This is a genomic window from Chryseobacterium sp. MP_3.2, from assembly GCF_035984805.1.
Lineage (GTDB): Bacteria > Bacteroidota > Bacteroidia > Flavobacteriales > Weeksellaceae > Kaistella.
Genome location: NZ_JAXCHW010000012.1, coordinates 1 through 94,907, shown reverse-complemented (window position 1 = coordinate 94,907; position 94,907 = coordinate 1). Strand labels below are relative to the sequence as shown.

Annotated in this window: 95 protein-coding genes and 1 tRNA gene; 37 read left to right on the top strand and 59 right to left on the bottom strand. The window is 36.3% G+C overall.

What is annotated here, in order from left to right; translation table 11 throughout:
- The first annotated feature begins 376 nt into the window (after positions 1-376).
- Both RCH13_RS12850 and RCH13_RS12845 read left to right on the top strand, forming a co-directional pair.
- Positions 377-2,392 (top strand): M3 family metallopeptidase, encoded by a 2,016-nt coding sequence (locus tag RCH13_RS12850; RefSeq protein WP_326987649.1) that lies wholly within the window; start codon positions 377-379, stop codon positions 2,390-2,392.
- A gap of 1 nt (position 2,393) precedes the next feature.
- Positions 2,394-2,771 (top strand): hypothetical protein, encoded by a 378-nt coding sequence (locus tag RCH13_RS12845; RefSeq protein ID WP_326987648.1) that lies wholly within the window; start codon positions 2,394-2,396, stop codon positions 2,769-2,771.
- A gap of 55 nt (positions 2,772-2,826) precedes the next feature.
- On the opposite strand, the gene RCH13_RS12840 is transcribed toward RCH13_RS12845, so the two are convergent.
- Together RCH13_RS12840 and panD are read right to left on the bottom strand one after the other, a co-directional pair.
- A complete protein-coding gene (locus tag RCH13_RS12840; RefSeq protein WP_442784633.1) occupies positions 2,827-3,786 on the bottom strand; it encodes a lysylphosphatidylglycerol synthase transmembrane domain-containing protein in 960 nt (319 codons plus the stop codon).
- A gap of 99 nt (positions 3,787-3,885) precedes the next feature.
- A complete protein-coding gene (gene panD / locus RCH13_RS12835) occupies positions 3,886-4,236 on the bottom strand; it encodes an aspartate 1-decarboxylase (protein WP_326987646.1) in 351 nt (116 codons plus the stop codon).
- A 400-nt stretch (positions 4,237-4,636) separates the two neighbouring features.
- Between panD and RCH13_RS12830 the strand changes: the two genes are divergently transcribed.
- Positions 4,637-4,939, top strand: a complete 303-nt coding sequence (locus RCH13_RS12830; RefSeq protein WP_326987645.1) for an HU family DNA-binding protein — start codon at positions 4,637-4,639, stop codon at positions 4,937-4,939.
- Between the two features lie 62 nt (positions 4,940-5,001).
- Here RCH13_RS12830 and pdxH read toward each other — a convergent pair whose 3' ends face one another.
- Positions 5,002-5,646, bottom strand: a complete 645-nt coding sequence (gene pdxH / locus RCH13_RS12825; RefSeq protein WP_326987644.1) for a pyridoxamine 5'-phosphate oxidase — start codon at positions 5,644-5,646, stop codon at positions 5,002-5,004.
- 52 nt (positions 5,647-5,698) lie between these two features.
- Between pdxH and RCH13_RS12820 the strand changes: the two genes are divergently transcribed.
- Positions 5,699-6,247 (top strand): YqgE/AlgH family protein, encoded by a 549-nt coding sequence (locus RCH13_RS12820; protein WP_326987643.1) that lies wholly within the window; start codon positions 5,699-5,701, stop codon positions 6,245-6,247.
- A 145-nt stretch (positions 6,248-6,392) separates the two neighbouring features.
- On the opposite strand, the gene RCH13_RS12815 is transcribed toward RCH13_RS12820, so the two are convergent.
- The 10 genes from RCH13_RS12815 to RCH13_RS12770 form a co-directional block, all read right to left on the bottom strand.
- Positions 6,393-7,199 carry an aminotransferase class IV gene (locus tag RCH13_RS12815; RefSeq protein ID WP_326987642.1) on the bottom strand — a complete coding sequence of 269 codons (807 nt, stop codon included), beginning with the start codon at positions 7,197-7,199 and terminating at the stop codon, positions 6,393-6,395.
- 72 nt (positions 7,200-7,271) lie between these two features.
- On the bottom strand, positions 7,272-7,658 hold the full coding sequence (locus RCH13_RS12810; RefSeq protein ID WP_326987641.1) for an START-like domain-containing protein: 387 nt from the start codon (positions 7,656-7,658) through the stop codon (positions 7,272-7,274).
- Between the two features lie 136 nt (positions 7,659-7,794).
- On the bottom strand, positions 7,795-8,970 hold the full coding sequence (locus RCH13_RS12805) for an aspartate aminotransferase family protein (RefSeq protein WP_326987640.1): 1,176 nt from the start codon (positions 8,968-8,970) through the stop codon (positions 7,795-7,797).
- A 6-nt stretch (positions 8,971-8,976) separates the two neighbouring features.
- A complete protein-coding gene (locus RCH13_RS12800; RefSeq protein ID WP_326987639.1) occupies positions 8,977-9,579 on the bottom strand; it encodes a hypothetical protein in 603 nt (200 codons plus the stop codon).
- Positions 9,580-9,594: 15 nt separating this feature from the next.
- A complete protein-coding gene (locus tag RCH13_RS12795) occupies positions 9,595-11,331 on the bottom strand; it encodes an OstA-like protein (protein WP_326987650.1) in 1,737 nt (578 codons plus the stop codon).
- A gap of 2 nt (positions 11,332-11,333) precedes the next feature.
- The gene (locus RCH13_RS12790) at positions 11,334-11,804 is read right to left on the bottom strand and encodes a Fur family transcriptional regulator (RefSeq protein ID WP_326987638.1); all 471 of its coding nucleotides are present in this window, start codon (positions 11,802-11,804) and stop codon (positions 11,334-11,336) included.
- Between the two features lie 96 nt (positions 11,805-11,900).
- Entirely contained in the window at positions 11,901-13,892 is a 1,992-nt protein-coding gene (locus tag RCH13_RS12785; protein WP_326987637.1) for a KUP/HAK/KT family potassium transporter, read from the bottom strand.
- 112 nt (positions 13,893-14,004) lie between these two features.
- Positions 14,005-14,988, bottom strand: a complete 984-nt coding sequence (locus RCH13_RS12780; protein WP_326987636.1) for a pyruvate dehydrogenase complex E1 component subunit beta — start codon at positions 14,986-14,988, stop codon at positions 14,005-14,007.
- 115 nt (positions 14,989-15,103) lie between these two features.
- Positions 15,104-15,523 (bottom strand): DUF2147 domain-containing protein, encoded by a 420-nt coding sequence (locus tag RCH13_RS12775; RefSeq protein ID WP_326987635.1) that lies wholly within the window; start codon positions 15,521-15,523, stop codon positions 15,104-15,106.
- Positions 15,524-15,667: 144 nt separating this feature from the next.
- Complete coding sequence (locus RCH13_RS12770) at positions 15,668-17,590, bottom strand: LTA synthase family protein (protein WP_326987634.1); 1,923 nt, start codon at positions 17,588-17,590, stop codon at positions 15,668-15,670.
- Between the two features lie 112 nt (positions 17,591-17,702).
- Here RCH13_RS12770 and RCH13_RS12765 point away from each other — a divergent pair, with 112 nt between their 5' ends.
- The 6 genes from RCH13_RS12765 (at position 17,703) to RCH13_RS12740 (ending at position 21,668) form a co-directional block, all read left to right on the top strand.
- Positions 17,703-18,416 (top strand): CDP-alcohol phosphatidyltransferase family protein, encoded by a 714-nt coding sequence (locus RCH13_RS12765; RefSeq protein WP_326987633.1) that lies wholly within the window; start codon positions 17,703-17,705, stop codon positions 18,414-18,416.
- Positions 18,417-18,470: 54 nt separating this feature from the next.
- Positions 18,471-19,235, top strand: coding sequence for a 3'-5' exonuclease (locus tag RCH13_RS12760; RefSeq protein ID WP_326987632.1), 765 nt, complete (start codon positions 18,471-18,473; stop codon positions 19,233-19,235).
- A gap of 31 nt (positions 19,236-19,266) precedes the next feature.
- Positions 19,267-19,689 (top strand): hypothetical protein, encoded by a 423-nt coding sequence (locus RCH13_RS12755; RefSeq protein WP_326987631.1) that lies wholly within the window; start codon positions 19,267-19,269, stop codon positions 19,687-19,689.
- A 20-nt stretch (positions 19,690-19,709) separates the two neighbouring features.
- Positions 19,710-20,525, top strand: a complete 816-nt coding sequence (locus RCH13_RS12750) for a hypothetical protein (protein WP_326987630.1) — start codon at positions 19,710-19,712, stop codon at positions 20,523-20,525.
- A 1-nt stretch (position 20,526) separates the two neighbouring features.
- Positions 20,527-21,135, top strand: a complete 609-nt coding sequence (locus RCH13_RS12745) for a fumarylacetoacetate hydrolase family protein (RefSeq protein WP_326987629.1) — start codon at positions 20,527-20,529, stop codon at positions 21,133-21,135.
- A 98-nt stretch (positions 21,136-21,233) separates the two neighbouring features.
- Positions 21,234-21,668, top strand: coding sequence for a universal stress protein (locus RCH13_RS12740; RefSeq protein WP_326987628.1), 435 nt, complete (start codon positions 21,234-21,236; stop codon positions 21,666-21,668).
- Between the two features lie 77 nt (positions 21,669-21,745).
- Here the strand turns inward: RCH13_RS12740 and RCH13_RS12735 are convergent, their stop codons facing one another.
- Entirely contained in the window at positions 21,746-21,979 is a 234-nt protein-coding gene (locus RCH13_RS12735; protein ID WP_326987627.1) for a hypothetical protein, read from the bottom strand.
- 42 nt (positions 21,980-22,021) lie between these two features.
- Here RCH13_RS12735 and RCH13_RS12730 point away from each other — a divergent pair, with 42 nt between their 5' ends.
- From RCH13_RS12730 to RCH13_RS12720, 3 genes are read left to right on the top strand one after another with little or no spacing between them, the layout of a single operon-like run.
- The gene (locus RCH13_RS12730; RefSeq protein WP_326987626.1) at positions 22,022-22,930 is read left to right on the top strand and encodes a DUF6427 family protein; all 909 of its coding nucleotides are present in this window, start codon (positions 22,022-22,024) and stop codon (positions 22,928-22,930) included.
- Between the two features lie 4 nt (positions 22,931-22,934).
- Positions 22,935-23,519: a DUF3109 family protein gene (locus RCH13_RS12725; RefSeq protein WP_326987625.1), complete on the top strand. Its 585-nt coding sequence runs from the start codon at positions 22,935-22,937 to the stop codon at positions 23,517-23,519.
- Between the two features lie 26 nt (positions 23,520-23,545).
- Complete coding sequence (locus RCH13_RS12720; protein ID WP_326987624.1) at positions 23,546-24,190, top strand: MgtC/SapB family protein; 645 nt, start codon at positions 23,546-23,548, stop codon at positions 24,188-24,190.
- A gap of 2 nt (positions 24,191-24,192) precedes the next feature.
- Here RCH13_RS12720 and RCH13_RS12715 read toward each other — a convergent pair whose 3' ends face one another.
- The 5 genes from RCH13_RS12715 to RCH13_RS12695 form a co-directional block, all read right to left on the bottom strand.
- Complete coding sequence (locus RCH13_RS12715; protein ID WP_326987623.1) at positions 24,193-25,578, bottom strand: fibronectin type III domain-containing protein; 1,386 nt, start codon at positions 25,576-25,578, stop codon at positions 24,193-24,195.
- 110 nt (positions 25,579-25,688) lie between these two features.
- A complete protein-coding gene (locus RCH13_RS12710) occupies positions 25,689-27,023 on the bottom strand; it encodes a trigger factor (protein WP_326987622.1) in 1,335 nt (444 codons plus the stop codon).
- Positions 27,024-27,153: 130 nt separating this feature from the next.
- Positions 27,154-27,720 carry a hypothetical protein gene (locus tag RCH13_RS12705; protein ID WP_326987621.1) on the bottom strand — a complete coding sequence of 189 codons (567 nt, stop codon included), beginning with the start codon at positions 27,718-27,720 and terminating at the stop codon, positions 27,154-27,156.
- A gap of 45 nt (positions 27,721-27,765) precedes the next feature.
- The gene (locus tag RCH13_RS12700) at positions 27,766-30,150 is read right to left on the bottom strand and encodes a TonB-dependent receptor (protein ID WP_326987620.1); all 2,385 of its coding nucleotides are present in this window, start codon (positions 30,148-30,150) and stop codon (positions 27,766-27,768) included.
- 83 nt (positions 30,151-30,233) lie between these two features.
- Positions 30,234-30,590, bottom strand: coding sequence for a hypothetical protein (locus RCH13_RS12695; RefSeq protein WP_326987619.1), 357 nt, complete (start codon positions 30,588-30,590; stop codon positions 30,234-30,236).
- Between the two features lie 92 nt (positions 30,591-30,682).
- Here RCH13_RS12695 and pfkA point away from each other — a divergent pair, with 92 nt between their 5' ends.
- The 3 genes from pfkA to RCH13_RS12680 all read left to right on the top strand — a co-directional run bounded on the left by pfkA (position 30,683) and on the right by RCH13_RS12680 (position 34,171).
- A complete protein-coding gene (gene pfkA / locus RCH13_RS12690; protein WP_326987618.1) occupies positions 30,683-31,669 on the top strand; it encodes a 6-phosphofructokinase in 987 nt (328 codons plus the stop codon).
- A 32-nt stretch (positions 31,670-31,701) separates the two neighbouring features.
- On the top strand, positions 31,702-32,706 hold the full coding sequence (gene gap, locus RCH13_RS12685) for a type I glyceraldehyde-3-phosphate dehydrogenase (RefSeq protein ID WP_326987617.1): 1,005 nt from the start codon (positions 31,702-31,704) through the stop codon (positions 32,704-32,706).
- A 193-nt stretch (positions 32,707-32,899) separates the two neighbouring features.
- Entirely contained in the window at positions 32,900-34,171 is a 1,272-nt protein-coding gene (locus RCH13_RS12680; RefSeq protein ID WP_326987616.1) for an oxygenase MpaB family protein, read from the top strand.
- 131 nt (positions 34,172-34,302) lie between these two features.
- Here the strand turns inward: RCH13_RS12680 and RCH13_RS12675 are convergent, their stop codons facing one another.
- The 8 genes from RCH13_RS12675 to aceB all read right to left on the bottom strand — a co-directional run bounded on the left by RCH13_RS12675 (position 34,303) and on the right by aceB (position 44,505).
- Positions 34,303-37,170 carry an alpha-amylase family glycosyl hydrolase gene (locus RCH13_RS12675; RefSeq protein ID WP_326987615.1) on the bottom strand — a complete coding sequence of 956 codons (2,868 nt, stop codon included), beginning with the start codon at positions 37,168-37,170 and terminating at the stop codon, positions 34,303-34,305.
- Positions 37,171-37,288: 118 nt separating this feature from the next.
- On the bottom strand, positions 37,289-38,032 hold the full coding sequence (locus RCH13_RS12670) for a DUF4230 domain-containing protein (RefSeq protein WP_326987614.1): 744 nt from the start codon (positions 38,030-38,032) through the stop codon (positions 37,289-37,291).
- A gap of 67 nt (positions 38,033-38,099) precedes the next feature.
- A complete protein-coding gene (locus RCH13_RS12665) occupies positions 38,100-38,639 on the bottom strand; it encodes a hypothetical protein (RefSeq protein ID WP_326987613.1) in 540 nt (179 codons plus the stop codon).
- A 12-nt stretch (positions 38,640-38,651) separates the two neighbouring features.
- The gene (locus tag RCH13_RS12660) at positions 38,652-39,725 is read right to left on the bottom strand and encodes a LuxE/PaaK family acyltransferase (protein ID WP_326987612.1); all 1,074 of its coding nucleotides are present in this window, start codon (positions 39,723-39,725) and stop codon (positions 38,652-38,654) included.
- Positions 39,726-39,745: 20 nt separating this feature from the next.
- Positions 39,746-40,510 carry a UDP-2,3-diacylglucosamine diphosphatase gene (locus RCH13_RS12655; RefSeq protein WP_326987611.1) on the bottom strand — a complete coding sequence of 255 codons (765 nt, stop codon included), beginning with the start codon at positions 40,508-40,510 and terminating at the stop codon, positions 39,746-39,748.
- Between the two features lie 53 nt (positions 40,511-40,563).
- Positions 40,564-41,010 (bottom strand): 6-pyruvoyl trahydropterin synthase family protein, encoded by a 447-nt coding sequence (locus RCH13_RS12650; protein WP_326987610.1) that lies wholly within the window; start codon positions 41,008-41,010, stop codon positions 40,564-40,566.
- Between the two features lie 360 nt (positions 41,011-41,370).
- Positions 41,371-42,657 (bottom strand): isocitrate lyase, encoded by a 1,287-nt coding sequence (aceA, locus tag RCH13_RS12645; protein ID WP_326987609.1) that lies wholly within the window; start codon positions 42,655-42,657, stop codon positions 41,371-41,373.
- A gap of 270 nt (positions 42,658-42,927) precedes the next feature.
- Positions 42,928-44,505: a malate synthase A gene (aceB, locus tag RCH13_RS12640; RefSeq protein ID WP_326987608.1), complete on the bottom strand. Its 1,578-nt coding sequence runs from the start codon at positions 44,503-44,505 to the stop codon at positions 42,928-42,930.
- Positions 44,506-44,682: 177 nt separating this feature from the next.
- Between aceB and RCH13_RS12635 the strand changes: the two genes are divergently transcribed.
- Together RCH13_RS12635 and RCH13_RS12630 are read left to right on the top strand one after the other, a co-directional pair.
- A complete protein-coding gene (locus RCH13_RS12635; protein ID WP_326987607.1) occupies positions 44,683-46,152 on the top strand; it encodes a helix-turn-helix domain-containing protein in 1,470 nt (489 codons plus the stop codon).
- Between the two features lie 82 nt (positions 46,153-46,234).
- On the top strand, positions 46,235-46,888 hold the full coding sequence (locus RCH13_RS12630) for a ComF family protein (RefSeq protein WP_326987606.1): 654 nt from the start codon (positions 46,235-46,237) through the stop codon (positions 46,886-46,888).
- A gap of 2 nt (positions 46,889-46,890) precedes the next feature.
- Here the strand turns inward: RCH13_RS12630 and upp are convergent, their stop codons facing one another.
- The 3 genes from upp to der all read right to left on the bottom strand — a co-directional run bounded on the left by upp (position 46,891) and on the right by der (position 49,305).
- The gene (upp, locus tag RCH13_RS12625) at positions 46,891-47,541 is read right to left on the bottom strand and encodes a uracil phosphoribosyltransferase (protein ID WP_326987605.1); all 651 of its coding nucleotides are present in this window, start codon (positions 47,539-47,541) and stop codon (positions 46,891-46,893) included.
- 42 nt (positions 47,542-47,583) lie between these two features.
- Complete coding sequence (locus RCH13_RS12620) at positions 47,584-47,934, bottom strand: four helix bundle protein (protein WP_326987604.1); 351 nt, start codon at positions 47,932-47,934, stop codon at positions 47,584-47,586.
- A gap of 63 nt (positions 47,935-47,997) precedes the next feature.
- Complete coding sequence (gene der, locus RCH13_RS12615) at positions 47,998-49,305, bottom strand: ribosome biogenesis GTPase Der (RefSeq protein WP_326987603.1); 1,308 nt, start codon at positions 49,303-49,305, stop codon at positions 47,998-48,000.
- A 182-nt stretch (positions 49,306-49,487) separates the two neighbouring features.
- Here der and RCH13_RS12610 point away from each other — a divergent pair, with 182 nt between their 5' ends.
- Positions 49,488-50,042 (top strand): LemA family protein, encoded by a 555-nt coding sequence (locus RCH13_RS12610; protein WP_326987602.1) that lies wholly within the window; start codon positions 49,488-49,490, stop codon positions 50,040-50,042.
- A gap of 3 nt (positions 50,043-50,045) precedes the next feature.
- On the top strand, positions 50,046-51,974 hold the full coding sequence (locus RCH13_RS12605; protein WP_326987601.1) for a DUF2207 domain-containing protein: 1,929 nt from the start codon (positions 50,046-50,048) through the stop codon (positions 51,972-51,974).
- 175 nt (positions 51,975-52,149) lie between these two features.
- On the opposite strand, the gene RCH13_RS12600 is transcribed toward RCH13_RS12605, so the two are convergent.
- Entirely contained in the window at positions 52,150-52,605 is a 456-nt protein-coding gene (locus RCH13_RS12600) for a hypothetical protein (RefSeq protein WP_326987600.1), read from the bottom strand.
- A gap of 342 nt (positions 52,606-52,947) precedes the next feature.
- Between RCH13_RS12600 and RCH13_RS12595 the strand changes: the two genes are divergently transcribed.
- Together RCH13_RS12595 and RCH13_RS12590 are read left to right on the top strand one after the other, a co-directional pair.
- Positions 52,948-53,985 (top strand): tyrosine-type recombinase/integrase, encoded by a 1,038-nt coding sequence (locus RCH13_RS12595; protein WP_326987599.1) that lies wholly within the window; start codon positions 52,948-52,950, stop codon positions 53,983-53,985.
- Entirely contained in the window at positions 53,969-55,075 is a 1,107-nt protein-coding gene (locus RCH13_RS12590) for an IS91 family transposase (RefSeq protein WP_326987598.1), read from the top strand. Before RCH13_RS12595 ends, RCH13_RS12590 begins: the two co-directional genes overlap by 17 nt.
- Positions 55,076-55,347: 272 nt before the next feature.
- On the opposite strand, the gene RCH13_RS12585 is transcribed toward RCH13_RS12590, so the two are convergent.
- The gene (locus tag RCH13_RS12585; protein ID WP_326987597.1) at positions 55,348-55,872 is read right to left on the bottom strand and encodes a hypothetical protein; all 525 of its coding nucleotides are present in this window, start codon (positions 55,870-55,872) and stop codon (positions 55,348-55,350) included.
- 108 nt (positions 55,873-55,980) lie between these two features.
- Here RCH13_RS12585 and RCH13_RS12580 point away from each other — a divergent pair, with 108 nt between their 5' ends.
- Positions 55,981-57,189, top strand: coding sequence for an IS1182 family transposase (locus RCH13_RS12580; protein ID WP_326987596.1), 1,209 nt, complete (start codon positions 55,981-55,983; stop codon positions 57,187-57,189).
- An 89-nt stretch (positions 57,190-57,278) separates the two neighbouring features.
- Positions 57,279-57,572, top strand: a complete 294-nt coding sequence (locus RCH13_RS12575) for a transposase (RefSeq protein ID WP_326987595.1) — start codon at positions 57,279-57,281, stop codon at positions 57,570-57,572.
- A 224-nt stretch (positions 57,573-57,796) separates the two neighbouring features.
- Here RCH13_RS12575 and RCH13_RS12570 read toward each other — a convergent pair whose 3' ends face one another.
- Genes RCH13_RS12570 through RCH13_RS12560 form a run of 3 tightly spaced genes read right to left on the bottom strand, consistent with a single transcriptional unit; the run spans position 57,797 to position 59,151 of the window.
- Positions 57,797-58,393: a hypothetical protein gene (locus tag RCH13_RS12570; protein WP_326987594.1), complete on the bottom strand. Its 597-nt coding sequence runs from the start codon at positions 58,391-58,393 to the stop codon at positions 57,797-57,799.
- 19 nt (positions 58,394-58,412) lie between these two features.
- Positions 58,413-58,592 (bottom strand): hypothetical protein, encoded by a 180-nt coding sequence (locus RCH13_RS12565; RefSeq protein WP_326987593.1) that lies wholly within the window; start codon positions 58,590-58,592, stop codon positions 58,413-58,415.
- The gene (locus RCH13_RS12560; protein ID WP_326987592.1) at positions 58,585-59,151 is read right to left on the bottom strand and encodes a hypothetical protein; all 567 of its coding nucleotides are present in this window, start codon (positions 59,149-59,151) and stop codon (positions 58,585-58,587) included. The genes RCH13_RS12565 and RCH13_RS12560 overlap by 8 nt, the downstream gene beginning before the upstream one ends.
- 149 nt (positions 59,152-59,300) lie before the next feature.
- On the opposite strand from RCH13_RS12560, the gene RCH13_RS12555 reads away from it, so the two are divergent.
- Together RCH13_RS12555 and RCH13_RS12550 are read left to right on the top strand one after the other, a co-directional pair.
- On the top strand, positions 59,301-60,494 hold the full coding sequence (locus tag RCH13_RS12555; RefSeq protein ID WP_326987591.1) for a transposase: 1,194 nt from the start codon (positions 59,301-59,303) through the stop codon (positions 60,492-60,494).
- A complete protein-coding gene (locus RCH13_RS12550; protein ID WP_326987590.1) occupies positions 60,397-60,840 on the top strand; it encodes a transposase in 444 nt (147 codons plus the stop codon). The genes RCH13_RS12555 and RCH13_RS12550 overlap by 98 nt, the downstream gene beginning before the upstream one ends.
- A 175-nt stretch (positions 60,841-61,015) precedes the next feature.
- Here RCH13_RS12550 and RCH13_RS12545 read toward each other — a convergent pair whose 3' ends face one another.
- The 11 genes from RCH13_RS12545 to RCH13_RS12495 all read right to left on the bottom strand — a co-directional run bounded on the left by RCH13_RS12545 (position 61,016) and on the right by RCH13_RS12495 (position 72,513).
- Positions 61,016-62,119, bottom strand: a complete 1,104-nt coding sequence (locus tag RCH13_RS12545; protein WP_326987589.1) for a DUF6544 family protein — start codon at positions 62,117-62,119, stop codon at positions 61,016-61,018.
- A 389-nt stretch (positions 62,120-62,508) separates the two neighbouring features.
- Complete coding sequence (locus RCH13_RS12540) at positions 62,509-64,818, bottom strand: FdhF/YdeP family oxidoreductase (protein WP_326987588.1); 2,310 nt, start codon at positions 64,816-64,818, stop codon at positions 62,509-62,511.
- 30 nt (positions 64,819-64,848) lie between these two features.
- Positions 64,849-65,220 carry a DUF7009 family protein gene (locus tag RCH13_RS12535; RefSeq protein ID WP_326987587.1) on the bottom strand — a complete coding sequence of 124 codons (372 nt, stop codon included), beginning with the start codon at positions 65,218-65,220 and terminating at the stop codon, positions 64,849-64,851.
- Positions 65,210-66,058, bottom strand: coding sequence for a formate dehydrogenase accessory sulfurtransferase FdhD (gene fdhD, locus RCH13_RS12530; RefSeq protein WP_326987586.1), 849 nt, complete (start codon positions 66,056-66,058; stop codon positions 65,210-65,212). Before fdhD ends, RCH13_RS12535 begins: the two co-directional genes overlap by 11 nt.
- Positions 66,051-67,121, bottom strand: a complete 1,071-nt coding sequence (locus RCH13_RS12525) for an NTP transferase domain-containing protein (RefSeq protein WP_326987585.1) — start codon at positions 67,119-67,121, stop codon at positions 66,051-66,053. Before RCH13_RS12525 ends, fdhD begins: the two co-directional genes overlap by 8 nt.
- Positions 67,099-68,106 carry a hypothetical protein gene (locus tag RCH13_RS12520; RefSeq protein ID WP_326987584.1) on the bottom strand — a complete coding sequence of 336 codons (1,008 nt, stop codon included), beginning with the start codon at positions 68,104-68,106 and terminating at the stop codon, positions 67,099-67,101. Before RCH13_RS12520 ends, RCH13_RS12525 begins: the two co-directional genes overlap by 23 nt.
- Before the next feature lie 179 nt (positions 68,107-68,285).
- Positions 68,286-69,101, bottom strand: coding sequence for an alpha/beta hydrolase (locus tag RCH13_RS12515; protein WP_326987583.1), 816 nt, complete (start codon positions 69,099-69,101; stop codon positions 68,286-68,288).
- 323 nt (positions 69,102-69,424) lie between these two features.
- Positions 69,425-70,732, bottom strand: coding sequence for a UDP-N-acetylglucosamine 1-carboxyvinyltransferase (gene murA / locus RCH13_RS12510; RefSeq protein ID WP_326987582.1), 1,308 nt, complete (start codon positions 70,730-70,732; stop codon positions 69,425-69,427).
- A 3-nt stretch (positions 70,733-70,735) separates the two neighbouring features.
- Complete coding sequence (locus RCH13_RS12505; RefSeq protein ID WP_326987581.1) at positions 70,736-71,392, bottom strand: DUF4290 domain-containing protein; 657 nt, start codon at positions 71,390-71,392, stop codon at positions 70,736-70,738.
- 183 nt (positions 71,393-71,575) lie between these two features.
- Positions 71,576-71,980 carry a thiol-disulfide oxidoreductase DCC family protein gene (locus tag RCH13_RS12500; RefSeq protein WP_326987580.1) on the bottom strand — a complete coding sequence of 135 codons (405 nt, stop codon included), beginning with the start codon at positions 71,978-71,980 and terminating at the stop codon, positions 71,576-71,578.
- A 56-nt stretch (positions 71,981-72,036) separates the two neighbouring features.
- Entirely contained in the window at positions 72,037-72,513 is a 477-nt protein-coding gene (locus RCH13_RS12495) for a heme-binding domain-containing protein (protein WP_326987579.1), read from the bottom strand.
- Between the two features lie 235 nt (positions 72,514-72,748).
- Here RCH13_RS12495 and RCH13_RS12490 point away from each other — a divergent pair, with 235 nt between their 5' ends.
- The 3 genes from RCH13_RS12490 to RCH13_RS12480 are packed head-to-tail and all read left to right on the top strand — an operon-like array spanning position 72,749 to position 73,956.
- The gene (locus tag RCH13_RS12490; RefSeq protein ID WP_326987578.1) at positions 72,749-73,387 is read left to right on the top strand and encodes a peroxiredoxin; all 639 of its coding nucleotides are present in this window, start codon (positions 72,749-72,751) and stop codon (positions 73,385-73,387) included.
- A gap of 11 nt (positions 73,388-73,398) precedes the next feature.
- Positions 73,399-73,707 (top strand): thioredoxin family protein, encoded by a 309-nt coding sequence (locus RCH13_RS12485; RefSeq protein ID WP_326987577.1) that lies wholly within the window; start codon positions 73,399-73,401, stop codon positions 73,705-73,707.
- Positions 73,708-73,956: a DUF6952 family protein gene (locus tag RCH13_RS12480; RefSeq protein ID WP_326987576.1), complete on the top strand. Its 249-nt coding sequence runs from the start codon at positions 73,708-73,710 to the stop codon at positions 73,954-73,956.
- Between the two features lie 53 nt (positions 73,957-74,009).
- On the opposite strand, the gene RCH13_RS12475 is transcribed toward RCH13_RS12480, so the two are convergent.
- The 5 genes from RCH13_RS12475 to uvrA all read right to left on the bottom strand — a co-directional run bounded on the left by RCH13_RS12475 (position 74,010) and on the right by uvrA (position 80,435).
- The gene (locus RCH13_RS12475; protein ID WP_326987575.1) at positions 74,010-74,534 is read right to left on the bottom strand and encodes a hypothetical protein; all 525 of its coding nucleotides are present in this window, start codon (positions 74,532-74,534) and stop codon (positions 74,010-74,012) included.
- Positions 74,535-74,720: 186 nt separating this feature from the next.
- Entirely contained in the window at positions 74,721-76,280 is a 1,560-nt protein-coding gene (locus tag RCH13_RS12470) for an NAD(P)/FAD-dependent oxidoreductase (protein ID WP_326987574.1), read from the bottom strand.
- A gap of 93 nt (positions 76,281-76,373) precedes the next feature.
- A complete protein-coding gene (locus tag RCH13_RS12465) occupies positions 76,374-76,871 on the bottom strand; it encodes a GNAT family N-acetyltransferase (RefSeq protein WP_326987573.1) in 498 nt (165 codons plus the stop codon).
- 184 nt (positions 76,872-77,055) lie between these two features.
- Positions 77,056-77,481, bottom strand: a complete 426-nt coding sequence (locus RCH13_RS12460; RefSeq protein WP_326987572.1) for an endonuclease domain-containing protein — start codon at positions 77,479-77,481, stop codon at positions 77,056-77,058.
- 122 nt (positions 77,482-77,603) lie between these two features.
- Positions 77,604-80,435: an excinuclease ABC subunit UvrA gene (uvrA, locus tag RCH13_RS12455; RefSeq protein WP_326987571.1), complete on the bottom strand. Its 2,832-nt coding sequence runs from the start codon at positions 80,433-80,435 to the stop codon at positions 77,604-77,606.
- Between the two features lie 186 nt (positions 80,436-80,621).
- On the opposite strand from uvrA, the gene RCH13_RS12450 reads away from it, so the two are divergent.
- Complete coding sequence (locus tag RCH13_RS12450) at positions 80,622-82,298, top strand: formate--tetrahydrofolate ligase (protein WP_326987570.1); 1,677 nt, start codon at positions 80,622-80,624, stop codon at positions 82,296-82,298.
- A 182-nt stretch (positions 82,299-82,480) separates the two neighbouring features.
- Here RCH13_RS12450 and RCH13_RS12445 read toward each other — a convergent pair.
- The 7 genes from RCH13_RS12445 to RCH13_RS12415 form a co-directional block, all read right to left on the bottom strand.
- Positions 82,481-82,554 (bottom strand) — tRNA-Ala (locus tag RCH13_RS12445).
- An 88-nt stretch (positions 82,555-82,642) separates the two neighbouring features.
- A complete protein-coding gene (locus tag RCH13_RS12440) occupies positions 82,643-83,434 on the bottom strand; it encodes a class I SAM-dependent methyltransferase (RefSeq protein WP_326987569.1) in 792 nt (263 codons plus the stop codon).
- The gene (locus tag RCH13_RS12435; protein ID WP_326987568.1) at positions 83,434-83,850 is read right to left on the bottom strand and encodes an EamA family transporter; all 417 of its coding nucleotides are present in this window, start codon (positions 83,848-83,850) and stop codon (positions 83,434-83,436) included. The genes RCH13_RS12440 and RCH13_RS12435 overlap by 1 nt, the downstream gene beginning before the upstream one ends.
- Before the next feature lie 15 nt (positions 83,851-83,865).
- Positions 83,866-85,230: a histidine--tRNA ligase gene (gene hisS / locus RCH13_RS12430; RefSeq protein ID WP_326987567.1), complete on the bottom strand. Its 1,365-nt coding sequence runs from the start codon at positions 85,228-85,230 to the stop codon at positions 83,866-83,868.
- A 92-nt stretch (positions 85,231-85,322) separates the two neighbouring features.
- Entirely contained in the window at positions 85,323-85,805 is a 483-nt protein-coding gene (locus RCH13_RS12425) for a GNAT family N-acetyltransferase (RefSeq protein ID WP_326987566.1), read from the bottom strand.
- A 121-nt stretch (positions 85,806-85,926) separates the two neighbouring features.
- Complete coding sequence (locus RCH13_RS12420) at positions 85,927-86,373, bottom strand: HRDC domain-containing protein (protein WP_326987565.1); 447 nt, start codon at positions 86,371-86,373, stop codon at positions 85,927-85,929.
- Positions 86,374-86,454: 81 nt separating this feature from the next.
- Positions 86,455-86,784 (bottom strand): single-stranded DNA-binding protein, encoded by a 330-nt coding sequence (locus RCH13_RS12415; RefSeq protein ID WP_326987564.1) that lies wholly within the window; start codon positions 86,782-86,784, stop codon positions 86,455-86,457.
- 394 nt (positions 86,785-87,178) lie between these two features.
- On the opposite strand from RCH13_RS12415, the gene RCH13_RS12410 reads away from it, so the two are divergent.
- From RCH13_RS12410 to RCH13_RS12385, 6 genes are all read left to right on the top strand, one after another.
- Complete coding sequence (locus RCH13_RS12410) at positions 87,179-88,138, top strand: ADP-ribosylglycohydrolase family protein (RefSeq protein WP_326987563.1); 960 nt, start codon at positions 87,179-87,181, stop codon at positions 88,136-88,138.
- 171 nt (positions 88,139-88,309) lie between these two features.
- Entirely contained in the window at positions 88,310-88,498 is a 189-nt protein-coding gene (locus tag RCH13_RS12405; RefSeq protein WP_326987562.1) for a hypothetical protein, read from the top strand.
- Between the two features lie 61 nt (positions 88,499-88,559).
- Positions 88,560-88,808: a hypothetical protein gene (locus RCH13_RS12400; protein WP_326987561.1), complete on the top strand. Its 249-nt coding sequence runs from the start codon at positions 88,560-88,562 to the stop codon at positions 88,806-88,808.
- Entirely contained in the window at positions 88,808-89,533 is a 726-nt protein-coding gene (locus RCH13_RS12395; protein ID WP_326987560.1) for a DUF3667 domain-containing protein, read from the top strand. The genes RCH13_RS12400 and RCH13_RS12395 overlap by 1 nt, the downstream gene beginning before the upstream one ends.
- A gap of 106 nt (positions 89,534-89,639) precedes the next feature.
- Complete coding sequence (locus tag RCH13_RS12390; RefSeq protein WP_326987559.1) at positions 89,640-90,536, top strand: hypothetical protein; 897 nt, start codon at positions 89,640-89,642, stop codon at positions 90,534-90,536.
- A 323-nt stretch (positions 90,537-90,859) separates the two neighbouring features.
- The gene (locus tag RCH13_RS12385) at positions 90,860-92,686 is read left to right on the top strand and encodes an FAD/NAD(P)-binding protein (protein WP_326987558.1); all 1,827 of its coding nucleotides are present in this window, start codon (positions 90,860-90,862) and stop codon (positions 92,684-92,686) included.
- 205 nt (positions 92,687-92,891) lie between these two features.
- On the opposite strand, the gene RCH13_RS12380 is transcribed toward RCH13_RS12385, so the two are convergent.
- Positions 92,892-93,965 carry a tyrosine-type recombinase/integrase gene (locus tag RCH13_RS12380; RefSeq protein ID WP_326987557.1) on the bottom strand — a complete coding sequence of 358 codons (1,074 nt, stop codon included), beginning with the start codon at positions 93,963-93,965 and terminating at the stop codon, positions 92,892-92,894.
- Between the two features lie 169 nt (positions 93,966-94,134).
- On the opposite strand from RCH13_RS12380, the gene RCH13_RS12375 reads away from it, so the two are divergent.
- On the top strand, positions 94,135-94,665 hold the full coding sequence (locus tag RCH13_RS12375; protein WP_326987556.1) for a tetratricopeptide repeat protein: 531 nt from the start codon (positions 94,135-94,137) through the stop codon (positions 94,663-94,665).
- Positions 94,666-94,907: the final 242 nt, after the last annotated feature.

Sequence of the window (94,907 nt, the reverse complement as noted above, 5' to 3'; positions counted from 1 at the left end):
CGAATAATCCTTTTGAGTGCGCTTTACATAACGCGTAACTTCCTGTTCTTTCATAATGATACTTTTTGTGTATCGCTATTTCAGGACTAGACAATTCCAGGAATTAAAATCCTTCATGATGTTTACATTTTGCCAGACTTTTTCATTGGGAACATTAATCACTATCGATTATTCGTAATGATAATATTTGCCCAAAATCAACATCGTTGCGATTATGAGAACTAAAATCACACCTGTAATTTTCAAAAATGTTTTCACGGTTTTTTTTGATTTCTATTATAGTTCATGGTTCTAGTGCATTTGTAATCCCTTTATTTAAAGTATAAAATTAAGTAAATTTGCACCACACTTTGGTTTTATTCAAAAAATATAAAAAATGAACAATATCTTAATACAAAATTTTTCTACCCTTCATCAATCAGCTCCTTTTACCGAAATAAAAGAAGAATATTATCTCCCCGCAATTCAAGAACTGATCAAAACTTCTGAAAAGGAAATAGATCATATCGTAAATGATAGCGAGGATGCAAATTTCGAAAATGTGATTGAGGCCTTAGCATTCTCCGGCGAAAAACTGGAAGTTGTTTCAGGAATCTTTTTCAATCTTAATTCTGCAGAAACGAACGAAGAACTACAAAAAATCGCACAAGAAGTTTCTCCTTTATTGACCGAATTCTCCGCAAAAATTTCTCAAAATACCTTGCTTTTTGAAAAAATTAAAAAAGTTTTTGAGGAACAAGATAAATACAATCTTACAGAAGAACAGCAAATGCTTTTAACAGAAACTTACAAAGGTTTTGTGAGAAGTGGCGCTTTACTTAATGATGCGGATAAAGAGAAACTAAAGAACATCAGTGTAGAGCTGTCTAAAAAATCTTTAAAATTTGGAGAAAATATTTTGGCGGAAACCAACAGTTATTTTAAACATATTACCAATGAGAAAGATTTGACCGGAATTCCGGCAGCAGTTTTAGCGCAATACCAAGAAGAAGCAAAAGAAAGAAATCTGGACGGTTACGTGATTACTTTACAATATCCCAGTTATCTTCCTTTAATGACTTATGCCAAAAACAGAGACTTAAGAAAAGAATTGGCCACAGTTAGCGGAAAAAAATCTTTTAACAATAATGAATTCGATAACCAAGATTTAATCAAAGAAATTCTTTCTTTAAAGCAAGAAAAGGCTCAGCTTTTAGGGTATGCCAATTATGCAGATTACGTTTTGGAGGAAAGAATGGCAAAATCTCCACAAAAAGTTTCAGAGTTTTTACAGGAACTACTTATTAAAGCTAAACCTTTTGCCGAAAATGAAGTTGAAGAACTTAAAAATCTTGCGAAAGCTGATGGAATTGAGAATATGGAAAGTTTTGACCATGCCTATTATGCGGAGAAACTTCGGAAACAAAAATTTGATATTGATGATGAAGAGTTGAAACCTTATTTTCGATTAGAAAAAGTTCAAGACGCCGTTTTCAATCTTGCTAAAAAACTTTTTAACGTTGATTTTGTAGAAACTACCGAAATTCAGAAATACCACGAAGACGTAAAAACATACGAAATTTTCGAGAATGGAATGTTTAAAGCGCTTCTTTACGCGGATTACTTCCCGAGAAAAGGAAAACGCGCCGGAGCTTGGATGACGAGTTTTAAAAGCCAGTCCATTCAAAATGGAGAAAATAACCGTCCGCATATTTCCGTAGTGTGTAATTTCTCAAAACCCAGTTCTGACACTCCAAGTTTGTTAACTTTTCAAGAAGTGACCACGCTTTTCCATGAATTTGGACACGCTTTACATGGCATTTTAGCCAACACTACTTATCCTAATCTTTCTGGAACGTCAGTGAAATGGGATTTTGTTGAACTTCCTTCACAGTTTTTAGAAAACTATTGCTATGAGCCAGAATTTCTAGAAACTTTTGCAAAGCATTATGAAACAGGAGAGATTTTACCCCGAGAAAAGATGCAGAAAATTTCTGAGTCGAAGAATTTTATGGAAGGTTACCAAACATTGCGTCAACTTGGATTAGGAATGTTGGATTTGGCTTACCACTCGAAATTAGAAAAAATTGCTGATGTAAAAACTTTTGAAGTGATGGAAACACAAGCAACCAATCTGTATCCTAGTAATCCCGAAACGGCAATGAGTACAAGTTTCTCTCATATTTTTCAAGGTGGCTATTCTGCAGGATATTATTCTTACAAATGGGCAGAAGTTTTGGATGCAGACGCTTTTCAATACTTTAAAGAGCATGGAATTTTCAATCCAGAAATTGCAGCGAAATATAAAAAATTATTATCGTCAGGTGGAACAAAAGATCCGATGGAACTCTACAAAGATTTCCGCGGAAGTGAACCAAAAGTTGAAAGTTTATTAAAAAGAGCATTTGGATAAAATGGAAATACAAAATAATAACATTCCCGCAATTAGACTTTTGCGCGATGATCAGGGCGAAAGTTATTTCGAAAAAGGTAATATACTCACTGCTAAAAAAATTAAATCCGAAGATTTCTGGTTCGCCAATGAAATTGATGAGTGGCAAATCGGACCGCATACCGCGCCAAGAAAGCAATTTGTAGTCACCTTAAGTGGCAAGTTAAAATTTACAACCAGCGATGATAAAAGCTTTATCATCGAGCCTGGAATTGTTCTGCTCGCGGAAGATATTGAAGGTGAAGGTCATATTTGGGAAATGATTGAGGGCCATAAAACCTGGCACCGTATTTACATTCCGCTTGTAGAAGAATCTGAGATGTATTTTTGTAAAGAATAATTGCTGTTAATGGAGTCTGAAGTATTAAATGCGTGCGGAGAGAGTACGCATTTTTTTATTTCGATTTTACTGCATTCCGGGCTTTTGCCAGCATGGGAATGGAAATAATTCCCATTACAATCATTAAAACCAATTGCATGGTATGAGAGATAAAGGCGTAGGACAAACCGACTTCGCCACCTTCTTCCGGGTTTTTTCCCATGGAAAGAAATAAGGCCATCATTCCCAGTTTTAAGGCGAAATGAAAGGCACCAATTCCGCCAGAAGCTGGAACCATCATGCCTAAAGTTCCCACCACAATAATGAAAAATCCATCTGCAAAAGTAAGATCTGCCGTTTCTGGCAAAGCAAAACAAATGAGATAAGCCGCTAAATAATAGGACATCCAAATCCCGAAGGTTAAAAGGATAAACTTCCCTTTTTCCTTCATTTTAAAAATAGAAGTCAGGCCGTGTAGAATTCCTTTTCCAAAATCGATGACTTTTTGGTACAATGTGAATTCCTGCAATTTTTTCCGAAGTGCAAAAAATATGACTGCGAGTAAAACTGTAATTCCAATGATCCAATACAAGATAAAACTTTGACCTTCTTGCGGGCCCTTGGATTTTTCGTCTGTTACGTAGCGGTAAAAAGCGAGGATTGCATCATATTTAAAGAGGAGCGTTAATCCCAAAAACATCATCATGCAGAATAAATCCACTACCCTTTCTAAAATTATGGTACCGAATGATTTCTCTACCGGGACTTTTTCTACGCCATAAAGTGCCGTTGATCTGGCTAATTCACCACTTCTAGGAATCGTAAGATTCATTAAGTAACCAAAGGAAATAGCCCACAAAGAATTAGAATTTGAAATTTTATAACCCATAGGTTCCAGCAAAAGATTCCAGCGCACGGCCCGAAACCAATATGCAAGTAAACCAAAAATAGCCGCTACAAAAACCCAAAAATAATTGGCTTTTGCAAAGTAGCCAGCGATTTTATTAAATTCCATTCCCTTCAAAGCAAACCACATGAAAAGTGCGGCAATTCCAAGAGAAATAGCAATGGTCAAAAATGTTTTTAAGGGATTTGATTTTTTAATTACTTCCAAGAGAGAGGAGTTAGCGAAGAGTTAGGTAAGAAGATTTGTTTTTTCGTCAGGGAAAATAATTTTCGGCTGAAAATCTTTAGCTTCTTCTGGAGTCATTTGCGCATAAGAGATGATAATGATAACGTCTCCTTTCTGCACGCGCCGTGCAGCGGGACCATTGAGGCAAATTTCACCTGATTTTCTTTTACCCTTAATGGCATACGTATCAAAACGCTCCCCATTGTTAACATTTACAATGTAAACGCGTTCCCCCACCATAATACCCGATGCATCTAAAAGATCCGCGTCAATGGTGATGCTGCCTATATAATTCAGGTCTGATTCTGTTACACAAACTCTGTGAATTTTCGATTTAAATACTTCAATTAACATGGCGCAAATTTAATTATTTTAAATAAAAGGAAAGCTAAAAATTGAGTATTTAAAAAAATTTCAGAATCGAACGCTATAGTATTGAATATCAGATATTTTGGCACTTTTGCAGCAATAAGTATTTAACATTTCACATTCGTTTATATAAAGAAAAAAAATTCCACATTTCGCAATTACAAGTTTATATTTTGGAAAGAGAATAATGTTAGACTTTAAAAGGGATTCCTTAGTTTTGAAATATTATAAACCTCGATAATACGTCATTGACCAATTTCAAAAATTTTTATAATATAATCGGGTTCCATAGTTTTTTTATTAATTATTTGCAAATAATTTGCACAATATGAAAATTGTTTTATATTTGCTTTAACATTAATACTAACCTTAATACGTAATAATTATGAACAAGTCTGAATTGATCGACGCAATCGCGAAAGACGCGAGTATCACTAAAGTTGCTGCAAAAGCTGCTCTAGAATCTTTTATTTCTAATATCATGAATACTTTGAAAGAAAAAGATGGAAAAGTTTCTCTAGTAGGTTTCGGTACTTTCTCTGTAGCAGATAGAGCTGCAAGACAAGGAATTAACCCTGCAACTAAAAAACCGATCCAAATTGCTGCTAAAAAAGTTGCTAAATTTAAAGCAGGAGCTGATTTATCTGCTGCGGTAATGGAAGGTATGACTGCAAAAAAGAAGAAATAATCTTTCCTTAGTATAAAGAATAAACCTCATCAATCTGATGAGGTTTTTTTTTTTGTCTTATTCTAAGGAGCTAAGCGAGAGATTTTCCAATCGAAATCTTCCTGCAACTCATAAATAATTCGATCATGCAGCCGATTAGGTCTACCTTGCCAAAACTCGATCTCATAAGGCTTGGCTAGATAACCGCCCCAGTTTTCTGGTCGTGGAATTTCTTTCCCTTCCCATTTTATTTCCAAATTCTTTAAATTATTTTCTAAAAATTCCCGGTTTGGGATCACTTGGCTTTGCGGAGAAACCACAGCTCCAAGCTGACTTCCGGTTGGTCTGGAGTGAAAATAGCCATCGCTTAAATTGGGTGCAATTTGCTCTAAATCTGCTTTAATAATAATTTGACGTTCTAAATCTGGCCAAAAGAAATGGAGACAGGCTTTGTGCGTGTCTTCAATTGCTTTCCCTTTTTTGCTTTCATAATTGGTGTAAAATATAAAACCTTCCCAAGTGTAAGATTTTAGCAAAACCATTCTTGTTCTTGGGCATCCATCTTGCTCTATCGTAGAAATTGCCATCGCGTTGGCTTCGGAAACGTGAGAATTCTCTTCCGCCTCCCCAAACCACAACCGAAACTGCTCTATGGGATTTTCTTTGATTTGATTTTCAAGAAGTTGAGATTTTTCATATACTTTTCTCTTATCAGATAGGTTTTCCATACTTTATTTTTATTAATTTTGGAAGAGGTTCCATAAAAAACCCTAATTCCAGATGACTCATTCTTACAAAGGTAAAATTTTAATTTCCACTCCTGATATTGCGGGAGATATATTTTCTCGCTCGGTGGTTTTAATTGTGGACCATAATGAGGATGGCGCTTTCGGCTTAATTTTGAATAAAAAAAATAAAGGAGTAAGTTCTAGATTGCTGGATATTTTCGGTTTTGCGGTAGACGTTTATGCAGGTGGTCCTGTAGAAAACAACAAAATCTTTTTTATCAGTAAAGGCGAGAAAGTAACAGAAGAATATGTAGAAATTAATGATGAATTTTATCTCACCGAAGATATTGAAAAGGTAGTATCTGGTATTGTAGAAGGAAAAATTTCTGTACCAGATGTAAAAGTTTTTTCGGGATATTCTGGGTGGGGTCCACAACAGTTAGAAGGAGAAATTCTGAGAAAAATGTGGACTACGGTGGAAGTTTATGCCTTAGATTATACTTCGGCGAATGATCAAAATCTATGGAAAAACATCATGCAAAACTTAGGAGGAGAATTTTTGCTCTGGGCAAATTCCCCAGAAGACGTCTCTATGAACTAAAAGAAAGTTCCGTTATTAACTTTAACAAATATTTAATACTTTCCCCTATAATTTAAGAAGTCCGCTCTCGTTCTAAAGAGAGAAAAGGAAAGAAAAACCCGGTCAATGACTTTATATTAAAGGTTGTTTACTGGGTTTGCCAATTCTAGTTGAAACTCAGTTTCCATTTTTCAATCAGCTCTGTAAATCGGGTAGTTTCGAATGTTTTATTTCTAATTTTGGTAACGCTGAAAATTCCTTTTTCATCAGAAATCATTATAATTTCTTCCGCTTTTTGGGATTCGAAAGCAATCATTTCTGATTCTACAATTACCGCGAGATTGCTTTTATGAAGAAAAGTAACGAAGTTTTCCATTAAAGGGGAAATATAAGCGCCTTCACTTTGCTTCGGAATTTTTATGGTTTTTCCTTCTAAAAAAAGGAGATTTCCGTAAATACTTCGGGCAATTTTCTTGTTGGAATTTAAGAGAATCACATCATCCAAGTCATTATCTCGCGCGTAAATTTCTGCGTAGATATTTTCTACAGAATGCACTTTAATAGTGCTTAAAAAATGGGTATTCACATGGATTTCTTTAATCATATCCATTTGATGTTCTCCCCTAATCTCTAAGACATCTTCTGTAACTTCAATATCATAATAAAAGGAAACACCCGCCTTTTCTAGCGCAGTTTCTTCTGAATTTCGGTAGACCATCAATTGAATGGTGGCGTTGGAAATTTCTTTGGACAAAATATTCTCTCGAAAATAATTTACGAAATATTCTAAGGTGTAGCTTAACGGAATTTGAAGCCTCAATTTCCGCATAGAAGCCATCAAAAAGAAATAACATTCCTCTGCCAAAATAAGTTGACCGTTTCTTACAAAAAATGAAACTTTCACAGCATCTCCAAAAAGGAAAGCTCTATTTACAAGTGGTGAATTTTCTGAAGTGAATCTTTGTGTTCCCAAAATATATTTGAATTTACTTTAAAAAAATAATGAACGAATAATCGTTCATTAAATTTATATGTTTAAAAAAAATTAAGCTGCTCCTAATTTAATTTTAAGATTTTCTATGAGGTTTTCCCAGTACAATCTGTTCTCCTCTTCATCACCTTCTTCACAGAAATCGGTAATATTTAAGGATAAATCATCTGTAATATCATCAATAACGATGGTCATTTCGAAAAAATTCTTGGTCCCTTCATCTTCTTCCCAGCGGAAACGGACAAAACTTTCCGGCTTGTAACGAATAAGTGTTGCTTTTTCTGCAGGACTGCCGTTCCAGCTAAAGAAAAAATCGTCTCCTTTCTCTAAAACATCATCAGCGAACCATTCAGAAAGTCCTTCTGCACTTGCCATATATTCATATAATATTTCTGACTGACAGTGCATTGCAAATTCATACTGCACTTTCGTTTTCGCCATATTGCTCTTTTTTATTGAGTCGCAATATATAAATTAAATATTGATTATAGCAACTATTTCAAGCGAAAAAACAGGAATGTTTAGAGACAGAAAAATCCCTTTGGATTTACGTGATTTTAAGGCTAAAGAACTGCAATTAAACTTCTTCCAAAACTTCTAAAATAACTTGGCACCCTTCGAAAATTTCTTCTTTAGACAAAGTTAGCGGCGGCGAAATGCGCAAGTATTCATTGCGGTATAATTGCCAAAAAACAATCAATCCTTTTTCCATACATCTTTTCGCGACATGTAATGTATAGTCAGGTGATCCTAGATTGACCGCTAACATTAAACCGCGACCGTTAATGTTTACAATTTTCGGGTGAACCAATAGTTGACGGAAGAACTTTTCTTTTCCTTCCACTTCACTCATCAAATCACTTTCTACCACCTCTTTTAGCGTGGCAAAACTAGCCGCGGAAATTAAAGGATTACCGCCAAAAGTGGTGATATGACCTAATTTCGGGGAATGTGAAAGGGTTTCCATTATTTTTCGGGAACTCATAAATGCACCCACGGGAACACCGCCACCCATTCCTTTTCCTAACACTAGAATATCTGGAACCATGCCGTAATGTTCAAAAGCGAATAATTTTCCAGTCCTTCCAAAACCTGGTTGGATTTCGTCTAAGATGAGGAGCGCTCCAACTTCCTCACATCTTTTTTTAAGGTTAAAGAAGTAATCGGAATCGGGAAGCAAAAAACCCGCAGCACCTTGGATTGTTTCTGCTAAAACACACGCCGTTTTCTCCGTAATCTTGCTAAAATCATCTTGATTATTAAACCCAATAAAATTAACCATTGGTAAAAGTGGACGAAATTCTCTTTTATGATATTCATTGCCGGAAACAGAAAGTGCTCCGTGCGTATTGCCATGGTAAGAATCTTTCATGGAGATGATTTCTTCCCTGCCCGTATATCTTTTTGCGAGCTTCAAAGCGCCATCAATCGCTTCTGCACCTGAATTTACAAGGTAGGTTACTTCTAAAGGTTCTGGTGTAGAATCTGCTAGAAGTTTGCATAGTTTAACGGGCATTTCTTGAGCATACTCGCCGTAAACCATCACGTGCAAATATTTTTCTGCCTGTGTTTTGATGGCTTCGACAATTTTCGGATGAGAATGTCCTAAAGTATTGGCAGAAACCCCCGCCACGAAATCCAGATATTTTTTTCCGTCTGTACCATAAATATAAGATCCTGAAGCTTTTTCTACTTCAAATCCGGCCGCGAATTGGGTGGTTTGAGCTTGGTATTTAAAAAAATCTTTGTGCATGTTGATCTAAAATACTGGATTAGTACGTTCGTTATTTTTGATATTTATTTTAGCTTCATTTTCGGAATTGAATTGTTCTGTTTTGAGTAATTCAGCTGCTATAATTTCTTTCCAATATTCTAATTTCGCTTTCTCTGTGCCTGAATTAGTCTGACTATCCATCATCGCTTGAACTTTGTAATATTCATTCAAACGAATCTTTAAAATTTCGCTCGCAAAATCAAATCCTTTCCAGAGTTTTGATTTATTTAGAAAAAGATCTTCTCTCATCTTTCGCGCGTATATTTCAGCCATATCAAAGCTGGTCTGCTGATACTCTAAGTAATCTGCAAGGATGGTGGAATTTTCGTCAATGATTGATGCAGACTTAATAAACTTATTGGTAATATTTTTATTAAAGTTTTTGTTAAAAACCCCAAATCCATTCAGCTCCCAAGAAAGAATAAAAGTACTTTTTAACGGAGTAAAAGAATCTACTTTTTTAATCTGAAAATCTTCCGCAGTTAATTTTCTAGAGTGCGACCACAAGAGTTCATCCCCTTTCAACATTTGACTTTGAATAAAAGATAAAGCAAAAATGAAGAAAAATAGAGCAAGTAATTTTTTCATTGATTCTTAAATTTTCTATTTTCGAACGCGCTTCGGTTTCTTGGCTTCTTCCGCAGCTTTAGCATCATCTACCACTTTTTGTGCAGCATTGAACAACGCATCATCTGATACATATTGAATTTCCTCGTAATTGGGTGAATCCACAAAAATATCTTGCCATTTGCGGAGTCGGTCTTTTGTATTCCAATTAAAATCTGAGAAAAAACGCTTCTCCCGAGAAATTTGACTCATAGGAAATATATCAGTTTGGGCACCGATGTTACAGGAAATAATCTGAACGCGTCGTGCTTCAAACTCTGCTTCAATGGTTCCACAGGTAGAAAGTGCAATTCCAATTCTTTCTACTTCTTTGGTTTTTTCATTTTCATCATCTGCGTAGGTTATTGCCTGTGCATTTCCGATAACTTTAGCCAAATTGATATCGTTGTCTTTATAATAAATGATCATGAGTTTTCCTTTGATCTGATTGAATTCATCTTTCAGATTTAAAGAATCTGCTTTGCTAATGGCAAAAGCGTTTCCGATGACTTTTAAAGAATCAATATTTTCATTTTCTGTATTAAAATAGGCTTCAATTTTATCTCCAGTTACTTGTTTTTCTCCACTCCACGCAATTGGTTTTCCGAATAAATTCATAATTCCGTCCGTTTCATTGAAGGTGAGAGAATCTGTGCGCAGTTGAATATTAGATTTGTACATTCTGGACTTTCGATAGGTGCGAAGAAAACTCTTTTTCTTCAAAGGATTCAATTCATCTACTTTTTGATAGGCCAAGATTCGGTCTGCAGAAAAATACATAGAATCTTTCTCCAGAATCTTCACTGCGTAAGGTTTTTCCGTCATCATGGCAGAATCTTTTTTCTCATAGATTTCTCCATATCCGCCTTTCATGTAGCGATTTTCTTGCGGATCTCTTAAAGTGACATTCCCTCTAGCTTTTCCGAAACCAGTTAGCTGATTAAAGTACATATCATCACCCGTCAAAGTTTTTCCGTTATAATTAATACGGGAATTCTTTTTAAGGTAAACTTCCTTGGTATTCATGTTATAAGAACCTCTTTCAGTATAGACCAAATTAGCCGGATTTTGCTTATTGATGATGGTGGTAGGACCAAAAAAATCTGCCGTATTGGTGTTCTGATTTTGCTTAATATTTGTTCCTTCTACGGTGTAATCAGGATTATTGATTTTTACATTTCCGACAAAATCGATGATTTTAGAATCCAAATTGTAAGTGGCAGATTTGGTGTACATTACATTGGTAGCATCAGAAATAGTTCCACCCGTGTTGAAATAGGCTTTATTAGAAAGGCGATCGTAGTATAAAGTTTCTGTTTTAATAGTCTGTTTGGGATCGGTAAGAATTACATTTTTTCTGGCTATCCCTTTTTGGGTATTTCCATCATATTCCATTTCTCCCGCGGTAATTACAGAGCCATCAACATTTTGAAGTTTTACATTACCTATTGCTTTTACAAAGTTTTGCTCTTCGTAAAAAATAACCTCATCCGCAGTGAGCACAGAACCTTGTTGTTCAAACTGAACATTGCCTGAAAAAAAGGGATTGCCATTGTATTTATCGAGAGATTTTTGGAAAAAATCAGAATGGATAAGACGTACTTTTTCTCCCGCAGGTGAATTTTGTTGCTTGTTAAAAAAAGGATCTTTTACTAAAGGATCAGTGGGTTTGGTATTAATCTGTCCGAAAATGGTAGCGGAAAGAAATAGAAAAAAAACCAGAACTATTTTCATCATTATTTTTTGGTACCGTAAAAATACAGAGAATGCGAATCGATTTTCACGCCAAACGCACTTTCAATAGAATCTTTGATGCCCTGAATTCTAGGATCGCAAAATTCTATAATTTCTTGAATTTCTTTGTCTGATCCATCTTTATAAATCACCAAGTGGTCATGTTGCTTGTCAAAATAGGATTTTTCATAGGAGGAAGAAGTCAACGTTTTTTCTCCAAACTGGTGTTTACGAATTAATCCCGCATCCAAAAATATCTCTATAGTGTTATAAATGGTCGCTTTGGAAACGTGGTATTTTTTCTGCATCATCAGAATGTACAAATCATCTACGTTGAAATGATGTTCCATGCTGTAAATTTCCTCTAATATCGTGTATCGCTCCGGCGTATTTCTGAAGCCTTTGTCCATTAAATACTGTCTGAGAGCTTCTTTTATAGTGGCGATATTTAAGTCTTTCTGCTTTGTGTTCATCAAAATAATTATGTGCAAATTTATTGATTTTATTCCAATTAACAGGGTTGGAAGAAATTCAAATAAAAATCCTGAACTAAGTTCAGGATTAAGATTTTAGGAACGGTAATGTCTGAAATCAACTTGCTTGATCTTTTTGGTAACCACTTGCGGATCCAATAATGGTGCAGATTCTACCACTACATTATGAGGAGAAACGCCCCAGGCTTTAAAATCATCACTCCCAATATATTTTACAAAATTGTAAATATTGAGCGTTAATTTTTCCTTCACCGTTAATAAAGTATCATTTATATAGGTGTTGTCAATGATTACATACTTTAAATCTGGGGGAATATTATAGCTGCGAAGAGAAGGATGACTGCTTCTGTAAGGAATGCTTCCTTCTTCCATCATGTCTGCCAAAACCTGATCAAAATAATCATTAATTCTGCGATCTATTTTAAAACCGAGCAAGAAATTGATTCGATAAATAGTTCCGGGCATGATTTCGTCTACCGTATATTTAAAAGTAAAGGGATCTTCTTGATTTATAATATTCAAGATGAAATAGTGATCTGCTCTCTTTGGCTGTTTCCGTAAAATGGAATAGATAATTTTCGATTCAATCTCGTCGTCCCTTTTTGCACGACTTAAAAATGCTAGATTGGTTGCATATTTAGGAATGGTTTCATCCAATTTTAAGTCTTTGATGATAGGAACATATTTATCCAACTTCACAAATTTGATAAACTTAGATTTTATTCTTCGCCCGTTATACCAAGCGTACATGCAGACTGCAATAAATCCACCAAGAACAACGGTAAGCCAACCACCATCAAAGAATTTGATAACATTAGCGTAGAAAAATCCTAATTCAATGGTGAGATACAAAACGATAAATCCAATGGCAAATATTTTATTCACCCTGCTTCTACTCAGCCAAATAAAGAGGAGAATAGTGGTCATTAACATGGTGATGGTTATTGTTAAACCGTAGGCAGCTTCCATAGCTTCTGACTCTTGGAAATAAAGAACTACTATAAAACATAAGACCATTAATCCCCAGTTAATCCGGGGAATATACATCTGACCTTTTATACCAGATGGATAATCAATTTGCTGATTGGGCCAAAAAGTAACGGACATCGCTTCAGAAAACATCGTGAAAGAGCCTGTAATAACAGATTGACTTGCAATAATCGCGGCAAAAGTTGCAAGAACAACTCCTGGTAAAACCGCCCATTCTGGCATAATACCAAACATTGGATTAATACCTTCTGCCACGCTATTTGGATTATCTAATAACCACGCTCCTTGTCCTAAATAATTTAAGATTAGCATGGTCTTCACAAAGATCCAGCTCATCCGAATATTTTTCTTACCACAATGTCCTAAATCAGAATACAATGCTTCTGCTCCCGTAGTACAGAGAAAAACAGCACCCATAATGATAATGGCGCTTGGCGAATGAATAATTAAATTGTAAGCGTAATATGGATTAAAAGCCTTAAGAATTTCTACATGATCGAAAATATGGATTCCACCAAAAATTCCCAAAACTAAAAACCAGAGTACCATCACAGGTCCAAATAATTTCCCTATGGACGCTGTCCCAAACTGCTGTACGAAAAATACGATGGCTAAGATAACCAAGGTAATTCCTACAACTGGAGTATTGGGGGAAAATATTTTGAGTCCTTCTACGGCAGACATCACCGTTAACGAAGGGGTAATGATACTGTCTGCAACCAATGTGGCTGCACCGATGATGGCAATAAGATAGAGGTACCTTTTTTTGAGGCGCTTGACCAAAGAATAAAGAGATAAAATTCCCCCTTCACCTTTGTTATCTGCACGTAACGCGATGATCACGTATTTGAGTGTGGTTTGCAAGGTTAGGGTCCAAATGATACAAGAAAGTGCGCCTTCAATGTATTCATCAAAAGGCAGACTTGCAGATGCTTCTCTGGCATTCATAATCGCTTTCATTACATAAAGCGGCGATGTACCAATATCTCCGAAAACAATACCTAAGGAAACCAAAACTCCCATAGCGGTGAGCTTTTTCGTGTCAAAATGATGACCTCCTTCTACCGTGTCTGACATTATTCTAAATATTTAATGCGCAAATGTAGATTAAAAAGTATTTCTCTCCCTATAATTCCTGCTGAAATTTCTATGCTTATACTAAAAGAACTCCCGATTGGGAGTTCTTTATTTATGCTTTAAGATACATGGCATTCTTAATTTCTTCTTTTACTTTTTCCAATTTCGGGAACCATTCTGCAAATAATGCGGAGGAATATGGCGCCGGAGCATCTGGTGTGGTAATTCTTTTAATCGGAGCATCTAAATAATCGAAGGCTTTCTGCTGCACCATATAAGTTATTTCTGAAGATACTGATCCAAAGGGCCAAGCTTCTTCTAAAATCACCAATCTATTTGTTTTCTTTACGGATGAAATTACAGTATCAAAATCTAAAGGACGAACTGTACGAAGATCAATTACTTCTACAGAAATTCCTTCCTTCGCTAAATCTTCTGCAGCCTGCATCGCTAATTTCATAATTTTTCCGAAAGAAACTAAAGTAACATCTGTTCCTTCTCTTTTAATATCTGCTTTACCAATTGGCAAATAATATTCTTCTTCTGGAATTTCCATTTTGTCACCATACATTTGTTCCGATTCCATAAAAATAACAGGATCGTTATCTTGAATGGCAGATTTTAATAAACCTTTTGCATCATAAGGATTAGAGGGAACAATCACCTTTAAACCAGGAATATTTGCAAACCAACTTTCTAAAGCTTGGGAATGTGTAGCTCCTAATTGTCCGGCTGAAGCAGTAGGACCCCGGAAAACGATAGGGCAATTCCACTGACCACCCGTCATCTGACGAATTTTTGCAGCATTGTTGATTATTTGATCAATACCAACCAAACAGAAATTGAAAGTCATGTACTCTACGATTGGTCTATTCCCATTCATAGCTGATCCAATGGCGATACCAGTAAAACCTAATTCAGCGATTGGCGTATCGATTACTCTTTTTGCGCCAAACTCGTCCAGCATTCCTTTGGAGGCTTTGTAAGCACCATTGTATTCTGCAACTTCTTCACCCATTAAATAAATAGATTCATCTTTGCGCATTTCTTCACTCATTGCCTGTGCAATTACCTCCCGAAAAGTATATTCCTTCATATCTATTGAAAAATTAAGGTACAAAAGTAAAGATTTTTTCGCACATTTTTCGTTTGAAGAAGCACAAAAAAAAGCAACTCTTTCGAATTGCTTTTCCAAAGTTGAGTTCTTTGAATTATTTTACTTTAGTCCAAGTTTGCGTTCTTCCAATTAAGGAGAAACCAATGTAACCTCTAACATTTAACTTATCACCATCTCTAGTAATGTTAGACTTGTAGGTTTTACCAGTTTTCGGATCTGTAATGGTTCCACCTGTAAATTCAGAGCCATCTTTTTTCATACCTCTTAGAACTTCCATTCCAAGGATTGGTTTATTTTTTCGGTCATCTTTACAATCCACACAATTTGCAATTGCAGGTTTAATTAAAAGTTGAATGACTTTTCCATAATATTTACCATCTGCTTTTTTGGTAATTTCTACAATGGATTTGGCTTGGCCCGTTTCGTCATCAATGGTTTTCCATTTTCCCTCGATCTGAGCGTAAGAAAGTGTTGCGAAAAATAAGGCAACGAAAGCAAAAGCTATTTTTTTCATTTTAAAATTGTTTAAATATTTTAGGTTGGATAAAAGTAATTAAAAAAAGTTAAACACCAAATTTAAAATTATTCACAACATACAGTTTAAAGTATTCAAAAGATGATTGCCATTTTAAACAATCGTTTGGTTTTTCCTAATTTCCTAATTCAATTTTCGGTTGATGATTTTGTTCATGTAATCTTGGTACCACGCTTTGCTCTTCATTTTTCCCAATTCTATTTCGGGATTAGAAACTTTTCCCCTCAAATTATTTTCAAGGCCTAAATCTTTTAAATCATAAATTCCGAGGAAATCTTTGCCATCAAATAAATAAATATAATTCCCAATCATGAATTGTTCCGCCCCACTGGAATTTACAATGAGGTAATCCTCCTCCCTTTCACTTACTAAACTTCGTCCCCAACTTCTGATCTTTTTATTATAACCCATTAGATCTACTAACGTGGGATAAATATCCATTTGTTGTGCAGGTTCGGTAATTTCACCCTTCAATTTATATTTTGGATTGGGAGAATAAAACAAAATAGGAATTGCAAAGCGGTTCATGGCCTTTTCATATTCAGGATAACCTACTTGATTGGTATGATCTGCCACAAAAACGAAGATGGTGTTTTGATACCATGCCTCTTTCTTCGCAGTTTCAAAGAATTTTTTTAACGCATAATCCGTATAACCGACAGGTTCATGAATTTCTAGAGGCCCTTTTTTAAATTGACCCGCATACTTTTCTGGGACTTTAAATGGATGATGAGAAGAAACAGAAAACATAGTTGCCAGGAAAGGCCTTTTCTTTTGACTCAAAGTTTTAGCAAAATATTGAAAGAAAGGCTCGTCCCAAATTCCCCAAATTCCATCGAAATCATCATTATTATTATACTCCGATTTTCCGTAATAATGATCAAATCCCAAAATATTTCCAAATCCTAAGAATCCCATTGATCCATTAGGTGCGCCATGAAAAAAGGAGGTATCATAATCCATTTCATTAGAAACTGAAACAATGGATTGAACTTTTTGATTGGAAAAGGGAGAACTTGTGAAAGCATCTTTCAAGCTTGGAATTCCAGCTAAAACGGAACTCATTCCGTGGATAGATTGTCTTCCATTGGCGTAAGCTTGTGTGGCAATTAAACTTTCTGCGGCTAAACTGTCTATAAATGGAGTGTAAGACACAAAGTTTTTAATATCCGTATTTTTGTTGAAAGCGCCGGAATATTCTTTTCCAAAACTCTCCAGAATAAAGATGACAATATTGGGTTTTGGTTCTACAGAATCTCGGGGATAAATTTTATAAGGTTTGATGTTTTCGGCAATAAACTGCTCGTTCACAAACTGAACTTCTTTAAAATTATTGGTATTTAAAGTTCGGAAAAAAGAGAAAACACTGTTTAAAACCACATTTCCCTGCAGTGGATTTTTTACATATCTGTTTGCGTCTACTAAATTAATTGGACGCGTAGAATGTTTAAAATCTCCACGAATACCACCAACTACAAGCAACGCAGTAAGGCATAATGTGACGACCGTAGACACAAAATAGATGATTTTATTAGTAGGCCTCACCTCTTCTACTTTCACTTTTTTATAAAGGAAAATCCAGAAAATCATCAAAACAATAAACCAAAAAATTACAAAAGGATTTTCTAAAACCGAGACGATAAATACTTTACCTAAATTATTTTCATTTTGTGCCACATTTAAAGCGGCAGTTGTTAATCTTGCTTGCGAAAATTTGTAATACACGAAATCCCCAAAATTCATTCCGTACGCGATTCCATTGGTTATAAAATAAAAGTAGAATAGAAATTTCTGATATACTTTGTTCGTGTTGATGAGCAAAGGCAATAAACTCAAAAGAATAAAAACGGAATTAACGTAAAGAATAGCCGTAGTATCAAAGGCAGTTCCATGAAAAGCAACATTTAAATAATCACTTATAGAATCTATTTTGATGAGATTTCTATTAAAAATCCAAAATAGAAAACGTGCAATCTGATAAAATACGAAGGCTAAAAAAATTCGGTAGAAAAGAGCGATAATCTCTTGTAATCTGATATTTTTCATAAACGAAAGTGAAACTTTGCACAAATTTACATTAAACCAGTTATAAACGGGAAAAGGTATTTTGAGGAAAAAGCCCTACTTTCATTTTAATAAAAACCTTACTTTTGCTTCTATGAATTTTATTAAAAATAACCTCGCAAACGCTTTTACTCTTGCGAATTTATTCTTCGGAAGCATTGGAGTTATCAACCTGATCACGGGAAATTATAAAATTACCGCGCTTTGTATAATTCTTTCTTTAGTCTTAGATTTTTTTGATGGATTTATTGCAAGAGCCTTGAAGTCCAATTCTAATTTAGGCGCTCAACTGGATTCTCTTGCAGATATGGTGACTTTTGGTTTATTGCCAGGAATTACCATGTACAAGGCTTTGGAGCCATTTGGAACTCAACTTTTAGGAATAGATTTACCTTTTGAAGTTAAATATTTCGGGCTATTAATTGCGCTATTTTCTTGTTTAAGATTGGCCATTTTTAATCTAGATGAGGAACAAATGTACTATTTTAAAGGTTTAAACACCCCTTCTAACACCATTCTTATTTTTGGGTTGTACTTTGCCTTTCGGGAAACCGGTTCTTTTGCATTTCTATTTGAAAACGCGGCGCTACTTGTTTTAGTGACCATCATTTCCTCATGGCTTTTAATTTCGCCCATCAAAATGATTGCCTTAAAATTTAAATCCATGAAGTTGGCAGATAATTATCCAAAAATCGCCTTATTAATTGGCGCTCTCCTCATCTTAGCCATCTTCAAAACAGTCGGCATCCCTTTAGCAATTATTTACTACATGTTCATATCTCTATTTTTTCAAAAGCAACTTTCTTAGATCTTCGTGGTTAAATTATCAAACTAACTTATTATCAATTTTTCAGATTACAATATGAATTTAAAACTCCATAAACCGCTTTGTACTTTCGATTTAGAAACTACCGGAATCAATATTTCCAAAGACAGAATCGTAGAAATCTGTATTCTTAAAGTTAATCCAGATGCTTCACGGGAAAGCAAAACGTGGTTGGTAAATCCAGAAATGCTCATTCCAAAAGAATCTTCCGCCATCCATGGAATTACGGATGAAAAAGTGAAAGATGCACCTACTTTTCGGGAAATTGCCCCGAAAATACAAGAAATGATTTCTGGATGTGATTTGGCGGGTTTCAATTCTAACCGATTCGATGTTCCCCTATTAGCGGAGGAATTTTTGCGTGTAGGATTAGATTTCGATTTGAATAAATTTAAACTCGTAGATGCACAAACCATTTTCCACAAAATGGAACAGCGGAATCTTTCCGCAGCTTATAAATTTTACTGCGGCAAAACCTTGGAAAATGCTCATTCGGCAGAAGCTGATGTTTTGGCAACATTTGAAGTTTTAGATGCCCAAGTTGGGCGTTATGAAGACCTACCCAAAGATGTTGCTGGCTTGAGTGATTTTTCTTTCCACAGTAAATTTGCAGATTTAGCGGGAATGATTCATTTTGATGAAAATAACAAGGAGATATTTGCTTTCGGAAAATACAAAGGTCAAAAGGTGAAAGAAGTTTTTCAGAAAGATTTGGGCTATTACGCGTGGATTCAAAATGCAGATTTTCCTTTGTACACGAAGAAAGTTCTTACCGGAATCCAGCTTCGAAGTAAATTCTAAAATATATTCAAACTCGTAATAAAATGTAAGTATGGCATCTCTGATAAAATTTAAATACTACGGAAATAGTCTGGAAGCCAACCGAGATAAACAGATTTTGGCCGATAACGGCGTGCAAAGTTATATTGCGAATGAACAAACGATTCAATCAGACTGGCTTTTATCACAAGCTTTAGGCGGCATTCAACTTCAAGTTTTTGAAGATGAGAAAGAAAAAGCAGAACAGATCTTGAAAAACTTTTTAGAAAACGAACATACTCAACTGGAAGTAGAGCACACCATTTCTGAACCCGAGTTTAATTTCACTTGTCCGAAATGTGGTTCCAATCATCTATACAGAGATGAAAACCCAGGTGGATTGTTTGGAGTAACCCTTTTATTTCTGGGATTTCCCATCAAAGCGAAAAGTCATCTTTATCATTGTTATTACTGTAGTAATGAATTTCGAAAATAGTTTTTATTAAAAGTCATTAGATGAAAATACTTCCAATTTTGCTATTATGCGTTTCTAATCTAGTATTCAGCCAATTTCGATATTTGGCATCTAATGACTGGATAAGACTTAATCTGCAAGACAAAGTTAAATCTGTGAAGAGCACTGAGCAATTCTTTTCTAAAAGTGACAGTGCAAGACAATATAAAAGAATTGAATTTAACGCTTTCAATAACAAGGGAAAAATAATTACAGATAAACGATACCGATCTAATTTTGGAGAAGACGAAATTTTAATTCACAGAAAGGAGATCAGTTATAACGAAAAGGGGGTTCCTATTTTAATGGAAGAATTTTTTTCGACTAACTCATTTACGCTTTACGAATATCCAAGTGATTCCGTAATGCTTATTACTGAAAAAAATATTGACAAAATAACCAGCACTTCAAAATATATTCAGAAAGGGAATATGGAGTATCCTGATCAAGGTTATTATCTGAAAGAAGGGACCGAAATCATAAATGGAGTTTATGAGTATGATAAAAAAAACAGAATTGTTAATTCGTCTGAAAAAATAATTGCATCTGATGGAAATATTGATAAAGTTCAAATTCAATCAACTTACGATAATAAATGTTTCGCTTTTTCAAAACAAAATTTTGGAAATTTAGTAACAGAAAATAGATTCAATAAGAAATGTGATCCCGTTAAAACGACCCAGAATTTAGGAGGCGATCCAAAGTACGAGTATGATTTTACCTATATTTATGATGAAAAAGGAAACTGGAAGCAAAGGACAACATTTCTCAATCAAAAAAAATATTCTCTCGCAACCAGAACTTTAATTTATTACTAAAATGAAAATTATTTGCATCGGCCGTAATTACGCAGAACACGCCAAAGAGCTCGGCAACGAAATCCCGGAGAATCCAGTTATTTTCATGAAACCTGATACGGCGGTTTTAAAAAAAGGAAGTGACTTTTATATTCCGGAATTTTCAAATGATATCCATTACGAATTAGAAGTTGTTTTAAAAATTTCTAAAGGCGGGAAATATATTTCTGAAGGAAATGCGCCAAAATATTACGAGGAAATAGGTTTGGGAATTGATTTCACGGCGAGAGATTTACAGAGCAAACTGAAAGAAAAAGGTTTGCCGTGGGAATTAGCAAAAGGTTTTGATGGAAGCGCGGTAGTTTCAGAATTCTTTAATAAAAATGAATTCGATTTAAAAAACTTGAATTTTACTTTGGAAAAGAACAAAGAAGAAGTTCAAATTGGAAATACCTCCATGATGCTGTTTTCTCCCGAAAAAATTATCGAATTTGTGTCACAATATTTCACTTTACGCGTTGGTGATTTAATTTTCACAGGCACTCCAAAAGGTGTTGGCAAAGTTGCGGAGAATGATGTTCTGGAAGGTTTTTTAGAAAAGAATAAACTTTTCTCAGTAAGAATTCAATAAATAATTAGGGGATTAAACTTCGGTAGTTCTAATTATTTAAAGTGCGATTTTTTTTAGGTTGAAAAAATTCGTAACTTTAAGAAACAAAATTTATAGCTATGGTCCAAATAATTTTACCTGTAGATTTCGGCGAGTCTACTGAAAAACTAGTCAATGATGCCGTAAAATTCGCACAACAGATTCAGGGTAAAATCTGCCTGATTCATGTAGCGCCTTCTGATATTGGATTTGCAATTGGAGACATGGGTTTTCAATATTTCCCAGAGGTTGAAGAGAATGAAATTAAAGAAGAACTGATGCAATTGAATAAGCTGGAGCAAAGAATTATTGCGCAAGGAGTAGATTGTGAACACCTATTAAAACAAGGAGTTGCGGGCGATATTATTCTGGATTATGCCGCAGAAAAGAAAGCAGACTATTTGGTGATGGGTTCCCACGGAAGAAGTGGAATTTATGATGTATTTGTGGGGAGTTTAACCAAAGAATTAACGCGTCGCTCTACTATTCCTGTTTTGGTTTTGCCGATGCACTAAGCTTAGAAATTATAATAAAATAAATCCCGCAATCATAAAGAATGCGGGATTTTATAATAAATATAAGTATCAATTATTTAGTCTTGTTTTTTGTAGATCTTGGGATCATAATAAGGAAAATGCCCTTCTGTAGGTGAAAAGTATTCTTTGTCTTTGTTCCCACCTAAAGTTGTGAACAACACATAACACCAATAGGTGAAAAGCGCTGCAGCTACGAAGAATAAAATCCAATTAATAAAGTTTCCTGCGAAGGAAAAAATTTGGAAAGACCATCTGAAGAGGTCACTTAAGAATAAGAAGAAAGACGTCATTTTTTTCCTTTTTTAAATTAACTTTGCACAAATTTATAAAAAATGTTTCGATTACTTTCTAAAGAAAGCAATATTTTTTCTATCCCGGTCTATATTGGCGTACTTCTTTTAATTGTAATTGCCTTTAACTTTTTAGATTTCAATACCTTAGATCTTATTTCTGCCCTAATAACTTTTGCGGGGGTAGCGCTGGGTTATTTCTGTTTTAATGCAATCGCCTTAAATTATCAGTCGCACCTGCCTTTATTTTTATACACTGCTTTTATTTTCGCACTATATCCTGGAGATTTGGATATTGGAATCGCCATTTCTCTATTCACCAATGCCATCATTTTGCTCTTGCTCACGAATGTTGACATGGCTATCAGAAAAAATTCTTATTTATTGGTAGGTTCGCTTTTGGCCTTAAATTTCGTATTTCTGCCGACAACTTGGCCCATGTCTATTTTTGTGGTGATGCATATTATTGGAACATCGGATAGGATAGGATTGCATTTTTTCCGGTTATTTTTTGGGATGCTTTTAATTGCTATCTCCTATTTCAGTATCGCTTATTACTTTCATTTAAATTCATGGGATCCCGTTTATTTTCCTTTTGCAAAATTAGAAATGTCCCCCAATTTAGAAAATTATATGTGGCTCACGCCGGTTGCTTTGCTCATCATCTATGCAGTGTTTGATCACTTTCGGCATTTCAATTTAAAAAGTCCGGTCAGTAAATTTAAATATTCCTTTTTATTGGTTTTTACGCTTGCGCAATTAATTTCCATTCTCTTATACATGGGGACTAATTATGAATATCTCCTTCTCATCGCTTTGCCTGCTTCGATTATGATCAGCCGAACGCTGCGCTTTTTGCCAAAATATTGGATTAAGGAACTGGGACTTTGGATACTTCTTTTTTGTCTGTTTATTTTTAAACTGACCAATTATTTTAACATTAATATATAATGAAATGATTCAAATCAATGATAAATTAATTTCCGAGGATATTTTTTCTGAGGAATTTGTGTGTAACCTTTCCAAATGTAAAGGTGCGTGCTGCGTTGCTGGAGATGTAGGTGCGCCTTTGGACAAAAATGAAACAGAGATATTGGACCGGATTTTTGAGAAAGTTAAGCCTTATCTTAGACCAGAAGGCGTGAAAGCTTTAGAAGAGCAAGGAACGTGGGCAATTGATCCGCTTGATGGAGATTTTGTTACGCCCATGGTTAATGGCGAAGAATGCGCCTATGTGATTTTTGATGAGAAAGGAATTACGAAATGTGGTATCGAAAAAGCCTACGAAGACGGAGCGGTAGATTGGCAAAAACCAATTTCTTGTCATCTTTATCCGATCCGGGCAACAGAATATTCCACTTTCACCGCAATGAATTACCACGAATGGGATGTTTGCAACGATGCTTGTATTCTTGGCAAAGAATTAAAGGTGCCCATCTATAAATTTCTAAGAACTCCATTGATCCGAAAATACGGCGAAGAATTTTACACCACCCTTTGCGATGCTGCAGACGAGTGGGAAAAGGAATACAATTCCTAGAAAATTTCTATCTTTAAATAAAAAAAATGTCAGAGCATTTTGAATTATTAGATATTTACAAAGCCATCATTGCACTGATTGCAGGAATGATTCTGGGATTTGAACGAGAAATGAAAGATAAATCCGCAGGGTTAAAAACCATTACCGTGATTTGTTTGGGTTCCGCATTATTTTCTATTATTTCTTACAAACTTGCCGGTCCCGGTGATCCAACCAGAATTGCCTCATACATTGTAAGTGGAATTGGATTTTTAGGAGCTGGTGTTATTTTTAAAAGTGGTTTTAATGTTTACGGTCTAACCACAGCGGGAATTATTTGGATTGCCGCTGCGATTGGAATGGCGATTGGTTTTGGCGAAGTGTATATTGCGTTTACATTTCTTATTTCGGCACTTCTTATCATTTACAGCGCGAATTATATAACAAAACATTATCTGCCGCAAAATCACAATAAAAATCTTAAATTAATTTTGCCCACAGAATTATTCCATAAAAAAGCAGGTATTATAGAAAACATTAGAAAGATCTCCAAAGGCCTCAATGAAACTGGCTTCGAAAAGAAAGAGGAAATGCTCCATATTACTCTTGATCTACAAATTAACACCAATTGTCTCGCTGAACTTGAAACCTATTTGGTCACCAATAAAGATATCAATTCATTCAGTTACTGATTCTACAGGAAGCAAAAAAATCTGTTCCAGAGCATTGGAATGAATTTTTGTTTTTTACGTGACGTTTTATTTAAAAACTCAGGGTTCTTATTTTTGAGTACAAATAAATTGGTAAATGCTACATTATTAAAATTTAAGAGTTCTATTCCGTTTTTATATACTTTCTGACTGCTGTCATACTCCGAAGATTTTCCTATTAATGCGTAGACATCATTATCAATGACTTTCAGACCCGTCATATATCTGCCAAAAGGCATTTCGGTTTTAATGCCATTTTTCCAGTAGGCAACTTTCCCGCTTGAGGTATTTCCACCCACGTAAATATCGTCACCTATTACATCAATACAATAAATTCCTTCGCAATCTATTAATTCATTGATCACATTATTTTTCCAATAAAAACCAACTCTTACATTGCCTATTTTAGAACCAGATGCACCGATATAAACATCTCCATTTTCAACATCCATACACCGCACGGTCGCAGCGCTAATGTTTGATGAATAAGAAAGTTGAGTCATTATTCCGTTTTTCCAGTAGACGGGTTTATAAAAATTATTCCATATGGAGCTCGCTATATAAACGTCATTATTTTCCACTTTTATTGTTGAAGGTGCAGGATCGGTATAACTCGTGTTGCCAGAATTGGGTAAAGTTGTTTTCACTCCATTTTTCCAGTAACATTTGTAATAGCGGTACGGTGCAGATTCTGAAACTGATCCAACCGCATAGATATCATTACCATTTACCGCAATATCTTCCGCGCTACTTTTTTGCACTGAATTACTCGGTTCTAAAAAATTAAGATTCCCATTTTTCCAGTAGGCGGCAACTCTTCTGTAGGTATCAATAGTTCCTTTTGAAACATATCCAGAATTATAAACATCATCGCCTGCTACAAAGATTGCATGGCCAAAAACGGCGAAATCGTTCGAAGTTTGTAACACATTCGAAATTCCATTCTTCCAATATTGTGAATATCCGGAAACATAAACATCAACTTCCCCAGAGAGTGTGGTGACATTAATTGATGATGAGGCATCTGAAATATTTCCGGCAGCATCTTTTGCTTTTACATGAATTTGGTGTAGCGTTGATGCGTTTAAGTCTTTAATCTTAAGAGTTGTTTCTTTACTTGTAATGGTGATGTTATTCACATTTACGATATATTCTAGAACTCCCACATTATCAGTGGAGCTGGACCAAGACAAAGTAAAAGAATTTTTTGTGATCGCACTCGCCGAAAGATTTTGTGGTACTGCTGGGTTTTGAGCATCAATTTGAATTGGCGGAGAAGTTATTCCATTTTCGCGTTCTCCTCTACAGGAAAGTACAATAATGAGAAATGCAAAAAGAGCAAAAAAGCGTTGCGAGTAAATTTTTATCATACAATTGGTAAGTTGAGTTAGGGCGGTAAATATATACGATTTATTTTGACTTAATCAACAAAAAATGCGTCCCAGTAAATTGGAACGCATTTATATTTAAAAGGAAAAAATTACTTTTTAATCACCTCCAAAAACTCATCATGAGAAATCGAAGTCTCTTTTTTAGTCGCTTTTTCCAAGATAACATCTTTCAATTTCGCCATTCCCACTTCCGAAGAAATCTGACGAACTTGTTCCTGATCTTTAAGCATTTCTACTGCATATTTTTGAACTTCTTCATCCGCTAAATGGTGAATTCCGTAAATCGCCAGTTGATTTCTTACCAATTGCTCAGCTTGCGCTAAAACATCTTCATAATCCAATTTAATCTCGTTATCATTCATCAATTTACCTTCTAAAATTTGGTATTTCAATTGATTTTTTTCCGCTTCTAAAATAACCTTCGCTTGTTCTTCTGTATTTACTTGATCATTGCTAAATACCAACCATTTTACCAAGAAAGTTTCTGGCAATTTTACCTCTTCTTTCTCATTAATTTGTTCCAAAACTTTGTTTACGAAATGAACATCTGCATTTTGCTGAAAATATTCATCTAATTCCGTTTTAACCTTAGCTTTAAGTTCGTCCTCAGACTTCACTGTACCTTCACCATACACTTTATCAAATAACTCTTGATCAAGTTCTGCTAAATTTAGACCGTAGAAATCTTTTACTTTTACTTCGATTTCTTTGTGGTGAAGTTGATCCGTTTCTTCTTTTCCGAAACCTAATTCCTTCGCTAAATCTTCATTTTTCTGTAATTCTTCTCTAGAAACTTTTACAGAGCCCTCTTTTTTCAAATCTTTTACTAATTTGAAAGCCTCTTTTTTCTCTGCATTTACAACCACATTTTTTGGTGGGTGATTGTGTGCTCCTTCTGCATCTTCTTCTACAACTTGAATAATCTCTAAAGCGACGTAAGAATCATCTGCCATTTCATCTTGTGGAACTTGTTCCGCAAAACGTTTCTGCATATTCTCAATACTTTGATTAATTTCTTTTTCAGAAGCTTCTACTTTATAATGTGGAGCTTCATATTTAGAAAGATCAATGGTGAATTCTGGTTCATAACCAACCTCAAATCCTACAGAAAGTTGTTCTGCATTATGATCCATTTCATCTACTGGTTGTGGAACCGGCTGTCCCACCAAACGCAGATTATTATCTTTTACGTAATTATTCAACGCCTCAGAAACCTGCTTGTTGATTTCTTCAAAAGCAATTCCAGCTTCATACTGTTTTTTCACCAGGCTCAATGGCACTTTTCCTTTTCTAAATCCTGGAACTTGTGCGTTTTTGGCATAGTTCATCAGTTGTTTATCAACATTTCCTTTGTAATCTGATTTATCTAAAGTAACGGTAAGTAACGCGCTTACTTCATCGTGGTTTGTCGCTGTAACGTTCATTGTTATTGATTGAAATTTTAGGTTGCAAAAGTAAGTATTTACATCGGAATTAAAAATTAATTATCTCATAAAGAATCATAAAAAAAACCTGCCTTTTGGTAAAAGCAGGTAATTTAAGCACCTTATATATTTAGTTACTTAACTGAAAAGTAGCTTCGGCATCAGTTTCGCCGCCTGTTACACTTCCCCAAGCCGTTCCGTTTTGACTTTCACTTGCTGTTGCAGGTTCGTGAATTAAGGTTACTTTTAAAAGCGGAGAAGGACTATTTACCACTTTTATTACTTCCCATTTGGTGATAAGCCCAACCTTTCCATTTGTTCCAGTAGATTCCGCGGTATCTAATCTAGTGAGATTAACCTGCGATCTTGGGAAATCAAAAATTAAAAAATGTTCGTCTTTGGCATCTTTTATTTCTTGAGTTACATCTTCACTTCCGTTTAAAAACGTAGTTCTAACTTCGTACGAAACCCCATTTACTAATTTGACAACAGGTGCGCTTCCTGCACCTACACTATAATTGTATGATGTAATTTCCTGAGTACTTAAATTCTTTACATTTAGCACAATATTGGTTAATTCTTCTTGTGGAATATCATCTTCTGCCGCATCATCTCTTTGGCAAGATAGGATCGTTAAACATAAAATCAATGCTGTTAATAAAGTAAAGATCGTTTTGTTGTGAAATAAATTTTTCATGTTGTTTAAATTTAAAATTGATTGATAAAAATTGAATTATTCAGATTAAAACTTATATCTGAAATTTAAAATGAAATTGCGACCGGTTTCTGTCGCGAAATACCTCATTCTATTGAGATAATCGCGATAAGCAACGTCGAAGGCATTATTAATGGTTAATCCTGCAGAAAAATTCTTTGCCACATCAATTCCTGCTTGCAAATTCCAGAGGGAATAGCCTTTTGGCGGCGTGCTGAAATCCACCGTTTTTACCACTTCTTCCCCATTTTCAAAAAAGGTAACTGCACTGTTGTGAATGGGAAATCTGGTCTGTTTTAAAAACGTTTGATTTTCTACATTAACGTAGAAATTTCGCGATTTTGAATTATTAAACTGAAACGCATTGGAAAAATTGGGCGGCATCATTAAAATTAGAGGTTCCTTATTGGATTCATCTTCTCCGTAAACATAGCTTCCTTTTGCTGTATAAGAAAAATGATTGGTTAGTTGAAAGTCAATATCGATGTCTGCACCAAATAGGGTGGCATCGATCTGCTTGTAACTCCACACAGGAAAAACGCCGCGAATGGTATTCTGAATTCCTGTAGGAATTTGGTTAATAAAATTTTTGTTGATTGAATAATATGGATTTACAGATATTTGTAACCCTTTCAGAATATTGACCTTCGTATCTGCGATCAAATTAAATTGATGACTTGTTTCGTTTTGAAGACCTAAATCTCCAATTTCGATAACTGAGGCAGAATGATGAAGCCCATCTGAAAAAAGCTCAGCAATATTGGGAGTTCTGGAAGCTTTTGCATAATTGAATTTTAGATTAAAGTTTCCAGACGGATGAAATTCTACTCCTGCATTGAAAGATAAGTTTTGAAAATCAAGCTGCGGCCGGGTTAGAATTCGATTTGCATTTGTTCTTCTATAGAACTCGGGATATTGTGCAGAATATAATTTTTCCCAATCACTTTTATCATACCATTTCGTGACATCGTAAAAACGATAATCGTACCGAAGACCTGCTTCTACATTCACTTTAGACAGTAATTTATATTTAAATACAGAATAAATTCCTGCAGAATATTGATCGTAATTCGGAATTAGCCGCCGTGCTTTCGTGGCTGGATCGGAGTAATTATTCTGGAAAGCCGCGTCAACACCACTTTCCAGCGAGAATTTTTCACGTTCCAATACATCATTAATATTAAACTGATGAGTCATTAATGCCAAATCGAGTGAAGGAATTTGTTTTAGTTCGCCTCTTCGAATGTCATACTCCTGTCGGTGATTATATTGAAAACTGTATGTTGCAGAAACTTTTCCGAAATTATCAAATCTTTTAAAAGCAGAAATTTTCGCGATATGATGTTCAATGGCTTGCTTCGGATTATCAATGTCATAAGAAAAAGAACCCGTGTAAAAAGGAATCTGAGAATTGATCGCATTATAAAAATCTTTTGAATTACCAACATGCGATCCGCGATAAATCCCGATATTTTGATTCGTTAAATAGTAATCGAAAGAGATTCCTTTGGCAAAAGTATTGTTTTGAACCGTAAAATTAAAAGACGAAAAGTCCATTCCCGTATTCACCAAATTATAATCTGGCGTCTTTTGATCCCCAAGTTTCTTTACACTTCCACCAGACTTTATTCCCCACCCGTCTTTCCACGTTTTTATTAGAGAGAGATCAAGTCCTATTCCCCGTCCATTAGAAATCCCAGAAAGATTCGCAGAACCGCGCAATGTATCTTTTGCTTTAAAAACTTCCGGCTCCAAAACCACAACTCCACCAGTTGCATCACCTCCATACTTTAAGGTCGAAGCTCCTTTTATAACATCAATATGGGCAAAATTATTAATGTCAACATTCGGAGCATGTTCCACACCCCATTCCTGTTCGGCCATTTTTACTCCATTGTTAATAATGGTAATTCTACTTCCGTAAAGCCCATGAATAATAGGTTTTGAAATATTATTTCCAGTTTTTAGGGTAGAAACTCCAGATATTTTAGTCAATAAATTACCTAAATTTTCGGTTGAATTTCGTTCAATTTCTACCTGATTTAAAGTTTTCACCACCATTGAACCAGAATTTTTATGAGTTCCGTGAAGCGTTATCGTTTCAATATCTTGAACATGATGTTCCAAACGGATATCAATTTCCAAATTTTTAGTAACCATTAAATCCTCTTTAAAAGGGGCACAATCTGGATGAGAAACGGACAAAACATAACTTCCTTTTGGAATATTGTTTATTACAAAACTTCCCTTTTCAGTAGTCATTACGGTGAAGTTTCCTATTTCAATTTTAGCGTTCTGCAGAGAAGTTTTGTCATGAGAATCAGTAACCGTTCCCGACAATTTGTAGGTATTTTGTGCGTTAGTCCACGTAATTCCCAAAAGGAAACACAGAACATTTACTATAAATTTCATTAAATTTTAGTTTTAGTAATAATTATTGATGAAAATGGACCTTGATTAAAATCAATTCCGTTCATCCTCAAAAAAAACAGTTGTTAACTAAAACTTACGGGCGGACCTCGACGGTTAAAATAGAAATAGGTTTGAGAATACCCTGCTACTTGAATTTCAAAAATGCCTTTTTGAATTAAGGCAAGGTTGTTTAGAGGAAAATCAGCATTCTCTAAAACTGTTGCGTTTCCATCATGCAAGAGATGACAGGAAAGGCAATCAGAGTAAGCTTCGGCATGAACACCTTGCGAGAATGTTTTATCTGATTTTTTAAAATTAAAATCTTTAAATAAGACGCCACTTTCGTGCTGGTGAAAGTTTTGGGAGAATAAAGCCACGAAAAGATAGGCAACTGCTAAAACAGTTGAAAGAAATTTTTGATTATTTCTTTTTCGTAACATCTTGCAATAATACTGATAATTTACCAAATGTATCCTGCCAAAACTTTAATTTCTAAACTTGTTTTCGTATTTTTGTGCTGAAATTTTTTTGTATGAAAGAAAGTGCGGTAAAAAAGATTGCGGTTTTCACCTCGGGTGGCGATTCACCTGGTATGAACGCAGCTTTGCGAGCGGTGGTGCGAACGGCCAGTTATTATAAAATCGAGTGTTTTGGCGTTCGGGAAGGCTATAACGGTTTAATCCACGGGGAATTCACAAAAATGGGCCCTCGTTCCGTGAAAAATATTATTACAGAAGGCGGAACGATCTTAAAATCTGCCAGATCAAAGGAATTTATGACCAAAGAAGGTCGCCAGAAAGCCTACGACAATTGCGTAAAACATGAAATAGACGGTATTGTTTGTATTGGTGGAGACGGAACATTCAAAGGCGCAAAAGTTTTCACAGAAGAATTTGGCGTGAAGATTATTGGAGTTCCCGCGACAGTGGACAATGATATCTTCGGTACAGATAACACCATTGGTTATGATACGGCACTGAACACTGCCATGGAAGCCATTGATAAGATTAGGGATACCGCAACTTCTCATAATAGAGTATTTTTTGTAGAAGTAATGGGTAGAGATGCGGGATTCATCGCTCTAAATAGTGGTTTAGCCACGGGCGCCATCGATATTTTAATTCCCGAAAGAAAAGACAGCATCGAGGATTTATTCGCCACTTTTGAACGTGCAGAAAAAGCTGGAAAAGCTTCAAGCATCGTCGTAGTAGCAGAAGGTGAAAAATTAGGCAGCATTTATGACATCGCGAAAGCCACCCAAAACGGATTTCCAGATTATGATATTCGCGTAACTGTATTAGGACACATCCAACGTGGTGGTTCTCCAAGTTGTGCAGACCGAGTATTGGCAAGCAGACTTGGTTATGGAGCAGTAATCGGTTTAATGGAAGGGAAAAATAACGTAATGGCCGGAATGCAGTCTAACAAACTCATTTATACTTCCATTGAAGAAGCCATTAAAAAACACAATGAACTGGATCAGGAATTATTGAAAATTTCAGAAATCCTGGCCATCTAACAAATAATAAATTTAATTTTAAAATAGAAATTATGTCAACAATCAAAGTAGGAATTAACGGATTCGGTAGAATTGGACGTCTTGTGTTCCGCGCTATGGCGGAAAGAGAAAACATTCAAGTAGTAGGTATCAATGACCTCATCAATGCTGAATACATGGCGTATATGCTAAAATATGATTCCGTACACGGACGTTTTAACGGAGAAGTTTCTGTAGAAGGAAATGACCTTATTGTTAACGGAAAAAAAATCCGAGTGACTGCAGAAAAGGATCCAAATAATTTAAAATGGAATGAAGTAGGTGCAGAATATATTGTAGAATCTACAGGTTTATTCCTTTCTAAAGATACTGCTCAAGCGCACATCAACGCGGGTGCGAAAAAGGTAATTCTTTCTGCGCCGTCAAAAGATGATACGCCGATGTTTGTAATGGGTGTAAATCACAAAGAATTAACAGACGATATCAAAATTTTCTCTAATGCATCTTGTACCACAAATTGTTTAGCGCCGATCGCGAAAGTAATGCATGACAATTTCGGAATTATAGAAGGTTTGATGACGACTGTGCACGCAACTACTGCAACTCAAAAAACAGTAGATGGACCATCAATGAAAGATTGGAGAGGTGGACGTTCAGCTTTGAATAACATTATTCCATCTTCTACAGGTGCTGCAAAAGCAGTAGGAAAAGTAATTCCATCTTTAAACGGAAAATTAACGGGAATGTCTTTCAGAGTGCCTACTGCAGATGTTTCTGTAGTTGATTTAACAGTAAGATTAGAAAAAGCAACATCTTACGAAGAAATTTGTCAAGCGATGAAAGCAGCTTCAGAAGGTGAACTTAAAGGAATTTTAGGATACACAGAAGACGCCGTAGTTTCTCAAGATTTCGTGGGAGAAAAAAGAACTTCTGTATTCGATAAAGATGCGGGAATAATGTTGTCTCCAAACTTCGTGAAAATCGTTTCCTGGTATGATAATGAAATGGGATATTCAAATAAATTAGCTGACTTATTGGTACATTCTGCTTCTTTGTAGAATACAAATAGTAGCATTTATCACTACAAACCTCTCGAAATTTGGGAGGTTTTTTTGGTAAAATAATTTGGGCAAGTCCCTCACCTACCGAGTCCATTTCTCGGGTCGGGCTCTTCATTTCAATTCCTCGGATCGGCGCTCCCTTCGCTCGCGCCCCTCCTGCGGGATTTCCCTTGCGATCCCTCTTGCAATATTGCGCTATTACAGGAAATACGGCTTAGAAATTGATGAAGAAATCCCAGTTAATAACCCTTTGCCAATAAACATGCAACCAAAATTCAACAACGCACCGCACTTTAAAAATTATTGGGAATCTGGCAGCGGAAAAGAACTGCTGACGTGGGCAAAAGTAAAACCCAAAGAAGTAAACTTTTACAAATACCACCACCTCTATCATCAAGTGGATGAATTGGGGGATCAAGTGGTAAAAGACACCTATCTAAAACTTCCATACAGCGAAGCTAGTTCACTTATCAATCAATTTTCCACGACCAAACTAACCCCTGAAAGCAATGCTCCCGAATCTTTGCGAAACCTATTCTTACAAATGCAGGAAGTTCCCGACTGGTTTGATGCAGAAATTGCGAATCGTGGCGCGCGTTTTTCCATGCGAACGGGGAATAATGCTTTAATTGTTTTGCGGGATTTCACTTTAATGGGCGGTTATGATTTTGCCTATCTGAATAAACCTTTGATTTTTACGGGCGCTTTGAAAAAAGGAGCCGTTAAACGATTAAAAGACACACTAGAATTTTGGATAAACGTCACGCGGGAAAACGCATTAGATCATAATTCTACAGCATATCAACTCGCTGTTCGCACCAGATTAATGCATTCTTATGCACGTTTAAAAATTAAAGAAAAAGCCAAAGATTGGGATTATCAAAAATGGGGCGAACCCATCAATTCTTGGGATATGATTGCGACCAATCTTGGATTTTCACTTATTTTTTTACAAGGAATAAAACGATTGGGAATTAAAATTTCTGAGCAGGAAGAAGAAGGTGTTTTTCACCTTTGGAAATACATTGGTTATCTCTTAGGAATTCCAGCGGAATATCTTGCCAATAATCGGCAAGAAGCCGTAGAACAATTCTATTGGTGGACCACCATTCAGGATGAAGGTGATGCGGACTCCGTGCAATTAGCAGCTTCATTATTAGAAGAAAATTTAGAAAACACCATTTACAAATATAATTTTCAGCGAAAAATGTTGCATAATCTCCATCAAAGTACCAATTGGTTTTTGCTGGATCAAGAAATTATAAAACGTTTACAGATTGCAAAGCCTTCAAAAGCCTTTTCTTATTTTCCAAAGGCCATTGTAAAAGCAAATCATGTCTTTCAAAAAATCTATTTAACGAGTCCAGACCGCTATGAAAAGCTGGTGAATATCGGGAGCATGCAGCAAATGAAAGTTTTAAAAGATTACATCAAACACAGCCCGAAAGATTTTCATTACTAAATCATATTTACCAAAAAAAACCTCCACAGAAATTATTATTAGAGTCGGCACAGAAGTCAACCTTAGTTTTATCACAAAAAAAAAAGCGGTTCCCCTAATTGGAGAACCGCTTTTTATGGTTTGTTAAGGATTTATTTCACTATCATTTTCGCAGCAGCTACTCCACTGTCCGATTTTAATTGGATAAAATAAACACCAGATTTCAATCCATTGATGTTTACTGCTTCATCACCGTTTGCTTTAGAAGCTCGCACTTCTTTTACTAATTTTCCGGTCATATCATAGATTGCGATTTGACCATTTTTAGCATTCGCATATCGAAGGTTTGCAGTTCCATTCGCTACAGGATTTTCGGTTAATACCAAAGAAACGGTGTTTTTATTTCCACTAATTTCATCAGTAGCTAAAGCAGAAGCATTTCCGAAGATTCTAAATCCACCGGGTTCAATGGTAATTGGAGCCGTAGTGCTTCCAACAGGGAATGATGTGTTGTCCATTAAATTAACCCAGTTTCCTGTGTAAGGAAAACTTGGAACAATGTTCTGAGAAGTCAAGGTGAAATTCGCAAGAATAACCACATTTTTCAAGGCACTTGAAGTGGTGTTATTGTACACAAAAATTCTCGGCATTAGATTTCCAGATTCTACCACAAAGGTTTTGGTATTGAAAACATCATTGGATAAACGTAGTTCTAATATCTTTGCCCATGTTTCTTTAACTGAATTTCTGGCAGCATTGGTATCATAACTTAACCCGAATGCAGATTGTTTGGGATCCAATTTACAATCTCCCGCAAGTGAATCATCTGGTGTATTTACCACTCCATTTTCACACGTGAAAATACTTTTATCAAATCCTAATTCTGCGAACTGCCAAATCATTTTCGGACCTGGAACCGTTAAAAATACGGCACCATAGGCTTTTTGTCTTTCTAAGGCAGTATTTAAATCTTTTACATTATAACCCGTCGTAGATGCTCCAGAAACTAAATTCTTGTACATAATTCTTTCCTCATCATGACTCTCTCCATAACTTGCAGCACGTCTTTCCGAGAAACCATGTGCCGAGAAATTAACGCGGTTAAAATTACTTCCTGTTGCGTAACCCATGGTGTTTTGATTATATGGACCAGTTTGTTTGTCCCACATCATTACACCTTTTCCTTCACTTACTTTGTAGTTTGCCCATTGTGCTTCTTCGGAATCAGTTCCTAAATGCTCAAAAATAACATAAGAAGTAGGATCATAACTCCATTGATTATCGGCGTAACCTCTTAAAGTTGTTACTCGATCTTGCTGATATGCATTGGTACAGCCATCATCTCCTGCTGTACAATTTTGCGTGAACCCTTTGGTTAAATCCCAACGGAATCCATCTACTTTATATTCCTTAATCCATTGTTCTAAGACACGGTTTACATAATATTTAGTTTCGGCTTTAGAATGATTGAAATCATTGAAAACACTATAAGAGTGACGTGCAATTTGGTTAAAGAAAGGATTATTTGCCGCTGGATCACCGAAACCATCTCCATCTGGATCTACCATCCACATTCTTTCTAATGGATTTCTCCCTGTCGCGTGGTTTAAAGCGATATCTAAAATGACCGCGATTCCATTCTGGTGACAAACATCTACAAATTCTTTAAATTTCTCTGGCGTTCCGTACGCTTTGTCTAAAGCATAGTGGAAAGCGGTGTTGTAACCCCAAGAATTGTTACCATCAAATTCCATAACGGGCATTAACTCGATGGCGTTAATATTCAATGATTTTAAATAAGAAATCTTATCGATAACAGATTGCCAAGTTTTTTCTGCCGTGAAATCTCTCACCAACAATTCATAGATAATTAAATTTTCCTTCGCAGGTTTCGTGAAATTAGTAACAACCCACGGATAAGCTGCTTTTGCAGTCTGAATCACTGAAACTTCAAAGTTCTGACCTGCCGGATAGACTGGAAGATTTGGATAAACCAAGGCGTTCTGATTAATATATTGATCATCATAAGGGGAAAGAACCAATGGAGAATAAGGATCTGCAACCTTAATTCCGTCTGCCGTTCTATATTGGAACGTATAAACTTGCCCCGGTGTTAAACCCGTGATTTCTAACCAATATAAATTAGGATTCGTGGTGTCTTTTTTCATTAAATAATTTGCACTCACAGTCCAGTTATTAAAACTTCCGATCACATGAACAAAAGGTTTCAAAGGTGCAAATAAAGCAAGTCCCACTTTGGTAGGATCTGCTGGATCATAAGAAATTCCTTGTTTCATATAAGCTGGAATTGCAGCTTGCTCAACAGGAATTGCTACAGAAACGGTAAAACTTTTCGTTACGGTGCTGGTTCCTGCAGGATCTGTAGCCAAAACTTCTATGTTTGCGTCTTGTGTTACGGTATAAGCATAGTTTAAAGCAGTAGAAGCAGTTGTACTGTTATAGACAACTACGCCATTTTGTTTCACTTGGTAATTAGCTGCTAAAGAAGACGTTCCTGTAATATTGATTACGGTTCCAGAATTAACCACATTAATACTTCCTGCAAGAGGATTAGTCAGATTGAACTGAAACTTACCTACATTCAATAAAATATCTTGTGACTGTGCGGATCCATTTACAGTTTTCACCAACATTCCGATTTTCGTCAAAGGATTGGTTCTACCGTAATACGTTTTCACTGTATTCATGGTGTACGTATATGTTCCAATACCTGCCGAACTGGAAACATAGGTCAATTTATTCACAGGACTAGATGCCGTCCAAGCACCATTAGATGGACTATCTTGTTGAATATTTGCACTGTCTATGGACCAAGCCCATAAATAAAGACTGTGAGAAGTTGCAACGCCGAACGCTGCCTCATTTACATTAAAAGTAATGGTAATTGCTTCTGTTTCATCAAAGGTTGGCGGACTCACAGAATAGGTTATAGTCTGTTGTGCTACAGCGAAGTACGGCATTAGCACAGCCAATAAAAAGGTATAAAAATATTTCATCATATATAAAATTTAGGTGGTAAAAATAACAAAAGATATTAAAGAATCACCATACACCTCAAAAATTTTTCAAGGCTTAGGTCGTGATATTTCACATCTTTAAACAAAATGTGAGGGGTGATTATGGTCTTGAAAAAGCAGATGGCGCATCCATCGGACTGTAATTGATCAGATTTTTACTGTCGCTAATTTTAGAAGGATTATCTAACTCGAAATTTTTACCATTTAAAAGTTCGGTTAAAAGCATTTGCATCTGTTCTGCTGCAACTTCGGGAAGATGAGATTTTTTAGCCGCTTCTATCACCTGTTGCTTTCCGTTTTTCTGGATTTTGGCCAAATCATCTTTGCTGAAAAGATTAAAGAATTGCTCCTCAATATTATAATACTTGTAATCTGTTTCCGTAGAAAGAATTTCTGGTGCTGGAAAACTGAGGAGTTTTACTTTTCGGTTTAGCTCATCAACTTCCCATTTAAATTTTTCGAAATCGTAACCAATTAAAACTTTGGCTTGAATAATGACTAAGGCTTTTTTAGTAGAAGGAATAAATTTAAGGAGCTTCGTAGTTTCTTCGTAGTTGTAAATTTCATTGAAATGACCTTCCGCGGCGACTACTTTAAAAACTTTGCGCATACTTTCTGCAATCGTATGAGAACTTTCTGTAATTACTGCAGGTTCCGAAGCCAATTTCTTTGAGGCTAAAAACGCAATAACTCCACCTAAGATCAATCCCAGAAGCAACATTAAAATCGTCATCATCGAGTTGATGGATTCGCTCTGCGTCATTTGATAAAGAAAAAATCCTAAGAAAACGACCATTAAAATCCCGACAGACCAAAGAATGATTTTTATTTTATTCAAGTTCATGAGTTGATATTTCCGTAAAGATAACAATTTTGAAAAATTGCTAGTCGGTGATCAATTAGAGAAAAGGTTATTTTTTAGTAATAAATTTCGGGGGCAAAATGAGTTCCTCCAGTTTCCCTTTTGCTTCTAATTTTTTATAAAATAGATTTCTTGCCATCATTTTCAGCATCAAATTTTTATCGAAAAATTTCCAAAATGAATCAGTGTGAACAATTGAAGGTTTTCTGATGACCGTGAAGGTCGTTTCCCAGGAATCAGGATTATGATAAAATTCAATAATCCCACAATGTTCCGGAATCGTGTCCGCTTCGACCATTCCTTGTGGCAACAAAAAACTGAAACGGTTACAAGGATAATCGCCACATGAAATTTTATCATGTTTTAAGAATTTCTCTTTGGTTTTTTGATTTTGATATTGCTTTTTGAAATCGTTTTTAAAATCCGCTTTGGAGAATTTAATTTCAATTTCGTGACTGAGTCCATCTTCATTAATAATCAAAATATCAGCTTCCCAATCCGAATGAAAATGATTCGTCAAGACCAGATCCTTCTCAAAATCACAATATTGAGCGATATAATTATAGGTAAGTTCTTCTACTTTTAGCATTAGATTTTTAAATTAAGAAACCAGTAAACTGCACCCGCGAATATCGGAATGATCAATCCTCCCTAAAACCTGAAATTGATTGGACAAAACTTTTTTGTCATTCCGAACGGAGTGAGAAATCTTTTCCACCTCTTTGTCATTCCGAACGCAGTGAGGAATCTCAGAATCCATAAGGATTCTGCCCAAATCCTGCGTCGCAATAAAACTGCAAGAATGACGATTCGCTAAGTCGATGATGTTGATCGCACCATTTCTTCCATCTTCCACATAAGAAAAAGGATCTTCTGTATTTCTGATGAGAATCCGCATCCAGTTCGGACTTTCGTAAATGTTTTGACCTAAAGAATACGCCTGAGAAAGCAATTCGGTCATAGAATATTCGGAGTAAATCTTTTCTGTTCCGAAACCTTTGTGGAAAATTTTCAAGAGTTCATCTTTGGTCATTTCCTCTTTTCTGCCTTTCATTCCGCCCGTTTCGATGATGATTAGTTGATTTGATGATTCGATGAGGTGATGATTTGTTTTCGCAAAATCTAGAAAATCTAAAAGTGCAAAGGAAACTCCGAATAAAATAACTTTTTTATTTTCCGCTGAAAGTTCTTGTAATAAATCTAAAAGTTCTTCGTGATTATAAAGGAAATATCCGTTCTCTGGTTTCCCAGACTTTTTCATGAGAAAATCTACCATATATATTAAGGAGGAATTTTGCTTTTCCAAATAACTGGGCAACAAACCGAGGAAAATATATTCTTCCGGTTTGCCGATAAATTGCTCAAAACTTTTCTGAATACTTTCCTGATAAAGCTTTTCATCGCAGATCCAGTGCTTAGAAAGATTCATCTGCGTGGTTCCGGAACTTTGAAAAAAAAGTGCAGTTGATTTATTTTGGTCTAAAATCGTATGATTTTTGAACATTTCAATCGGCAGAAAAGGAATTTTTTCCACTTCCTGAATTTGGGTTGCATCAATGTTCAGATAATCCACAAACTTTCTGTAAACTTCCACGTTTCCATATTGGAATCTAAAGGTTTCCAGACAGTTCTGTTGAAATTCTTCTTCGGTTTTAAGATTAAAAATATCGTTCATTTAAAGTAGAGATGTAAATTTTAATGAACAAAAGTTTTCAATTCAAATTCAGTGCTAAATTCCCCGTACGTAAAATAAGATATCCAGTCACCAAGGTTGATGTAAGAGGCTTTCCCATTTTCTAAATCCAAAACCATTGGCAAATGTCGATGACCGTAAATGAAATAATCTATTTGTTCAGTCTTTAATTTTTCTTTGGAATAGATGATGAGAAATTCTTTGTCTTCGCCTAAAAAAGCTTTGTCTTCTTCTCCAGAAATCATCTTATTTTTAGTAGAAAAATAAATAGCCATTTTCATTGCGATATCAGGATGTAACCATTTGAAAGCCCACTGTGCAAAAGGATTCGTGAAGAGTTTTTTCATTCTTTTATAGCCTTTGTCTCCGGGACCTAAACCATCGCCGTGAGCAAGAAGAAAGTTCTTTCCATTGATCTCAAAATACTGTTTATCAAAAAAAACTTTGCATCCGATTTCATCCTCAAAATAATTTTTCATCCAGAGATCATGATTTCCCACGAACATAAAAAGTTCAATCCCAGAATCTTTGAGTTCTGCCAATTTGCCCAGAACACGAACATATCCTTTCGGAATCACATGATTCCATTCATGCCAGAAATCAAACAGATCGCCCATTAAAAATAAAACCTGCGCATCAGCTTTTATTTCGTCCAGCCAACGGATAAATTTTTCCTCCCGAACTTTACTTTCTTTCGGCGTGGGTGCACCAAAATGCTGATCGGAAGCGAAGTAAATTTTTTTATTTGGTTCTAAGTAAATCTTCATATTATTTGCAAATTACAAGAATTAGCACATTTTCAAATCATCGAATTATCACATTAATCCTGGTCTTCTGCAAACCATTCTCCATAAGAATTTTCAGTTTCGTGAAGTTTTAGATAGGCTAAAGTTACCGTTTCTGGAAGTTGACTTTTTATTTTATGTGCAATGTCGTACAGCATATTTTCGCAAGTGGGTTGGTAATCACAGTAAATCACTTTATGCCCTTTTTCTTCCAAATCTTCGCCGAGTTGTTTGTGGGGAGAAAGTCCGTTCAACATCACCGCATGATCCCAAACATCGATGATTTCTGATTTTACGATTTTTTTAATGTCGCCAAAATCGATTACCATTCCATTTTTCGGATGGTCTAAATCATTGATTGGATTTCCTTTTACGGTGACAAATAATTTGTAGGAATGTCCGTGCATATTTTTGCATTTGCCATCGTAATTGTAGAGAACGTGAGCGGTTTCGAAAGTAAAAATCTTGGTGATGCGTATCATGCGGCAAAGATAAAGAAAGTTTCAACTTTTTTAATGGATAATGAAAATGCATTTTAACGCAAAGACGCAAAGATAATCACTTCATACTTTATAAAATTACGAGCGCAAAGGCCTTCGCTTAGCAAAGGGCGATAAAGATTTCTTTATTTTTCAAGTTAGGTAAGTTTGCAAATTCTTGCGTGAGCGATTGCAGTGGAAATCCTTTTTTTGGCAGAGAAAAGCAAAGGCTGAAAAAAGATTAGAACGGAAAGCGCGGTCTTTTGCGAAGGGAAATGCGGCGGCGAAAGACACGCCCAAAAAAAATCCTCCCCAAAAATGGAAAGGACTTCTTAACAATTAAAAAAATACGGAATTTATTGATCAATGAAACTGTTCTGCTTCTGTAGAACCCGCCAAAGCAATCGTGGAAGATAATCCCGCAGTTACTAGGGTTTGAACCTCATCGAAATAAGATGTTCCGACGAAATTTTGGTGTTTCACTGCACGGAAGCCTTCTTTCTGTAAAGCAAATTCTCTTTCCTGAAGTTCGCTGTAACCAGCCATTCCGCGTTTTTTGTAAGCTAAAGCCAGCTCGAACATGGAAGTATTTAAAGCGTGGAAACCGGCTAAAGTGATGAACTGGAATTTGTATCCCATCGCGGCCAATTCTTCGCGGAAGGTTTCCATTTCCGGAACGGATAATTTTGCTGCCCAGTTGAAAGAAGGGGAACAGTTGTAAGCCAGCATTTTTCCAGGGAATTTTGCGTGGATTCCTTCTGCGAATTTTCTTGCGTAATCCAAATCCGGATTGGAAGTTTCCATCCAGATTAGATCGGCGTAAGGTGCATAAGCCAAACCTCTGTCGATTCCCTGCTCTACTCCATTTTTAACCTGGTAAAATCCTTCGGAAGTTCTTTTTCCCGTCACAAATTTATGATCTCTTTCGTCGATATCTGAAGTTAATAAATCTGCGGCATCTGCATCTGTTCTTGCCACCAAAACGGTTGGAACGCCACAAACATCCGCTGCTAAACGTGCCGCAACTAATTTATTGATGGCTTCTTGCGTTGGAACTAAAACTTTCCCACCTAAATGTCCACATTTTTTTGCGGAAGATAATTGATCTTCGAAATGAACTCCGGCTGCACCGGCTTCTATCATTTGTTTCATGAGTTCAAAAGCATTTAAATTTCCACCGAAACCTGCTTCTGCATCTGCAACGATGGGAACTAAATAATTTCTGCGATTTACTTCATCGACTTCATTTACGGTTTGAATTTGATCAGCGCGCAACAAAGCATTGTTGATTCTTTTCACCACGGAAGGAACGGAATTCGCCGGATACAGACTTTGGTCAGGATACATTTCGCCGCTCAAATTGGCATCGGCTGCAACTTGCCATCCGGAAAGATAGATCGCTTCTAAACCCGCGTCAACTTCCTGTACAGCTTGGTTTCCGGTGAGAGCTCCCAAACCTGCCACAAAATCCTGGGTATTTAATTTATGCCATAATTTCTCGGACATTAATTTGGCGATGGTGTAATCGAGTTTATAAGTACCCCGAAGTTTCAACACTTTTTCAGCGGAATAGGGTCTTTTGATGCCATTCCATCTTGGGCTTTCTAACCATTCTTTTTCCAGTTGCTGGATCTGTTCCTGCTTTTTCATATCGATTTTGTTTTTGGTTTGTTGTTTTTTATGTGGAATACTGTTAACGCAAGGGACGCAAAGATTTTTTAACTATTATTCTTCTAAAATTAAAATCACAGAGAAGTTCCAATATGCAAAGGGAAAATTTCACAATGTTTTTTTGCACTTTTGATTTACTTCCCCATAAACCCGTTTGTGACTTTTGCGGTTACATTTTTTCTAAATGAAAAACACTTTAAAAAATTCACCATTCACCATTCACGCTTCTCGGCTCTTTTACCTTTGCTCTTATATAAAGTGGTACGCTTCTAAAGTCAGGAATTCTTCAAAATTATCATTGAGGATTAGATCATCGAAAAGTTCTGTGGCCAACTGAAATTTTCCATTTTTAAAACGTTCTTCGCCGACATAATTTCTGATTTTTTCCAGTTCTTCTTCTTGCCAATGCAAAACCATTTCGGGCATCAAAGTTCTTCCGTCTTCTAATTTTGCTTCATTTTTCAGCCATTGCCAAATTTGCGTTCTGGAGATTTCTGCGGTTGCAGCGTCTTCCATTAAATTGTATAAAGCTGCGGCGCCAATTCCCATTAACCAGGATTCCAGGTAAAGAATTCCAACGTTGATATTTTTTCTCACGCCATTTTCGGTGATGGTTCCTGTTGGAATTTCGAGCAGATTTTCCTCTGAAATTTGATATTCTTTGAATTTTTTATCAATTTGATTTGGAGTCGGCATGAATTCATCGAAGATTTTTTTTGCTACAGAAACCAGTCCTGGATGTGCAACCCAAGTTCCATCGTGACCGTTTTTCACTTCCCGTTCTTTGTCGGCACGAACTTTAGCATAAGCAATTTCATTTTCTGCTTCGTTATTTTTAATGGGAATTTGCGCCGCCATTCCACCCATTGCATGGACATTTCTTTTATGACAAACCTGAATGACTCTTTTCGAATACGCACTCATAAAAGGAGAAGTCATCGTTACCTGATCTCGGTCTGGAACTAAAAATTCGGGAAGATTTCTGAATTTTTTAATGTAGGAGAAAATATAATCCCAACGTCCGCAATTCAATCCGGCGCTGTGTTCTTTTAATTCATATAAAATTTCATCGAGTTGAAAAGCGGCCGTAATCGTTTCAATAAGAACGGTGGCTTTAATGGTTCCCTGAGGAATTCCAAGATGATTTTGAGAAAATACAAAAACATCATTCCACCATTTTGCTTCATGATAATGCTCTAATTTTGGCAAATAAAAATAAGGTCCACTTCCATTTTTAATTAATTTTTTGGCATTTCTAAAAAAGTAAATACCAAAGTCAATTAGAGAGGCAGCCGCTTTTTCACCGTTAATTTCAATGTCTTTTTCTGCCAAATGCAAACCTCTCGGACGAACTAAAAGGGTTGCTAGATTTTCGCCCAATTCATATTTTTTCCCTTCTTCATTTTCAAAACTGATGGTTTTGTTGACGGCGTCGGAAAGATTTATTTGCCCGTTCATACAATTTGCCCAAGTTGGCGAATTGCTGTCTTCAAAATCTGCCATAAAAGTAGAAGCGCCAGAATTTAACGCATTGATGACCATTTTGCGTTCCACTGGACCCGTAATTTCTACACGACGATCCAATAAATCTTTAGGCAAAGGATTACAAACCCAGTTGCCATTTCTGACTTCTTCAGTTTCGGCCAAAAATTTTGGAAATTGACGGTGATCAAATTCCACTTGTTTCATCTTGCGGGAATGGAGAAGTGTAATTCTATCATTATTAAATTTCACATGAAGTTCCGTGAGGAAACCCATTAATTCTGGAGTGAAAACATCGCTAAATTGTTCTTTTGGAATAATCTGAAATTGAGTTGCCGTTTCCATTTGTATGCTTTTTAATAATTTGATATTGCAAACATAGATAAAAATATTCACTAATAGCGAACGTTCGCTATATATCAGGAAAAATAATTATGCGAATAATCGCTCATTTTTTATTTATCTTTGTATCCATGGGAAGTTCCAATCTATTTAGAAATATTATAAATTAAAGAATCAGCAATGGCAAACGACAGCGATTTTATAAAAACGGTTTTCGGCTTGAAAATGAAGCAGTTTCGCCAGAAAAAAAGCTATTCTCTGCAGGATCTTGCGAATGAAACGGGTGTTTCTAAATCCTATTTAAATGAGATTGAAAACGGGAAGAAATACCCAAAACATGATAAAATAGCCCAACTTGCAGAAGCCTTAAACTGCACTTATGACGATTTGGTTTCCACAAAACTGGATAAAAGTTTAGCTCCCATCACAGAGATTTTGCAATCTGATTTTTTCAAAGAAATTCCCCTGGATCTTTTTGGGATCAATAAAAACAATTTGATCAGTATTATAAGCGATGCTCCCAAGAAAGTCACGGCCTTCATCACAACTATTATCAAAATTTCCAAGAATTATAATCTGAGCAAAGAGCGTTTTTATTTTGCGGTGATGCGGAGTTTCCAGGAATTGCATGACAATTATTTTCCAGAAATAGAAGCGAAAGCGCAAAATTATATTCTGGAGAACAACCTTTCCACCAAACCTCATTCTAAGGAATTTGAACTCATTTTAAAAGAGCAATTCAATTACGAAATACAGTCCCTTAACTTGGAACTATATGGAGCTTCGGGAAAATTACGCTCCCTTTATATTCCAGAAAAAAAGTTGCTTTTACTCAATGAACTTCTTGATGAAGACCAAAAAACCTTCATTTTTGCAAAAGAAATGGGTTTTAATATTTTGAATTTAAATCCACGACCAAATACGTATTCCTGGTTAGATTTTACCAATTTTGAAGAACTTTTAAATAATTATTACGCTTCGTATTTCGCAGGTTGTCTTCTCATTAGGGAAGAAATTCTGGCTTTGAAAGTGAATCAGTTTTTCCAAAATCCTTTTTGGGATCCGTCACTTTTTGAAAACCTCATCCAAGAATTTACCAATTCTCCAGAAACTTTTTATTACCGTTTAACGAATATTTTACCACAGGAATCAGGCATTAAAGATCTTTTCTACCTCTGTTTTACCAAAAAGAAAAATACAGATAAAATACAGATTATTAAGGAATTACACCTGAATCAACAACAAGCGCCGCACGCAAATTCTACCAGCGAACATTATTGCAGAAGATGGATCGCCATAAAAAACCTCATTAGTTTAAAAGAAAATGAAACCGTAACAGATGCACAAATTTCTCATTACAAAGACACAGGTTTATCTTATTTGGTGATTTCTACTTCCCAAAAAAATCCTTTTTCCGATGGAACCAACAGAAGTTACTGTCTCGGGATTTTGCTCAACACAGCAACACTTAAGAAAATAAAATTTGCAAAAAGCGACGATATTAAAACCATCAATGTAGGAGTAACGTGCGAAACTTGCAGCATTTTGAATTGTGAAGTCCGACAAGCACCGCCGATTCGCTTGGAAAAAGAAATGTTCAACAGTGACATGAAAAAAAGCATTGAGAAAATAAGAAAAGATCTGATTTGAAAATTTTGAGCTTACAAAATTTTGTGAGAATCGGTAATTGAAATATTTTTATCTTTATTCTTCATGATATATTGGTCAAAAGATGATTTTAGATTTGCTCTTTCCCAATCGCTGTCTGCACTGCAACCGAATTATTGGCGGCCAGGAATTAGTTTGCGTTTTATGCTACGACCAAATTGACTTTACGCATCATTTTTTCGGGGAAGAAAATGTGCTAAAAGAGAGATGCAAAGTATTATTTCCGATTGAAAATGCGTTTGCTTTAATGCAATTTGCAGAAGAAAATTTAAGTCGCAAAATTGTACATCAGCTGAAATATTCGAATCGGGAAAAAGTGGGGAAAATATTGGCAAATTGGGTTTTAGACAGAATCGATTTTGGAGATTCTCCGCCCGATTTATTCGTAACAGTACCACTTCATCCCAAAAAATTAAAAGAGCGAGGTTATAATCAACTTCATCTTTTTGCGAATATTTTAAGCGAAAATCTCAAAATTCCCTGCGATCACGAACTTATTAAGAGAAATTTTTACAAAAAAGCGCAAGCTAAGAAAAACAAAGAAGAGCGTTCCTCCACAGAACATCTATTTACCGTCACCAAAAATATTTCTGGCCAACATATTTTGTTGATAGACGATGTCTTCACCACAGGAAATACGATGAGTTCTGTGGCATGGGAAATCTTAAAAAACCCAGATAATAAAGTTTCGGTTTTAATTATTGCGGTGGACGATTGATTCTATCGCTGTAACTTTTCTCCGTAGCTTAAATCTCCCGCATCGCCTAATCCTGGTGTGATGTAGCCTTTGGAAGTTAGGTTTTCGTCAATCACACCGACCCAGATTTTCGCTTCTGGATAGGCTTTTTGAATCGTATCCACTCCCTGTTGAGAAGCGATTGCCGCAACGATGTGAAGTTGCGTTGGCTTTCCGTGATTCAGTAGATCTTTGATGGCTTCAATTAGACTTGCTCCCGTTGCTAACATGGGATCTGCGACTATTAAAGGTCTTCCATCAATACTGGGACAGGTTAAATAATCCTGTTTGATGGAAAAATAATCGTTTGCATCGTGTTTGCGATAAGCGGCAACAAAACCACAATCTGCTTTGTCCAAATAATTTAAAATCCCCTGAAACAGTGGAACTCCAGCTCTTAAAATTGTGGTAATTACAGGTTGAACCGCAATTTCTTTCACTTTAATTTGATCCAAAGGCGTGGTGATTTCCACTTCTTTGGTTTCCAAATCTTTGCTAATTTCAAAGGCAGCGATTTCTCCAATACGCTCCATATTTCTGCGAAAGCGAAGGCGATCCTGTTGAACCTCAACATTTCGAAGTTCATTGATCCAAGTATTGATGAGGGAGAATTGATCAGATAAAACGGTAATCATAATATTGATGTGAGGATTTGATGATGTGATGATGTGGCGATTTTAAATCACCCCTTTTTTTGAAGTTGATATTATTTTTGACAATATTTTCTGTATACTACGCAGTTTAACTTTTAAATCTTCGTTGAAAGGATAGCTCGGTGATTTCTCACAAAGCAAAAGCCAATATTGTGATTCTTTTGCTTCTTTATCTGCAATCTTCAATTTATGTATAAAATCTGCTCTGCTTTCTGCACTTTGGGATTCAAAAACATTAGCTCCAATAGAAGTTGCACATTTCAATAATTGATTGGCAATGACGAATTTTCTTTTGCTCTCAAGAATCTCACTAAATTCTATAATATCAAGCGCAAACTGAATGCTTAATTCTAAAATTTCATTTCGCTTTTCCATCTGTATTTTGTTTAACAATAATTAAATCATCACATTAACAAATTACCACATCATCAAACCAACTTATTTTTGACGGAAATAAATTTCAATAGGAACTCCAGTAAATCCGAAATGCTTGCGGAGCTGATTTTCTGTAAATCTTTTATAAGGTTCTTTCACGTACTGTGGCAAATTACAAAAGAATACAAATTGTGGACTTGGCGTCGGCAACTGCACGCAGTATTTAATTTTCACAAATTTTCCTTTGTTTGCTGGCGGCGGCGTTCCTTCAAAAACCGGTAACATAATCTCATTCAGCTTCGAAGTTTTGATTTTTTTCTTTCTTTCTTCAAAGACAATCATAGCCATTTCAACGGCTTTTAGAATTCTTTGTTTCGTAAGTGCAGAAATAAATAAGATGGGAATATCTGTGAACTGTCCTATTTTATCTTTTATAATATTTTCGAAATCACGCGTGGAATTTGTTTCTTTTTCCACCAAATCCCATTTGTTGACAACGATTACAATCCCTTTTCTGTTTTTCTGCGCCAATCCGAAAATGTTCATATCCTGTGATTCCCACCCTAAAGTAGCATCTACCATGATAATCACAACATCTGAATATTCAATTGAGCGTACAGAACGCATAACAGAGTAAAATTCTAAATCTTCTTTTACTTTCGCTTTTCTGCGCATCCCCGCGGTGTCCACCAGAACAAATTCATGTCCGAATTTATTGTATAAAGTCTGAATAGAATCACGCGTTGTTCCCGCAACATCCGTTACAATATTTTGTTCCTTGTCTAAAAGGGCGTTGGTTAAGGTAGATTTGCCCACATTTGGTCTCCCAGCAATGGTAATTTTGGGTAAACCTTCGAAAGGATCTTTGTATTCGGTTGTAGGGAAATCCTTGACGATATCATCCAACAACTCCCCGGTTCCGGAACCTGTGGCAGAAGACATGGTGTAATATTTTGAAATTCCCAACTGATAGAATTCTGTTGCAGCAAGCTCTTCTTTCGCAGAATCGGCTTTGTTCACTACAATGTAGACCATTTTATTAGACCGGCGTAACATTTCATGAATCTCGATATCTGTATCTGTTAAACCTTCAGCAACATTCAGCATGAAGATAATTGAAGTGGCTTCATCAACGGCTAATTCAACCTGCTTGATAATTTCTCCTTGAAATGCATCTTCATTATCTACTTCATAACCACCTGTATCAATTACGGTAAATTCTACTCCGTTCCAGTCTGATTTCCCGTAATGACGGTCTCTGGTTACTCCAGCTGTAGAATCTACAATGGCTTCTCTTCTTTCTAGAAAACGATTAAAAAGGGTGGATTTCCCTACATTAGGGCGACCGACTATGGCGACGATATTCGACATAAAATTTTGTTTAATAATGACATTATTAATGGGTTACTCGAACTTTTCGAGCCCAAAAATTTTTTGCAAAGATAGCTTTTTTCAGCCCATTTACTATTTGCCACAATAATTGTAACTTCTGCCTAGATTTTCTGACCCATTGGTAGAAGATTTTAAATTACAAAACCTAAAAAACTATTATTATGATTACTATTTTAATTATTGTTGTGCTCATCGTCATTTTTTTACTCTATGGCGTTTCGATTTATAACAGATTGGTGAAATTACGCACCATGGTTGAAGAAGCATGGAGCAGTATTGATGTCATGCTAAAAAAGCGTCATGACTTAATTCCTAATTTGGTAGAGACAGTAAAAGGATACGCATCTCATGAAAGAGAGACATTTGAAAGCGTAACCAGAGCTAGAAATGCAGCCGTAAACGCAGATGGAATTCAAGCGAAAGAAGCCGCAGAAAAAAATTTAAATCAAGCCATGATGAATCTAAATGCCGTGGCGGAGCAATATCCAGATTTAAAAGCAAATACTAATTTCCTTCAACTTCAAGGTGAATTAACCAATTTGGAAGGTGATATTGAGAAATCAAGAAGATATTACAATGGAACCGTTCGCGAGAATAATATTCTGGTAGAAACCTTCCCAAGTAACATTATCGCAAACATCTTTAAATTTACCAAATCCGTATTTTTTGAATTAGAAAACGTAGCTGAACGCGCTGTTCCTTCTATCAAATTCTAAAAAATGAAAAGGTTTATTTTTCTATTTTTCCTGCTGATTTTCGGCCTTGGAAACGCGCAAGACGTTGGCAATGATACTGCTGCGGTTTCTGATTATGAGCATATCTTATCTTTCCATTCAGACATAGAAATTTCTAAAGAGGCAGAAGTTACCGTGACGGAGAAAATCAAAGTATATGCAAGTGGAGAAATAATAAAACGCGGAATTTTTCGGTCTCTCCCACTTTCTCGAAACATAAATGATAAGAAGGTCAGAATTAAATATGACATTGTTTCTGCAATGAAGAATGGGGAAAAAGAAAATTACCATACAAAAAACACTTCTTCTGATTTGGGAATTTACTTTGGAAATAAAAACATCATTCTTTCTCCTGGAATTTACGAGTACGAATTAAAGTACAAAACAAAAGATCAAATAGGATTTTTCACGGACTACGATGAATTTTATTGGAATGTGAATGGAAATCTGTGGGACCTTAGCGTGGATCAAATTTCAGCAACAGTCACTTTGCCTGAAGTTGCAGAAATCAAACAAACTTATTGCTACACGGGAGCTTATGGAACATCTAATCCTAACTGTAAGGAAAATAAAATCAGTTCTAATAAAGTAGAATGGTCCGCGGAAAAATTGCAGGAAAATGAAGGTTTAACCATTGCGCTAGGTTTTGCTAAAGGAATATTTACACCGCCACCTCCACCTGGATTTTTAGAAAAATATGGAATTGCTATTCTACTTATTTTAGCGACAATATTCTTAGGTTTTTACTATTTTTCCACATGGCAGAAATACGGCATCGACCCACAGAAACCTATTGTGTATCCACAGTTTAATGCGCCCCAAAATCTTTCTCCAGCTTCCATAGGCTATCTGGAAAAAGGATACTATTCGGGAACCATGATTACGAGTGCGATTGTGAATTTAGCGGTGAAAGGTTTCTTAAAAATTATTGAGAACGACAAACGTATTCTGGGAATCTTTGGGGGCAAAGAATATCAATTAGAAAAAATTAAAGAGCCCGATCAAACTTTGGCGAAAGAGGAAATTAATCTGATGAACCAGTTTTTCCCAGGCGAAACCAAAACGGTGGATTTTGATGGACAATACAACTCCAGAATTGCCGCGGCAGTAACAGACTTCACCGCGAGTTTGCAATACCAACACGATACATTTTTGAAAAAAGGGAACAATGGTAAAATGCTCATTGCTCCAGTTCTCATTGTATTTGCTTTGTATGCAGGAGCTTTATTTTTAAGTCATCACCTGAATTTCAATGGAGACTATTTGGGAATTGGCATTGTACTTTTTGTGGTTATTTTGGTGATTTCAATTGTTTTTTCCCTTGCTTTCTCAAAATATCCTTGGATCAGATATGTTTATGGATTGTTTGCTATCGGGATGATTGTCGCGTTCTTTGCAGCATTCACCTTTGATAAACAAAGGGGTGAAAACATTAATTTTTACGCATCTTATGGTTTCTTAATTCTAGGTTCTATTGGAATTGTTTTTTATCAGTTCCTGATTGAACAACCGACGCCAGAAAAATTGGAAACGCTTTCCTTAATAGATGGTTTTAAAATGTACTTGGGAACGGCGGAAGAAAAGACCTTGCAGTTTCATAATCCACCTGCGATGACACCCGATGTTTTCGAAAAAATGTTGCCTTTTGCCATGGTTTTGGGTGTCGATAAAATCTGGGGAGAAAAATTTCAGAACATGATTAAAAATTCGTCGATGGGCGGGAATCAATCTTACCAATCCAATTGGTTTGTGGGTGCTTCTTTGATGCACATGAATTTTGCAAACTCCTTGAACTCCTCACTTTCGCAATCCATTGCAAGTTCTGCTACACAACCTTCAAGTTCCGGCAGCGGATCTGGTGGCGGCGGATTTTCTGGTGGCGGCGGTGGCGGTGGTGGCGGTGGCGGCTGGTAAAAAATAAAAAAAAATGTTCAGAATTTTCTGGACATTTTTTTTTGGAATTTTTCTGAAAATCTTTTTTTTTGATTTGCCGGAATGAACAACTACTAAGAATCTTTTTGATATAAACGTCTGATCTAGTAATTGATGTTTACGTCATATCACTACAGTAATTTTCTTGAAGATTTTTTTAATCAAATAATTTCCTTTCTTTCAGTACCGTATTCTTTTTGTCAGTAAAAAGTCTTTCTATGCTTTTTCCATTGTACCCTTTGAAACCAAATTTTGTCTTCTTTAGGGAATCAAATTGATATTTAACATGGTAGTAACCTTCATTTGCACTTTTTGAGACATAGAGTAAAACATATTTTTCATTTTTAAAAGCAGGATTGCCATAATGGTCATACGCTTTAAAGACAATGGTGTCCGTCTCGAAAGAATTATACACATTTTGCAGAATTTTATACGTACTGTTAAAACCATAATCCATTACATATTCCTTAATGATAATGGAGTCTGTGGAATTAGGATCTTTAATTTTCTTCGTGTTGTTTTTATTAGGGTCAAATCGTTCAACAGAAATTTTCTCGCCCACAAAAGCGTAGAGATTTACATTTATATTTTCCTCATAGAATTTTGATTGCACAATTTTCTTTTTTGAAGTACACCCCAATAAAAAGAAAATTGCTAGAAATTGAATGAGGAGGCGTTTTTTCATTTATAAATAGGTAATTAGGAGAAAAGGTTTAAGTGTTTTGTTGGCGGGGACTTTTATAACAAGTCTTTGTAAATATAACAAATTGAACAATTAGCAAAAATCTTCATGATAGGAACTTCCGACCCGCTAATAGAAATATCTTGTTGAACTAAACCTCCGGTAGCTTTTCCTGAGGCTGTTTTATTAACTTTGTTTTTATTCAACCAAAAATAAAATCTCTAAAATGGCTACAAAAAAAAATCTCCGGAGGATTTAAGGACGAACAAAATTTTGAATCGCGCTTCAAGCGAAGTTAATGGTTTTTCAGAATTGATACAACGTTTCGAAAGAAATATTTCAATCCAGGGAAAAAGTCCCAGAACCTTTGATAATTATTCTAGGCATGTGGCGGCAATGGCGCTGCACTTTAAAACTTTACCCACCGAACTGGATCCCGAACAGGTCAAAGATTATCTCTTCGAACTTCAACAGCGATCAAAAACACCTTCCCAAACTTATTTTAAACATACGGTTTATGGACTGCGGTTTCTTCTGAAAGCCGAAGGTTTACCTTATAGTTTTCTACATCTTCCTGCCATTCCAAAAGTCAAAAAGCTGCCCACTATTTTAAGTCGGCAGGAAATTTGGCGGATGCTTCAGACTGCCCAATTGCTGAAACATAAACTGCTCATCGGTCTGATTTACGGGTGCGGACTTCGATGTATGGAAGTTCGGAATATTGAACTTCATCATCTTGATTTTGACCGACAAATGCTGCACGTTGTTCAGGGTAAAGGTCAAAAAGACCGTTACGTCCCTTTATCCGAGCATTTAATCCGGGGACTGAAAACCTTTATTTCAGTGGAAAATCCGACTCAATATTTATTTAATGGAAATCAAAATAGAAATATTGAAGAGATTGATACTTCGACTACGCTCAGTACAAGTGCTTCGACAACGTTCAGTACAGGTGCTTCGACAAAGCTCAGTACAAGTGCTTCAACTTCGTATCCCAAAGATACTTCGACAACGCACATTAAAGATTTTGATTCTCGATACAGCCAAAGAGGCGTTCAATGGGTGAGCAAAACGGTGAGCAAAAAAGCAGGAATTACCAAAATTGTTCATACGCACACTTTGCGACACAGCTTTGCTACGCATTTATTGGAGGATGGCGTTTCCATTATTATGGTGCAGAAACTTCTGGGTCATGAGCGGATCGAAAGTACCATGGAATATCTTCATGTCTGCCAGTTGTCTGACCAAAAACCCCACAGTCCTTTAGATACCGTTTTTACTTTGTGTAGCAAAAATGGAAACCCGAAGTAAAGGCGGAAGTGTAGCTGAAGTCCTTCGCAAAATCAATTTATCGACTCAGAATTTTACGGTTCACCAAGAGAAAACTCTTCGGGCTTTATCGCAGTGCAGAACTTCTGCGTTGGGCGGACATATTGATGCATGTGATGGTTGTGGAAATATTTCCATCAGTTACAATTCCTGTAGAAATCGGCATTGCCCACAATGTCAAGGTCATAAAAGAGAAGAATGGATCCAGAAACGCGAGCAGGAATTATTGCCCTGCAGTTATTACCACGTGGTTTTTACTTTACCCGAGGAGCTGAATGGTTTGGCGATCTCTCAACCGGCATTGTTGTACAAAACCTTATTTGGAGCAGCTTGGGCGACTTTAAATCAGTTTGGTAAAACAGAACAGATGCAGTTGGGAATGATTGCGATTTTGCATACTTGGGGACAGAATCTGAGTCTTCATCCACATTTACATTGCATTGTTCCAGGCGGTGGAATTGATCAAAATGGTAAATGGAAAAAGAAAGTGAGAACCGATAAATATCTCTTCTGTGTAAAAGCGATGAGCAAAGTTTTTCGCGCAAAGTTTGTGGCTTCATTAAGAGTTTCCGGAATTAAAGATCAGGATTTAATAGATCAACTCTTTACCAAAAACTGGGTGGTTTATGCGAAAAGACCTTTTGGTGGACCGAAATCTGTTATTGAATATTTGGGAAGATATACCCACAAAGTCGCCATCAGTAATCATCGGATCAAAGAGGTTACTGAAAAAGAAGTTCGTTTTGGGTACAAAGATTATCGCAAAGAAGGTCAGAAAAAGGAAATGACTTTATCGAATATAGAATTTGTGCGCAGATTTAGTCTTCATATTTTGCCTCGACGATTTGTGAGAATACGACATTACGGGATTTTGAGCAGCTCCTGGAAACGTGGAAAACTTCAGGATTTACAATCAGATTTAAAAATCCAGATTACAGAAGTAAAACCGAAAACGCTACTTAAAAAATGTCGGTGTTGCAAGGAAGGAAACTTAATCACCATCGCACTTTTCGGACAACGTGGCCCACCTCAGGATTTTCTTGCCGTTTTCAATGCCTCGTCTGCAAAATAAACATTGTGGGTAAGGGAAATTATATTCTGCAGCGAAGAAAAACCGCAGAAAACCACTTCTAAAGGCTTTCAAACGCCACAAAAAAAGCAGTCCTTCTAAAAAACTGCTCTAATATCCTAAATTCTAAAATCGATAACTCCATAAGGTGACCAACTTTGGAGGAAAAGCTACCGGAGGTGCAGTTTATCCTGAGCGCCGCCGAAGGGTTCAACGGGCTTTCATTTCTTGTCTTTCAGACAAAACGAAAGCTTAGTTATTACCTACAGTTTTTTTTACCTATTTCTAATATTTCGCCATTCCTCCCAAATTTCATTATATGCACCTCTTTCAAAATCATCATCAGGAATAATTTTAGGTTTACTCTCCTTATAAAATTTTTCAACTTTGTCAGCGAATTCGAAAACTTGTTTTTGATAATTGTCCATACTAATTGTCGCTTCTGTCCCTTTTTCAGAAATATGTTTGACAATATTCTCATCTATGTGTTGAATTTTCCAATCAATTCCACTGGGACAACCGCTAATTACCGGTCGATCGTTTTTATCAAAGTAAGTGAAAAAACCACAACAAGGTATAAATTGACTTCCATAATCATCTTTTGAATAATTTTCAGTAAGACTTCGTAAAAGATAGAGTGCAGTTGCACTTACAGTAAATTCAAGATTAGTTTCATCACAAACTATTTCATCTCCAATTTTTAGGAAGACGTTTCCATGTGCGCACAGATCATTTTCTTCTGTAGTATTTGGAAGCCAATGCAAATTTGAAACTTTGATTTGAAATTGATTGTCGATCATCTCTTTAAAATTGTAGGTAGCGTCAGTCTGTGAAAAAACCTCCGTTTATTACTTTCAAAAATAGCGAATTTATTTCAATAATAAGGGAGTAAATTCGTATCTTTAATAATGCAACACATCACCGGAATCGCCCGCAATCAAATGGTTTTTACGAGTTTAGAAGATTCGATTTCTGAAGATAATTCAGTTCGATTTGTAGATGCTTTTGTGGAGAATATCGATTTAAAGGCATTAGGTTTTGTACTGCAAACGCTCAAAACGGAAGGACGACCGAGTTTTAATACGCAAACGTTTCTCAAAATCTATTTGTATGGTTATCTCAATGGACTTCGAAGTTCCCGGAAACTTGAAAAAGAGTGCGTGCGAAATATTGAATTACAATGGCTTTTATTTGGACTTGTACCCAATTACCACAGCATTTCTGATTTTAGAAAAAACAATCCTGCGGGCTTAAAAATGCTGTTCAAAGTTTTCGTTTCTTTTTTGAAAGATGCCGATCTAATTGCTGGAGAAACCATCGCCATTGACGGTACTAAAAGCAGAGCACACAACAGCAAAAAAGCTAATTTTAATCAGAAGAAAATTGATAAGCACCTGGCTTACATTGAAGAGAAAACGCAGCAATATCTGGATGAACTGGCAAAAAATGATGAAAAAGAAAACAGCATAACCATCACTAAAATTCAGGAAAAAATAGAGCGGTTAAAGAAGAATAAACTTCGCTACGAACTTTTGGAAGAAAAACTAAAAGCGAGTGGCGAACCTCAGATCAGTACTACCGATGAAGATTCCAGAGCTTTACTGGTTCAAGGACAAGTGGTAGAAGTGAGTTATAATATTCAGGCAGCTGTTGATGCACAATATAATCTGGTTGTTTCCACACACACCATTAACCGCAATGACCGTAATGCTTTGAGTGCAATTGCAATTGAAGCGAAGAAGAATTTGGGCGTTGAAACATTCACTGCTTTAGTCGATAAAGGGTATCACAATGGTCGGGAACTCACCCAATGTAAAGAGGAAAATATTATTACGATTGTTGCACATCCCGAACAAGGAAAGAGCAATGAAAATGGCACACAGCCAGATTATTTTGTTTCCAAATTCATTTACAATAAAGAAGATGACACCTATATTTGTCCAGAAAATCAGGTTTTAAAAACGACAGGACGGTGGCACAAGAAAACGCGAGATCGAGACAGCTACGAATTTAAAAAATACCGAACTCCCGCTTGCAAAGAATGCGCGGTAAAATCACTTTGCACGAGCAGAACAGGCGGTCGGGAATTAAGCGAAGCGAATCACGAATACAATTAAAAAAAATATAAATAAATGAGTAAATTGACAGAAGCCAGTATGCCGATGCTGTTGCAGAAAATAATGAACGTTACCAGGCGAACGCACAATTGTACCGCAAGAGGCAGGAGATCAATGAACATATTTTTGGAACTATTAAGCGACAATGGGGTTACAACCATACGAATTTAACGGGATTGGAGAAAGTAAATGGCGAACATAGTTTGATAATGTTGGTTTACAACATCAAACGTGCGATGAACATTCTGGGAGTTCAGGAATTAATTGCCAAATTGAAAAACTGGAAGTCGCCTTACAAAGCGAAGATGTGTTTTGTTTTTAAAGTGACGTATTTTAAGCATTATATCGCCACTTTAGAAACTAGATTATCAATTGCAGCCTAAAAAACAGCTGATCTTAAAACGTGTTTATTGAGGGTTGGAAGACTGATTTTCTTAGAAAAATACTGAGAAGTTGAGTTTTTTCACAGCCTGACGTTTCGCGGCTTCAAGAAGTGGCGAACTTCGTAACCGCATATTTTCCACTAAGAAAATATTTCTTGCGAAAGAAAAACGTGAATTTACCACATTTCTCGCCATTTCTTGAAACCGCTGTTGTGCGTTCGGTTTTATTTTTTTAATTTCTCTTTCTCTTTCTCTTTGAATGTTCTTAAACATTGTACCATTATAGACATATTCTCCGTCAATTTATCTGTTCTAGATGCGGAAGCTGTTAAATAATAAAAACTATTGTCTGATTTACTTTTTGTAATCATTGTTATCAATTCAATTTCGCCATATTTTCCAGTATTTGATTTTGAATGAATAAAATATGTTACATTTTTAAATATTTTTGTCTTTCCATATTCAATTAGCTTTAAGTTTGGCTTATTTTTTTGAATTTTAAGTAAAGTTGAATATTCATTTTCAATATTCTTTTGATTTGAAAAGCCATAAGATTTTTGAATTGAAATTACATTAACAAAATTTTTTTCGTCGGCTTTTGAAACAGCGTCGATTCCTAAAATTATTTCGTCAACGCTTTCATAATTTTCTACTTTCCAATTCCATCGATAAGGTATATAAATTTCAAAATCATTATTTGGATAGTCTACTTTCTTTTTAATGAATTTCATTGGATATTTTTCATATTCATCCAATTTCAGTTGATTTTCCGAACAAGCCGTAAAAAGTATAATCAATAAAAAGGTTAAAATTATTTTCATTATTTATATATGATATTTTCTACAGATTTTCTGCGTTTCGCCAAACTGACGCACAACGGATTGCAGCTACAAGAAGTTGGCGATTTTCACCACAAAACTTGATGCGGAGAACCAATGTTTGATTAACCACAAATGTGTCTGCGGAGCACTGAACCGCCAATTTTTTGTAGGTGCTGTTAGCGGTAGTACTTCTATTCAAAATCAAGTATTTCAGTCGTGTCACTAGCTGTTGTTGTTTGTCCGTCATTATTCAATTCGTACTTATAAGTAATCTTATTGTTTTTAAAATTAAATTCGTCCTTGTCAACGTCAATAGGCTTTTCAATGTTTATGTAACCTAAGTGTTTTTCAAAAATATATAGTTTAGGTTCTACTACTTCATATGAGCAACAACGAGCCATAAAACCTTGAAATCTGTCATAAATTTTTATTGTCTCAGTTTTATATTCTGTCTGTTTTGGAACAATTGGAAATAATACAAGTGAAGATAAAATTGCTAGGAAAATACCCCCGAATAAAAAGAAAAGTCCTGTCAAAACAACTGAGATTGCATAAAACGAATAATAAATAGCTGTTTTCTTAAATGGTCTTAGTGTCTTCAAAAACATAATCAGTCCAGTCAAGTATAAAATTACTTTTAGAATGAATGTCAAGTTTTGATTTAGTCTATACCCTGTAATTAGCCCTGTCCCAAAATTTATTAGAACTAAACTAAGTAAATAGAAATGCCACTTTTCAAGTCTAAATTTTATTTTCAAGTCCGTCAATTTAAATTCTCATTTTAGTCGTGTTGTGCCGTGTCTGTAGTATTACCGCTAACGTCAGTCTGTGAAAAAACCTCCGTTTATTACATTCAAAAATAGCGAATTTATTTCAATAATACGGAAGCAAATTCGTATATTTAATAATGCAACACATCACCGGAATCGCCCGCAATCAAATGGTTTTTACGAGTTTAGAAGATTCGATTTCTGAAGATAATTCAGTTCGATTTGTAGATGCTTTTGTGGAGAATATCGATTTAAAGGCATTAGGTTTTGTACTGCAAACGCTCAAACCGGAAGGACGACCGAGTTTTAATACGAAAACATTTCTCAAAATCTATTTGTATGGTTATCTCAATGGTCTTCGAAGTTCCCGGAAACTCGAAAGAGAGTGCGTGCGAAATATTGAACTGCAATGGCTTTTATTTGGACTTGTACCCAATTACCACAGCATTTCTGATTTTAGAAAAAACAATCCTGCGGGTTTAAAAATGCTGTTCAAAGTCTTTGTTTCTTTTTTGAAAGATGCCGATCTAGTTGCAGGAGAAACCATCGCCATTGACGTTACTAAAAGCAGAGCACACAACAGCAGGAAAGCCAATTTTAATCAGAAGAAAATTGATAAACACTTAGCTTACATTGAAGAGAAAACACAGCAATACCTTGATGAATTGGCTCAGAATGACCAACTTGAAAATAGCACTACAATCACTAATATTCAAGAAAAAATAGAGCGGTTAAAGAAGAATAAACTTCGCTACGAAGTCTTAGTAGAAAAATTAAAAGCGAGTGGCGAACCTCAAATCAGTACGACCGATGAAGATTCCAGAGCGCTTTTGGTTCAGGGACAAGTGGTAGAAGTGAGTTATAATATTCAGGCAGCTGTTGATGATAAACACAATTTGGTCGTGGCTACACACACCATTAATCGTAATGATCGTAACGCTTTGAGCGCTATTGCAATTGAAGCGAAGGAAAATTTAGGCGTTGAAACGTTTACTGCTTTAGTCGATAAAGGCTATCACAACGGACGGGAAATCGACCAATGTAAATCGGCAAACATCACCACAATTGTTGCGCATCCCGAACAAGGAAAGAGCAATGAAAATGGCACACAGCCAGATTATTTTGTTTCCAAATTCATTTACAATAAAGAAGAAGATAGTTACACTTGCCCAGAAGGTCAAATATTGAAAACGACAGGACGGTGGCACAAGAAAACGCGCGATAGAGACAGTTATGAGTTCAAAAAAATACCGAACTCCCGCTTGCAAAGAATGTTCTGTAAAATCACTTTGCACGAGCAGAACAGGCGGCAGAGAAATAGACCGAAGTGAATATGCCGATGCCGTTGCAGAAAACAACCAGCGCTACCAAGCCAATGCGCAATTATATCGAAAACGACAAGAGATTAACGAGCATATTTTTGGAACTATTAAGCGACAATGGGGTTACAACCATACGAATTTAACGGGATTGGAGAAAGTAAATGGCGAACATAGCTTGATAATGTTGGTTTACAACATCAAACGTGCGATGAATATTCTGGGCGTTGCGGAATTAATTGCCAAATTGAAGAACTGGAAATCACCTTACAAAGCGAAGGTGCGTTTTGTTTTTAAAGTGACGTATTTTAAGCATTATATCGCCACTTTAGAAACTAGATTATCAATTGCAGCCTAAAAAACAGCTGGTCTTAAAACGTGTTTATTGAGGGTTGGAAGACTGATTTTCTTAGAAAAATATTGAGAAGTTGAGTTTTTTCACAGCCTGACGTTTTGTGGCTCCCCGAAGGGTGGGATTTTTACCACAAAATTTGATTTGAAAAACTAAACTTCCATTGGTTGTGTCTTCATTTTTAATCTTCGATATTTTTCAGGTTATACCTCACACTTTTGTATTCCAATTCACCATAAGTAAAATCGCCTTCGGGTTTCTGATAAATCAGTTTTGCTTTGCTTGGCAAATAGTATCCGTTTACCATTCGGTAATCTTCAACAGGTGTTGCCCAAGGATAACTATTGTATTGTTTTCCGTCAGTTTCATAGCGGTCATTGCTTATGAAGTTTGTCAATTCACCTTCGTCGTTGAAATAGAGAACAGCACTTATGCTGATATTTCCATTTTTAAAAATGCCTTTTACAGAAGTGTCATTGATAGTTTCCCAAGTGATTCTTCTGTCAATTAAGGTCGCAGGAGCAATAAAACACATATCGTTAAAAAGTGTAACGGTTTCAGCCTGATTCATTTTATCGCCTTTGGCATCAACCACTTTCAGCCAATTCAACATTTTGACTTGAAAAGTTGCCGTTTCATTTTGATATAAATGCAGTCCTGTTGCCGGTAAGCCCATTTTACTAGCTTCCATAAAAAAGTAACGTGATGGCTTTTGGTAAAAGTTATACTGAACCGATTGCAATATCATATATTTATCTTGGGGTTTACCACGCATTCTTCCCACAAACTCTGCCCTGAAATTTTTCACTTTTGGTTGTCCTACCGATTTGGTATAACGAAGATATTTTTGAACAACAACAGGCAAATTAGAAATGTCGTTTTCAGTCAATATTTCGGTTGAAAGGGCTTTGTTGTGTGAGAAATCATATTTTACTCTATCAGCAAACTCAACTTTCAATAAATAAGAACCTAAACTAACCACAGAAACTAGTAAAATAATTAGGTTGGCAATTGTGGCGAACTTAGCATCTTTCCAAAACATAATGACAAGAATTTGAGAAATTACAACTGCTACAAGTCCAACGAAGCAAGCATATTTCGAATTAACTATATACAAAATGCCATAAGTCAAAAAGAGAGCTGTTGCTGTCAGCCAAACAAACCCAATAGATTTAGATATAGGAAGAGTCAATTCCTTCACTTCCTTAAATCCAAAACCTTTTACAAATCCAAGCAAGTGGATTAGTCCGTGAAGAACTACTACTATTAAAAATGCTATTCTCATTGTTGTCTTCTGTTTATTGTCTCGTCCGATATGCTGGCCACTAACTCTCAAAAGTACGCAAGTATTTTAAATCATAAACGAATTCTTACCAGCTGCCCATATAGTTTTGCAAGGATTATAACTGCGAATTGATTTCTTTTTCGACAGTTGAAATATTAAAAATACGCAGTGACTTTTTTGCTAATTTATCAAAGAGAAAAACTCACCAAACTTCTAGCCTCGATTGCAGCGACATCCTTTTTTGTAATTGCATGAGATTGCTCCGTTCCCCGCAATGAACGTGCTCGCAATTACACAAAAAGATACAGCGGAAAGCGGGAACGAGTTTTCAAAAGAAGCTAAAATCTGCTTGCTCCTTTTCAATAAAATTTTATTTCAGTTCGTTATTCCTAATTCGATTTTCTTACCTCAATGACCACTGATTTACTTGTGGGTGTATTGCTTTCGTCCGCAACGGATTTAATGGGCACCAAGACATTGGTTTCGGGGAAATAAGTGGCGCAACACTGCTCTGGAACGGAATATGGAATAACCAAAAATTTGCGGGCTACACGCTCTTTTCCACCATGGAAATTGTATAAATCCACCACGTCTAATTTGTTTAAACCTCGCTTTTCCATGTCCTTTTCATTCATGAAAATAACGCGACGCTCATTTTTAATTCCACGGTAGCGATCATTCATGCCATAAATGGTGGTATTGTACTGATCATGACTTCGAACGGTCATCATGAGCAATTCGTTTTCTTTCACTTCCGGCACATCTGCAATGGAGACGCTGAAATTAGCTTTTGAAGTGTCCGTTTTAAATTTGCCTTCACGCGCAGAATTTGGTAAATAAAAACCGCCGTCTTTTCGTACACGCTCATTGTATTGATCAAATCCTGGAATCACTTTTTCAATATCTTCACGGATCAAATCATAATTTATATGAAAAGAGGTCCAGTTAATTTTTGTTTTCCCCTTTAAAACTTCCTGGGCTAAATGGCAGATTATGGCCACTTCACTCATCAATTGTTTGCTTACAGGCTGAAGATTTCCTTGGCTTTTTTGGATGACGCCCATAGAATTTTCGCAGGTCACGAATTGTGCTTCGCCATTTTGCATGTCAATGTCGCTTCGTCCGTAAGTCGGTAAAATGAGGGCTTCTTTACCGGTGACGAGATGACTGCGATTCAATTTCGTTGAAACTTGAACAGTGAGGTCACAGTTGCGCAGAGCTTCCGCGGTATATTTGGTATCTGGTGTCGCACTCAAAAAATTACCACCCATGGCAAAAAATATCTTGCACTCTTCTTTATGCATGGCTTCAATGGAATCTACCACATCATGTCCGTATTCTTTGGGCGGAACAAATCCATAGGTTTTTTCTAAATTTTCTAATAGCCAGTCCCATGGTTTTTCATAAATTCCCATGGTTCTGTCTCCCTGAACATTACTATGACCACGAACGGGACAAGTTCCCGCGCCAGGTTTGCCGATGCTGCCTTTCATCAATAAAAGGTTAACCGCTTCTTTGATGGTGATTACAGAATTTTTATGCTGCGTTAAACCCATTGCCCAGCAAATAATGATTTTATTTTTAAACTTTAGTTTATCTGCAATTTCTTTAATTTCGTGTAAGGGAATACCGCACATTCGCGATAACTCGTCCACATTCTGCGCTAAAATATGTTTTTTAAAGGCCTCGAAACCGTGCGTTTCTTCGGTAATGAATTTTTGGTCTAAAACTTTACCGGGATTTTCGTTTTCAAACTGAAACCAATAGTAAGCAAGTACCTGCATCAAAGCCAAATCACCATTAATTTTCACCTGAAGATAATCTGTGGCAATCTGAGTTTTGCCACCCAAAATACCTTTAATAGACTGTGGATCGCTGAAACGCTCTAAGCCGGCTTCTTTGAAAGGATTTACTGCAATAATCATCGCGTCATTTTCTCGGGCTTTCTTTAAGGCAGAAAGCATTCTTGGATGATTGGTGCCGGGATTTTGACCCATAATAATAATTGCTTCGGCTTCATAAAGATCTTCCAGTTTCACAGAACCTTTTCCGATTCCTACGGTTTCATCTAAAGCAACACCGCTGCTTTCATGGCACATATTGCTGCAATCCGGCATATTGTTGGTGCCAAATTCCCGCACAAACAGTTGGTACAGAAAAGCGGCTTCATTGCTTGTTCTTCCGCTTGTATAAAAGATGGCTTCATCGGGGGTTTCTAAAGCATTCAATTTTTCTGCAATTTTTCCGAAAGCACTTTTCCAAGAAATCGGTTCGTAATGCGTTGCATTTTCCGCCAAATACATGGGGCGACCAATTCTACCGCTTTTACCGAGATGATAGTCATCCCATTGCGATAATTTTTCTACCGAATGAAGGGCGAAAAAATCTTCCCAAATTACATCGGTTGTTGCTTCTTCCGCCACGGCTTTTGCGCCATTCTCACAATATTCGGCGACGGGACTTCTTTCATCATCAGGATCAGGCCATGCACAACCCGGACAATCATAACCGTGGAAAGTATTGAGCTGATTTAAAGCCGTAAATCCACGCACAGCATCCATGGATTCTAAGATATGCTGTGCAGAAACCAAAACCGCAGGAGTTCCTCCAGCATATGTTTCTCGTTCTGAAACTTTTATTTTCGAAAATTTTTCAGGATTTTCTGCGCTTGGATGATTATGGTTGTTATTTTCTGACACGATAAAAATTTCAAGGAAGTTACAAAATTATTAGCAGTGCATTTTGGTATTTTCGTACATATCTGATTGATCCTCAGAGGTGGTGTCTAAACATTGCAGATCTTTTTCTACCAGTAGGAATAATCCCTTTTCCTCGCCATTATCTTGAATTCCTTCAATGGTAATTTCATCGGTTTCCGTGAGAATTTCTGCTTCTGTCTTAGATAACAAAACGGTGATTTTATTGGCTTGAAATTCAGCGGAAAGAGCTGAAACATTTTCATCAACAACCAAGGAATATTTGAAAATTTCTTCCGTTCCTAAGTTGGTCTTTTCTTCTACGATTCCCTTGTCTTTGAGATTTTGAACATCCGTTTTTGTGAGTCGTAATCTGACGCTGTTTCCTTTTATTCTAATTTTCATTGCTTCCGTTTTTAAGGTTGATTTTATCTGCGCCACAATAAATATTGGCATTTCCGTTTTTTAAAAAACCGACTAAAGTAATTCCAAAATTTTCTGCAGTTTCTACCGCCAAAGAACTCGGTGCACCGATGGCACAAATGATGGGAACTCCTGCCATTGCACATTTCTGAATGAGTTCAAAACTTGCACGTCCGCTGAGAAGTACGATTCTATCTTTTAAAAAAAAATCATTTTCTGTGGTTTTTAGAAGTTCGGCGCCAATTAATTTATCCAAGGCGTTGTGTCTTCCCACATCTTCCCGAAGATTCAATAAATTTCCTTCCAAATCAAATAGTGCTGAAGCATGAATGCCGCCTGTAGATTCAAAGGTTTTTTGTTGAAGACGCAATTTTTCGGAAAGCGAAAAGAGGATATTTACATTTAGCGGTTCGCTTAATTCTTCGATGGGAATTCTACAAACTTGTTTGATGGCTTCAATACTTTCTTTACCACACACGCCACAACTGCTTGTGGTGTAAAAATTTCTTTTCAGTTTTTGAAGATCTGGATTAAAGTCGTTCGAAAAGTTGACGGTAATTTTATGGTCTTCTATTTGGGAAGAAACAGGATTGTTTAAATTCTGCTTTGAGAAAATAATACCTTCAGTAAATAAGAAACCAACCGCCAATTCTTCATCATTTTCTGGCGTTCGCATGGTGACGGAGACGGAATTTTTTTCTCCAGAACTTCCTGATTTCACTGCAATTTCCAAAGGTTTCTCAATCGCCAAATTGTCGGATATCTCAAATTCTTCTCCGCCAAAATCTGCTATTTTATGAATTTGAAATTCTTTAATCATGGCGTAATTTTAAATAATCTTCTTCTGTATTAATATTGTCTAAAAAATTTCCTCCGTCCACTACTATTTTCTTGGTTTTTATTTCCCCTAAAAATTTCCGCAAAGAATCATTTCTTTCTTCGAAAAATTGTTTCAGCTTTTCAATTGCTTCCTTTTCTAAAATGGAAACTAAGGGCTGCAGAAAACCATCTTTCTCAAAGCAAACAGCTTCATAATTTGGACTTCTTTCATTATTCAATTGGATGAGCTGTTCCATTTTTAAAAAAGGAAAATCTGTTCCTGCGATCATCAATCCTTGATTGGGGTATTTTTCGATGACACTTAAAATACCAGAAATTGGACCGTGATTCTGAAATTTTTTATCGTCAACAATAAATTGAGCGCGCTTTTTTTTCGCCCACAATTCTTCTTGCTTTTCATTAATTGAAATTACAACTTCTTCACAAAAGGGCTTTAATAATTCGGCAACAACTTTCCATTGGGGTTTTCCAGTGTATTTTAAAAGCGCTTTGTCAGTTTTCATTCTTTTGCTTTCGCCACCGCAAAGGGTGATTCCTAGTAAATCTGGAAATTTGCTTTCAGTAGTAAAAAACTCTTTTGCCAAAATTTTCATATTTTGAAAATGGTATTGTTCCATAAATTCTGCTACCATAAAATCACGGACTACGAAAATAATTTTGGGCTTGAGCGAAGTTTGATTGGCAATTATTTTTAAAATCAACTTATAAAAACCCTGCTTTTTTCTTATTTCTAAAGGTCCAATTTCGTCAATGATCAACCATTCTTTCTGAGCGTTTATTTGATTCAAAAGTTCACTTTCAGCCCAAGTAAAAACAATGGGATCGAAGGAATATTTGCCAATTTTTAAAGAAGAATTTTTAACTTCCAACAATTGTTGTTCCCCAATTTCTATATTCTCGAAATATCTTTTCCCCTCTATTTTGGGAGAAAGAAATCCAGTCCTATTTTCGTTTTCAGCCATCCAATTTTTCAGCAAAGTAGTTTTACCCGCGCCAATTTTACCGGAAAATATAAAAATTTTAGTTTTCAATTCCTTCTTCATGATATAAAGATAAAGACATCCAGATAACTACAAACTGAATCAGCTTTCTCAAAATTGATGTTTCATATTCTGTCAATTTAAATGCAATCTTCGCATGATTTCTGTATTGCGGCAAAAATTCTAAAACTTCTTTCAAAGGTTTATTCAATCTCGATTCTTGTTTGGCTTTCCATTGATTCAAAAAATATTTGAAAAGGGGCGCAACTACAAAATAGAGAATACCGAGCGCGGCAAACGTGCGTAAAATACTGTAGATTGCTTTATTAAAAGAACCGGAAAACATAAATACGGAAGTGATGAACAACAAAATAATTCCAAAAGTGAGTATTTTGGTTTTATTTTTCTGCCTTTTAGACAGCGTAAATTCTTCGGGTTTCGGCAAGTTTTTAATATCGATTTTATGGTATTCTTCGTGTAATATTTTAGGCAGTTTTAATGCAGCTAAACCCGCAATAATACCGACGATGAAATAAATAAAAACATATCCGCTGACCAAAACAAAGGGGATTTCTTCCAAGGATTTTATTTGAAATTGCTTAGCAATACCCGCAAAAAACTCCTGAAAAGCTACCCAAATATTCGCCCCAAAAACCAAGACCATCATCAATAATTTTTGCAAAGCAGATTCTAAGAGCGCCACGACGCCGAACATGATAGCAGAAATTTTATGGACTCCAAATATTTGATAAATCAAGGCGCCAATAAATCCTTGGAACAAAACTGCAACATATGCTGTGATTGGAGAATGCGGACTTGCAATGGCTTTGATTAAAATTACCAAAAGCGTCGCCTGAAGGATGGTTTTAAATTTTTTATCAGAATTTAAGGCGATAAACGTTACAATTATTACGGCAAAACTGCCCAATAATAAGCCACTAAAAGGGATTTTTAAGGCATGTAAAAAACTACCCAATCCGCTTTCGCTTACGCCCCAAAGTGCGGTGAGTTTGGCAATATTGATGCGGGAATCTTGAAAGGATTTCATCTAAAGAATAGTTGATTTGGAGTTGGTATTGAACTTAATTTGAAGCTGTGTTTTGGAATGGCCGCAATGATTCCCCTATTTATCGTTGAGTGTCATAATTTAACTTTGCAACAATTAATTTCACAAGGATTTTCAGATGAAAACAAAATTACTTAAAGCAGTCGAATTGCGTTCTGCTTCTATTTTGACTTATTTAAAGTCCAAATAATGGCTTTTTCTTTCGTGCCTCTAAAAATTGTACTATGCTTTTCTTTAGGTTCTGGAGAATATTTCCATTTTAGATTTGGTAGATCTTCAACTTTTAAAATATCAGAAAGTTTGCCAACAGTTTCAGACATGTCTGCTGAACCTGCAAACCAAAGTCGCTTCTCACTTGCTGAAAGTTTTTCGAAGTGCTCCTTCGCAGTTTTTACCAAATACTGATCATTCCACCAGAGAGAAGGGTCAAACGCAATATAATTATCAAACATTTCTGGGGTTAGTAAAAAAACCTCCACCACAAAAAGACCGGATAAAGATTCGCCAATGATACTTTTTTCATTAGTTGTTCTATATCTTTTGTTTATTTCTGGGAATAACTCTTCTTTTATAAAGGCGCTAAACTTTTCAGAACCACCCACAAGAGGTGCAATTTCCTTGTCCTTTTCAATTTCCGTTGGTCCTGTTAAATCTTTTCTGCGCTGTGTATTTGCAATTCCAACCAAAATAGTAGGCGGAATTTTTTTGGTCTTCACGAGTTCTGCAAGTGTATTGGCAATGTGTGGAAAATCTTCATCTTTAATTCCGCCGTCTGCCATATACATTACGGGTAGAGCATCTGTGTTGGTTTTGTAATCTGGTGGTGTCCAGACATTGATAATTCTTGTTTCGCCAACTTTTTTAGAGTTGATGGTAAATTGATCGTGTATTGGAATGGGATCAGTGTAAGTAGGTACCAATGTACAACTTGTAAGTGTTCCGAGAATAATAAATAAATTGTAAAAAATGAATTTCATATTTTCTGGTTTTTTAGATTAGATTACCTGTTTAAATGGCTTCGTTAGTCTGACAAATCCAACAAAATATTAATGGAGAGGTGTGAAAAACTTCGGATTTTAGTTAAAATCAAATATATAAAAAACTGACCAAACTATTAGCCGCGATGGAAACGGCATCCTTTTGCGGAATCTTTCGACAGGCTCAAGACACGCCAAGATGAAGCGAAAGATAAAGTGGACAGCGGGTCTGATTTTTAAAAGAAGCGAAACTCTTCTGGCTCCTAAAATAAAAGCCACTTCAAAAAATGAAATGGCTTAATGGTTTCTTTAGATTTTTAAAATTAAATCCTGGTAATATCTGCTCCTAAAGCTTTTAGGCGTCCATCAATGTTTTCGTAACCGCGATCAATCTGTTCAATATTATGTATGGTAGATTTACCTTCTGCGGAGAGCGCCGCAATCAACAAAGCATTTCCTGCTCTGATATCCGGAGAAATCATAGTGGTTCCACGCAACGGATATTCATGGTTTAACCCAACAACCGTAGCTCTGTGCGGATCACATAAAATAATTTGCGCGCCCATATCAATCAATTTATCCACGAAGAATAAACGGGATTCGAACATTTTCTGATGAACCAGCACTGTTCCTTTCGCCTGCGTTGCCACCACCAAAATAATGGAGAGCAAATCTGGCGTAAATCCAGGCCACGGCGCATCTGAAATGGTAAGGATAGAACCGTCTATAAATTTCTGAATTTTATAATTTTCTTGAGCAGGGATGTAAATATCATCGCCACGCTGTTCTAATTGAATTCCTAATTTCTTAAAGGTATTTGGAATTACTCCTAATTCTTTCCAGTTGACGTTTTTTATGGTGATTTCAGATTTCGTCATGGCAGCAAGGCCAATCCAGGAACCGATTTCTACCATATCTGGAAGCATCGTATGTTCTGTACCATTTAAATGCGCCACTCCTTCAATGGTTAAAAGATTAGAACCGATACCCGTAATTTGCGCGCCCATTCTGTTGAGCATTTTGCAAAGCTGTTGCAAGTACGGTTCGCACGCCGCGTTATAAATTCTCGTTTTTCCTTTGGCTAAAACGGCAGCCATTACAATATTTGCAGTTCCGGTCACAGAAGCTTCTTCTAATAAAATAAATTTACCGCGAAGTTCCTTTGCTATTAAAGAATAAAAAAACTCATTTTCGTCATAATGAAAAGTTGCTCCTAATTCCACCAACCCTTGAAAATGCGTATCTAAACGGCGTCTTCCAATTTTATCACCGCCCGGAGTTGGCATATAGGCTTCCCCAAATCTGGCCAACATAGGACCGAGTAACATAATGGAACCTCTTAATTTGGCGCCGTCTTTTTTAAATTCTGGTGATTTGATGTAGTCAAAATTAATGGAATCGGCTTTAAAGGTATAATCGCCATGGGCGTTTTTTGTAATCTTCACGCCGAAATCACCTAAAATTTCGATGAGACGATTCACATCATGAATGTCTGGAATATTTTTTACCCGAACTTCTTCATCTGTTAACAAAACGGCACAGAGAATCTGTAAAGCTTCATTCTTTGCACCTTGCGGCGTTATTTCACCGTGTAATTTTTTTCCTCCGCTGATTTCAAATACTCCATTCATCTTTTACTTTCGGTTTTTATTGTTTTGAAAAGTTCTTCTTTTATTTTGATTATTAGGATTATTGAAGTTTTGTGGATTCTTCCCGTTGCCTTTATTATTGCGATTGGTCGCGTAATAAATTTTACTTTTCTCCAAGGAATCTAGAACGGTAAGATCCAGACGATTTTCTGATAAATCTTTCAGGTGCCGAAATATAACCTCATCTTGAACATGTTCTTTGTTGTACACGTTGTAAGATTTTTTCATATTATTGGCAATCACCTGAATAAGGGCATCTTTTTCGTCACCCGCTTCTAATTCAATCGCTCGGTCAATTAACTGCAAGATACTTTTTCCGTAGAATTTAAAATCACCCTGTAATTTTGGATATTCCATTCTTTTAGGTTTCTGCTGCATTTCTTCTTCCGTCGGGATTGGATACGGTGAATCAATATCCAAATTATAGTTGGCCAAAATAAATAAATGGTCCCAAAGCTTGTGTTTGTAATTCTCTTCATCCCGAAGTTGGGGGTTTCTTTGCCCCATAAAATCTACGATTGCAACCGCCATTTCGTTCCGTTCTTCTTTTTCAGCAAGCTCTTTGCAGCGCTCTACCAACTGCTGTATAATTCTGCCGTATTCCGGCATATGTAAATGAGTTCTTTCTGTGTTATACTCCATGTTTGCAAATATAAGAATTTGTATGAGGTTTAAATTAAGTGTAGTTTTATTTTTTTGGCGTGCCCCTTTCCGATTCTAATTAATCAGTGCTTTCGCACCAATTAATTTTGCAGCCGCTCAGGTCGGTCTTCGGCTCCCACCTACGCCCTCACGCAAGATAGCGCTCTCCTAAAATCTGGATTACTACTCGATAAATTTTTTCCGTTGTTCCGGACTTGGTAAAAAGCATTTTCCTGCCGCCAGTTTCGTTCTGTTGGCCGCCACAATTCCATAGACAAAATCTGAAATAAAAGTAGGAATAAAATTAAGATGACCAAGTAAACCAAACTTGCCTCCCAGCGTTCTGGCAATAGCAAGCGCTGCTTGGGATTTAATCATATAAAACGAGCCTGGTTTCCAAAGATAGAGGGTACTGAATACTTTATTTTCCAACCCTCTTTCATTAAGAAATTGTTGGCCAAAATCGGATTGCAAAGAGGAAAAGAGGAATTGATCTTTTTTATCATTTTCCAGAATCCACTGAACCCAGTGATTGCAGAAGCCGCAATCGCCATCGTAAAAAACGTAATATTTTGAGGAATCGGTCATTGCTAATTAATTTGGTTATTAGGTGTTTCTTTAATAAAATTTCCACCAAAGAAATCTTATTTTCCTTCTGGCGGTAAATTGTTCATTAAACGCGTATCACTTTCTAACATTTTAAAATATTTGATGAGTTGCTCCTTTTGTTCCGGACTGAAATCAGCTTCGGGGTGACCCAAAACATAAGAATCCAATGGCATCTCGCCATTCTCCAAAACTTCGGACGCTTCATATAATTTATGCGCCTGTCTTTTTGGTAAATAGGTCGCGAATGTGGAAAAGTTCAATTTTTTACGCGCTTCCTCAATATGATCTTTTAGAAACCATGCTACGGGCTGAACATTGGCGTACCATGGATACTTTGATTCATTACTGTGGCAATCATAGCACCCAGTGCGGATTAAAGCAGCGGTACTTTCTGGCGTATTTTTAATGGTGAGAAAATCCATTGTCGGGGTTGGGGCTGGATTATTTTGATCAATCCTGAAAAATTGTATCAATATAAAAGCGACAAGTAGAATGATGAAAATTTTTTTCATGGTTATAATTTGGTTGGGTCAATTTACGAAATATCTTCATTAATGATGTACCGTTTTGTAATCGACAAAAAAGCCGCCTCATCATTGAAAGTTTTCTCCTCAATAAAACTTGAAACACTCCTGACTCCGATTAAACCTCTTAATTTCATTTGATAGACAATATAAATCAGTATTGGTTTTTTAGCAAACTAAAACTTATTACTTTTGCACCATCTAATAATAAAACAAACAAATTATGTCTTTAGTAGGAAAAAAATTCCCAAATATTACCGTAGATGCAATGAGCGACATGGGTGATGATTTAAAAATCAACGTTTTACAAGAAGCGGTTACCAACCAATCCAAGATTATATTATTTTGGTATCCAAAGGATTTTACTTTCGTTTGCCCTACAGAATTACACGCTTTTCAAGAGGCGATGGGAGAATTTGAGAAAAGAAACACAAAAATTATAGGAGCATCTTGTGACACGAATGAGGTTCACTTTGCTTGGTTAAATACGCCGAAAGATCAAGGCGGAATAGAAGGTATTACCTATCCAATTCTTGCAGATACGCATAGACAATTATCTAATATTTTAGGAATCGTTGATCAGGATTTTGATTTTGATGAAGAAGGAAATGAAATCTATACAGGTTCCAATGTTACTTACAGAGCAACGTACTTAATTGATGAAGAAGGAAAAATATTCCATGAATCAGTAAATGATATGCCTTTAGGAAGAAATGTAAAAGAATTCTTAAGAATGATCGATGCGTATACGCACGTCCAAAAACATGGCGAAGTTTGTCCTGCAAACTGGGAAGAAGGAAAAGAGGCAATGAAAGCAGATCGAGTTTCTACTGCAGAATACCTTGCAACAAGCCAGAAATAAAGAAAGTAAAAATGTACACAGAATTAACGGAAGATACGCTGCAACAATTGGTTGCAGATAATGAAAAAGTTGTCGTTCAATATGGCGCTACTTGGTGTGGAAACTGCAGAATTATGAAACCAAAATTTAAAAAATTGGCAGCGGAAAATGAAGAGATTCCCTTCTATTATGTAGATGCAGAAAAATTGCCAGAAAGCAGAAAATTAGCGAAAGTTGATAACTTGCCCACGTTTGCCATTTTTAAAAATGGGGAATTGGTGAATCAGGTGCAGACTAATCAAGCTGAAAGTTTTATTAACTTATTTAAAGAATTATATTAAATGAAACTTCCTATAATCAGACAATTCTACCAAACGCAAACTCCAGAAAATTTAGAAAAAACTCTAGAAGTTTTAGAAGCATTTTCAGAATTCCGTGGGACTACGGAAGAAGATTTGAATGTTGCCGGAGAGTTAATTACCAATATTTGCGGCGCTCTAGAAGTACACGCGAATGTGAAAAATGGAATGGTGGAAAGAGATGCTCTCAATTCTTTTGCACAAAAAGTTTTGGGCTCAATTGATAAGTAGTAGTTAGTAAAGTTGAAAGAAAAAAGGCGGGAAATATTTCCCGCCTTTTTTATTTAGTCTTTACGTTTGCCGTTGTTGCTTTTTTGTTTCAACTTTTTGTTGCCTTTGTCATCTTGGTCCCGAAATCCGCGGTTGTCATCATTTTCACCTCTTTTACGGTTATCTTCATCATTTTCATATCTCCTATCATTTCCATATCGGTTATTTCTTTTCTTAACCTGACCTGGAGCATAATCTTTCGCATTTCCCCCATAGATCTTTTTAGCTTGTCCGGGTGGGAGTCTTCGTTGATTATTATTAGGATAATAAACCTCTTGATTTCCGTTTCTTCCTAAAATTCCTGGCTGACCGTAAACATCACCTCTTCGAATGATTCTACCGTCTTCATAAACATTTCCATTCGTATCTCTGTAGACATCACCTTGACGGTATACTGTTCCATCCCCGGTTCTATACACACGGCCATCATTTGGATAATTTCTAGTGTTTTGTGTTCCATAAGGATCACTCATTGCACCACATGACGTTAAGGTAACAGCCAACCCAGTCACGAACATGATTTTAAGTATATTTTTCATTTTTTTAAATTTTAAAGTTATAAGCTAGTAGTCAATGTTGGTGCCAAACTATAAAATGTAAACATGACTTGCCCACTTCACTTTCAAATTCCTCCAGCTCTGTTGTTCCTTTTAACGAAAGAATGTCAGCCGATCAACTTTACAAAAAAATTTAAAAAAGACTTTAACAAGGAAATTAGATTTAGTTTATTTTAAACTTTCCGCTACTTTCAATGCACATTTTTCGCCGTCTATGGCTGCAGAAATAATTCCACCGGCATAACCTGCGCCTTCGCCACATGGATACAGTCCTTTAATTTGACGATGTTCCAGAGAATTTGAATCTCGCGGAATGCGAACTGGAGACGAAGTTCTGCTTTCTGGCGCATGTAAAATTGCATCATTTGTAAGATATCCTTTCATTGATCTTTCAAACTGCATAAATCCTTCTCTCAAAATCTGGCTTAGAAACTCTGGGAAAACCTGACCCATTTCTACCGAAGTGGTTCCAGGAACATAAGAGGTCTTGGGAATATTTTGAGAAATTTTATTTTGCGTAAAATCCAGCATTCTCTGCGCCGGAACTTTTTGCGTTTCTCCCGCTAAAGTCCAGGCTTTTTGCTCAATGGATTTTTGAAATTCCATTCCCGCCAAAGGTCCAAATTTTTGAAAAGGTTTAAAATCTTCTAATTTCAATTCAATTACAATTCCTGAATTTGCGGTGGCTTGATCTCTTTTAGAAGGAGACCAACCATTCGTTACCACTTCTCCCGGACTTGTTGCACACGGCGCGATCACTCCGCCGGGACACATACAAAATGAATAAATTCCGCGACCATTAACTTGTTTAACCACAGAATACGGTGCAGGTGGCAAAAATTCTCCGCGGTAATCACAGGAATACTGAATCTTATCAATTAATTGTTGTGGATGCTCCGCTCTAACCCCTAAAGCAAAAGGTTTTGCTTCAATGAGGATGTTTTTTTGGTGGAGCAATTCGAAAATATCCCGGGCAGAATGTCCAGTGGCGAGAATCACTTTATTGGCAGAAATTGTAGTCCCATTTTGCAATACAACTCCCGCTATTCCACTGTTTTTAACCACAAAATCAGTAACGCGCGTTTCAAATAAAACTTGCCCCCCACACTCGATGATTTTATTACGAATGTCTTGAATAATTTGAGGTAATTTATTGGTTCCAATGTGCGGATGTGCTTCGACCATAATATCTGGCGTGGCTCCGAAACCTACAAAAAGTTCGAGAATTCGATCAATATCACCCCGTTTTTTGGATCGCGTATATAACTTACCATCAGAATAAGTTCCAGCGCCACCTTCCCCGAAACAATAATTGGAATCTTCATTCACAATGCCTTCTAAATTAATGGCTTTTAAATCTCTTCTGCGTCCGCGAACATCTTTACCTCTTTCAATGACGATGGGTTTTAATCCCAATTCTATCAATTGCAAGGCTGCAAATAATCCTGCGGGACCCGCTCCCACGACAATTACTTCTTGCCGATGTTCAACATTGGGATAATTTGGAAGGTCATGTTTATTGGGATGAAAAGCTTCGTCCATTAAATAGACATGGCCTTTTAAATTGACTTTGATGGATTTTTGCCGCGCATCAAAAGATCTTTTCAGAACCACGACTTTCTGAATGTCTTCCAGATTTATTTTACAAAATTTCGCGACTTGCTTAGCGAGCAATTCTTCATTGGCAGCAACTTCTGGCGAAACTTGAAAGAGAAATTCTTTTGGCATTGAGAGGAAATATGAGATGAACTTTTTAAAAGTTTAAAATTGAATTAAATATAAAATTACGGGAAATTAAATTTTAGAAAAAGATGTTAAGAATTAAATTCCCGCGACTTTACTGCGTCTTTCTAATAAAATAATATCTCGCCAAATGCCTTTCATCTGACCAATTTTTTCGCGATTGCCGACGGTTCTAAAACCTAATTTTTGGTGAACCCAAATACTGGCTTCATTTTCGGGAAAAATCCCGGCCTGCAATGTCCAGAAATCATGTTCCTCACTTCCCAAAATTAATTTTTGTAAAAGCATAGAACCGAACCCTTTGCCTTGGGACGAATTTTTCATATAGATACTCACTTCCGCGACGCCTTTAAAACAATCACGATTGCTAATGGGTTGCAAAGCTGCCCAACCTAAAACCTCCTCCTTCTCATCTTCTAAAATATAGCGGCAGATTTTAAAATATTTCTCATCCCATCCTTCCCAAGTTGGCGCAGAATCATCGAAGGTGGAATTTCCACCTTCAATTCCTTCTTGAAAAATTTCAATAACCTGTTCTCCGTCATCTGGAGTCATTTCTCGGATTTGATAGTTCATTTTGTTTAATTTTAAGTGAAATAATTAATAACCATGAGGCTAAGAACTTTCTAGTTAGTTAAGTTATCTATTGCTTTTCAAATTCCCCTCTTTTTAAAGAGGGGTGTCCGCTTGCGGAGGGGGTGTTTTTGAAATTATTAAATAAATTGTACTTGATTTAAAGACCTTTTAAAAATTAAAAATATTATGAAGAGGGAATACTGAAATTTAAAAGGATAAATTCTTTCAACTTTTCAATTGATTGAGCCAAATAATTTTTGATGTTGTAATCTTCAATTCTATATACTTTCAAGCCCAATTCTTCTAAATATTTTTGTCTAGTATCATCATATTCTGCTTTCTCATCGTGGCTAGAGCCATCAATTTCTATCACTAAATCCAATGATTTCACGTAGAAATCTACGATGTAATTTCCAATCACTCTTTGCCGATCAAAATCGATTCCGTAGAAATTTCCGTTTTTTACCTGCATCCAAAAAAGAACTTCTGAAAGAACGCCTGCTTTTCGCAAATCCCGCGCTCTTTGTTTCAAGTCTTTGTTTGCGGGCAATGCTTTCGGTTTGGTTCTGTAAATTGTTATGCCATCAATATTGGTTAATTCATAGTTCATGGTACTTTTTTTAATTCTACCTATTCAAAAAATTAACGATACAAAAATAAAACAATTTGAAAACACCCCGTCAAAATTTTTTTTAAATTTTTTTGACACTCCTCTTTTTAAGGAGGGGAATTTTACTCCAATTCTCTTTTCAGAAACTTCGCGGTTAAACTTTTCTTAGATTTCGCTACCACTTCTGGTGTTCCTTTTACAATAATTTCTCCACCGCCATTTCCACCTTCGGGACCAATATCAATAATATGATCCGCCAGTTTGATGACATCTAAATTGTGTTCAATGATAATGAAAGAATTTCCTAAATCCACCAATTTCGTTATCGCTTCCATCAATACTTTTACATCTTCAAAATGCAAACCTGTGGTGGGTTCGTCTAGAATGTAAAGCGTATTTCCGGTTTGTCTCTTGGCAAGTTCTGTAGCTAATTTTATTCTTTGTGCTTCACCACCACTCAAGGTAGTGGATTGCTGACCCATTGTAATATATCCTAAACCGACATCCTGCATGGTTTTCACACGGGAATAAATTTTCGGAATGGGCTGAAAAAATTCTGTGGCTTCATCAATGGTCATTTCCAAAACATCGGAAATTGATTTTCCTTTGTAGCGAACTTCTAATGTTTCGCGATTGAATCTTTTTCCGTTACAAGTTTCGCAATGCACATAAACATCGGGTAAAAAATTCATTTCAATGACCTTCAAACCTCCACCTTGACAAGTTTCACACCTTCCACCTTTTACATTAAAAGAAAATCTTCCTGCTTTATATCCTCTAATTTTGGACTCCGGAAGTTCGGCAAATAAATTCCGAATATCCGTAAACATTCCTGTGTAGGTCGCAGGATTAGAACGCGGCGTTCTACCAATCGGCGTTTGATCAACATCTACAATTTTGTCAATATTATCAATTCCCTCAATTTTTTTGTAGGGTAATGGATCTTTTACGCTCCGGTAAAAATGCCTATTTAGGATCGGATACAAAGTTCCATTGATCAAAGAAGATTTTCCACTTCCAGAAATTCCGGTGACAACGACTAATTTTCCCAAAGGAATTTCGAGGTTCACATTTTTTAAATTATTTCCAGTCGCGCCTTTTAAAATAATGGATTTTCCGTTTCCTTCTCTTCTCGTTTCAGGAATTTCAATTTTGCGTTTTCCGGTGATATAATCTGCCGTAATCGTATCGGCATTTAATAAATCTTTCGGTTTTCCCTGCCACAGAATTTCGCCCCCAAATTTTCCAGCTCTGGGACCAATATCCAAAACCTCATCCGCTTGCATGATCATGTCTTTGTCATGCTCCACCACGATGACAGAATTTCCAATATCGCGCAGATTTTTTAGAGAAGCAATCAATCTTTCATTGTCTCTTTGGTGCAAGCCAATGGAAGGTTCATCTAAAATATAGAGTACGTTCACTAACTGCGAACCGATTTGTGTTGCCAAACGAATTCGTTGAGATTCACCACCAGAAAGCGTTCTGGAACTACGGCTTAAACTCAAATATTCCAAACCAACATCCAATAAAAATTGAAGTCTGGTTTTAATTTCTTTTAAAATTTCGTGAGCAATGATTTTATTTTTCGGGCTGAAAGTATCTTCTACTTCATTTAACCATATTTTCAATTCAGAAAGTGGCAATCCGTTGATTTCCGCGATATTTTTTCCGTCAATTTTAAAACTTAAACTAGATTGCTGCAATCGTGCTCCTTTACAAACTGGACACATTTCTTCAGTCGTGAAATGCCTTTCCAGTAAAATGGCGTCGTAACTTTCTTTATCCTCGATCATTTCATTAATCATCGGCACTAAACCATCGAAATTGACCTTGATTTTTTTCGTTATTCCGGCGTACTTTAAATCTTTGTTGAATTCTTTGTGGCAGCCGTGGTAAATATATTCCAAAGCTTCTTCGGGAATATCTTTCATGGAAGTTCCCAATCCAAGACCAAAAATTTCGAGAATATTTTTGATTTGTGCCAGAATCCATTTGTTGGATTTAATATCTTCCAAAGGCAATAATGCGCCCTGGTTGATAGAAAGTTTTTTATTTTCTACAAAATAATCAGTATTCACTTTTTTGATGGTGCCTAAACCTTTGCAATTCTGACAGCTTCCTTTGGGGGAATTGAAGGAAAAAGTATTCGGTTCGGGCAAAGCTAAAGACTGGCCACTTTCCGCATCCATTAAATTTTTAGAGAAATATTCAATGTCTGTACTTCCTAATTTTTGAATACCAACGGTGCCTTCACCCATTTGCATGGCGGTTCGAAGGGATTTCTCCATGCGATTTTCTGAAGCATTCTCCCCGATAATCCAGCGGTCAATCACTACATCAATATCATGAGTTTTATAACGATCTAATTTTAAATCATATTCAATGTCCTGCAACTCCCCATCAATTCTGGCTTGTCCATACCCTTTCTTCGCCATTTGAATAAAAAGTTCATGATAATGTCCTTTTCTGGAGCGAATCACGGGAGCCATCAACATGACTTTTTCACCTTTAAAATTTTCTTTGATGGTCTCCAGAATTTGATCTTCGGTGTAGCTCACCAATTTTTTTCCAGAGTTGAGGGAATAGGCATCCGAAACACGCGCGAACAAAAGACGCAAGAAATCATAGAGTTCTGTTACGGTTCCAACGGTGGAACGAGGATTTTTATTCGTCGTTTTTTGTTCGATGGCGATTACAGGAGAAAGTCCGTCGATTTTATCAACATCTGGTCTTTCTAAACCGCCCAAAAACTGTCTTGCATAGGCAGAAAATGTTTCAATGTAGCGCCTTTGCCCTTCTGCAAAAATGGTATCAAAAGCCAAAGAAGATTTGCCACTACCGGATAGTCCAGTAATCACAACCAACTCATTTCGCGGAATTTTTACGTCAATATTTTTGAGATTGTGTTCACGAGCACCGTAAACTTCTATATATTCTTTAGAATCCTTCATTTAATAATACACCGAAATTTTGAATTTTCGGAATTTTACAAAAATACGGATTTTTTACCGCATTTTGAATTGAGTTTTACTTTTTTATGACTAGAGAAAATAGTGGAAATGATTAATAACATTTATGGAAGTGGTATTTCAAAATAGAAAATTCCTACATTTGATTGCATTAGAAATAAGATTATTATGAGTTTCCCTACTGACCTAGAAATTGCAGAATCTGCAACGCTTCTTCACATCAAAAAGATTGCCGAAAAAATTGGAATTGCAGAAGATGATTTGGAATATTATGGAAAATACAAAGCAAAAATTCCGCTCCATTATATTGACGAAGAAAAGGTAAAATCTGCGAAACTCGTGTTAGTCACCGCCATTAATCCAACTCCGGCAGGCGAAGGAAAGACTACGGTTTCTGTGGGATTAAATGACGGACTGAATAAAATTGGAAAAAAATCCATCGCTGTTTTGCGGGAACCTTCTCTAGGTCCCGTATTCGGAATGAAAGGTGGTGCTGCAGGTGGTGGTTATGCGCAACTGATTCCCATGATAGACATTAACCTGCATTTTACAGGTGATTTTTCCGCTATCGAAAAAGCGAACAATTTGCTCTCAGCTTTGATTGATAATAACTTACAGAATAAAAAATTCTCGCTCAACTTAGATCCCAGAACCATCACGTGGAAAAGAGTGATGGATATGAATGACCGGTCCCTCCGGAATATTGTTATTGGATTGGGTGGTCCCACCAACGGAATTACACGGGAAGATGGTTTCAATATCACGCCTGCAAGTGAAGTGATGGCGATTATCTGTTTGAGTACTGATTTTGAAGATTTAAAGAAACGGTTGGGAAATATATTTGTGGGATATACTTTTGAGCGAAAACCCATTTTTGCTCGGGATCTAAAAGCGGAGAATGCGATGGCGATTTTACTCAGAGATGCCATCAAACCCAATTTGGTGCAAACTTTAGAAGGCAATCCTGCTATTCTTCATGGTGGACCCTTCGCCAATATTGCACAAGGAACCAATTCAATTATCGCGACAAAAGCTGGACTTTCTTTAGCAGATTATGTGGTAACGGAGGCTGGTTTCGGGGCGGATTTAGGGGCAGAAAAATTTCTTCATATCAAATGTTATTATGGAAAAATAAAACCAGATGCGTATGTAATTGTGGCAACGGTTCGGGCTTTGCGCTATCATGGGGGCGCGACGAAAGCAGAATATCAAGTTCCCAATTTGCCCTTCTTGGAAAAAGGATTCGAAAATCTAGCAAAACACATTGAGAATGCTTTTAAATTAGGGATGCATCCGATTGTTGCGATCAACCGATTTGCGAATGATGCGGAAGAAGAAATAAATTTCATTAAAGCTCAGTGCGAGAAATTAAATGTAAAAGCAATTTTAGCCGAAGAGTTTACGAAAGGAGGCGCTGGAATGACGGAATTGGCAGAAGAAGTCGTCCGTTCGGCGGAATCCATGACCAATAATTTCAAACCGCTTTACCAAGTTGATGATTCCGTAGAAAATAAGATAGAAACTATTGCAAGAGAAATTTACGGAGCAGAAAGTGTGGTTTATTCTCAAAAAGCAAAAAACCAACTTAAAACCATTTATGAATTAGGAATTGATAAAGTTCCGATTTGCATGGCTAAAACTCAAAAATCTTTAAGCGACGATGACACCAAAATTGGACGACCTGTAGATTTTAAAATTACGGTGAGAGAGTTTGAATTTGCCTCGGGCGCCGGTTTTCTTATTCCGATTTTAGGCGATGTGATGAGGATGCCGGGATTGCCGAATGTTCCCTCTGCAGAAGGAATGCACATTGATAAAAACGGAAAAATCACGGGGTTGAGTTAACATAAAATTTTTTCATTCTAAAAACTAATTCTATTATTTGCGCAAGTTGCGCCCCGGATTGCAACGGAAATACCGGAACAAGCATTGGGAAAGAAAGGCGTGAGGAATTGCAGTGAAAAGCCGGAAATGTGCGCCCAAAAAAATAAAAAAAAGAGTTCCAAATTAATGCAACTCTTTTTTTGTGGAGGATATCGGGATCGAACCGACCACCTCTTGACTGCCAGTCAAACGCTCTAGCCAGATGAGCTAATCCCCCATTTTTTCTAGAAATTTCTAAATATTTTTAAAAATTTAGATTTGCAATGATACAAATTTTTGTGATTTAAAAGCAAAAATCTGCGCAATTAATTTTTCTGAGCAACCAGAGAATATACATAGGGAACTTTATGGCCAAACTGCGGAATCTGAAATTTTCCTTTATCTGTTTCCTGCATATTCTTGAAGCAGGAATAAGGCGAATAATTATATTCCTGAATGTTTTTAATTTCTAAATTTTCATTGATCAAACTTTGTATAACGCTGGAAAGTTCGTGGTTCCAGCCAACTTCCTGCAAAGAAATTTTTGCCGTTTGATCTGCGTAAGTTCCTTCCGTCGTTTCAATGATCGGTTCTCCCTGGAAATAATCATATTCAATTTCGGTGAAATCATCATTATACATCCAGATAAAAGGGTGAAACTCTACGAAAATTAATTTTCCACCGGGTTTCAGGAAATTTGAAATCACTTTCGCCCATTTTTTTAAATCGGGAAGCCAACCAATTGTTCCGTAAGTGGTGTAAACAATGTCGAATTTTTTGTCTAAAATAGCGGGTAAATTGTAAATGTCTGAGCTGATAAATTCTGTATCCGTTCCACATTTTTCGGCTAAATTTTTTCCGGCTTCGATGGCTTTATCGGATAAATCGACACCCATAACTTTGGCGCCTAATCTGGATAAAGAAATAGAATCTTGCCCGTAATGACATTGTAAATGCAGAATTTCTTTGTCTTTGATATTGCCTAAAAGTTCCAGTTCTATGGAGTTTAAAGAAGTTCTACCCTGAAGAAATTCATCTACAAAGTAAAAATCTGATTTTAAATGTGAAGCTAATTTTGCGTTCCACAATTTGCGATTGATGTCTAAGTAATTTTCCACTATTTTGAAATTAAAAATAAAGTTCCAGCAATAATTAAAGTCGCGCCGACCGCGGTTCTCCACGTTAAGGTTTCTCCTAAAAATAGTACGGCGAAAATAATTGTCAAAGCTAAGCTCAGTTTATCAACTCCGGCGACTTTGGAAGCTTCACCCATTTGCAAAGCTTTAAAATAAAAAATCCAGGACAGTCCCGTTGCGACACCTGAAATTCCCAAAAAAAACCAGTTTCGCTGGGATAATTCTCCGAATCCTTTGTATTCTTGGCGAAAGAAAACGATGAGCCAAATCATGACCAACACTACAACAGTTCGAATGGCTGTTGCTAAATTGGAGTTTACATTTTCTACCCCAATTTTAGCAAAAATCGCGGTGAGTGCTGCAAAAAACGCAGAAAGTAAGGCGAAAATCCACCACATGATTTTAGGTTAAGATTAAGGTTGAGGTTGAGACTTTAAAAATTCTTCGTTGGTAAGGGTTTTTTGTTCGGAGTTTTCCAAATTTTTTACGGTGATATTTCCGTCGGAAATTTCCTGTTCTCCGTAGAAAATTAAGTTCGGAATTCCTTTCTTTTCCGCGTAAGTAAATTGCTTTTTCAGTTTTGCAGCTTCTGGATATAATTCTGCGGAAATTCCTTTCGCCCGAAGTTGAGCAATAATTTTCATGGCTGCCAAAGATTCATTTTCCCCGTAATTGGCAAAAAGATATTGAACTGCATTTTTGGAATCATCGGTGAATAAACCAAGCTCTTCCATCACCAAATAAATACGATCCAAACCAAAAGAAATTCCTATTCCGGGAATATTTTTCACGCCGAAAACTTCGGTTAGGTTATCATATCTTCCGCCGCCGCCGATGGAACCCATCGCAACATTGTTGGCTTTTACTTCGAAAATTGCACCGGTATAATAATCCAAACCTCTGGCTAAAGTGATGTCATATTTTAAACTTTCTTCGGAAACACCTAGTTCTAAACAGGTTTTCAATACAAATTCCAGTTCTTCTACTCCAGCGGTTCCGATTTCATTTCCCTGAAATTTCTCTTTTAACAAAGCCAAGTTTTGAAGCGCATCATTTCCCTGCTCAAAAAGAAAATCTAATTTATTGATTGATTCCTGAGCGATATTTTTTTCTAATAATTCTTTGACAACGCCTTCTTTTCCAATTTTATCCAGCTTATCTAAAGCAACGGTGAAATCAATCAATTGCTCCGTAATTCCCGCATATTCTGCTAAACCGGAAAGTATTTTTCTGTTGTTTAAATGAATGGTTGCCGGAATTTTTAACTCTGAAAAAGACTTTAAATACAATTGAACCAGCTCTACTTCCTGCCATAAACTTTCGCTTCCCACCACATCTGCATCGCATTGGTAAAATTCCCGGAAACGCCCTTTCTGCGGACGATCAGCGCGCCAAACCGGTTGGATCTGATAGCGTTTAAAAGGAAAATTCAACGTATTGTGATTCATTGCAACGTATCTTGCGAACGGAACCGTCAAATCATAACGTAAAGCTTTTTCTGAAATTTGAGAAATGAGTTTTTGGGAATTTTTATTTTCCCAATCTTCGTCTTTTGTTTTTGAAGCGTAATCGCCGGAATTCAAGATTTTAAAAATCAAGCGATCACCTTCTTCTCCATATTTTCCGGTTAAGGTCGAAAGATTTTCAAAACTTGGCGTTTCCAAAGGCTGGAAACCAAATAATTCAAAATTGTTTTGTAATATATTGACAATGAATTTTCTTCGATAGACTTCTTCTGCGGAAAAATCTCGGGTTCCTTTTGCTAAACTGGGCTTCATAGAAATGAGTAATGAGTGATAAATAATGAGTAATATTCAATGCAATTTTCTTGCTTGAATTTGCAAAAATACGGAAATATTCATCCAATTGCCTAAAGTTGCCTGATCATCCAAAGGTTGCAACCGCTATGTCCCGAATTGCCGAGCGGTTTTTCCAGGTAAGTGAAACCCTGCTTTTCGTAGATGGAAACGGCGGTAGAAAATTCGGGTAAACTTTCTATATAAATAGATTTGTAGCCAGACATTTTCGCAAAATCAATACTTTCTTCCATTAAATTTTTGCCCAATCCTTGCCCTCGAAAATCTTTGTGGATATAAAACTTAACGAGTTCTGCACAATGTTCCGGTAAACCTTCGGTGGGAAAAATTCCGCAACAACCACCTAATTCACCTTCTATTTCTACTACAAAAAGGGCCGAATTAATTTGCCTAAAGAGTTCAGATAAATGATCTGTGGTAGGATCCTCGTAAACGGTTCCTGCCGTGGCAACTTTAAAATCATGAAAGCAACTGCGAATTATTTTTGCTAACACTTCATTATCTTTTTTCTCGATTTTTCTTAGAGTAATTTCCATTTTATAAATGTAAAAAAACTTCGCGACTTCAGTTATCAACTTCAGTAAATCCATGATTTTTTTGTATACCAAAAAACCGAAGAATATTCCTCGGTTTTATAAATACACCTTGGCGAAGAAGTTAAACCATTTCCAGAATCTCAATGATTTCTTCGCCGTAATTTTCGATTTTGTATTTTCCAAAACCTTTAATATCCAAGAGTTCTTCTTTCTTAATGGGGCGATATTTCGCGATGGAAAGCAATTCTTTGTTGGTCGCGATTAAATACACAGGCAGACTTTTTTCCCGTGCTTTTTCGGTACGCCATAATTTCAGCGAATCCAAAATTTTAATTTCGTCTGGGTTGAGCTGTTCCTGTTCTGCGGAATACTTTTCGGGTCTGCCCTCTTGAAACTGAATCTTCAATTCCTCGTAATAAATAATAACGGACCAGTAATTTTCTTCCTCTTTTACGAAGGCCGTTTCATATTTCAGGATATTATTTTCTTGTAAAAAGCAATCCAATATATTTTGATCAGCGTAGATAAATTCTTCAGATAAGCGGATTTTGAATATTTTAGTTTTCATGGTGTTTGTTTTTTTGATATTATCATAGAGAGAAACAGAGCCGAAATTTTTTCTCCCAAAATTCCGGCATTGTTAAAGTGTTTATTTACTTCCGAGCATGACCAATTGGTCAATTCGGATGTCTGTAACAAAGCGTTTCACGCCTTCTTTGTCCTCGAAATTGCGGTAAACCACTTTTCCTTCTACGGCAATTTCTTTCCCTTTCTCCACATATTTTTCCATAATGTCTGCCAATTTTCCGTTGGCAACCAAATTATGCCATTGGGTTTCTTCTACTTTTTCTCCCAATGCATTGGTGTAATGATCGGTGGTGGCTAAACTTACTTTCGCAATTTTTCCATTTTCGAATTTTACGATTTCTACTTCTTTTCCTGTTCTACCGATTAAGGTAACTTTGTTTCTTAGTGACATGGCTTTAAATTTTTATGATTAAACGTTAGACTCGAGTCACACTTATTTTTCTCGAATCTCTACTGCAAAGGTTCACCACTTCCAAAAATTTATTCGGTTTAGAATTACTTATGGTCGTTTGTAGTCGTTTGTATCATTTATTTGTTTGGAAATCAAATCTTTAAAATTTTAATTTTCTAGAAGCAAGGAGATTACATTTCCTTTGAAAATTCCAACCCGCTCTCCGCTGCAATCTTTTTTTTCGAAAAAAAGGATTTCCGCTCTGATCGGGGCTAGAAGTTCAGGAGGTTTTTCTTTTCGCAGGACCCAAAAATTCCTTCCAATCAAATTTTTAGAATCAAAAGAAGAGTTTTATATTTGGGGGGAACATTTCCAAAAATTTGATCACCTTAGAATGAGAGACTTATCCTACCAAATCAAATCCGCCTTATTTGGTGTTGCCATCGGCGATGCTTTAGGCGTTCCGGTGGAATTTAAAAGCAGAGAAACGATCCTTCAAAAACCCGTAACCGATATGATCGGTTATGGAACTTACAATTTACCGCCCGGAACTTTTTCAGATGACGGCTCCCTGACTTTTTGTTTGGCGGAAGCTTTAAGCCACGATTTTGATTTACACCGAATTGGTCAAAATTTCATAAAGTGGCGCGACGAAAATTATTGGGCTGCACGCGGGGAGCTTTTTGACATTGGCATTGCCACCAATCAAGCCATTACCCAATTAAAAGAGGGCATAAATCCTGAACTTGCGGGAAATACCAACACAGAATCGAATGGAAACGGTTCTTTAATGCGAATTTTACCCTTGGTTTTTTATATTAAAGATTTGCCAATTTCCGAGCGTTATGAAATCACGAAAAAAGTTTCTTCAATAACCCATGGACATATTCGCTCTATCATTGCATGTTTTTATTACCTCGAATTTGCCCGAGAAATCCTTTTAGGAAAAGAAAAATTCGGAATCTATAAAAAACTGCAAGTTGAAATCCCGAATTTTCTCTCTTCACTTTCAATTACTCCTTCTGAGATTTCCTTATTTGACCGACTTTTGGAAAAGGACATTTCGGTATTAGAAGAAAACAAAATTTTGAGCAGCGGCTATGTACTTCATTCTTTGGAAGCCAGTATTTGGTGTTTGTTGACTACGGAAAATTATAAAGAAGCAACCTTGAAGGCCGTAAATTTAGGAGAAGACACAGACACCACCGCAGCAATTACGGGCGGATTGGCTGGTTTGCTTTATGGTATTGAGGACATTCCAAAAAATTGGATAGAGTTATTAGCGAGAAATGAAGATATTTTGGATTTAGGAAATCGACTTGCCCAAAAAATGGAAAACAAGAATATAGATTAAGAGATAATTAATAGCTGTATCTTCCCAAAATCAATAGTTCCATGGATTAAATTTCAACGTTCTAAATTTTATCCTCAACTACTTTTCTGGCCATTTAAAAGTTTTTCTAAAGGTAAATATTCAACAATTGTTGAAATAATAATTTTGCGTATTATTATCTTTTAAAAAACTATGAAAAATAAAAACTCCTTCAATTTCTTTTTTGTAACCATTCCCATTATTTTAGGATGGACGCTTTACAAGCAATTCAACTTTGAAACCCGAACATTTGAAAATCCTTGGTTGGCTGCTCTTTATGCATTGACCATGATTTTTGCAATTTTTACATTGATAAGAAATGCGAGAAAACAATCAGTTTAAACTTCTATTTTGAATAAAAAGTAGAGCCCTTAAAAACATCATCAAACCGTAGAAAAATTTTATGAACGCAGAAAATTACACCGCGCTTTCTGACGAAGAATTGCTCATTGAAGCAAAAAAAATGAAATCATCAAATCTTACCAGTGCGGTTCTGATTGGTTGCATGATAGGAATCGCAATTTACAGCACGGTGAAAAATGGTTTCGGTTTTTTCACTTTGTTTCCCCTCTTTTTTATTTTCATTGTCTTTAAAAACGGACCGCCGAAAAAAGCTTTGGAAGCGGAAATAAAACTAAGAAATCTTAAATAATGGGCGAGAAATTTTGTACCAATTGTGCGGCTGAAGTAGCACAGAAATACTGTGGAAATTGTGGCGAAGTTGCGGAATTAAAGAGAATAAATGGGCACTACATCTTGCATGAAATTGAACACGTACTACACTTTGAACGCGGAATTTTGTATACCATCAAAGAATTGCTCATCAATCCCGGATCTTGCATTAGAAATTTTATTTCAGAAAGCAGAAGCCGGCTTGTAAAACCCATTATTTTCATCATCATCACCTCCTTAATTTACATGCTGATCAATAACTTTTTTCATATAGAAGACATTTATATCAAGCAAGAAGGTTTGCCCACAGATTCCTCTTATTTTAAAATGTTGACGTGGATGCAGGCCAATTATGGGTACATGAATATTATTTCTGCCGCATTTATCGCCCTGTGGTTGAAGATATTTTTTAGAAAATACAATTACAATTTTTTCGAATTGATCATTATGCTTTGTTTTATCTTGGGAATTACCATGTTGATTTTTGCGGTTTTTGGTCTCATCACAGGACTTACAGATATTAATTTATTTGCCGCGTCGGGAGTTTTGGGTTTTGTTTATGCTATTTATGGCATCGGAAATTTCTACAAAAAAGGAAAAGTAAGCAGTTATCTGAAAGCCTTTGGAAGTTATATTTTAGGATTCATCACCATGTTTTTAGCAGTATTTATTATCGGTTTCGCAGTTGATTCTCTATTCCTATAGCATAATGCGTTACAACTTTTTTCATTATTAAATAAAAACAGAATCATTCAATTTGGATTTAATTTTATAAAAAACGCGAGAACAATTTTAAGCACTCTAAAATACCATGAAATATAAATTTTACCTTTTCTTCCTCTTGTTCCTCACCACTTTTTATGATGCGCAATCTGCCTTGATTCCCATACCGGGAACCAAATTCTCTATGGTTCCGCCCAATGATTTTGAACTCTCCAGCGATTTTACGGGATTCCAGAGTGAAAAAACAAAATCCTCCATTATCATCGTAGATTTTCCCGCCGCGTATTCCCTCTTGAAGGAAAGTTTCACCAAAGAAGCCTTACTGACAAAAGGGATGGAACTGATTTCAAAAGAAAATGTAAAATACAATAACGTTAAGGCGCAGCTTTATAAAGTTCGCCAAAAAGCTTTTGGTAAGACATACCTCAAACAAATTTTAATTTTCGGGGATGAGACGAAAACGGTTATTGTAAATGGAATTTACCCCGAAGAATTTCTCGAAATGGAAAACGACATTAAAACTGCGCTTTTTACTTTAACATTTGATGAAAATCAAAATCCTAATTCCCAGGAAGCGGCGCAATTCTCCATTAATACGGCGGGAACCACCTACCAATTTGTAAAAAATTTAGCCGGTGCCTTGATGTACAGTGAAGATGGCCTCTTGCCGACGCAAAAAGGTCGCTTGCTCGTGTCTGGATCACTCGGTGAGTTTTCAACTTTAGACCCCAAAAAATTTACGCTGGAACGATTAAAAGCACTGCCAGATGCGGATCAGGCTGAAATTAAAAGTGTAGAAAAAATTACAATTGACCATAGGAGTGGTTACGAAATTATTGCCGCAGATCATAAGAAAGACCTCCTCTATTTCGTGGCTATTTTTAGCGAAAATCGGTACTACTTAATCGTGGGTGGGGCGAAAGAAGAGCAGGAAAAAAATCTGGAAATTTTTAAAAAAATCGCGCGAACTTTCAAAGTGAAGTAGAAAAATCATCAATTCCTTTTGGAGCTTGAAGATGAGATTGTTTTCCCAAGTTGACTTCCCGCTGTTCGTTGCAATCCTCAGAATTGTCTGGTAGACCATCTGAAGAATTTCCACTGCCATCGGGGCTAGAATGAAAACCAGTTTTATATTGAGCAGGTTATTTTTCCGCAATACTATATCCAGTATAAAAGACACGCCGTGGTGAAATTGATTCTACATTGAAAAAAGTTTGCAAAAAAATTACATTTCGGCACTGAAATTTCATTCCAAAAAATCGCTCTTCTTAATGAGCAATTTACCCTACATTTTGAACTTTTACCCCTATGAAAAATAAAAAATTCACCAAAAGTAATCTCACTAACCTTGCTATTATCGGCAGTGGACCTACGGCAATTTATCTGCTCCAATATATTTACACGCATCTTGACGTCTTAAAAAAAGAAATCCAAAAGATTACGATTTTTGAGAAAAGAGAAGTTTTGGGAATGGGAATGCCCTATCATCCGAAAACAACGGATATTTATAATCTTGCCAATATTTCTTCGGAAGAAATCCCCATTTTACAGGAAAGTTTTGCAGATTGGTTGCGCCACCAAGATGGGGAAACGCTCAAAAAATTAAATGTGGGTTCTGAACCGATCGACGATTCTGAAGTGTACAGCCGAGTTTCTTTGGGACATTATTTTCATGATCAGTTCAAGGCAATTTTAAATCTTTTGAGAGAGGCAGGAATAGAAATTAAGGAGAGGCCGAATTGTGAAGTGGCAGATATTTCTTGGACTAAAGAAAATGAGTTAACCATCACAGATTCCGAAAATAAGAAAGAGACTTTCTCCACCGCTGTGATTGCAAATGGCCATGAATGGAATGCAGAAGATCATAAAAATGCAGGCTATTTTGCCTCACCGTGGCCGATTCATAAAATTCTGCCCGCAGAAGGAGAATATTACAATTTCAAAGTGGGGACATTGGGCGCATCTCTGAGTGCTTTTGATGTGGTGACTTCTCTTTCTCACCGACATGGGAAATTTACAAAAGAAAAGGGAAATTTAATATTTACGAAAAATCAAAATGCGCCAGATTTTAAAATCGTTTTGCATGCAGCAGAAGGTTGGCTTCCGCATTTGCAATATGAACAGCAAGAACCGATTCGAGAAATTTACCGCCATTTTAACCGCACGCAATTGTTGGATTTAATCAAGGAAAATGGCTTTCTGCGCATCGAAGATTATTTTGATGAATTGTGCCGACCTGCACTCCTCAGTGCTTTTAGGAATGATGGATTATGGGATGTGGTAGGAAAACTGAAAGAAAAAGATTTCAGTTTTAACGATTTAGTGGCTATGATGACGGAGAAACATGAGTATGTGAATTCCTTTGAGGGCATGAAAAAAGAAATGGTGACGGCTAGAAATTCTGTGGAAAATAAAATCCCGATTTACTGGATGGAAACTTTGGACGATTTAATGTACAGTTTAAATTACCATGCAGAACTTTTACCGGCAGAAGATCATCAGTTTTTCCATTCAGAAATTATGTCTTTTCTCATGAATGTGATCGCTGCTTTACCGTTGCAATCTGCGGAAATTCTTTTAGCGCTTTATGAGGCAGAGGCCATCGAATTAAAAGCAGGAAGGGTTAATTTTCCAGAAGACGCTTTTGAAAAAAACCGCACGAAGATTACTTTAGAAACAGAAGAGGGAAATTCTGAAGATTTAGAATATGCTTTATTTGTAAACTGTGGCGGACATCAAAAATTAGAATTGGCAGATTATCCATTTCCCTCATTGGTGAAAGAAGGCGTAGTTTCTGAAGCTTCGGCAGGTTTTGCAGAGGAAACTAAAGAGAAAAAAGAAGAGGCAGAAAATCTGGTAGAAGACAAGGGAGAAAAGCAATTAAAACTATCTGGAATTGCAATGGATTCCAGTTACCGCACCATTAATTCTAAAGGTGAAGCGAATTCATTTTTGTTCGATATTAATTTTACACATACGAGTGGACTTCGGCCTTATTCTTACGGACTTCAAGCATGCAGCGCTACGAGTTTAATTGTGGTAGAATCTTGGAGTGCGGAGATTGCTGACGATAAAAATGTAGGCAAAACCATCGAAAATATCACGGAATTGTACGAAGATATGGAGGAATTGTAAGCTATAAATCTGCTTGTTTTCAACTAAAAACGGATTGCAGCCCGAATTGACTCCTCTTTATATTTTTTTATTTGAATCGGCGAACCACTTTGTGGTTTGAACGGATCCCGGTGTAAAATCGGGAGAGAGAGTGGAAGGCGGAATTGGCTGCCCAAAAAAACAAATAAATACGAATCATCAACAATTAACGCTGAAAAAGTTGATCTCAGGGCAACTTCACACTGGCAACGGTGCGATCTGCGACATGGGTATAATTGAGCGTGGTTCTAATATCATTGTGTCCCAATAATTTTTGAATGAGTGAAATATCCGTGCCCAATTCCAGGAGGTGCGTGGCGTAGGAATGCCGTAAACTGTGGATGCCGACGCTTTTTTTAATGCCGGCTTTGTTCATGGCGATTTTAAAAACTGATTGGGCGCTTCTGATGGCGAATTTGCCGCCGAATTGTCCTTCGAAGAGAAAGATTTTGGGCAAATAGGCTTTGTAATAGAAGCGCAAATCTGCTAAAATACTGTGGGGTAAATTAACGTAGCGGTCTTTTTTTCCTTTGCCTTGGGCGATGAGCACTTTCATGGTTTTGGAGTCGATGTGTTCTATTTTAATGTTCACAATTTCGCTTACGCGCAATCCCATGCCGTAGCACAATTGAAGAATTAATTTGTGCTTTGGATTTTCGGTAACCTTCAGAAGTTTTACAATTTCGGTGGTGTTGAGGGCTTTTGGGAGGAGTTGGGGTTTTTTGGGTCGGGGAATGTCGAAGAAAATTTTGTCTTGATGCAGCACTTTTTCAAAGTAAAATTTAACGGCATTCATGCGGCTGTGAATTTGGTTCTCGGAGAGTTTGAGTTCTTGATGACAGTAGAGAAAATAACTTTTCAGTTTTTCTCGGGTCAGCTTATGGACGGGAAAGGAGCGAAGGATGTAAAGCAGTTGCGCAAATTCTAAGGAATAAACGCGGAGGGTATTTTGGCTGAATCCTTTGAGGAGTAATTGATTTTGATAGGTTTGAAACGCAGCTAAATTATTGGGATGGATTTTGAGCAGCACTTCTTTTCCCACGATTTTTTTGTCGAGGCCGAAAAGTTCCCGATTCGCGCTGTTATCGGTAACGTACCAGGATTTTTGGGTGTTTGACCAATGGGCTTTTGTGGCACTTTTCAGTATTTTGACCAAAGTGTAATCTTTTGAAAACCTGATCCAGATTATATTTTTGCCATTGTGGGTTGCTGCTTCTGGGGTGAAATATTTTTGATCGAAGAGGGGCTGCGTATTTTCCATAGTTCAAGTTGCGTATTTGAATAGTTAAACATGCGTGTTTAGTATAACCCTAAAGGTAAATACAAATTAAGAGTCTGAGAGTGAGGGTTTCACCCTAAATAAAAATTTTTTGTGTCGATGGAAAAGTTGCGTATATTTGAGAGTTGTGCGTCATTTTAGAAAAACCGTCATGAGTTTAAAAGAAAAATTAAATAAAATAGATTCAGAAATTTATGGCGGTCTAAAATTTAAAGCGACTGACAGATTAAGGAATTTGATACAGGAAAATCCTAATGACATTGAACTATGGAATAAACTTGCTGAAATTTATTACGAAAGCGGATTTTTGGACTCTGCTGGAAAATACTGGATTCTAACTGAACCAATTGAAGAACGAATTAAAAATTGTATTGAGATTTATGAAAAGTCTGTTAATTACTCAGGTTATCAAATTTTGCAAGAAATGGTCTTTCGCGGAGATAAATCAAAACTCCCTGAATATGCTAGACAAAAATTAACTCGATTGGAATCTGACAGTATAGCGAAAGTAAAACATTTTCCGAAATTTAATCCGAAATTAAATGTACAGAAAAAGTTTAAATCTGAACAAAAACAAACTTTAAAAGAAAAATTAGGAGGATTAGTATTCTTTTCTGTTTTAATTATAATTGGATTTTTAATTATTGTTGGTTTGATTACAGTAAAAAAATGGATATTTTGAGAAAGAAAAAACGAACGCACAATCGAGTAGACGGCTCCGTCCATAATTGAACGGAGTACGCCTCTCACACCACCGTACGTACGGGTCTCGTATACGGCGGTTCGCATCTTGTTGGGTTAAGTGATAGATGAAGTTCTAACATTGCGATGTAACCACGCTTCTTTAGCCTTGAAATAGTGATTGTTGTTCCTAAAATAGGACTTTGTGCGACTGCCCATCCTCCCTTCCGAGTTCGACTATAT

Bases quoted from the DNA above. Each gene is read 5' to 3' on its own strand.
- gap (WP_326987617.1), top strand. From the start codon at position 31,702: ATGTCAACAATCAAAGTAGGAATTAACGGATTCGGTAGAATTGGACGT.
- RCH13_RS12470 (WP_326987574.1), bottom strand. From the start codon at position 76,280: ATGCCAAAAGAATTTCTCTTTCAAGTTTCGCCAGAAGTTGCTGCCAAT.
- RCH13_RS12480 (WP_326987576.1), top strand. From the start codon at position 73,708: ATGAAACTTCCTATAATCAGACAATTCTACCAAACGCAAACTCCAGAA.
- RCH13_RS12570 (WP_326987594.1), bottom strand. From the start codon at position 58,393: ATGAAAATAATTTTAACCTTTTTATTGATTATACTTTTTACGGCTTGT.
- upp (WP_326987605.1), bottom strand. From the start codon at position 47,541: ATGATTACCGTTTTATCTGATCAATTCTCCCTCATCAATACTTGGATC.
- RCH13_RS12535 (WP_326987587.1), bottom strand. From the start codon at position 65,220: ATGAAAATTAGAATAAAAGGAAACAGCGTCAGATTACGACTCACAAAA.
- RCH13_RS12620 (WP_326987604.1), bottom strand. From the start codon at position 47,934: ATGGAAAAGCGAAATGAAATTTTAGAATTAAGCATTCAGTTTGCGCTT.
- RCH13_RS12785 (WP_326987637.1), bottom strand. From the start codon at position 13,892: ATGTCAGACACGGTAGAAGGAGGTCATCATTTTGACACGAAAAAGCTC.
- RCH13_RS12805 (WP_326987640.1), bottom strand. From the start codon at position 8,970: ATGCACAAAGATTTTTTTAAATACCAAGCTCAAACCACCCAATTCGCG.
- RCH13_RS12830 (WP_326987645.1), top strand. From the start codon at position 4,637: ATGAACAAGTCTGAATTGATCGACGCAATCGCGAAAGACGCGAGTATC.
- RCH13_RS12460 (WP_326987572.1), bottom strand. From the start codon at position 77,481: ATGAACTATGAATTAACCAATATTGATGGCATAACAATTTACAGAACC.
- aceA (WP_326987609.1), bottom strand. From the start codon at position 42,657: ATGAAAAAGCAGGAACAGATCCAGCAACTGGAAAAAGAATGGTTAGAA.
- RCH13_RS12755 (WP_326987631.1), top strand. From the start codon at position 19,267: ATGGCATCTCTGATAAAATTTAAATACTACGGAAATAGTCTGGAAGCC.
- RCH13_RS12770 (WP_326987634.1), bottom strand. From the start codon at position 17,590: ATGAAAAATATCAGATTACAAGAGATTATCGCTCTTTTCTACCGAATT.
- RCH13_RS12820 (WP_326987643.1), top strand. From the start codon at position 5,699: ATGACTCATTCTTACAAAGGTAAAATTTTAATTTCCACTCCTGATATT.
- RCH13_RS12745 (WP_326987629.1), top strand. From the start codon at position 20,527: ATGAAAATTATTTGCATCGGCCGTAATTACGCAGAACACGCCAAAGAG.
- RCH13_RS12580 (WP_326987596.1), top strand. From the start codon at position 55,981: ATGCAACACATCACCGGAATCGCCCGCAATCAAATGGTTTTTACGAGT.
- RCH13_RS12845 (WP_326987648.1), top strand. From the start codon at position 2,394: ATGGAAATACAAAATAATAACATTCCCGCAATTAGACTTTTGCGCGAT.
- RCH13_RS12735 (WP_326987627.1), bottom strand. From the start codon at position 21,979: ATGACGTCTTTCTTCTTATTCTTAAGTGACCTCTTCAGATGGTCTTTC.
- RCH13_RS12485 (WP_326987577.1), top strand. From the start codon at position 73,399: ATGTACACAGAATTAACGGAAGATACGCTGCAACAATTGGTTGCAGAT.
- RCH13_RS12810 (WP_326987641.1), bottom strand. From the start codon at position 7,658: ATGGCGAAAACGAAAGTGCAGTATGAATTTGCAATGCACTGTCAGTCA.
- RCH13_RS12700 (WP_326987620.1), bottom strand. From the start codon at position 30,150: ATGAAATTTATAGTAAATGTTCTGTGTTTCCTTTTGGGAATTACGTGG.
- RCH13_RS12515 (WP_326987583.1), bottom strand. From the start codon at position 69,101: ATGAAATTCATTTTTTACAATTTATTTATTATTCTCGGAACACTTACA.
- RCH13_RS12500 (WP_326987580.1), bottom strand. From the start codon at position 71,980: ATGACCGATTCCTCAAAATATTACGTTTTTTACGATGGCGATTGCGGC.
- RCH13_RS12630 (WP_326987606.1), top strand. From the start codon at position 46,235: ATGATTTTAGATTTGCTCTTTCCCAATCGCTGTCTGCACTGCAACCGA.
- RCH13_RS12705 (WP_326987621.1), bottom strand. From the start codon at position 27,720: ATGAAAAATTTATTTCACAACAAAACGATCTTTACTTTATTAACAGCA.
- RCH13_RS12800 (WP_326987639.1), bottom strand. From the start codon at position 9,579: ATGAAAAAATTACTTGCTCTATTTTTCTTCATTTTTGCTTTATCTTTT.
- uvrA (WP_326987571.1), bottom strand. From the start codon at position 80,435: ATGAAGGATTCTAAAGAATATATAGAAGTTTACGGTGCTCGTGAACAC.
- RCH13_RS12655 (WP_326987611.1), bottom strand. From the start codon at position 40,510: ATGAAGATTTACTTAGAACCAAATAAAAAAATTTACTTCGCTTCCGAT.
- RCH13_RS12740 (WP_326987628.1), top strand. From the start codon at position 21,234: ATGGTCCAAATAATTTTACCTGTAGATTTCGGCGAGTCTACTGAAAAA.
- aceB (WP_326987608.1), bottom strand. From the start codon at position 44,505: ATGGAAACGGCAACTCAATTTCAGATTATTCCAAAAGAACAATTTAGC.
- panD (WP_326987646.1), bottom strand. From the start codon at position 4,236: ATGTTAATTGAAGTATTTAAATCGAAAATTCACAGAGTTTGTGTAACA.
- RCH13_RS12375 (WP_326987556.1), top strand. From the start codon at position 94,135: ATGAGTTTAAAAGAAAAATTAAATAAAATAGATTCAGAAATTTATGGC.
- RCH13_RS12635 (WP_326987607.1), top strand. From the start codon at position 44,683: ATGGCAAACGACAGCGATTTTATAAAAACGGTTTTCGGCTTGAAAATG.
- RCH13_RS12400 (WP_326987561.1), top strand. From the start codon at position 88,560: ATGAACGCAGAAAATTACACCGCGCTTTCTGACGAAGAATTGCTCATT.
- RCH13_RS12670 (WP_326987614.1), bottom strand. From the start codon at position 38,032: ATGAACTTGAATAAAATAAAAATCATTCTTTGGTCTGTCGGGATTTTA.
- RCH13_RS12475 (WP_326987575.1), bottom strand. From the start codon at position 74,534: ATGAAAAATATACTTAAAATCATGTTCGTGACTGGGTTGGCTGTTACC.
- der (WP_326987603.1), bottom strand. From the start codon at position 49,305: ATGTCGAATATCGTCGCCATAGTCGGTCGCCCTAATGTAGGGAAATCC.
- RCH13_RS12795 (WP_326987650.1), bottom strand. From the start codon at position 11,331: ATGAAAATAGTTCTGGTTTTTTTTCTATTTCTTTCCGCTACCATTTTC.
- RCH13_RS12520 (WP_326987584.1), bottom strand. From the start codon at position 68,106: ATGAAATCCTTTCAAGATTCCCGCATCAATATTGCCAAACTCACCGCA.
- RCH13_RS12405 (WP_326987562.1), top strand. From the start codon at position 88,310: ATGAAAAATAAAAACTCCTTCAATTTCTTTTTTGTAACCATTCCCATT.
- RCH13_RS12435 (WP_326987568.1), bottom strand. From the start codon at position 83,850: ATGTGGTGGATTTTCGCCTTACTTTCTGCGTTTTTTGCAGCACTCACC.
- pfkA (WP_326987618.1), top strand. From the start codon at position 30,683: ATGAAAGAAAGTGCGGTAAAAAAGATTGCGGTTTTCACCTCGGGTGGC.
- RCH13_RS12450 (WP_326987570.1), top strand. From the start codon at position 80,622: ATGAGTTTCCCTACTGACCTAGAAATTGCAGAATCTGCAACGCTTCTT.
- RCH13_RS12760 (WP_326987632.1), top strand. From the start codon at position 18,471: ATGAATTTAAAACTCCATAAACCGCTTTGTACTTTCGATTTAGAAACT.
- RCH13_RS12490 (WP_326987578.1), top strand. From the start codon at position 72,749: ATGTCTTTAGTAGGAAAAAAATTCCCAAATATTACCGTAGATGCAATG.
- RCH13_RS12660 (WP_326987612.1), bottom strand. From the start codon at position 39,725: ATGAACGATATTTTTAATCTTAAAACCGAAGAAGAATTTCAACAGAAC.
- RCH13_RS12765 (WP_326987633.1), top strand. From the start codon at position 17,703: ATGAATTTTATTAAAAATAACCTCGCAAACGCTTTTACTCTTGCGAAT.
- RCH13_RS12385 (WP_326987558.1), top strand. From the start codon at position 90,860: ATGAAAAATAAAAAATTCACCAAAAGTAATCTCACTAACCTTGCTATT.
- pdxH (WP_326987644.1), bottom strand. From the start codon at position 5,646: ATGGAAAACCTATCTGATAAGAGAAAAGTATATGAAAAATCTCAACTT.
- RCH13_RS12505 (WP_326987581.1), bottom strand. From the start codon at position 71,392: ATGGAGTATAACACAGAAAGAACTCATTTACATATGCCGGAATACGGC.
- RCH13_RS12415 (WP_326987564.1), bottom strand. From the start codon at position 86,784: ATGTCACTAAGAAACAAAGTTACCTTAATCGGTAGAACAGGAAAAGAA.
- RCH13_RS12605 (WP_326987601.1), top strand. From the start codon at position 50,046: ATGAAAAGGTTTATTTTTCTATTTTTCCTGCTGATTTTCGGCCTTGGA.
- RCH13_RS12750 (WP_326987630.1), top strand. From the start codon at position 19,710: ATGAAAATACTTCCAATTTTGCTATTATGCGTTTCTAATCTAGTATTC.
- RCH13_RS12730 (WP_326987626.1), top strand. From the start codon at position 22,022: ATGTTTCGATTACTTTCTAAAGAAAGCAATATTTTTTCTATCCCGGTC.
- RCH13_RS12380 (WP_326987557.1), bottom strand. From the start codon at position 93,965: ATGGAAAATACGCAGCCCCTCTTCGATCAAAAATATTTCACCCCAGAA.
- RCH13_RS12610 (WP_326987602.1), top strand. From the start codon at position 49,488: ATGATTACTATTTTAATTATTGTTGTGCTCATCGTCATTTTTTTACTC.
- RCH13_RS12715 (WP_326987623.1), bottom strand. From the start codon at position 25,578: ATGATAAAAATTTACTCGCAACGCTTTTTTGCTCTTTTTGCATTTCTC.
- RCH13_RS12420 (WP_326987565.1), bottom strand. From the start codon at position 86,373: ATGAAAACTAAAATATTCAAAATCCGCTTATCTGAAGAATTTATCTAC.
- RCH13_RS12525 (WP_326987585.1), bottom strand. From the start codon at position 67,121: ATGAAGAAGGAATTGAAAACTAAAATTTTTATATTTTCCGGTAAAATT.
- murA (WP_326987582.1), bottom strand. From the start codon at position 70,732: ATGAATGGAGTATTTGAAATCAGCGGAGGAAAAAAATTACACGGTGAA.
- RCH13_RS12585 (WP_326987597.1), bottom strand. From the start codon at position 55,872: ATGATCGACAATCAATTTCAAATCAAAGTTTCAAATTTGCATTGGCTT.
- RCH13_RS12545 (WP_326987589.1), bottom strand. From the start codon at position 62,119: ATGAGAATAGCATTTTTAATAGTAGTAGTTCTTCACGGACTAATCCAC.
- RCH13_RS12840 (WP_442784633.1), bottom strand. From the start codon at position 3,786: ATGTGGTTTGCTTTGAAGGGAATGGAATTTAATAAAATCGCTGGCTAC.
- RCH13_RS12710 (WP_326987622.1), bottom strand. From the start codon at position 27,023: ATGAACGTTACAGCGACAAACCACGATGAAGTAAGCGCGTTACTTACC.
- RCH13_RS12695 (WP_326987619.1), bottom strand. From the start codon at position 30,590: ATGTTACGAAAAAGAAATAATCAAAAATTTCTTTCAACTGTTTTAGCA.
- RCH13_RS12775 (WP_326987635.1), bottom strand. From the start codon at position 15,523: ATGAAAAAAATAGCTTTTGCTTTCGTTGCCTTATTTTTCGCAACACTT.
- RCH13_RS12390 (WP_326987559.1), top strand. From the start codon at position 89,640: ATGAAATATAAATTTTACCTTTTCTTCCTCTTGTTCCTCACCACTTTT.
- RCH13_RS12590 (WP_326987598.1), top strand. From the start codon at position 53,969: ATGGAAACCCGAAGTAAAGGCGGAAGTGTAGCTGAAGTCCTTCGCAAA.
- RCH13_RS12790 (WP_326987638.1), bottom strand. From the start codon at position 11,804: ATGAACACAAAGCAGAAAGACTTAAATATCGCCACTATAAAAGAAGCT.
- RCH13_RS12550 (WP_326987590.1), top strand. From the start codon at position 60,397: ATGAGTTCAAAAAAATACCGAACTCCCGCTTGCAAAGAATGTTCTGTA.
- RCH13_RS12720 (WP_326987624.1), top strand. From the start codon at position 23,546: ATGTCAGAGCATTTTGAATTATTAGATATTTACAAAGCCATCATTGCA.
- RCH13_RS12395 (WP_326987560.1), top strand. From the start codon at position 88,808: ATGGGCGAGAAATTTTGTACCAATTGTGCGGCTGAAGTAGCACAGAAA.
- RCH13_RS12780 (WP_326987636.1), bottom strand. From the start codon at position 14,988: ATGAAGGAATATACTTTTCGGGAGGTAATTGCACAGGCAATGAGTGAA.
- RCH13_RS12650 (WP_326987610.1), bottom strand. From the start codon at position 41,010: ATGATACGCATCACCAAGATTTTTACTTTCGAAACCGCTCACGTTCTC.
- RCH13_RS12465 (WP_326987573.1), bottom strand. From the start codon at position 76,871: ATGAACTATCAAATCCGAGAAATGACTCCAGATGACGGAGAACAGGTT.
- RCH13_RS12675 (WP_326987615.1), bottom strand. From the start codon at position 37,170: ATGATGAAATATTTTTATACCTTTTTATTGGCTGTGCTAATGCCGTAC.
- fdhD (WP_326987586.1), bottom strand. From the start codon at position 66,058: ATGATTAAAGAATTTCAAATTCATAAAATAGCAGATTTTGGCGGAGAA.
- RCH13_RS12495 (WP_326987579.1), bottom strand. From the start codon at position 72,513: ATGAAAAAAATTTTCATCATTCTACTTGTCGCTTTTATATTGATACAA.
- RCH13_RS12555 (WP_326987591.1), top strand. From the start codon at position 59,301: ATGCAACACATCACCGGAATCGCCCGCAATCAAATGGTTTTTACGAGT.
- RCH13_RS12850 (WP_326987649.1), top strand. From the start codon at position 377: ATGAACAATATCTTAATACAAAATTTTTCTACCCTTCATCAATCAGCT.
- RCH13_RS12425 (WP_326987566.1), bottom strand. From the start codon at position 85,805: ATGGAAATTACTCTAAGAAAAATCGAGAAAAAAGATAATGAAGTGTTA.
- RCH13_RS12725 (WP_326987625.1), top strand. From the start codon at position 22,935: ATGATTCAAATCAATGATAAATTAATTTCCGAGGATATTTTTTCTGAG.
- RCH13_RS12410 (WP_326987563.1), top strand. From the start codon at position 87,179: ATGAGAGACTTATCCTACCAAATCAAATCCGCCTTATTTGGTGTTGCC.
- RCH13_RS12665 (WP_326987613.1), bottom strand. From the start codon at position 38,639: ATGCTAAAAGTAGAAGAACTTACCTATAATTATATCGCTCAATATTGT.
- hisS (WP_326987567.1), bottom strand. From the start codon at position 85,230: ATGAAGCCCAGTTTAGCAAAAGGAACCCGAGATTTTTCCGCAGAAGAA.